The sequence below is a fragment of the Gemmatimonas sp. genome, assembly GCF_021298855.1.
In the GTDB taxonomy this organism is placed as follows: domain Bacteria; phylum Gemmatimonadota; class Gemmatimonadetes; order Gemmatimonadales; family Gemmatimonadaceae; genus Gemmatimonas.
Genome location: NZ_JAJTHI010000032.1, coordinates 1 through 115,343, shown reverse-complemented (window position 1 = coordinate 115,343; position 115,343 = coordinate 1). Strand labels below are relative to the sequence as shown.

General features: G+C 68.1%; 92 protein-coding genes and 1 riboswitch (1 of these 93 running past the window's edge). Of the genes, 55 read left to right on the top strand and 37 right to left on the bottom strand.

Annotated elements, in window-relative coordinates:
* The 6 genes from fliF to LW840_RS11220 form a co-directional block, all read right to left on the bottom strand.
* Positions 1-899: the 5' portion of a flagellar basal-body MS-ring/collar protein FliF gene (gene fliF / locus LW840_RS11245; RefSeq protein WP_291276993.1), read on the bottom strand. The gene continues 733 nt to the left of window position 1, outside the view; only the first 899 of its 1,632 coding nucleotides appear in the window; its start codon is at positions 897-899; its stop codon lies beyond the left edge, outside the window.
* 13 nt (positions 900-912) lie between these two features.
* Positions 913-1,224, bottom strand: coding sequence for a flagellar hook-basal body complex protein FliE (fliE, locus tag LW840_RS11240; RefSeq protein WP_291260253.1), 312 nt, complete (start codon positions 1,222-1,224; stop codon positions 913-915).
* Positions 1,225-1,251: 27 nt separating this feature from the next.
* A complete protein-coding gene (locus LW840_RS11235) occupies positions 1,252-1,632 on the bottom strand; it encodes a hypothetical protein (RefSeq protein ID WP_291260252.1) in 381 nt (126 codons plus the stop codon).
* Between the two features lie 131 nt (positions 1,633-1,763).
* Positions 1,764-2,387 (bottom strand): flagellar basal body rod protein FlgC, encoded by a 624-nt coding sequence (locus LW840_RS11230; protein ID WP_291266198.1) that lies wholly within the window; start codon positions 2,385-2,387, stop codon positions 1,764-1,766.
* Positions 2,387-2,686 (bottom strand): hypothetical protein, encoded by a 300-nt coding sequence (locus tag LW840_RS11225; RefSeq protein ID WP_291260250.1) that lies wholly within the window; start codon positions 2,684-2,686, stop codon positions 2,387-2,389. The genes LW840_RS11230 and LW840_RS11225 overlap by 1 nt, the downstream gene beginning before the upstream one ends.
* Before the next feature lie 259 nt (positions 2,687-2,945).
* Positions 2,946-4,433: a sigma-54 dependent transcriptional regulator gene (locus LW840_RS11220; protein WP_291266197.1), complete on the bottom strand. Its 1,488-nt coding sequence runs from the start codon at positions 4,431-4,433 to the stop codon at positions 2,946-2,948.
* Positions 4,434-4,694: 261 nt separating this feature from the next.
* Between LW840_RS11220 and LW840_RS11215 the strand changes: the two genes are divergently transcribed.
* Positions 4,695-5,606 (top strand): flagellin, encoded by a 912-nt coding sequence (locus LW840_RS11215; RefSeq protein WP_291268742.1) that lies wholly within the window; start codon positions 4,695-4,697, stop codon positions 5,604-5,606.
* A gap of 5 nt (positions 5,607-5,611) precedes the next feature.
* Positions 5,612-6,106, top strand: a complete 495-nt coding sequence (locus LW840_RS11210; protein ID WP_291260247.1) for a flagellar assembly protein FliW — start codon at positions 5,612-5,614, stop codon at positions 6,104-6,106.
* Between the two features lie 155 nt (positions 6,107-6,261).
* Here LW840_RS11210 and LW840_RS11205 read toward each other — a convergent pair whose 3' ends face one another.
* On the bottom strand, positions 6,262-7,698 hold the full coding sequence (locus LW840_RS11205) for a tetratricopeptide repeat-containing glycosyltransferase family protein (protein WP_291260246.1): 1,437 nt from the start codon (positions 7,696-7,698) through the stop codon (positions 6,262-6,264).
* 408 nt (positions 7,699-8,106) lie between these two features.
* Here LW840_RS11205 and LW840_RS11200 point away from each other — a divergent pair, with 408 nt between their 5' ends.
* From LW840_RS11200 to LW840_RS11130, 15 genes are all read left to right on the top strand, one after another.
* Entirely contained in the window at positions 8,107-8,874 is a 768-nt protein-coding gene (locus LW840_RS11200) for a flagellin (protein WP_291266195.1), read from the top strand.
* 89 nt (positions 8,875-8,963) lie between these two features.
* Positions 8,964-11,024: a flagellar filament capping protein FliD gene (gene fliD, locus LW840_RS11195; protein ID WP_291268741.1), complete on the top strand. Its 2,061-nt coding sequence runs from the start codon at positions 8,964-8,966 to the stop codon at positions 11,022-11,024.
* A 68-nt stretch (positions 11,025-11,092) separates the two neighbouring features.
* Entirely contained in the window at positions 11,093-11,497 is a 405-nt protein-coding gene (gene fliS, locus LW840_RS11190) for a flagellar export chaperone FliS (RefSeq protein WP_291260243.1), read from the top strand.
* A gap of 31 nt (positions 11,498-11,528) precedes the next feature.
* Complete coding sequence (locus tag LW840_RS11185; protein ID WP_291266193.1) at positions 11,529-11,990, top strand: hypothetical protein; 462 nt, start codon at positions 11,529-11,531, stop codon at positions 11,988-11,990.
* A 12-nt stretch (positions 11,991-12,002) separates the two neighbouring features.
* Positions 12,003-12,272 (top strand): hypothetical protein, encoded by a 270-nt coding sequence (locus tag LW840_RS11180; RefSeq protein ID WP_291266192.1) that lies wholly within the window; start codon positions 12,003-12,005, stop codon positions 12,270-12,272.
* A gap of 115 nt (positions 12,273-12,387) precedes the next feature.
* Positions 12,388-12,675, top strand: a complete 288-nt coding sequence (locus LW840_RS11175) for a flagellar biosynthesis anti-sigma factor FlgM (RefSeq protein WP_291266191.1) — start codon at positions 12,388-12,390, stop codon at positions 12,673-12,675.
* A 48-nt stretch (positions 12,676-12,723) separates the two neighbouring features.
* Complete coding sequence (locus tag LW840_RS11170; protein ID WP_291260239.1) at positions 12,724-13,095, top strand: response regulator; 372 nt, start codon at positions 12,724-12,726, stop codon at positions 13,093-13,095.
* Between the two features lie 9 nt (positions 13,096-13,104).
* Positions 13,105-13,788 (top strand): hypothetical protein, encoded by a 684-nt coding sequence (locus LW840_RS11165; protein WP_291266190.1) that lies wholly within the window; start codon positions 13,105-13,107, stop codon positions 13,786-13,788.
* A 167-nt stretch (positions 13,789-13,955) separates the two neighbouring features.
* Entirely contained in the window at positions 13,956-15,350 is a 1,395-nt protein-coding gene (locus tag LW840_RS11160) for an ATP-binding protein (protein ID WP_291266189.1), read from the top strand.
* A 165-nt stretch (positions 15,351-15,515) separates the two neighbouring features.
* Entirely contained in the window at positions 15,516-16,100 is a 585-nt protein-coding gene (locus tag LW840_RS11155) for a hypothetical protein (RefSeq protein ID WP_291266188.1), read from the top strand.
* 1 nt (position 16,101) lies between these two features.
* Positions 16,102-16,773, top strand: coding sequence for a DNA-3-methyladenine glycosylase (locus LW840_RS11150; RefSeq protein WP_291276992.1), 672 nt, complete (start codon positions 16,102-16,104; stop codon positions 16,771-16,773).
* On the top strand, positions 16,773-18,155 hold the full coding sequence (locus tag LW840_RS11145) for a TIGR01777 family oxidoreductase (RefSeq protein ID WP_291276991.1): 1,383 nt from the start codon (positions 16,773-16,775) through the stop codon (positions 18,153-18,155). The genes LW840_RS11150 and LW840_RS11145 overlap by 1 nt, the downstream gene beginning before the upstream one ends.
* 79 nt (positions 18,156-18,234) lie before the next feature.
* Positions 18,235-18,495 carry a hypothetical protein gene (locus LW840_RS11140; protein WP_291260233.1) on the top strand — a complete coding sequence of 87 codons (261 nt, stop codon included), beginning with the start codon at positions 18,235-18,237 and terminating at the stop codon, positions 18,493-18,495.
* Positions 18,479-19,450 (top strand): prohibitin family protein, encoded by a 972-nt coding sequence (locus LW840_RS11135; RefSeq protein ID WP_291260232.1) that lies wholly within the window; start codon positions 18,479-18,481, stop codon positions 19,448-19,450. The genes LW840_RS11140 and LW840_RS11135 overlap by 17 nt, the downstream gene beginning before the upstream one ends.
* An 8-nt stretch (positions 19,451-19,458) precedes the next feature.
* Positions 19,459-19,959 carry a hypothetical protein gene (locus tag LW840_RS11130; protein WP_291268935.1) on the top strand — a complete coding sequence of 167 codons (501 nt, stop codon included), beginning with the start codon at positions 19,459-19,461 and terminating at the stop codon, positions 19,957-19,959.
* A 96-nt stretch (positions 19,960-20,055) separates the two neighbouring features.
* Here LW840_RS11130 and LW840_RS11125 read toward each other — a convergent pair whose 3' ends face one another.
* From LW840_RS11125 to LW840_RS11105, 5 genes are all read right to left on the bottom strand, one after another.
* Positions 20,056-21,132, bottom strand: a complete 1,077-nt coding sequence (locus LW840_RS11125; RefSeq protein WP_291276990.1) for a dihydrodipicolinate synthase family protein — start codon at positions 21,130-21,132, stop codon at positions 20,056-20,058.
* Positions 21,119-22,147 (bottom strand): NAD(P)-dependent oxidoreductase, encoded by a 1,029-nt coding sequence (locus tag LW840_RS11120; RefSeq protein WP_291266181.1) that lies wholly within the window; start codon positions 22,145-22,147, stop codon positions 21,119-21,121. The genes LW840_RS11125 and LW840_RS11120 overlap by 14 nt, the downstream gene beginning before the upstream one ends.
* Positions 22,148-22,205: 58 nt before the next feature.
* The gene (locus tag LW840_RS11115) at positions 22,206-22,973 is read right to left on the bottom strand and encodes a lysophospholipid acyltransferase family protein (protein WP_291276989.1); all 768 of its coding nucleotides are present in this window, start codon (positions 22,971-22,973) and stop codon (positions 22,206-22,208) included.
* 21 nt (positions 22,974-22,994) lie between these two features.
* A complete protein-coding gene (locus LW840_RS11110) occupies positions 22,995-23,243 on the bottom strand; it encodes a CDGSH iron-sulfur domain-containing protein (protein WP_291260226.1) in 249 nt (82 codons plus the stop codon).
* A 115-nt stretch (positions 23,244-23,358) separates the two neighbouring features.
* Positions 23,359-23,796, bottom strand: coding sequence for a SufE family protein (locus LW840_RS11105; RefSeq protein WP_291260225.1), 438 nt, complete (start codon positions 23,794-23,796; stop codon positions 23,359-23,361).
* A gap of 75 nt (positions 23,797-23,871) precedes the next feature.
* On the opposite strand from LW840_RS11105, the gene LW840_RS11100 reads away from it, so the two are divergent.
* The 3 genes from LW840_RS11100 to LW840_RS11090 are packed head-to-tail and all read left to right on the top strand — an operon-like array spanning position 23,872 to position 26,731.
* Complete coding sequence (locus LW840_RS11100; RefSeq protein WP_291276988.1) at positions 23,872-24,843, top strand: HlyD family efflux transporter periplasmic adaptor subunit; 972 nt, start codon at positions 23,872-23,874, stop codon at positions 24,841-24,843.
* Positions 24,840-25,601: an ABC transporter ATP-binding protein gene (locus LW840_RS11095; RefSeq protein WP_291260223.1), complete on the top strand. Its 762-nt coding sequence runs from the start codon at positions 24,840-24,842 to the stop codon at positions 25,599-25,601. Before LW840_RS11100 ends, LW840_RS11095 begins: the two co-directional genes overlap by 4 nt.
* Positions 25,598-26,731 (top strand): ABC transporter permease, encoded by a 1,134-nt coding sequence (locus LW840_RS11090; protein ID WP_291260222.1) that lies wholly within the window; start codon positions 25,598-25,600, stop codon positions 26,729-26,731. Before LW840_RS11095 ends, LW840_RS11090 begins: the two co-directional genes overlap by 4 nt.
* A gap of 268 nt (positions 26,732-26,999) precedes the next feature.
* Here the strand turns inward: LW840_RS11090 and LW840_RS11085 are convergent, their stop codons facing one another.
* On the bottom strand, positions 27,000-27,983 hold the full coding sequence (locus tag LW840_RS11085) for an aldo/keto reductase (protein WP_291266179.1): 984 nt from the start codon (positions 27,981-27,983) through the stop codon (positions 27,000-27,002).
* A 120-nt stretch (positions 27,984-28,103) separates the two neighbouring features.
* Here LW840_RS11085 and msrP point away from each other — a divergent pair, with 120 nt between their 5' ends.
* The 4 genes from msrP to LW840_RS11065 all read left to right on the top strand — a co-directional run bounded on the left by msrP (position 28,104) and on the right by LW840_RS11065 (position 33,856).
* Complete coding sequence (msrP, locus tag LW840_RS11080) at positions 28,104-29,027, top strand: protein-methionine-sulfoxide reductase catalytic subunit MsrP (protein WP_291266178.1); 924 nt, start codon at positions 28,104-28,106, stop codon at positions 29,025-29,027.
* Between the two features lie 4 nt (positions 29,028-29,031).
* Positions 29,032-29,649 carry a protein-methionine-sulfoxide reductase heme-binding subunit MsrQ gene (locus LW840_RS11075; RefSeq protein ID WP_291260219.1) on the top strand — a complete coding sequence of 206 codons (618 nt, stop codon included), beginning with the start codon at positions 29,032-29,034 and terminating at the stop codon, positions 29,647-29,649.
* A 156-nt stretch (positions 29,650-29,805) separates the two neighbouring features.
* Complete coding sequence (locus LW840_RS11070; protein ID WP_291276987.1) at positions 29,806-32,553, top strand: EAL domain-containing protein; 2,748 nt, start codon at positions 29,806-29,808, stop codon at positions 32,551-32,553.
* A complete protein-coding gene (locus LW840_RS11065; protein ID WP_291276986.1) occupies positions 32,537-33,856 on the top strand; it encodes a hypothetical protein in 1,320 nt (439 codons plus the stop codon). Before LW840_RS11070 ends, LW840_RS11065 begins: the two co-directional genes overlap by 17 nt.
* 68 nt (positions 33,857-33,924) lie before the next feature.
* On the opposite strand, the gene LW840_RS11060 is transcribed toward LW840_RS11065, so the two are convergent.
* The 3 genes from LW840_RS11060 to pnuC are packed head-to-tail and all read right to left on the bottom strand — an operon-like array spanning position 33,925 to position 35,559.
* Positions 33,925-34,365: a DUF6526 family protein gene (locus LW840_RS11060; protein ID WP_291260216.1), complete on the bottom strand. Its 441-nt coding sequence runs from the start codon at positions 34,363-34,365 to the stop codon at positions 33,925-33,927.
* A gap of 25 nt (positions 34,366-34,390) precedes the next feature.
* The gene (locus LW840_RS11055) at positions 34,391-34,930 is read right to left on the bottom strand and encodes an ATP-binding protein (RefSeq protein WP_291266174.1); all 540 of its coding nucleotides are present in this window, start codon (positions 34,928-34,930) and stop codon (positions 34,391-34,393) included.
* Positions 34,927-35,559 (bottom strand): nicotinamide riboside transporter PnuC, encoded by a 633-nt coding sequence (gene pnuC / locus LW840_RS11050; protein ID WP_291276985.1) that lies wholly within the window; start codon positions 35,557-35,559, stop codon positions 34,927-34,929. Before pnuC ends, LW840_RS11055 begins: the two co-directional genes overlap by 4 nt.
* Before the next feature lie 26 nt (positions 35,560-35,585).
* Positions 35,586-35,691, top strand: a riboswitch (TPP riboswitch).
* Between the two features lie 44 nt (positions 35,692-35,735).
* Here pnuC and LW840_RS11045 point away from each other — a divergent pair.
* A complete protein-coding gene (locus tag LW840_RS11045; protein ID WP_291276984.1) occupies positions 35,736-37,832 on the top strand; it encodes a TonB-dependent receptor in 2,097 nt (698 codons plus the stop codon).
* Positions 37,833-37,999: 167 nt separating this feature from the next.
* Positions 38,000-39,547, top strand: coding sequence for a M20/M25/M40 family metallo-hydrolase (locus LW840_RS11040; protein WP_291266172.1), 1,548 nt, complete (start codon positions 38,000-38,002; stop codon positions 39,545-39,547).
* Between the two features lie 37 nt (positions 39,548-39,584).
* On the opposite strand, the gene LW840_RS11035 is transcribed toward LW840_RS11040, so the two are convergent.
* Positions 39,585-39,758 (bottom strand): DUF2256 domain-containing protein, encoded by a 174-nt coding sequence (locus LW840_RS11035; RefSeq protein WP_291260211.1) that lies wholly within the window; start codon positions 39,756-39,758, stop codon positions 39,585-39,587.
* A 38-nt stretch (positions 39,759-39,796) separates the two neighbouring features.
* Here LW840_RS11035 and LW840_RS11030 point away from each other — a divergent pair, with 38 nt between their 5' ends.
* From LW840_RS11030 to LW840_RS11020, 3 genes are read left to right on the top strand one after another with little or no spacing between them, the layout of a single operon-like run.
* The gene (locus LW840_RS11030) at positions 39,797-41,116 is read left to right on the top strand and encodes a GAF domain-containing sensor histidine kinase (RefSeq protein ID WP_291260210.1); all 1,320 of its coding nucleotides are present in this window, start codon (positions 39,797-39,799) and stop codon (positions 41,114-41,116) included.
* A 39-nt stretch (positions 41,117-41,155) separates the two neighbouring features.
* Positions 41,156-43,930: a 2-oxoglutarate dehydrogenase E1 component gene (locus tag LW840_RS11025; protein ID WP_291268930.1), complete on the top strand. Its 2,775-nt coding sequence runs from the start codon at positions 41,156-41,158 to the stop codon at positions 43,928-43,930.
* Positions 43,930-46,620, top strand: coding sequence for a PIG-L family deacetylase (locus LW840_RS11020; RefSeq protein ID WP_291266170.1), 2,691 nt, complete (start codon positions 43,930-43,932; stop codon positions 46,618-46,620). Before LW840_RS11025 ends, LW840_RS11020 begins: the two co-directional genes overlap by 1 nt.
* Before the next feature lie 356 nt (positions 46,621-46,976).
* Here LW840_RS11020 and LW840_RS11015 read toward each other — a convergent pair whose 3' ends face one another.
* On the bottom strand, positions 46,977-48,638 hold the full coding sequence (locus LW840_RS11015; protein ID WP_291266169.1) for a sodium:solute symporter: 1,662 nt from the start codon (positions 48,636-48,638) through the stop codon (positions 46,977-46,979).
* 207 nt (positions 48,639-48,845) lie between these two features.
* Positions 48,846-50,294 carry a M20/M25/M40 family metallo-hydrolase gene (locus LW840_RS11010; RefSeq protein WP_291276983.1) on the bottom strand — a complete coding sequence of 483 codons (1,449 nt, stop codon included), beginning with the start codon at positions 50,292-50,294 and terminating at the stop codon, positions 48,846-48,848.
* Positions 50,295-50,668: 374 nt separating this feature from the next.
* Here LW840_RS11010 and LW840_RS11005 point away from each other — a divergent pair, with 374 nt between their 5' ends.
* Positions 50,669-52,300, top strand: coding sequence for a TldD/PmbA family protein (locus LW840_RS11005; protein ID WP_291276982.1), 1,632 nt, complete (start codon positions 50,669-50,671; stop codon positions 52,298-52,300).
* Complete coding sequence (locus LW840_RS11000; protein WP_291276981.1) at positions 52,297-53,694, top strand: TldD/PmbA family protein; 1,398 nt, start codon at positions 52,297-52,299, stop codon at positions 53,692-53,694. Before LW840_RS11005 ends, LW840_RS11000 begins: the two co-directional genes overlap by 4 nt.
* Positions 53,695-53,770: 76 nt before the next feature.
* Here the strand turns inward: LW840_RS11000 and LW840_RS10995 are convergent, their stop codons facing one another.
* The gene (locus LW840_RS10995; protein ID WP_291266167.1) at positions 53,771-54,487 is read right to left on the bottom strand and encodes a hypothetical protein; all 717 of its coding nucleotides are present in this window, start codon (positions 54,485-54,487) and stop codon (positions 53,771-53,773) included.
* 178 nt (positions 54,488-54,665) lie between these two features.
* On the opposite strand from LW840_RS10995, the gene LW840_RS10990 reads away from it, so the two are divergent.
* Complete coding sequence (locus tag LW840_RS10990; protein ID WP_291260202.1) at positions 54,666-54,938, top strand: superinfection immunity protein; 273 nt, start codon at positions 54,666-54,668, stop codon at positions 54,936-54,938.
* Between the two features lie 24 nt (positions 54,939-54,962).
* On the opposite strand, the gene LW840_RS10985 is transcribed toward LW840_RS10990, so the two are convergent.
* The 4 genes from LW840_RS10985 to LW840_RS10970 are packed head-to-tail and all read right to left on the bottom strand — an operon-like array spanning position 54,963 to position 62,081.
* On the bottom strand, positions 54,963-56,810 hold the full coding sequence (locus tag LW840_RS10985) for an alpha-amylase family glycosyl hydrolase (protein WP_291266166.1): 1,848 nt from the start codon (positions 56,808-56,810) through the stop codon (positions 54,963-54,965).
* The gene (locus LW840_RS10980) at positions 56,807-58,168 is read right to left on the bottom strand and encodes an MFS transporter (protein WP_291266165.1); all 1,362 of its coding nucleotides are present in this window, start codon (positions 58,166-58,168) and stop codon (positions 56,807-56,809) included. The genes LW840_RS10985 and LW840_RS10980 overlap by 4 nt, the downstream gene beginning before the upstream one ends.
* A complete protein-coding gene (gene malQ, locus LW840_RS10975) occupies positions 58,165-59,631 on the bottom strand; it encodes a 4-alpha-glucanotransferase (protein WP_291269722.1) in 1,467 nt (488 codons plus the stop codon). Before malQ ends, LW840_RS10980 begins: the two co-directional genes overlap by 4 nt.
* Before the next feature lie 29 nt (positions 59,632-59,660).
* Complete coding sequence (locus LW840_RS10970) at positions 59,661-62,081, bottom strand: hypothetical protein (protein ID WP_291276980.1); 2,421 nt, start codon at positions 62,079-62,081, stop codon at positions 59,661-59,663.
* Positions 62,082-62,721: 640 nt separating this feature from the next.
* Here LW840_RS10970 and LW840_RS10965 point away from each other — a divergent pair.
* The 7 genes from LW840_RS10965 to LW840_RS10935 all read left to right on the top strand — a co-directional run bounded on the left by LW840_RS10965 (position 62,722) and on the right by LW840_RS10935 (position 77,468).
* Complete coding sequence (locus LW840_RS10965) at positions 62,722-65,709, top strand: SusC/RagA family TonB-linked outer membrane protein (protein WP_291276979.1); 2,988 nt, start codon at positions 62,722-62,724, stop codon at positions 65,707-65,709.
* A 26-nt stretch (positions 65,710-65,735) separates the two neighbouring features.
* Positions 65,736-67,310 carry a RagB/SusD family nutrient uptake outer membrane protein gene (locus LW840_RS10960; protein ID WP_291276978.1) on the top strand — a complete coding sequence of 525 codons (1,575 nt, stop codon included), beginning with the start codon at positions 65,736-65,738 and terminating at the stop codon, positions 67,308-67,310.
* Positions 67,311-67,400: 90 nt separating this feature from the next.
* Positions 67,401-70,778 carry a VCBS repeat-containing protein gene (locus LW840_RS10955; protein WP_291276977.1) on the top strand — a complete coding sequence of 1,126 codons (3,378 nt, stop codon included), beginning with the start codon at positions 67,401-67,403 and terminating at the stop codon, positions 70,776-70,778.
* Positions 70,775-72,133 carry a vanadium-dependent haloperoxidase gene (locus LW840_RS10950; protein WP_291276976.1) on the top strand — a complete coding sequence of 453 codons (1,359 nt, stop codon included), beginning with the start codon at positions 70,775-70,777 and terminating at the stop codon, positions 72,131-72,133. Before LW840_RS10955 ends, LW840_RS10950 begins: the two co-directional genes overlap by 4 nt.
* Positions 72,134-72,174: 41 nt before the next feature.
* Positions 72,175-75,516, top strand: coding sequence for an FG-GAP-like repeat-containing protein (locus tag LW840_RS10945; RefSeq protein WP_291276975.1), 3,342 nt, complete (start codon positions 72,175-72,177; stop codon positions 75,514-75,516).
* A complete protein-coding gene (locus LW840_RS10940) occupies positions 75,513-77,237 on the top strand; it encodes a sodium:solute symporter family protein (RefSeq protein WP_291260192.1) in 1,725 nt (574 codons plus the stop codon). Before LW840_RS10945 ends, LW840_RS10940 begins: the two co-directional genes overlap by 4 nt.
* A gap of 33 nt (positions 77,238-77,270) precedes the next feature.
* Complete coding sequence (locus tag LW840_RS10935) at positions 77,271-77,468, top strand: hypothetical protein (RefSeq protein ID WP_291260191.1); 198 nt, start codon at positions 77,271-77,273, stop codon at positions 77,466-77,468.
* 23 nt (positions 77,469-77,491) lie between these two features.
* On the opposite strand, the gene LW840_RS10930 is transcribed toward LW840_RS10935, so the two are convergent.
* Both LW840_RS10930 and LW840_RS10925 read right to left on the bottom strand, forming a co-directional pair.
* The gene (locus tag LW840_RS10930; RefSeq protein ID WP_291273288.1) at positions 77,492-78,118 is read right to left on the bottom strand and encodes a hypothetical protein; all 627 of its coding nucleotides are present in this window, start codon (positions 78,116-78,118) and stop codon (positions 77,492-77,494) included.
* Positions 78,106-79,263 (bottom strand): glycoside hydrolase 100 family protein, encoded by a 1,158-nt coding sequence (locus LW840_RS10925; protein ID WP_291276974.1) that lies wholly within the window; start codon positions 79,261-79,263, stop codon positions 78,106-78,108. Before LW840_RS10925 ends, LW840_RS10930 begins: the two co-directional genes overlap by 13 nt.
* A 9-nt stretch (positions 79,264-79,272) precedes the next feature.
* Between LW840_RS10925 and LW840_RS10920 the strand changes: the two genes are divergently transcribed.
* On the top strand, positions 79,273-80,637 hold the full coding sequence (locus tag LW840_RS10920) for an MFS transporter (RefSeq protein WP_291266371.1): 1,365 nt from the start codon (positions 79,273-79,275) through the stop codon (positions 80,635-80,637).
* A 298-nt stretch (positions 80,638-80,935) separates the two neighbouring features.
* The gene (locus LW840_RS10915) at positions 80,936-82,267 is read left to right on the top strand and encodes a VWA domain-containing protein (protein WP_291266370.1); all 1,332 of its coding nucleotides are present in this window, start codon (positions 80,936-80,938) and stop codon (positions 82,265-82,267) included.
* Between the two features lie 106 nt (positions 82,268-82,373).
* Here LW840_RS10915 and LW840_RS10910 read toward each other — a convergent pair whose 3' ends face one another.
* Both LW840_RS10910 and LW840_RS10905 read right to left on the bottom strand, forming a co-directional pair.
* Positions 82,374-82,772 carry an NUDIX domain-containing protein gene (locus LW840_RS10910; RefSeq protein WP_291266369.1) on the bottom strand — a complete coding sequence of 133 codons (399 nt, stop codon included), beginning with the start codon at positions 82,770-82,772 and terminating at the stop codon, positions 82,374-82,376.
* 13 nt (positions 82,773-82,785) lie between these two features.
* A complete protein-coding gene (locus LW840_RS10905) occupies positions 82,786-84,828 on the bottom strand; it encodes a S9 family peptidase (RefSeq protein ID WP_291276973.1) in 2,043 nt (680 codons plus the stop codon).
* Positions 84,829-84,951: 123 nt separating this feature from the next.
* On the opposite strand from LW840_RS10905, the gene LW840_RS10900 reads away from it, so the two are divergent.
* Genes LW840_RS10900 through LW840_RS10890 form a run of 3 tightly spaced genes read left to right on the top strand, consistent with a single transcriptional unit; the run spans position 84,952 to position 89,313 of the window.
* Positions 84,952-85,680 carry an ABC transporter ATP-binding protein gene (locus tag LW840_RS10900; RefSeq protein ID WP_291260184.1) on the top strand — a complete coding sequence of 243 codons (729 nt, stop codon included), beginning with the start codon at positions 84,952-84,954 and terminating at the stop codon, positions 85,678-85,680.
* A gap of 38 nt (positions 85,681-85,718) precedes the next feature.
* Positions 85,719-88,073: an ABC transporter permease gene (locus tag LW840_RS10895; RefSeq protein ID WP_291268828.1), complete on the top strand. Its 2,355-nt coding sequence runs from the start codon at positions 85,719-85,721 to the stop codon at positions 88,071-88,073.
* Between the two features lie 31 nt (positions 88,074-88,104).
* On the top strand, positions 88,105-89,313 hold the full coding sequence (locus LW840_RS10890) for an HlyD family efflux transporter periplasmic adaptor subunit (RefSeq protein WP_291276972.1): 1,209 nt from the start codon (positions 88,105-88,107) through the stop codon (positions 89,311-89,313).
* A gap of 74 nt (positions 89,314-89,387) precedes the next feature.
* Here LW840_RS10890 and LW840_RS10885 read toward each other — a convergent pair whose 3' ends face one another.
* The 6 genes from LW840_RS10885 to LW840_RS10860 form a co-directional block, all read right to left on the bottom strand.
* Positions 89,388-90,638, bottom strand: coding sequence for an MFS transporter (locus LW840_RS10885; RefSeq protein WP_291260181.1), 1,251 nt, complete (start codon positions 90,636-90,638; stop codon positions 89,388-89,390).
* A 9-nt stretch (positions 90,639-90,647) separates the two neighbouring features.
* Positions 90,648-91,526 carry an ABC transporter permease gene (locus LW840_RS10880; RefSeq protein ID WP_291260180.1) on the bottom strand — a complete coding sequence of 293 codons (879 nt, stop codon included), beginning with the start codon at positions 91,524-91,526 and terminating at the stop codon, positions 90,648-90,650.
* Positions 91,523-92,647 (bottom strand): ABC transporter permease, encoded by a 1,125-nt coding sequence (locus LW840_RS10875; RefSeq protein ID WP_291260179.1) that lies wholly within the window; start codon positions 92,645-92,647, stop codon positions 91,523-91,525. The genes LW840_RS10880 and LW840_RS10875 overlap by 4 nt, the downstream gene beginning before the upstream one ends.
* On the bottom strand, positions 92,644-94,206 hold the full coding sequence (locus LW840_RS10870; RefSeq protein ID WP_291276971.1) for an ABC transporter ATP-binding protein: 1,563 nt from the start codon (positions 94,204-94,206) through the stop codon (positions 92,644-92,646). Before LW840_RS10870 ends, LW840_RS10875 begins: the two co-directional genes overlap by 4 nt.
* On the bottom strand, positions 94,203-95,252 hold the full coding sequence (locus LW840_RS10865) for a BMP family ABC transporter substrate-binding protein (RefSeq protein ID WP_291268830.1): 1,050 nt from the start codon (positions 95,250-95,252) through the stop codon (positions 94,203-94,205). Before LW840_RS10865 ends, LW840_RS10870 begins: the two co-directional genes overlap by 4 nt.
* A 116-nt stretch (positions 95,253-95,368) precedes the next feature.
* Complete coding sequence (locus LW840_RS10860; protein ID WP_291266362.1) at positions 95,369-96,877, bottom strand: hypothetical protein; 1,509 nt, start codon at positions 96,875-96,877, stop codon at positions 95,369-95,371.
* A gap of 93 nt (positions 96,878-96,970) precedes the next feature.
* Here LW840_RS10860 and LW840_RS10855 point away from each other — a divergent pair, with 93 nt between their 5' ends.
* The 8 genes from LW840_RS10855 (at position 96,971) to LW840_RS10820 (ending at position 106,208) form a co-directional block, all read left to right on the top strand.
* Positions 96,971-98,494 (top strand): L-aspartate oxidase, encoded by a 1,524-nt coding sequence (locus tag LW840_RS10855; protein WP_291276970.1) that lies wholly within the window; start codon positions 96,971-96,973, stop codon positions 98,492-98,494.
* Entirely contained in the window at positions 98,488-99,534 is a 1,047-nt protein-coding gene (gene nadA, locus LW840_RS10850; protein ID WP_343213623.1) for a quinolinate synthase NadA, read from the top strand. Before LW840_RS10855 ends, nadA begins: the two co-directional genes overlap by 7 nt.
* On the top strand, positions 99,531-100,490 hold the full coding sequence (gene nadC, locus LW840_RS10845; RefSeq protein ID WP_291266359.1) for a carboxylating nicotinate-nucleotide diphosphorylase: 960 nt from the start codon (positions 99,531-99,533) through the stop codon (positions 100,488-100,490). Before nadA ends, nadC begins: the two co-directional genes overlap by 4 nt.
* 29 nt (positions 100,491-100,519) lie before the next feature.
* Positions 100,520-101,461 carry a hypothetical protein gene (locus LW840_RS10840; RefSeq protein ID WP_291260172.1) on the top strand — a complete coding sequence of 314 codons (942 nt, stop codon included), beginning with the start codon at positions 100,520-100,522 and terminating at the stop codon, positions 101,459-101,461.
* 140 nt (positions 101,462-101,601) lie between these two features.
* Positions 101,602-102,924 carry a fumarylacetoacetase gene (gene fahA, locus LW840_RS10835; protein ID WP_291268833.1) on the top strand — a complete coding sequence of 441 codons (1,323 nt, stop codon included), beginning with the start codon at positions 101,602-101,604 and terminating at the stop codon, positions 102,922-102,924.
* 79 nt (positions 102,925-103,003) lie between these two features.
* Positions 103,004-104,395: a cytochrome ubiquinol oxidase subunit I gene (locus tag LW840_RS10830; RefSeq protein ID WP_291262989.1), complete on the top strand. Its 1,392-nt coding sequence runs from the start codon at positions 103,004-103,006 to the stop codon at positions 104,393-104,395.
* Positions 104,395-105,456, top strand: coding sequence for a cytochrome d ubiquinol oxidase subunit II (locus LW840_RS10825; protein WP_291273805.1), 1,062 nt, complete (start codon positions 104,395-104,397; stop codon positions 105,454-105,456). Before LW840_RS10830 ends, LW840_RS10825 begins: the two co-directional genes overlap by 1 nt.
* Before the next feature lie 56 nt (positions 105,457-105,512).
* A complete protein-coding gene (locus LW840_RS10820) occupies positions 105,513-106,208 on the top strand; it encodes a response regulator transcription factor (protein WP_291262988.1) in 696 nt (231 codons plus the stop codon).
* Positions 106,209-106,221: 13 nt separating this feature from the next.
* On the opposite strand, the gene LW840_RS10815 is transcribed toward LW840_RS10820, so the two are convergent.
* The gene (locus tag LW840_RS10815) at positions 106,222-108,075 is read right to left on the bottom strand and encodes an acyl-CoA dehydrogenase family protein (protein ID WP_291266356.1); all 1,854 of its coding nucleotides are present in this window, start codon (positions 108,073-108,075) and stop codon (positions 106,222-106,224) included.
* A 107-nt stretch (positions 108,076-108,182) separates the two neighbouring features.
* Complete coding sequence (locus tag LW840_RS10810) at positions 108,183-109,880, bottom strand: Ig-like domain-containing protein (RefSeq protein ID WP_291276969.1); 1,698 nt, start codon at positions 109,878-109,880, stop codon at positions 108,183-108,185.
* A gap of 248 nt (positions 109,881-110,128) precedes the next feature.
* On the opposite strand from LW840_RS10810, the gene LW840_RS10805 reads away from it, so the two are divergent.
* The 3 genes from LW840_RS10805 to LW840_RS10795 are packed head-to-tail and all read left to right on the top strand — an operon-like array spanning position 110,129 to position 113,555.
* Positions 110,129-111,742, top strand: a complete 1,614-nt coding sequence (locus LW840_RS10805; RefSeq protein ID WP_291276968.1) for a glycosyltransferase family 39 protein — start codon at positions 110,129-110,131, stop codon at positions 111,740-111,742.
* Positions 111,739-112,128: a fluoride efflux transporter CrcB gene (crcB, locus tag LW840_RS10800; protein ID WP_291262984.1), complete on the top strand. Its 390-nt coding sequence runs from the start codon at positions 111,739-111,741 to the stop codon at positions 112,126-112,128. Before LW840_RS10805 ends, crcB begins: the two co-directional genes overlap by 4 nt.
* Before the next feature lie 35 nt (positions 112,129-112,163).
* Positions 112,164-113,555, top strand: a complete 1,392-nt coding sequence (locus tag LW840_RS10795; protein ID WP_291266353.1) for a dipeptidase — start codon at positions 112,164-112,166, stop codon at positions 113,553-113,555.
* 93 nt (positions 113,556-113,648) lie between these two features.
* Here the strand turns inward: LW840_RS10795 and rho are convergent.
* A partial coding sequence (gene rho / locus LW840_RS10790) for a transcription termination factor Rho (protein WP_291276967.1) occupies positions 113,649-115,343 on the bottom strand: 1,695 nt, incomplete at its 5' end.

Sequence of the window (115,343 nt, the reverse complement as noted above, 5' to 3'; positions counted from 1 at the left end):
CCGGCGCCCTGCTGCGGCGTGCTCGGCGTGACCTCGGCCTTCTGCTCGGTGGCCAGGGCCTGCTTCTCGGGGTCCACCGCCTGCACGGTGCGTTCGACCTTGTCGAAGTTGATCACCGCGGCGACCTGCACCCGCGCGTTGCCACTGCCCACGAGACTGGAGAGCAGGGTGTTGGCCTTCTCCTCCATGTAGTTCTCGACTTCCTTCTGCACGGCGAGCTGCCGGCTCGTGAGGCCGGCGAGGGACCCCTCGTCCTTCATGGTCAGCGCCTCGCCGCGCTCGTCCACGATCGTGACGTGCTCCGGCTCGAGACCGCCCACGCTGCTCGCCACGAGCTGCGCGATCCCCTGCACCGTTTCCCGGCCCGGACGATTCCCGCCCTGCATGGTGAGGGTGACGCTCGCCTTGCTCGGCCGCTCGTCGCTCGTGAACACCTTGTCGTCCTCGAGCGCGAGGTGGACCGTCACCGCCTCGACCTCCTTCATCTGGCCGATGGTCCGCTCGAGTTCCCCCTCGAGGGCCCGGCGGTAGTTCACCTTCTGCGTGAAGTCCGTCATGCCCCACGTGGGCTTGTCGAACAGCTCGAGCCCCGGCCGGCCCGCGTTGGGCACGTCGCCGGCGGCGAGGTCCACGCGCGCCCGCGCGAGATCGCCGCTGGCGACCATGATCGTGGTCCCCGTGCGATCGAGTTCGTAGGCGATCCCCGCCTCGGTGAGCTTGTCGGTCATGGCCTTCACGCTCTCCACCGGGACATCGGCGTAGAGCGGGACCATCGTGGGCGCCGTGGCCCAGCGGGAGACGCCGAACACGAGCGCGGTGACGAGCACCCCGACCGCGATGATGGCGATCTGCCGGCCGCCACCCAGGCGGCCCATGAGACTGTCGAGCAGCGAATTCATCAGGTGGCGCCGCTCAGGACTGCATGGCGATCACACTGCGATAGGCCTCGACGACCTTGTTGCGCAGTTCGATGATCAGGTCGAGGGCCACGCCGGCTTCCTCGCTCGCCGCCATGACCTGGTGCAACTCGACGTTCTCGCCCGCGGCAAACCGCTTCGTGAGATCGCCGGAGCGATCCCGGGCGTCGGAGACTTCGTTGAGCACCCGGGTGAACGTGTCACCGAAGCTGTGGTCGCTCTCCCCGGTGACCGGGACCGGCGTCGCGAGCGGCCGGTCCTGTCCGAGGGTGAGGTTGCGGGTGTAGAGATCGAGGCGGGTCTGCATGAGGAGGTCCGGAGAGCGGCGCGTCAATCAGGCGCGCACATCGAGGCGTACGCCGCGCGCCGCCGGAGGCGTCTGCGCGGCCGTGGCATCCTTGAAGCGGCTGTACGTAAGAGGACCGAGGCTCGCCGTCCGCGCGAAGAAGTTCCGCTCCTCGGCGGTGAGCACGCTCCAGAACGCCGGGTCGGTACCTGCGGGCGCCTCCGCCGGCACCGCCGACTGCGCGGCGCCCTGTCCGGCGATTGGCGTCTGCGGCTTGAGTGCATTCGCGGGAGCGGGCGTGCGGGCCGGCGGCAGCCCCGGCTGCGACACGACGCCGTGCTGGCCGGCGTTGGACGTGCGCGCCGCGTCGGCGCGGGTGGCGCCGAGGTTGGGAAGCAGCGGGGTGGTGTTGATGCCGTTGATGCTCATGGATCGGACTTACTGCGGAAGAGGAGAGCGGCGGGCCGGGACGCGAGACGCGGTCGGAGAGGAGGAAGCGGAGGAGGTGACCTCGGACCGCATCCCGGACCCGCCGCAACAGAGGCGGCGATCAGGTGGGTTCAGATATCCAGCGCGGCGCGGAGCATGGACTTCGCGGTGCTGAACACCGCGGCGTTGGCTTCGTAGATGCGTTTCGCGTCCATGAGCTTCACGAGTTCCTGCGTGGTATCGATGTCGGGGTAGCGCACGTATCCGGCCTCGTTCGCGTCGGGATGACCGGGCTCGTACACGAGTCGGCCCTGTCCCTGGTCTTCGGCGATGCCGGCAACACGGACACCGTACTCGCCGCCGAGGGGGCCGTTCACGCCACCGGCAGCACTCAGCACGGGTACTTCGATGGGTTTGGGCCCGTCGGCCGTCACCGGTACGTCGAAGGCCGGCGAACCGAAGACGCCATTGCTGGCGACGCTCGAGCCCATGGCCTGGGCCGCCGGCGTCCCCGGGTTGTAGACGGCGGTCTGCGACGCGGCCGCCTCGAGCACGACGTCGCGGCGCCGATACGGCTGGCCGTCCGGGCCGCGCGTGACGTCGGCGTTGGCGATGTTCTGCGCGATGACTTCCATGCGCTGGCGCTGGGCGGCGATGCCGCTGGCAGCGATGCCCATGGACTTGAACATGGGGCGCACCACCTGCTGCCCGGGGACGGGCAGGAGGGCTGGCTGGCGGATCGGATTGATCGGCATCAGCCGTTACCTCCCTTGATGGCGGTGCGGAGACTGGCGTAGGTCTTTTCGAGGAGGCGCGACGTCGCGAGGAAGCGAAGCTGCTCGTCGGCGAGTGCCACCATTTCGTCTTCCACGTTCACCGGGTTCAGCTGGGCCTGGGGCGTGCCGGCCTTGGCCTCGAGGGCAAAGCCGTCCCCGTTCTGCAGGGTGGCCTTGGAAACACGATCGGCAATGCCGCGCGAGCGTTCGACGCTGCGATCGAGCGACGATTTGAGCTGCGGCGCCGAAGTGACGCGATCGATGAGTCCGAAGAGCATCTGACGTACCGGAGTGAAAGGGCGAACGAATCCGGTACCGAGCAAAGCAATGTGCGGGCCAAACCGCCGTGGTCGGCGGAATTGGTCCGTAACGCATTTCAATTCAACGACTTGAATGGTAATCGCCGTGGGGAGGGCAGAAACTGCCGCCCACGAAAATCGACGGCAATACGGAAGGTTTTGCCGGTCCGAGGGTGATCCAAGTTGCCGAGTCGGTGACGACGGCGTGCCCGGCCACCCGGGCCAGGTTCGGAGTCCGTCAGTCCTCGCCGTCGTCCTTGCCGGGGCCGTTCAGCTTGTTGCGCAACGTGCGCACGCTGATCCCCAGGAGTTCGGCCGCCTTCGTACGGTTATTATCGGCTGCATGCAGCGCGTGCTGAATCAGCACGCGTTCCGCATCGGCCACATTGAGGGATTGCAGGGCGATGCTGCCGGCGCCGCCGGCGGGGGTGGGCAGGGCCACCCCGACGGCCCCTGGCGCCGCGGCGGCCCCGGACACGGCCAGCATGGGCGTGCCGCCCAGCCCCGGCGTGGCGAAGGCACGCGGGCGCATGTTGGGGGACCCGAGGGAGTGGGCCAGCCCGAAGCGCGTTCCCTCGAGGCAGTGGGGCTGAATGATCGGGTCGGGGGTGAGGATGACGGCCCGCTCGATCACGTGCTGCAGTTCGCGCACGTTGCCCGGCCACGGATAGGACTGGAGCGCTTCGAGCGCGTCGGGGGAAAGTCCCTCGATCTTCTTGCCCAGTTCGGCGGCCACGCGCATCGCGAAACGCAGGGCCAGCACCGGGATGTCCTCCGGCCGTTCCCGCAGGGGCGGGATGAGCACCGGGATGGTACTCAATCTGTAATAGAGGTCCTGTCGGAACGTCCCGTGGTCGGCCTCCATGGCCAGATCCCGGTTGGTGGTGGCCACGATGCGCACATCCACTTTGATGGGGGTCGTGCCGCCGACACGTTCGAATTCCTGCTCCTGCAGCACACGCAGCAGCTTCGCCTGCAGGTCGAGTCGCATTTCCGAGATTTCGTCGAGCAACAGCGTGCCGCGGTTGGCGCGCTCGAACGCCCCTTCCACCCGCTTGATCGCGCCGGTAAAGGCACCCTTTTCGTGGCCAAAGAGCGCCGACTCGACCAAGCCTTCCGGCAGCGCCGCGCAGTTGAGCTTGATGAAGGGCTTGTCTCGGCGCTCGGATTGGTCGTGAATCGCCCGGGCGAACAGTTCCTTGCCGGTGCCCGACTCCCCCTGCAGCAGCACCGTGGCTCGGGTGGGGGCGGCCATGCTCACGGTCTGGAGAATACGGCGGATGCTGGGTGAATCGCCGATGATCTGCCGTTCGTTGCGGAACTGCATGACCTCCTTGCGGAGCGCTTCGTTTTCCCGGCGCAGGCGGACGAACTCCAGCGCCTGGTCCACCGCCAGCTCCAGCTGCTGGGGGCGCACCGGCTTCGTGATGTAGTCGATCGCGCCAGCCTTGATGCTCGCGACGGCATGCTCGATGCTGGCGTGTCCCGTCAGCATGATGAGCGGAATGTCGTACCCTTCGCGCGTGAGGAGCTGGATGAACTCCAGCCCCGTCAGCCCCGGCATGCGATAGTCGGAGATGATCAGGTCGATCGCACTCTGCTCGAGGATCCGGAGCGCCTCCGGGACACTGCGGGCGCCAACCGGCGTGTGACCGGCATGCGCAAGGGCATCCTCGAGGATCAGGCCGACTGCCGGCTCGTCGTCGACGTAGAGGATCGTGGCCATGAGTCAGGGCTGGAGTCGCGTGCGGAAAAAGTCACCCGGCAAATTTATCCGCCTGCCGAAGAAAACGCTAAAGGTTGATTGTCGCAACTCCTTGCAATTCATCCAGCTAGCGCGATTGGACGTCCCGCACGCGGTCTGGCGCAACCCTTGCAGGGGACCCGTGCCGGTTAAGCAGCTCCCCGCCGCTCCGATACTTCCCCGTACAGCCACCCTCCCGCCGTTCCCGGCCGGGGATCGTTTCGTCGTCCAGCCCCGTCGCCCATGCGCGTCACCAACTCGACCATCACCCTCCGCAGCCAGCTCCGCGTGCAGCAGACGCTGCAGTCGATCGATCGCGTGCGCGAGGACATCTCCAGCGGGGTGCGCGTTCGCAAGATGTCGGACAGTCCCCTCGACGGGGGACAGTTGGTGCGCATTGGCAGTTCCATGCGGGCCATCACCCAGTTCCGGCGGAATGCCGACGGCGGGATTTCCCGGGCACAGGCCGAAGAAACCGTGCTCGACCAGCTGGGCAATGCGCTCACGCGGGCCAGCGAGCTGGGAGTGGCGCAGGCCAACGCCACGGCGAACGCTGCAACCCGGCTCGCAGCGAAACGGGAGGTCGATCAGCTCATCAATCTTTCGGCCAACCTGGGCAACACCCGCTACGGCGACGAGTACCTGTTCGGCGGGACCCGCGCGACCGAGGCGCCCCTGCAGACGCCGGCGCCGGCCACCGGCAGGTTCTCCCGCCTGATCGACAGCAGCGGCAATCCCGTCAATCCGAGTGGCGCCATCACGCTCGAAGTCGGCGACGGGCGATTCGTGACGCCGAATCACAATGCCACGCAGATCTTCCTCGACACCGACGCGCTCGATGCTCTGCGCGCGCTCTCCGATGCCCTCGGGGCGAACGACGCCGCGGCCATTCGCGCGGCAACCGATCGCGTGACGAGCGCCAACAGCAACGTGCAGGCGCTGGTGGCCACGCAGGGCGCCCGCATCAACGAAATGCAGGACGCGCGGACCGGCCTCGACACCCTGGAGTTCGATCTCACCGTGTACCGCTCGGACCTCCGGGATACGGAAGTCGACAAGGCGATGGTCGAACTGGTCGGCAAGCAGACGCTGTACCAGGCGGCCATGAGCGCGACCTCCCGCATTCTTGGCCTCACCCTCACCAACTACCTCTGACCCCGATGAGCACTGCCGCCATGGAACAGTCCCGCGGCCCCGTTGCGATTGCCCACCCCCTCGGCATGATGGAGGTGCCCGCCGATGCGGTGATGCGCTTCACGGTGCCGATGTGGGGCTTCGAGCCGCATCGCGAGTTCGCGCTGTTGCCGGCGGCGCGCCGGGGGCTCTGGTGGTTCCTTTCCACCACCGACTCGGCAACGACCTTCGTGCTCGCCGATCCGTTCGTGGCGGTCGACGGGTACAGCATCGATCTCACCGACCACGAGCGCGATGAACTGGCGCTGGTGAACGAAGCGGATGCGCTGGCGTTGGTGCTGGTCGCCTTGCCCGGAGCGGCCGGTGGGTCGGTCACCGCCAATTTCCGCGCTCCGCTCGTCTTCAACCTCAGCAAGTGCCTGGTGAAGCAGGTGGTGAATCGGGACGAGCAGTTCGGTCTGGCCGAGGCGGTCGACCTCTCGCGGTATCCGCTGCAGGACGATCCCGTGGCCCAGGGCTGATCGCGCCGCAGGCACATCGAGCTCCTGAACTGGTCGGCCGGCGAGAATGGCAACCGGCATGGGGGTACCTCTTCGGGGAATCCGGGCGAGATCGGAACGGTCTCGCTGCGACCCGTCGTCCGGGCGGAATTCACGACCGCCGCCGAGGGCCGCGCTCAGCCGCGATCCCGCAACTGCCGGACCGCGGCCATCACGTCGCCCAGCACGCCATCCCACCCCGACGCATCCCGCTGACGAAGCATGGTGTGGCTGTCGTACCACGGGGAATGCTCGCCGCTCACCCCCCAGCGATAGTCGGGGCAGAACGGCAAGCAGAGTAACGTGCGCACGCCCGTGGCACCCGCCAGATGCGCCACGGAGGTGTCGACGGTCACCAGCAGGTCGACCCGCTGCAGGGCATGCGCCGTGTCGTTGAACGAGTGGCACTGGGCTCCCACGTCGACCAGCCGGTCCTGCAGCTCCGGCGGCAGGGCGCTGGCCACCGCGGGGGATTTCTGCATGGCTACGAACCGCACGCCGGGCAGCTGCAGCAGCGGGGCCAGCTGGGCCCCGCGCATCGAGCGACGATGATCGTTGGTGTGCTGGGGATTCCCCGCCCACGTGAGGGCGACCGTGGGCACCCCGTCGCGCGGGAGCTGCTCGGCGAGGTGCGGCGGGCATGCGCCCTGCGGAGCGAGATAGGGCGCGCCGTTGAGCCCCTCCGGCCCGATCGCGAGCGCGTGCATCAGCGACATGAGGGGGATGTGCAGGTCATGGTCGGGCAGCGGGGTGCCGTCGACACTGCACTCGGCCACGCCGGGCGCCGCGCTCAGGAGAGGCAGCAGGGGCTCCATGGTTCTCAGGTGCACCGTGGCGCCGCGCGCGGCGAGGGTGGCGGCGAAGCGGGCGCACATGATGCTGTCACCCAATCCCTGCTCGTGTACGATGAGCAGCCGCTTCCCGCTTAGGGGTTCGCGCCCCGTCCAGCGGGGGGTCTGCGGGCGTTCGCGGTACAGCACCTCGACCCCGATGGCCTCTTCGCGGTGCTCCATCTCGGCCCAACCGGCCGGCCATGCCCCCAGCGCCACCAGCACCATGCCGTACTGCATGCGGGCCCGTGCGTCGTTCGGTGCCAGGGCGAGCGCGGCGGCGTACACGTCCCGGGCGGCGGCGGCGTCGCCCATGTGCTTGAGGATTTCGGCCAGGTTGTGCATGGCCGCCACGTTCGTGGGGTCGAGCGCCAGCGCGCGCTCGACCGAGGCGAAGGCGAGGGGCTGATGCCCCATTTGCGAGAGGACCGCGGCCACGTCGTTCGCCGCCGTGCTGTCGTGCGGGCAGAGCGTCGCCACGGCGTGGAACTCCCGGAGCGCGTCTGCCAGCCGTCCGACGCGGCGATAGAGGACCGCCAGATCGTGATGCGGCACGTGCTCGTTGGGCGCGACGGCGACCACCTCCTCCAGCATGGCGATGGCTGCCGGGGTATCCCCGGCGCGCTCCACCTCGCGCGCCTCGCGGTACCGCGCCTGCCAGCGCGAAGCGGCCGGGCGTTCCCCGGGGCGCGTGTGGGCGGCGAGTCTGGCGTTCCGAGGGGGGCGTGGCGCGGGGGGTCGCATGCGGAGCGGACGGGGCGGAGGGGGAGATCGGCTCGGACGCGAGCCATTCACGTTTCCGTCACCTCGAGCACGAATCGTGCCAATGCAAGTACTTGTAAAATAAACACTTTCGAGGCATTCCGGTGGCCAATCGGCACGGGCTGCCGCCTGCGCCCTCTCTCTGGTCGGCAGATCCTGCCGAGTCCGCGTGGGCGGGGAGGCGGCGGAGCCCCCCGGTGTGACGCCGAGCGCCGAGAGCGGGACGGGTGTGCCGGGAGTGTGAGACGTTGGGCCAGAACTCCGGTCGGAATCGCTCGTCCGCTCAAGTTCCGCGGCCCGGCTCCGAGACTGTGCACTGACCGCGCTCCGGACGTCGGACGCGGAACGAGGCACGGATGCCTCGACACACACATCACGGAGGATAGTACCATGCGTATCAATACCAACGTCGGCGCCCTCACGGCTTCGCGCAACGCCTTCGTCAACAACATGGCGATGGACAGCAGCATGCGGAAGCTCGCGTCGGGCCTGCGCATCTCGCGCGCCGCCGACGACGCCGCCGGTCTGGCGATCGCCAACAAGCTGCGGACGCAGAGCCGTGCCCTCTCGCAGGCGGCGGCGAACGCCGAGCAGGGCAACGCCATGCTCCAGATCGCGGAAGGCGCTGCCCAGATCATCGGCCGCATCATCGAGCGTCAGAAGGAGCTCATCGTGCAGAAGAACAACGGCACGTCGAGCACGGCGACCATCGCCACGATGGACGCCGAAATCGCGAGCCTCTCCACGGAAGCCACGCGTATCCAGAACTCGTCGAACCTGCAGGGCACGGCGGTGTTCGGGTCGATCGTCTACCAGGTGTCCGATGCCACGGCCAACGGCACGCTGACCATCAACGCCAGCCTCACGCAGTCGGCGCTGACGGGGTCCTCGACCCTGGCCGATGCCGACGCGGCGCTCGACGTCGTGAACGCGGTGCTGGGCAACATCGGTGCCGGTCAGAACGTGCTCGACTACACGGTGCAGAACCTCAAGTCGGCGGTCGTGAACGTCCGCGCGGCCGAGTCCACCATTCGTGACGTCGACATGGCCGAGGAAATGGCCACGTACACCCGCAGCAACATCCTCACGCAGGCGGCGCAGGCCATGCTGTCGCAGGCGAACCAGGGCAGCCAGGGCATTCTCCAGCTCCTCCGCTAAACCCGCGTTCTCCTGACGTGAGATTCCCCGGGGCCGGCGTTCTCGCCGGTCCCGGGGACTGGCCTTAGATGCACAGCTGAGAGGAACCCATGTCCACCTCGATGAATATCGGGGGCCTGAGTAGCGGCATGCAGTGGAACGACATCGTCGATTCGACGATCAAGGCCCTGGAAGCCCGCTCGGTCACCCCGATCACCAGTCGGATCACCGCCCGCAGCGAACAGAAAGACGCGTGGACCAAGCTGCAGAAGCTGGTCGAAACGCTCAACACCAATGCACGCGCGCTCCGGCGCACGGGCTTTGGTGGTTTTTCCGCGACCGTCCCGTCGAGTCCGTCGACGTCCCGCACCCTCCTGTCGGCGACGCCCACGACCAACGCGACCGCCGGGCGGTACCGCGTCGAGGTGTTGCAGCTGGCGGATACCGCCAAGTGGTCCGGGCGCTCATTCAGCGACGTCACGGCCGCGCGCAATCTCACGGGATCGTTCTCGATCAACGGGACCGCCATCAGCGTGGCGGCGACCGATTCGCTCGAGGGCATCCGCACCAAGATCAACGAGGCGAACGCCGGGGTCACGGCCACGATCGTGAACGAGGGGGGGACGGCGGGGCGTCTGGTCCTCACGGCCAACTCGGCTGGCGCGACCAACGTGACGGGCGCCGACATCACCGGTGCCCTCACGCGCGAACTCGGGTTCGTGGACACGCGCTCCAAGCCCATTTCGTCCGCCACGATTGCCGCCGCGGCGGCGATGGGCATGGCCGTCTTTCCCCAGCCAGCTCAGATCCGCGTCGGCGACGTGGTCGTCACGGCGGACCTGGCGACGGAATCGATCGCGACGATTGCCGCGCGAATCAACGCGGCCGGCGGCTCGGCATCGGTGGAGTCGGAGCTGTACGGGAACGAGACGCGTTATCGTCTCGTGGTGGATGGCAATGTGTCGGCCGTGGCCGGTGATCCGTTCTCACAGAATGCGATCGACGCGCTGGGGTTCCAGGCCGGCACGGCCGGTCTCGTGCGCCAGACCATGCAGACCGGGATCTTCACCAGCGGTGGAGGCGCCTCCGAACTCGGCGCCACCGCGTCGTCGCCACTGAGCAGCCTCAAGGTGGACGGCGTGGCCGCCAATCTCGCGGTTGGTGACGCGATCAACATTCGCGGCACGCGCGGCGACGGCACGGCGGTGAACTTCGGCCTGGTCGTCCAGCCCGGTGACACCATGCAGACGCTGCTCGACCGGCTCAACGACGCCACGAGCGGCTTCGGGGCCGGGGCGCGCCCTGCCACGGCGGCGCTCGGGGAGGATGGGCGGATTCGCCTCACCGACCAGACGGGCGGCGCCTCGCGGCTGTCGCTCGCCCTGAGCATTACCCGGGCCAGCGGCTCCACCGCGTCGCTCGCCACCGCGACCACGGCGGTGGTCGGGCGCAGTCGCGAATTGCAGCGAGGCCAGGATGCGGTGATCCGCGTGGATGGCCGGGAGGTCGTGCGGTCGTCCAACACCATCACGGACGCGATCAACGGCGTGAACCTCAACCTCCTCACGGCCGAGCCGGGTACCGCGATCGACGTCACGGTGGATCGCGACGTGAAGGGCGCCACGGACGCGGTAAAGGCCTTCCGCGATGCCTACAACGACGTCCGCAAGTTCTTCGACGAGCAGCGGGTTCCCGGGGCGCCGCTGTATGCCGACAGCACGTTGCGGCGCGTGGTGGACAGCTTCACGGCGTCGCTGCGAACCCAGGTGGCCGGCAACGCCACCTACGGTTCGGCCGTCAGTGTGGGGTTGGTGCTCGACCGCAACGGTCTCCTCACCTTCAGCGAGGACACGTTCAAGACGGCCATGACATCGGCGCCCACCGAGGTCGAGACGCTCTTCGGCATGACCGGCCTGGGCACGGCGTTCGTCGCCGCCACCGATGCGGCGACCTCGTTCGGGAACGGGGCGATCAGCGTCCAGATCGACACCATCACGCAGACCACCATTACGCTCCGGCAGCGCGAGGCCGATGCGCAGAAGCGGCTCGAGTCGCGCCGGCAGCAGCTCATCCAGCAGTACACCCGCATGGAAGAGGCCGTGTCCAAGCTCAAGCAGCAGAGCGGGTCCCTGCTGGCGAGCATGCAGGGACTTCAGGGCAACAAGCAGTAGCCGATACTCACACGCGTGGGGCGATGCGAGTCGCCCCGAGCCTTCTCCCCTGAGCCACTTCGGTACCAATGTCCTACGCCTCACAGTCCTCGAGCTACCGGGAAATGGAGATCCACGCGGCGTCGCCGCACAAGCTCGTGGTCATTGTGTTCGAGCAGCTGGTCGTGAACCTGGAGCGGGCGCGCATCGCCATGGAGCGCCGCGACGTCGAACTGCGCCTGACGTCGTTGCGTCGGGCGCGGGACATCGTGACCGAGCTGCTGGGAACGCTCGATTTCGAAAAGGGCGGCGCGCTCGCCAACCAGCTGGCCGACCTGTATCAGTATCTCCTGTTCGAGCTGGTCGACATCGGGCAGCGCGGTGACCTGCACGTCATGCGCAAGCTCGTGACGATCGCGAGCCTGCTGCGCGACGGCTTCGTCGGCGCGGCAGAGCAGCTGGCCGCCGAGAAGACGGCGCGCAAGAGCGCCTGACCCGGCCCGCCCCCTGAGCGCATTCCTTCATATGCCCCCCGTCGCCGCATCCACTGCCCCCGCGGCCAGGCGCGTCCAAGCCGCCCGGACTGCGCTCGCGCTGTGCGCCACCGCGGATGTGCTGGCCCGCGAAATGGAGGTGGAGGTCGCGTCCTCGGTCGACGACCCACGGTTCTTCGCCCTGCTGGCGGAACATGAGCGCCTGCTGCAGGACCTCGCCGAGCAGCTGGTCGTGCTCCGCTCGGAGCGTCCCACGGCCGACAGCGCCGCCTTTGCGGCCACTGAGCGGGTGGTGGACGACGCCGAAGCGCTGGTCGGCGACGTGTGTGCGGCGGTGGTGAACACCCACCACCTCATGGTGGAGCTGGCAGCCAAGGTGGGCCGCCGGGCCGCGGCGTTGCGCGACGAACTGGAGACCATCCAGCAGGCGTCGGTGACGGGTTCGGCCTACGGTGCATCGGGCAGCCCCCGTCTCGTGGATCTCCGGCGCTGAGGCCGCGGACCCGTGACCACTGTCCCGGAACGCTTCGATCAGCTGCTGAAGGAGAAGCTGGACGAACTCGACGCCGCCGCCGAGCAGGACGCCATGCTGGCGACCGACGAGGTGGAGCAGCTGCGACTGCGGGCAACCCATCTGGTGACCGGTACGGGAGGGCGGCCGTGGGCCACCGGGGCTCCGGTCCGGTTTCAGCCGGATCCGTCGCGGGAGGTCACGGCAGCGCCCACCATCGACATCCGGTACCCGGCGCGCCCGGCCCAGCGGGTCAGCCGCTGAGGCCAGCCGCTCAGGTCAGACGAGGGGCATGCCCTGTTGTGGAAGAAGGAATTCAGGGCGCAACTCAAGTTACGGGTCGGCGCTGCCGATAGTCCCTCGGAGGAGGAGGATCCTTATGACGAAAATCAGTGGTTACACCGACTTGCTGCGCCTGACGCCGATGGGCACCCAGGCCGACCAGCGCCCCGCGCAGCCAGTCGCCGAGGTCCCGGACGTCAAGCCCGTCAAGGCGGACCAGGTCCAGATCTCGGATGCCGCCCGTCGGCTCAACGCCGAGCAGAACGACGCATTCGATCCGGAACGCGTGGCCGAACTCCGGCAGCGGGTGCTGTCCGGCGCCTACAACACCCTCGATGTGGTGGATCAGGTCGCCCGGCGCATTCTCTCACGCGGCGATCTCTGACGCCGTCGGAGCCCGCTATACCCCGCCAGACCCTGGAGACCGGCCCCCATGAAGTTCCTCGTGGTGGACGACTCGGCAACCATGCGCCGTATCGTCGTCAACTCGCTGCAGCGGATCGGCTTTCACGACACCGTGGAGGCGGGCGACGGGCTGGAAGCCCTCGCCCGATTCGACAGTTCGGTGCGTTTCGTCATTACAGACTGGAACATGCCCAACATGTCCGGCATGGAGTTCACGAAAGCCCTGCGCTTGCGTGACGACGGCCGACAGGTGCCTGTGCTCATGGTCACCGCCCGCTCGGCCAAGGAAGACATTCTGGTCGCCATGGCGGCCGGCGTGAGCAACTACCTCGTCAAACCATTCACCCCCCAGGCGCTCAAGGAGAAGATCGATGCGCTCCTGCCTGCGGCGGCGGCCTGAGGGGAGCCCGTGACCGATTCCCGCGCCCACGCGGCGTACTACGAATCCGAGGCCGCCCTGCGCCTCGTCGACCAGGAGCTCGACCAGCTCCGTGATGGCCCCGCAGCGGACGACCCGCGCCTCGACGCCGTGCGCGTCTCCGACCTGCCGGTCATTCTCGAGCGCGCGAACGGCCAGATCCACGCCGTGTTGTCCCAAATGCGCGACACCAGGCAGGTGCTGCAGTGCACCTCCTTCACCATGCTCCGGAACACGCACGCGAAGATCCAGGAAGTGACCGTGGCCACGGAGGACGCCGCGATCGACATCCTCGACGCCTGCGACCGCGCCAGCCACATCGTCGATGAACTGGACGCGATCGACGCCGTCCCGTCGCCGGATCGGGGCAAGGCGCAGAGGCTTCGTGCGACCTTGCGGGACGAACTGTTCATGATGATGGGCGCGCTGCAGTTCCAGGACATCACGGCGCAGCAGTTGGCGCACGCCTCGGCCGTGCTCGTGGAAATGGAAACGCGCCTCACGGAGATCGCCGCCCTCTTCGACGCGACCATCGCGTCTGAGCCGCCATTGGCCACCATGGGGGCCACGCCGGACCCGAGGACCTACGATCCGAACGCCACGACACGCAACGCGGAGGCGCGTCAGCAACTGGCCGACACGATCTTCACGAAGGTGAAGGCACCCGCCGCCTGATCGCGTCGGGTCCACCGCCGGCGATGCGCACGCTGGACCCCACCATGCCGCACGGCGGCCCTGACGTGCCGTTTCAGTAAACATGGGCGCGGGAGGAGCCGATACTCCCCACGGACCCCGTTTGCCCCCGCCGCCGCCCAATGCCCGTCTTCGCGCTGTCACAGCCAATGCCGCCTCACCCTCTCGACGACGCGGCCACGCGGCCGATGCCGCCGGAGGTTGCCGGTCCGGAGCTGCCTCACGCCCCCCACCTCGCCGATCGCGACGGCAGCGCGGTGATCGAATGCCTGGCCGACGACATCGATCGCGACCTGCTCGCTGAGTTCCTCGAAGAAGGCCGCGAGTGCGTCGCACACGCGGAAGCGGCGTTGCTGGCTCTCGAGGGGAACCCGTCGGATACGGAGGCGGTGAACCGGGTGTTCCGCGCCTTTCACACCGTGAAGGGGACGTCGGGCTTCTTGGGGTTGGCGCGCATTACCGCGTGCGCACATGACGCCGAGTCGCTGCTGAGCCGCGTGCGCGACCGGGAGATCGCCTTCTCGCGGGGGTGCGCCGACCTGGCGCTGCAGTCCGCTGACATGCTCAAGTCGCTCTTCGCGGTGGTCGCGCGCGCCCTCCATGGCGACGGGCGTCTGCCGGTTCCGGAGGGCTACTTCGCGCTGCTCGAGGCGCTCGCCAGTTACGTGCCGCTGCGGGCGGTCGACACCGAACCGGTACCGCTGCACGGTCCCGCCGACGGGGTTTTTCCGGCCGTAATCGCGGGCGACGTTGCCGAGGCGGGGGCGGAGGCCGAGGAATCCACGATCCGCATCCGGATCGATCGGTTCGACCGCCTCACCGACCTCGTGGACGAGCTGGTGACCGCACAGTCCATGATCGCGCAATCCCTGATCGCCGGCGAGGGGGCGGTTGGCGACAGTCCCCAGTACGCGCTGCTCCGCAAGGTCACGCACACCAGTACGATCGTCCGCGAGTTGCAGGATCTGTCGCGGTCGCTGCGCATGGTGCCACTGGGGCCGGTGTTCCAGAAGCTCGCCCGCGTGGTGCGCGACACCGCCACGAAGGTCGGGAAGCCGGTGAAGTTCGTCGCCGAGGGCGATGAGGTCGAGATCCATCGCACGATGGTGGACCGGCTCGGCGCGCTGCTGGTCCACATGGTGCGGAATGCGGTGGACCACGGGATCGAGCCGCCCGCCGAGCGTATGGCGCATGGCAAACCGCTCCCCGGCGTGATACGCCTGCGCGCCTATCGGACGCCCGGCCACATCGGGTTGGAGCTCAGCGACGACGGTCGTGGCCTGCAACGGGAACGCATTGTCCGGCGGGCCATCGAGCGTGGGCTGCTGGACAGCGAGTCGCGTCTGGGGGACGTCGGGGTCTTCAACCTCATCTTCGCGCCGGGCTTTTCCACGGCCGAGCAGGTCACCGACATCTCCGGCCGTGGCGTCGGGCTGGATGTGGTGCGCCGGAACCTCGAGGCCCTGCATGGCCGCGTCGACATCAGGTCGGTGGCGGGCAAGGGGGCGACGTTCATCCTCCAGCTGCCCCTGTCACTCCGCTGACGCCGGCAGCGCAGCGGCCACGGCGCGAATCGCGTGGCAGGCGTGACACCCGCCTGGCGGAGCCCCATCTTGGGGGCAGTCTGTTCCACGCTCGCGCCCTCGGCGTTTGCGGCGAACACCCGCGCCGGAACGTGAGGCCCGCTGCCCCTCCACTGGAGACGCCCGATGTACGTTCGCTCCCTCCCCGCCGCGTTGGTGGGCCTCGTGACCATGGTCAGCTCGCTGGCGGCCCAGCCAACGCCGGCTGTGACCGAACAGCTCGCGGCGGCGGTCCTGCCCCTCCCCAAGGAGATGCGCGACGGGGCCGGCGTCATGGGCTACCGCACGGCGGGCAAGCTGGAACTGCTCCGTCCGGTGAAGAACGGCATGTTGTGCCTCGCCGATGACCCGGCGGAAGAGCAGTTCCACGTCTCCTGCTATGCCGACACGATGGAGCCGTTCATGGCGCGCGGACGCGCCCTGCGCGCGCAGGGGGTGAAGGGGGCGCAGGTGGATACGGTGCGCTTTGCCGAGGTGAAGGGCGGAAAGATCAAGATGCCCACCGCACCAGCGGCGCTGTATCAGATCTTCGCGCAGAGCTACGACGCCGCGACGGGCACGGTGAAGGGCGGTCGCACGCTGTTCGTGGTGTACGTGCCCTTCGCCACGGCGGCGACGACGGGGTTGAGCACCGTGCCGTCGGACTCGAAACCGTGGCTCATGCTGCCGGGTACGCCCAAGGCGCACATCATGTTCAGCGCGAGCATGTGACGTGCCCGCATCATCACGGGTCGGTGTCAGCGCGCTGACCCGCGCGCGGCTGCGGCAGGCGGAACGGGAGCTGGCCGCCCAGGATCCGCGCATGGCAGCCGCCATTGACGCCGTGGGCGCCTGCACCCTGCTGCCGCGGCGCGAAGGCTCGCACTTCGGGCACCTCGTCCGAAACATCATCTACCAGCAGTTGAGCGGCAGCGCCGCCGCCACGATTCACGGCCGTTTTGCCGCGCTGGTGGGCGGTGACGCGCAAGCGCCCGACCCGCACTCCGTGCTGGCACTCCACGAGGACGCGCTGCGTGGCTGCGGGCTGTCCACGGCCAAGCAACGGGCGATACGCGACCTTGCCACGCACGTGGTGGATGGACGCCTGCCCCTCGACGCGCTGGACACCATGGCTGACGAGGCGGTGATCGATGCGCTCGTGCCCGTGCGAGGCATCGGTCCGTGGACCGCGCAGATGTTCCTCATGTTCCGCCTCGGCCGGCCCGATGTGCTCCCGGTGCTCGACCTGGGGGTACGAAAGGGGGCGCAGCGCATCTACCGCACGCGCACCCTCCCGGACGCGGCGCGACTCACCCGCCTGGCGCGGAACTGGCGTCCGTGGGCGAGCGTTGCCAGTTGGTACTGTTGGCGTGTGCTGGATCTGGAGGATGCCGGAGGCTGGTGATGGCGGAGTTTCGCAAGCGGGTACGCGTGCCGGTGCCGGTGACGCAACTGTTCGCATGGCACGAGCGCCCGGGTGCGTTCCTGCGACTGTCACCACCATGGGATCGCCCCGAGGTGGTGTCGCACGTGGGCGGCATTCGTGATGGCGCCCGTGTGGAACTCCGGGTGCACACCGGACCAGTGCCCACCACGTGGCACCTCGAACACCGGGATTACCTCGAGAACCGGCAGTTTCGTGACGTGATGCTCGAGGGGCCGTTTCGCTCGTGGGTGCATACGCACGCGTTCGAACCGGACGGTGAGCACGCGAGTGTGCTCGATGACCACATCCGCTACGAGCTGCCGTTGGGTGCCCTCGGCGACGCGATCGCCGGCCGCTTCGCCGACAGCACGCTGGCCCGGGTCTTCGCCTACCGTCACGCGGTCACGGTTGGCGACCTCGAGCGTCATGCCGAATTCGCGGCGCGGCCGCGCCTGCGCGTCGCGATTACCGGGGCGACCGGCTTCATTGGCTCCCAGCTGGCCGCGTTCCTCAGCACCGGCGGGCACGAGGTGCTGCGCATCGGGCGCGGCCCCGTACAGCCGGGGGTGGTGGACATCAGCTGGAATCCCGCGCGCGGGACGCTCGACCCGGCGGCCCTCGAAGGGGTCGACGCCGTCATTCATCTCGCGGGCGCGAGCATCGCCGAGCGCTGGAGCGACGCGCACCGGCGGGCCATTCGCGACAGCCGGGTGGAGGGCACGTCGCTGCTGGCGCACACTCTGGCCGGATTGTCGCGCAAGCCGCGCGTGCTGCTGAGTGGGTCGGCCGTTGGGGTGTACGGCTCGCGCGGCAACGATGTGCTCGACGAACAGAGCCGCTTCGGCAGCGACTATCTGGCTGAAGTTGGCCGCGCGTGGGAGGGGGCTACCGAACCGGCCGCCGGGGCCGGCATTCGGGTTGTGCACCTGCGTACCGGTATCGTGCAGGGCGCGGCTGGCGGCGCGCTGGCCAAGCAGGCCCCGCTCTTCCGGCTGGGGCTTGGCGGGCCGCTGGGCGACGGCTCCCAGTGGGTGAGCCCCATCGCCCTCGACGACCACATCGGCGCCATGCATTTCTGCCTCATGCGCGATGACATTGCCGGCCCCGTGAACCTCGTGGCGCCGGAGGCGGTCACCAACGCCGAGTTCACGCGGGTGCTGGCCCGTGTGCTGTCGCGTCCGGCGCTGGCCCCGGCCCCGGCCTTTGCGCTGCGGATCGCTCTGGGACGCGAGATGGCCGACAGCACCGTGCTCGCGAGCCAGCGTGTGGTGCCGGGGGTGCTGCAGCGCCACGGTTTCCGCTGGCGGCACCCCTCGCTGGAGTCCATGCTGCGCTTCGAACTGGGTGCGCTGGCTGGCTGAACGTTCTCGTTGTTGGAAACTTTGCCGGCGCGTGTCGCACTTTGACACCTTTTCGCGCGTCAATCGTAGGTTCTAGTACATGAACGTGATCATCCTCGAGACCGTCCTCTTCATCGCCCTGGTGGCGGTGGTGGGGACGATTTTCGTCACCGCGCTGGGGATCACCCCGGTAGGCCGGCGCCTCCGTCAGTCGGCCAACCGCAAGCGCATCGACAAGCAGGCGGAGTTGACCTGTCCCGTGCACGGGCTCCAACCGGAAGCCGATCTCGTGCGACTTCCCACGGGCGAATCCCTGTGTCCTCATTGCTACAAGGAAGCAGTCCATGGCCAGATCGGTTGACGACAAGATCGAAGAGTTGAAGTACTCGTTCGAGAACTCCGTGCGCAATTCGCTGCAGTCGGGCGGCGGCGGTGAGGGCGGCGGTGTGTTCAAGAAGCTCGGCCTCGCGGCGGCGGCACTGCTGGCCGCGATCCTGCTGCTGCGCCCGACCATCGCCTACATCGAGCCGGGGCACGTGGGCATCGTGATCAACCGGGCCGGCGGTGGCGTGGATCCCAAGCCGCTCGGCCCGGGGTTCCACCTGCGCAATCCGCTCTTCACGGCCATTCAGGAGTATCCCACGTTCATGCAGACGCTGGTGCTCACGCGGGAAAGCACCGAGGGCTCACCGGGGAACGACGAGATCAACGTGAATTCCATCGAGGGGCAGCCGTTGTCGCTCGACGTGTCCATGTCGTTCGAGCTGGAAGGGGCCAAGGTGCCGGCACTCTACCAGACGTTCCGCACCGACGTGCAGACCATTTCCCATGGCTTCATCAAGCAGGCCATCCGGCAGTCGCTGCAGGAAACGGTGGGGCAGGAGATGATCGCCGACATTCTCGGCCCCAAGAAGGCCGAGACGGTCACGCGGACGCAGGCGGCGCTGCAGAAGCGGCTGGACCCCTATGGCATTGCCGTGCGGCAGTTCACGCTCAACGAGTTCCGGGCGCCCAAGGCCGTCATGGACGCCATCTCGCTCAAGAACGTCATGTCGCAACAGGCGCTCACGGCCCAGAACGAACTGCAGAAGAACACGTTCCAGGCGCAGGGCGACAGCATCAAGGCGGCGGGGCGTGCCAAGGCCATTCTCACCGAGGCCGAAGCGCAGGCCAAGGCCAACGACCTGCTCTCGCGCAGCATCACCAACACGCTGGTGCAGTACGAAATGGCGAAGCGGTGGAACGGGCAGATGCCGCAGGTGACGGGTGGGGCGATGCCCATGATGCAGTTGCCGGGGACGACGAAGAACCCGTAAACTGCGGCATGCCGATCATTCCGTTCGACGCGCTGCCGGACGAGGCGCGCGTGTGGGTCTTTGCGGCGGCGGCTCCCATCACGGGGGCCGCCGCCGCTGTGCTGTTGTCGAGCGTGGACGCCCATCTGCAGCAGTGGCGGGCACACGGGGTGCCGCTGGTCTGCGCGCGCGACTGGCGCGACGATCGCTTCCTCGCCATAGGCGTGGACGAAGCCGCCAGCAACGCCTCCGGCTGCTCCATCGATGCCCTCTTTCACGCATTGCGCGCGCTCGAGGCGCAGCTCGGTACCTCGATGGTGGGCACTGGCGCGGTGTATTGGCGTGACGCGTACGGCGCCGTGGCGATGGCCGGTCGGCCCGCCTTCCGCGCGGCTGGCGCGGCGGGCACGATTCACGCCGATACCCACGTGTTCGATCCCACGGTGGTCACCGTCGGTGCTTGGCGCCGCGAGTTCGAGAAGCCGGCCGGTGCCAGCTGGCACGCTCGGCTGCTGCCTCAGGTGGGTTGAGCAACTCGGGGGAGGCCTCGGAGCCTCGGAGGCACGGAGACAACCACTACTGTTCTTCGTGCCTCCGCGGCTCTGCGCCTCCGACGAGCAGTCTCCCTAACCCAGCCAGCTATCCCGATGCTCGGCCACGAACGCATCGTCCGTGAGTTCGGGATACAGCACGGGCAATCGCGCCAGCATCTCCGCCTGCCCCGGTGACAGCCGTTCGTGCGTGTCGTACGTCCAGGTGCCGCGCACGAGCCCCTGCCGTCGCAGGATGTCCAGAATGCCCGGCAGGCAGCCGGTATAGCCGTTCGCCGCATCGAAGATCACGGCATTCGCCATGGTGAGCGCCGCGCCGCGGGTGAGCCACTCACGCGGCATGGCATTACTCCCACTCGCACGCCACGCCTTGATCTCCGCAAGCATCGTGACCGCCGTGCGGGTCCACACCGCCCATTGGCCCAGTAGTCCACCCACGAAGTGCCGCGTGTAGGCGCGGCCACCACTCGTGACGGGGATGTCGGTCACGAGATCGGCCACGATGGCGTCGTCGTTGCCGGTGTACAGCGCGATGTCGTCGCGCCCGGCGTCGGCGAGTGCGCGCACCACGTCGAGCGTGGCGTAGCGATCGAACGGGGCCACCTTGATGGCCACCACGTTGGCAATCTCCGCGAACTCGCGCCAGAAGGCGTAGCCCAGCCGCCGCCCGCCCACCGCCGGCTGCAGGTAGAAGCCGAACAGCGGGATGGCGTCGGCCACGCGCCGGCAGTGCGCGAGGATGGCGTCGTCGCTGGCGTCACGCCACGCCCCCAGCGAGAGCAGGCCGCAGTGATAGCCCAGGGCCAGCGCGATCTGGGCCTCGCGCAGCGCCTGCGCGGTATCACCAATGAGCCCCGCCACGCGTACGAACGGGCGCGGCGCGGTGGCCAAGGCGGCGTCGGCGGTGGCGGCGGCGAGTTCGAGCACCGGGCGATAAAGCCCGATCTTCGCGTCGTGAATGGGGAAGCCCGTGGTGTGTACTCCCACCGCCATGCCGCCGGCCCCCGCCGCCACGTAGTAGCGGGTGAGCGCCTGCTGATGCCGCTCGTCCATGTCTCGTGCGGGCGTGAGCGCCAGCGGGTGCGCCGGAATCACGTGCCCGGCCTGCAGGTGCGCGCGCACGTTGAACCCGGCGCTTTCAGAAGCGGCCATCGCGCACCTCGAACTTCGTGGGTTTGGCCAGCAGACGCCCGCCCTGCCGTACCCACGCAACCGCCCAGGCACAGAGGGTGTCGAGCGGCAGCGCGGTGTACGGCAGGTACTCGGCGAGCCGGTCCACGTTGCCGATGAGCGCATCCGGTTGCTCTTCGCCGACGAGCCGGGGCGCGATACCAGCGCGCCGGCCGATACGCTCGGCCAACTCCCGTACGCGCACCATGGGGCCGGACACGTTGAGCGCCAGCGCCGGATTGTTGGCCACCAGCAGCCCGCGCAAGGCGAGACGATTGGCGTCCCCCTGCCAGATCACGTTCACCCAACCCGTCGTCACGTCCACGGGTTCACCCTCGAGCACGCGGCGCGCGATTTCGGTGACCACCCCGTAGCGCAGGTCGCACGCGTAGAAGAGACGATACAGCAGCAACGGTGAGCCACTGCGTCGCGCGACACTCTCGAATGCGCGCTCGCGGCCGATGGTGCTGGCGGCGTACTCGCCGTCGGGCACCAGCGCATCACCCTCCTGCGACCCGCCGCGCGCCACCAGTGACCGGCCATACACGTTGCCGGTGGAGAAGCAGACGATGCGGCTCTGTGCATACCGCTCGGCCGCGTGCACGCTGGCCACCACGTTGTGCGTCCATGTGCCCACCGGATCACCGGCAGTGCCGAACTTCTGCCCGGCCATCCAGATCATGTTCGGTGCGTCGGGAAGCATCGCCACGGCGCGCGGATCGGCGAGGTCGGCGCGGATGACCTCCACACCGTGCGCCTCGAGCTGGGCGGCGGCGGTGGCATCGCTGAACCGGGACACCGCGATCACGCGCCGTGTGCGATCGTGGAGAGCACGGCGGGCCATGTGTGCAACCGTGGGGCCCATTTTGCCGCCAGCACCCAGAATGACGATGTCGCCGTCGAGCTGCTCGAGGGCCGCAATGGTTTCCTCGTCGGGAGCGGCGAGGCGGGCCTCGAGCGAGTCTTCGGTGGTGGGGGCGCTGTCGATGGCGGACATTCCCGGAGAGATGGGAGATCAGAAAGCCACGGATGACACGGACAAGACGGTATACCAGCTACACCGTGGCCGCCGACTCCGTCGCCACGGGGGGCATCGCGATGCCGAGTTCCGCGGCCAGTGCCCGACGTCCGGCGTCAATGCGCTCACGCGCCATCTGCTTGAGCCGGCCGATGTCATCGAGCGTCATCCCCGCGGTGTCGATGGGCTCGAGGACCTGCGCCAGGGCGGTGGCGCGCAGGAAGCGGAACGTGCCCTTGGCCATCGCGTTGCGGGTGCCGGCCACCGCAATGGGGAGGACCGGTGCCTGGCTCTCGATGGCCAGGCGGAAGGCGCCGTCCTTGAACGGGAGCATTTCCTGCGTCTTGGAGCGGGTGCCCTCGGGAAAGATCATCACGCTGACGCGCTTGGCCAGCCGATCGCGGCACTGCGCGATGGCGTTGATCGTGCTGTCCCGATCCCCACGCACGAGCCTGATGTCTCCCGCCATCTGCATCATCCACCCCATGCAGGGGATCTTGAACATGGTGTCCTTGCTGAGCCACTTCATTTCCCACGGGAAGCAGCTGATCAGGAACACATCGGCATAGCTCTCGTGGTTGGCCACCACCACGTACGGCCGGCGCGGATCCGCCAGCGTCCCGCGCGTGCGGAATCGCCAGAGGCCGTTGAGCCGCATGGCGGTGACGCCGACCAGGCGGAAGGCCCGCCCGGCGGCGTAGCGCCCCTTGTCGAACGGTGCGGTGAACAGCCAGATGAGCGCGACCACGGGCGTCCCGAGAATCACGACCAGGACGGTTTCCACCCACGCCCACCAGTTCAGCACCGTTCCCAGCATCGTCGTGCCTCAGCCCTGCGCGGGCGTGGACTCGGTGGGCGCCACGGCATCGAGGGGATCACAGAAGCCGGCCTCCTTGTGTGCGCCGTCACAGAAGGGCTTCACCTTGGACGCGCCGCAGCGGCAGAGCGACATGGGGCGCCCTTCGGCGCGCGGCGGGATGACGTTCCCTTCGTGGTCGACGAGGACGATCTGGGCGGCATCTTCGGCGCTGATGCCGAGCGAGCCATTCTTGCGGACGGTGATGGTGATGGGCATGGGGAAAATGGAAGGGGGTTATGACAAGGGAGGGGGCAGGGGGAAGGGGATCAGGGGGAAGGGCGAAGGAGCCTGACTCCTTCATCCTGAGAACCTTCTTCCTGCCTCCGGAGCGTCAGTCCGTCGTCGCGAACCGTTTGAGACGGGCAATCATGGCATTGAGGCCGCTTTCGCGCGCGCCAAGGCCAATGTCCTGCATGAGCAGGCGCACGACGTCGGCGGGGAGCGCGAGGGTGACGGCGGGTGGCTGGTCGTTCACCCCCGCGAACACGATCGCCAGCACGGCCGCCACCGTGGGAGACTGGCGGGCATTCACATCGGCGTAGAAGTGCAGCGTGCCGTCGTCCCGGTACTCGGGGAAGATGTCCACGCGTGTCTGGCACTCGGGCACGGTGAACGCGGCACGGTCGAGAGCGGCGAAGCGCGCGGGGAGCGGCTCGAGCTTCTTCGACCACGCAAGCAGCGCCTGCATCTTGTCCTCCCGCTCCAGCAGTCGAAACTGCTTCAGGGTGCGGGCCAGCGCGGGGGGCAGATCGAGGAGGGCATCGGACATGACATTGAAAGGTAGCAGGACGGGGGAGGGGTGGCGGGTCTGGCCGCGGGTGGCGCGGGCGTGCTGATTTGGGGGATGACCAATCGCTGCGTACGCCAGATCGGGCTACGGTGTCTGCTCCCGGCCCTCGTTACGGCCTGCTCGCCGAACTCGGGGCTGGAGACCGCGGTCGGCACTCTCGAGATGGTGGAAGTGAACGTGGGTCCCCTGCAGGTGGCACGGGCGGTTCGCGTGCTGGTGCAGGAGGGGGACCCGGTGCGGGCCGGAGACACGCTGGCGGTCTTCTCCACCCCGACCCTCACGGCCTCGGTTGCCCAGGCGGAGGCGCGGGCGGCTGCGACCGATGCGGCCGCACAGGAGTTGGCCAACGGTCCGCGGCCGGCGGAGATCGCCCGGGCCGACCAGGAGCTGGCGGTGGCCGATGCCGACGCGACGCGCGCGGCGGCCGATCTGGCGCGCCTCGAGCCGCTCGCCGCACAGGGCGACGTGAGTCGCGCCACCCTTGATGCCGCACGCGCCGCCGCACGGAGCACGGCCAGCCGTCGCGACGCGGCCCGCGAGGCGCTGCGGCTGGTGCGGGATGGGGCGCGCGTCGAGCGGCGCCGCGCGGCTGCCGCCGAGGCGCGCGGGGCGCAAGCGGCGGTGGACGCGTGGAAGGCGACGGCCAGCGATCTCGTACTTGTCTCGCCGGTGGACGGCGTGATCTCGAGCCGCAACGTGGAGCCTGGCGAAGTGCTCGCCGCGGGCCAGAGTGCCCTGACCGTAGGGCAGCCCAGCCGTCCGTGGGCGCGCATCTACGTGTCGCAGTTCGTGCTGCCGCGGCTCAAGGCCGGGGACACGCTGTCGGCGCGCCTCGACGGCGACACCACGACCTTTCGGGGGCGCATCACGGCCATTGCCACGCGCGCGGAATTCACGCCGCGGGTGGCGCTCACCGAGCAGGAACGGGAGGATCTGCTCTTTGGTGTGAAGGTGGAGTTTGCGGAGGCCGGTGACCGGCTGCGGGCCGGCATGCCCATCACGGTGACGCTGCCGCCCGCGCAGTGAACGCGCCGCTCGTGGTGCGCACCCACGCGTTGCACAAGCGCTTCGGGACGCTCGTGGCCGTGCATGGCCTCGACCTGGAGATCCGGCGTGGCGAGGTGTTCGGCCTGCTGGGGCCCAACGGTTCCGGCAAGACGACCACCATTCGCATGCTGTGCGGTCTGGTGCTCCCCACGAGCGGCACTGCGGAGGTGGCCGGGTTCGACATCACCACCCAGCCCGAGCAGGTGCGCCGCCGCATTGGCTACATGTCGCAGCGCTACGGCCTCTACGACGAACTCACCGTGGCGGAGAACCTGCGCTTTTACGCCTCCGTGTACGGGCTGGTTGGTCGTGCGCGTGACGAGCGGCTGGCCGAGCACATCGCGCTGCTGGGGTTGGGCGAGCGTCTGCGGCAGCGCGCCGGCACGCTCAGCGGCGGCTGGAAGCAACGGCTCGCGCTGGCGTGCGCGACGGCGCACCACCCCGACCTGGTGTTCCTCGACGAACCCACCGCCGGTGTGGATCCCGCCGCGCGGCGCACGTTCTGGCAGACCATCTACGATCTCGCGAACACCGGCACCACCGTGCTCGTGACCACCCATTACATGGACGAGGCCGAGCGGTGCATGCGGCTCGCCTTCCTGTCACGCGGTCATCTCATCGGCCTGGGGACGCCGGCGGAGGTGGTGCAGCAGTTCGGCGCGGAAACGGTGGAAGACGTGTTCGTGATGCTGCAACAGCGTGATGAGGCCGCGGCGCACGCGGGCGGGTTGCCGTGAGCGCGTGGCTGGATCGCCTGCGCCGATGGACGGTGTGGCCCATGCTGTGGAAGGAGTTCCTCCAACTGCGGCGCGACCGTCTCACGTTCGCGCTCATGACGGGGCTGCCGGCCATTCAGCTCGTGCTCTTCGGCTATGCCATCCAGACGGACGTGCGTCGGCTCCCCACCGTGGTGGTGGACGAATCGCGCACCAGCGAGAGCCGGGCGCTGGTGCAGGTGCTGCAGAACACCGACAACTTCCGGGTCATCACGCGGGTCTCGGACCGCGCCGACGCCAAGCGCTGGATCGAGCGCGGTGCGGCCCGCGTGGCGCTCGTGATTCCCCCCGACTACCAGCGCAACATCCGTGGTGGGCATACCGGCGTGGCGCAGCTGCTCATTGACGCGGCCGACCCGCAGTCGAGCGGGGCCGCCATTGCCGGCGCGCAGCTGGCGGCGCAGGCGCGCGGGGCGCAGCTGCTCGCGCAACGATACCAACTGCGCTCGCCGGTGGAGATCCGGGTACGTCCCTGGTACAATCCCGCGCAGCGGAGCGCCACGTTCATCGTGCCGGGGATCGTGGGCATCCTGCTCACCATCACCATGACGCTCATCACGAGCACGGCCATCGTGCGCGAACGCGAACGCGGCACGCTCGAACAGCTGATCGTCACCCCCATCGGCAAGTCGAGCCTCATGCTCGGCAAGCTCGTGCCCTTCGTCATGGTGGGGTACGTGCAGATGAGCGTCATCCTGCTGCTGGGCGTGCTGTTCTTCGGCATCCCGGTGCGTGGCAATCTCGCGCTGCTCTACGCGCTCGCGCTGGTGTTCATCGTGGCATCGCTCGGTGTGGGGTTGCTCATCAGCACCGTGGCGCGCAGCCAGGCGCAGGCCATGCAGCTCAGCTTCTTCTTCATGCTCCCCAACATCCTGCTGAGCGGCTACATCTTCCCGCGCGCCGCCATGCCCGAGCCGGCACAGTGGCTTGGGCTGCTGCTCCCGCTCACGTTCTTTCTCGACATTCTGCGCGGGGTGCTGTTGAAGGGGGTGGGCGGGCGGGACCTGCTGGTGCAGCTGGGCGCGCTGTGCGTGCTGGCGGGGACGCTGTTCACGGTGAGTGTGCGGCGGTTCTCGAAGACGCTGGACTAGGGTGTTGGCGGGTTGTGCCGGCGGGAACGTGGCGGGGGGCTGCAGCAGACGGCAGACGGCAGGAACCACAGACGGCAGTTGGGCAGGCAGGCGGAAGAACAATGCGGGGCCGACGCTGCGCGTGGCCCCGATATCCCACCCGCCAAGGAAATCGGGCGCGCCGCGAAGCGGACGCGCCCGTGTTGTTGTACCGCATCCCTGCCCAACTGCCGTCTGTGGTTCCTGCCGTCTGCCGTCTGCAGTTGACGATCTCGCCACGCCACCCCCGTCAGACAATCCCTCGCACCGGCTGCGGCCGATACGGCGCTTCCAGCAGGGCGACCTCTTCTGCCGACAACTCGAGCGAGACCGCCCCCAGCGCGTCCTCGAGCTGAGGCAGTTTCGTCGCGCCCACGATGGGCGCGGCCACCTGCGGCCGGGACAGCAGCCACGCCAACGCGATCTGCGCCATGGGTACCCCGCGGCCGTCGGCCACCCGACGCACCGCGTCCACGATGTCCCAGTTCACCTGGTCATCGTACAGCCCGTGTCCGTAGCTGTCGGTGGCGGCCCGCACCGTCGACTCGCGGTCGGTGACGCCGCGGCGCGCCCCTGCCAACAACCCCCGGGCCAGCGGGGACCACGGCATGAGCCCCACCCCCGTCTTGGCACACAGCGGAATCATCTCCCGCTCCTCTTCGCGGTACAGCAGGTTGTAGTGGTTCTGCATGCTCACGAACCGGGCCCACCCGTGGCGTTCACTGGCGCTGAGCGCCTGCGCGAACTGCCAGGCAAACCCCGAGCTGGCGCCGATGTAGCGCACCTTGCCGCTGTGTACGAGGTGGTCGAGCGCGGCGAGCGTTTCCTCGATGGGCACGACCGGGTCGAAGCGGTGAATCTGGTAGAGGTCGATCGTCTCCACGCCCAACCGGCGCAGACTCGCCTCACACCCCTGCACGATGTGCTTGCGCGACAGCCCGCCCATGTTGGGACGGTCCGACAGGGGGAAGAACACCTTGGTGGCAATCACCAGCTCGTCGGGGCGGCCGTAGTCGCGCAAGGCGCGCCCCGTGACCTCCTCGCTCACCCCCAGCGAGTACATGTCGGCGGTATCGAAGAAGTTGATCCCCGCCTCGATGGCCCGGCGGAAGAACGGGCGGGCGGCGTCTTCATCCAGCACCCAGGGGCGCCAGGCCGACGCCCCATAGCTCATGCAGCCCAGGCAGAGGCGGGAAACCGACAGGCCAGTGGTGCCGAGCGAGGTGTAGCGCATGGGAGGAAGACCGGGGGAAAGGGCACAAATCCGGGAATTCAGGGCCGGGGCGGGGTTTCGGGAACCCTTCGCGCGCCTCAACGCTAAGATACAGGTCTCCCACTTCCGACGAATCCGCCCATGCTCATCCGCCGACCCGACGACATTCCGTCCTCCGAAATCACACCGGAGTCCGTCTACCAGAACCGACGGCAGTTCATGGGGACGGCCGGGGCGCTCGCCCTGGGCACGGCGCTCACCCCGTCGGCGCTGCAGGCGCTCGCGGCAACCGGCGGCGTGCAGGAGGACAAGGTGACGCCCGAGGAGGACGCCACCACCTACAACAACTTCTACGAGTTCGGGACCGGCAAGGAGGATCCGGCGGAAAACGCCAAGGGGTTCAAGACCACGCCGTGGACGGTGACGGTGGAAGGGTTGGTGAAGAATCCCAACACGGCCTGGGATCTCAATGATCTGCTGGCCAAGCTCACCCTCTACGATCGCACCTACCGCATGCGGTGCGTGGAAGGGTGGTCCATGGTGATCCCGTGGCGCGGAGTGCAGTTGCGGGACGTGCTCAACCGCCTCGAACCGCTGCCCAGCGCCAAGTTCGTGCAGTTCACCACGCTGTACGACCCGCGGCGCATGCCCGGGCAGAAGTACCCCGTGCTGCAGTGGCCGTACAAGGAGGGACTGCGCCTCGACGAAGCCATGCACCCGCTGACGCTGCTGGCCACCGGCATGTATGGCAAGGCGCCGCTCCCCAATCAGAACGGCGCGCCCCTGCGCCTGGTCGTGCCGTGGAAGTACGGCTTCAAGGGCATCAAGAGCATCGTGAAGATCCGCTTCACCGACAGCTTGCCCTTCACCACGTGGAGTGATGCCATTCCGTCCGAGTATGGCTTCTACGCCAATGTGAACCCGCAGGTGGATCATCCGCGCTGGAGCCAGGCCAAGGAGCGCCGCATCGGCGAGTTCCTGCGTCGCCCCACGCTCATGTTCAACGGCTACGCCGACCAGGTGGCGTCGCTGTACGCCGGCATGGACCTCCGCCGGAACTACTGAGCCGTTGCGTCCGGACGCCTCTCGCGCCGAACGGACGGTCCGTCGTTTCATCCGTCCGGCCCTGTGGGCGCTGGTGCTGGCGCCGGCGCCCCTGCTCATCGCCCAGCTGCTGCTCGACCAGCTTGGCGCTGACCCGATCGACCGGCTGGAACGGCTCACCGGCGAGTGGGCCCTGCGCTTCCTCATTGCCTCGCTGGCGGTCACTCCGCTCCTGTGGGTGACCGGGTGGGGGTGGCTGGTGGCGCAGCGCCGGTTCCTGGGGCTGGCCGCCTTCTGCTGGACGGTCGGGCACCTTGCCGTGTACACGGTGCTCGACTGGTTCTTCGACTGGCAGGAAATCATCAAGGACGTCACCGAGCACTTGTACATCACCCTCGGGATGGCGGCCTTCCTGCTCATGGTGCCCCTGGCCCTCACCTCCACCAAGGGGGCCATTCGCCGGTTGGGGGGGGCGCGCTGGACCCGGCTGCACTCTCTGGTCTACGTAGCGGTCATCGCCGCCTGCCTGCACTTCGCCTGGGCGGTCAAGAAGGACCTGCTGGAGCCCATCCTCTACGGCGGCCTGGCGGCCGTCCTGCTGGCGGTCCGGGTACTGCGGAAGGCAGGGGCCCGCACGGCGTGACGGTCGTGCCGGGTGGGACGTCCTCCGAGAACGATCCCCCCCTCGCTCCGGTTCATGAGTGCACCCCGCGGCGTCGAACATCGGCGCCATCCCCATCGTCGCCCCCCATCCGCCCGTGGCTCCTTCGACGGGAGCGTACTCCCGGGCCCAGCCGCCGTGTCACCCCTGGCGGGGGGGGAGCGGTGGGAGCAGGTCGTGCTCGCCCTGCTCGTCGCCTACGCCATGGCCATCACCGCGTGGTTCGCGGCCGGCGCGAACCCGGGCACGCCTGGGCTCCCCGCGCAGCTGCTGCTGCCGATGCCGGTGGCCGCCGTATCGCTCCTGCTCGCGTGGCGGGCCGCACGCGACCAGACGCTCGATCCGGGCACCCGCCGTTTTTGGCGCGTCATGATACTGGCGCTGGCGTTCGTCCCGGCAGAACAACTGGCGGGGTGGCTCCCCGAAGCCATTGACCCACGGGTGCGCGACCTGTTGCTGATGGGGGCCACGCTCGCCGTTCCTGGGGTCACCTTCGTGGCGCTCATGCAACTGCCCAGCGCCCCGCGCGCCTGGGTCGACCGCCTCAAGCTGTATCTGGACATGGCGACGGTGGCGATCGGCGGCGCGCTGCTTGCCTGGTTCAATGTCACGACGGTCGCCGTATTCCTGGACGGCGCCCGTCGCCTGTGGTTCGTGCTGCTGCACGCGCAGGGGGTGCTCGACCTCATGCTGGTGCTCGTGGCCTCCGTGGTATGGCGTCGCACGGCGCCCCAGCATCGGCCCAACACCCTTGTGGTGGTCGGGGCTGCCCTGCTCGTGCACTTTCTCGGTCACACCGCTGCCGTCGTGCAGATGCTCGGCGGCGCGCCGCATCCCGACGTGATGCACATCGTGAACCCCATCGCGATTGCCCTCATCGGTGCGGCCGCGTGGATGAGTCGCGGGCGCCTGCGGCATCGCGATGCCCGCCCGCCCTGGGAGCGACGCGCCCCATCCTCGAGTGTCCTGCCCTACGCCGCCACGCTGCCGGGGTTCGTCCTGCTGCTCAAGGTGGCCTTCGAACAGGACGCCCAGCCGCTGGCCGGACTGGCGGTCGGAGCGGTGGCGCTCGCGCTGCTCGCGTTCGCGCGTCAAGGCGTGTCGTCCCGCGAAGCCGTCGTGGCGCTCGCGGAATCGGCGGCGCGCCAGAATGAAGCCCGCTTCCGGGCGCTGGTGCAGCACTCGAGCGACGTCATCACGATCGTCGATGCCGACGGCACCATTCGCTATGCGAGTCCGTCCATGGCCACCGTGTTCGGGCACGACCCGTCCCGGTTGGTCGGCACGAACCTCCTGCACCTGCTGCACCCCGACGATGTGCACGCCGCGACCGGCTTCCTCGACGAGCTCTCCGGTATCACGGACCAGACGGGCGCGACGTCGCCGGGCGTCCTCAAGTGCGAGTGGCGCCTGCGCGACGCGCAGGGCCAATGGCTCACGGTCGACAACGTCGGCACCAATCTGTTGCGGGAACCGGTGATCGGCGGGCTGGTGCTCAACACGCGTGACGTGACCGAGCAGAGCGTGATCAAGCAGCAGTACATGCACCAGGCCTTCCACGACCCGCTCACCGATCTCGCGAACCGATCGCTGTTCCTGTATCAGGTGGGGCACGCGCTGGCGCGCCATTCGCGGCAGACCCACCCGGTCACGGTGCTCTTCCTCGACCTGGACAACTTCAAGACGGTCAACGACTCACTGGGCCATGCCGAAGGCGACCGCCTGCTCGTGGAGGCGGCACGACGACTCGCCCGCTGTGTGCGGTCGAACGACCTCATCGCGCGCCTTGGCGGCGACGAGTTCGCCGTGCTCGTGGAGGACGCCGAATCGGTGGATGAGGTGCTGGTGATGGCCACGCGGATCGTCGAGGCGCTCACGCGCCCCTTCATGCTGGCCGGCAAGGAAGTGTTCGTGAACGCCAGCATCGGCATTGCCCGATCGGCGCGCGGCGAAGGGGCGGACGAGTTGGTGCGCAACGCCGACGTGGCGATGTACGTGGCCAAGACGCGCGGCAAGGGCCAGCGTGTGCTCTTCGAACCGCAGATGCACCAGGCCGCTCTCGAGCGACTCGTGGTGGAGGGTGACCTGCGGCGCGCCATCGATCAGGAGGAGTTCTGCCTGCAGTTCCAGCCGATCGTGGTGTTGGCCACCGGCGACATCATCGGGGCCGAGGCCCTGGTGCGCTGGAACTGCCGCGATCGCGGGACGGTGCCCCCGGGGGTGTTCATCCCCATTGCCGAGGAAACCGGGCTCATCGTCCCGATCGGCCGGTGGGTGCTGCGCCGTGCCTGTCGGGAGGCGCAGCGGTGGATGCGGGATCGCGGCCTCCCCTGTCGCATCACCGTGAACCTCTCGGGGCGTCAACTCCAGGACGCGCAGATCGTGGACGACGTGCGCCACGCGCTCGAGGAATCCGGGCTCGACCCGGCGCAGCTGGTGCTCGAAATCACCGAGAGCATGCTGATGCACAGCACCGACGTGTCCATGGAACGGCTCGAGGCGCTCAAGGCGCTGGGGGTGTCGCTGGCCATCGACGACTTCGGTACCGGTTATTCTTCCCTCAGCTATCTCCAGCGCTATCCGATCGACATTCTCAAGATCGACAAGGCGTTCGTGGAGGTCATCGCACAGGGGGACGAAGGGCCGGTGCTGGCACAGGCGATCGTGGCACTCGGGGAAACGCTGCGGATGCGAACCGTGGCGGAGGGTATCGAAACGGAGGCGCAGCGCGGCGCGCTGCTCCAGCTCGGGTGCGAGCTGGGGCAGGGCTACCTGTTCGCGCCCCCGCTGGATGCCGAGGAGTACTGGCAACTGCTCCTCGCCCGTGGTGCGCGGTCGTCGCTCGGCAGCGTGCGTTGTCGTGCGGTGAGTGCCAGCGCCGCGTAAGGGCCGCGCACCGCGCCAGCGCCCGACGCAGCAGTCGGCATCGCCGTCGGCATCGCCGTCGGCATCGCCGTCGGCATCGCCCGCTGCGGCGCCACGCGCCACGCCGACCGATTCGTCGTGGCCCGAGCGGATTGCCGCGTTTGCCGTGTGTGCCCCGGGGATCGCGCCGCTGGTGGCGGCCGAATGTGCGTCACTCGGGCTGCCGGTCGGCGAAGTGAGCGCGGCCGGCGTGTCGCTGGCGCTGACGCTGCCGGAGCTCTTTCGCCTCAATTGCTGGTCGCGCTGCGCGAGCCGGGTGCTCGTACGACTGGCGAGTTTCGAGGCGCGCGATTTTGCCACGCTCGAGAAGGCCGCCGGCCGCGTGCCGTGGGCGCGTGTGGTCTGCGCCGGGGCCTCCGTGCGCTTGCGCGTCACCTGCCGCAAGTCGCGGCTGTATCACTCCGATGCCGTGGCCGAACGGGTCGCGCGGGGCATCGTGGGCGCGATTCGCGGAGCACAGGTCGTGGCGCGCGCGCGTGACGACGAGGCGGACGACGAGGACGCTGCGGGGGGCGCGCAGCTCATCGTCGTGCGCGTCGATCACGACCGCTGCACGATCAGCGCGGACAGCTCAGGAGCGCTGCTGCATCGCCGGGGGTGGCGTCTTGCCGTGGCCAAGGCGCCGCTGCGCGAAACGCTGGCGGCGGGTATGCTGGCGGCAATGCGCTGGGACGGCGCGGTTCCGCTGGTGGATCCGTTCTGCGGCTCGGGGACCATCGGTATCGAGGCGGCGCTGCGTGCCCGTGACATGGCGCCCGGGCTTGCCCGCCGCTTCGCGCTGGAGGAGTGGCCACACGCGTCAACGGCCATGTATGCGGCCGAGCGCGAGGCGGCGCGCGCGAAGGCGAAGCCGCACGCCGGGGTGGCGATCGTCCTGCGCGATCGCGACGCCGGGGCCATTGCGGCGGCACGCGCCAATGCGGCGCGCGCCGGTGTCCTGGACGATCTGGTCATCGAGCAGGGGGCGCTCTCCGACACGGACCTTGCGGCCATCGGCAGTCATGGCCTGCTGCTCACGAATCCGCCGTATGGCCAGCGGGTGAGCGGCGGCGCCGACCTGCGCGGGCTGTACGCCCGCCTGGGCGATGTCCTGCGGGCCGGTGGGCGCGGTTGGCACCTGGGAATGCTGGTGCCCCCCGATCGCGCGTTGGCGGGGCAGTTGCGGCTCACGCTGGAACCGGTGCTGCGAACGGCCAACGGGGGGGTGCCGGTGGAGTTGCTGGCCACCGTTCCACCGCGCAGGCCCCGGGGAGCCACGGGCTGAGGCCCGCGCGGCGCCACGGCGCGCCGCCGGAGCGCCGTGCTCGGGGGGCTCTGGCGGCGCCTCCGGGCTTACACGCGGAAGGTGTCGGGTCGCCAGTTCCGGATCTGCTGCTTGATCTCCTTGCTCTTGAGGGCGGGATTGGCGATCACCTGCTCCACCAGCCCGGCCAGTTCGGCGTCGCTGGCGAAGCGCAACGCGATGTAATGGCGCGGCGAGAGCGTGGCTATGGCCTGCTCGGCCAGGGCGGCAGGCAGAATGCGCCGATAGCGCAGCTGTTCCTCGAGCCGGATGAGGCGATCCTGCGCGCGCAGCGGAGAGAACCGCGAGACGGATACCACGCCGAACAGCGCCAGCGCGCCCACCAGGAAGTACCCGGTGTCGAACGACGGATCCCCGAAGAACCGCGTGAGGCTCCAGACCAGGAAGATGAGCGCCAGTGGGCTCGTGAAAAAATGAAAGAGCGGATTGTACTGGGCGTGGTTGGCGTAGCTCTGCGTGGTGCCGGACATGGTCGGGTGTGGTGAGGGACGAGGATCAGCGGGTGAGTACCGCGTCGGTGGCGCGCTGTGCGAGGAACAGCCGTTCGTCAAATGAACCGCGCACGAGAGTGTACGGTGCCCCGAAGCGCTCGAGGGTCTCGATGAAGAGGGCGTGGAGCGCCTCACGCCGGTCACCCCGGTCGCGGATGCCGTCGGCGGTCCACGGCACGTCAATGTCGAGCAGCAGATAGTGGTCGGCGATCCGTTCCCTGGCCAAGGCCTCGATGTCGGGGTCGCACTGACCGGTGTAGTGCTGGGCGTAGGCGACGGTGCTCAGGAGGTCCGTGTCGAGCACGATCAGCGATCGAGCCGCTGCCAGCGGTCGCGCCAGGGCCTCGGCTTCCGCCGTGACCTGTCCCCGCACGATCGGCCAGTGGTCGTCCACGCCGATGGCGGCGCCCTTGCGCGCCGCGTACGCCCGGGCGAATTCCGGCACGACCGGTGCGCCGTACTGCCGCCCCAGCCGGTCGGCGAGGGTGGTCTTGCCCGTGCACTCCGATCCCGTGACGACCACACGCCGGACGGGTGCGGTCATGCGAGGGTCTCGTGGCCGCGGGCCGAGCGCCGCCACTGCACATACCCCAGCATGGCGAGCCCCAGAAACACCGTGTAGAGCAACGCGGTGAGCGGGAGGCCACGGCTGATGAACAGCCCGATGTACACAACGTCAACGCCAATCCACAGCAGCCAGTTCTCGAGCAGCTTGCGCGTCATCATCCACTGCGCCACGAGACTGACGGCCACGAGGATGGCGTCGAGCCACGGGAGGGCCGCGCCGGGGATGCGCGAGGTGATCACGGCCAGCACCACCCACGTCACGAGCACGACACCGGCCAGCCGCGCGCGCAACCGCAGCGGGGTGCGCGTGACGAGGACCGCCGCGGCCTGCGCGCCACCACGCCACCAGTGCCACCACCCGTACAGCGACAACGTGAAATACACCCCCTGCAGCCCCGTGTCGCTGTACAGCCCCGTCCGCGCGAACACGATCATGTAGAAGACGGCATTGAGTACGCCGAGCGGCCAGCACCAGAGGCTTTCGCGCGTGACGAGCCACACGTTGGCGACGCCGGTGGCGAAACCGAACACCTCGGCGCACGAGGAACCGTGTGCCGACAGCCAGCGGCAGGCGTTCAGGGCGGCGGCGGGATCACCACTGGTCATGTGACGCAAAGCTAATTAGCGTACCGGCCACATGACCGGGGTGCCGGCGCCGCCTGTGCGTGTCCGGCTGAGATAACACCCGTCGAACCTGATCCGGTTCATACCGGCGTAGGGAGTCCACCGTGTCTCGTCGCATCCTCGCGCGCCGTGGGCGCGCCGGGCGGCCCGTGGTCGCTGTGCGTCGCGCATGCGCGCACACGCCGTTGCCGGGATTCGCCCCGCTTGGCGTTCTGGCCGCGACCGTGTTGCTGGTCACGGCCGCGCCCGCCACCATTCTGCGCGCACAGGCGCGCCCCGATTCCGCGCGATCCGACAGCGCGGCCCGGCGCATCGAGGGCGTCTCGGTGCAGGCCATTCGTGCCGGCAGTACCGCGCCCATCGCGCAAAAGACCATCGAGCGGGACGCCATCGCGCAGCGGCAGTTCGGACAGGATGTGCCCATGCTGCTCATGAATGCCGCGCCCAGCCTCATGGCCCACACCGAAACCGGCACGCCGTGGGGCTACAGTTACCTGCGCCTGCGCGGGCTCGATCAGACGCGCATCAACATCACGATCGATGGCGTGCCCCTCAACGACATGGAGGACCAGGTCCTCTATTTCGCGAACTTTGCCGACCTGATGTCCAACGTCCAGTCCGTGCAGGTGCAGCGTGGCGTGGGTACGAGCACCGCCGGGACGGCGTCGTACGCGGGATCGATCAACTTCGAAACGATGCCGGTGGCGCGGAAGCAGGCCGGCGGTGATGTGCAGGTGCAGGTGGGCAGCTTCGGCGCCCAGCGTGTCACGGCCGGCTTCAACAGCGGCCTGCAGAATGGGTTTGCAGCCTATGGCCGCGTGAGTGCGCTGCGCACCAACGGCTACCGCGACCACAGCGGCGTGGCGGGGCGCACCGGCTTTCTTGGCGCCGGCTGGTTCGGCCAGCGCGACATCGTGAAGCTCACCGCCCTGGTGGGGCAGCTGTACGACACGCTCAGCTACACCGGCGCCACGCGCGAACAGCTGCAGCAGAACTGGCGCTTCAATCCGCTGGCTCCCAACGAGCGGGACAAGTTCGGGCAGCAGATGGTGTCGCTGGCCTGGTCACGCGCGCTGGCGAACGGGGGCGCGGTGAACACCACCGTCTACCGCAACTCGGCCAGCGGCAACTACGACTACTTCGAGCTCCCCGATCGCTACCGCTTCAACCTCGCGCACACCTGGTACGGTGTGACCAGCGTCTACACCGTGGAGCGGGGGGCCCTGGCCATCAACACGGGGGTGAACGCGAACACGTATCAGCGCGCGCATCGTGGCTACTTCCAGCCCGATACCGAACTCTACGACAATACGGGGCACAAGCAGGACGCGAGCGGCTTCGTGAAACTGTCGTACACCCGGGGCAAGGCCACCTGGTTCGGCGACGTGCAGGGGCGGTGGGCGCGGTTCCGGTACGCGCCGTCGGACAACGCCGGCATCACGGGGCGCCACATCGACTGGGCCTTCTTCAACCCCAAGGCGGGGGTGACCTACGCCCTCTCGCGCGGCGTGTCGGCCTTCACCAGCTACGGCATGACCAGCCGCGAGCCGGCGCGCAACGACCTGTTCGGCGGCGAGGATGATCTCAACCGCGGCAACGTGGCGGCCTTCGGCGACTTCACGCGCGTGCGCCCCGAACAGCTCCGTGACTTCGAAGCGGGGGTCAACCTCGTGCGGCGCACGGTCGACCTGTCGGCCAATGTGTACAGCATGGACTTCCGCAACGACATCGCGCGCATCGGCGCGCCCACGGCCAGCGGGTCCATCCTTCGTCGCAACGTGGGGAGCAGTTACCGTCGTGGTCTCGAAGTGGACTGGGCGTATCGCGGCATCGATCGCGTGGTGCTGGCCGGCAACGCCAACTGGAGTACCAACCGCATCCGGCAGTTCACCGATTCGTCGCGGGGCACGCCGGTGGTGCGTCGCCACGTGGAGCCGCTGCTCACCCCGCGCTTCACGAGCGCGCATCGGCTGGAAGTCACGCCGGTGTCGCGGCTGTGGGTGAGCGTGGAGGGGCGCTACCAGAGTCGCGCCTTTCTCGACAACACCAGCAGCCCCGATCGCGTGCTTCCCGACTTCTACACGGTCGATGCCGCGGCGCGCCTGATGGTGGGGCGGACGAGCCTCACGCTGCGCGGCCAGAACCTGGGGGATACGCGCAAGTTCGGCAGTGGCGCCGTGAGCAGCAGCGGGCGCGTGCGCTACTTCATTCTTCCCGCGCGCGCGGTGTTCCTGACGGCGGCGTACGAGTTCTGACCTGACAGGTGAGGCGTAACCGCTCGTCGGAGCGCACGGGGCAACGGAGGTACGGAGATCAGCAGTGAAATTCTGCCGTTGTCCGTGTCTCCACGACTCCGTACCTCCGACGAGCTGTTCACGCCCCGCACTAGCCGATACCCGAAAGCCCCGGTAGCGTGAGCAGCATGCACTCTCCATTCACGGTTCTCGCCGCCGCCGCGCTCCTCGCGCCCGCCATCGCCGCCGCGCAGCCGCTTCGCCCGCAGGTGGACGCGTGGCGCAAGCAGCATGAACGCCGGATCCTGGACGAAGCGTTCGCCCTGCTCGCCATTCCCAATGTGGCGAGCAACCAGGACGATATCGCGAAGAACGTCGCGTTCCTCACGCAGGCGTTCGCGAAGCGCGGGGTCGCCCTCACGCCGCTGCGGGCACCCACGGGCGGCAGCCCGGCGCTCTTCGGTGAGATCAAGACGCCGGGGGCCACGCGCACGGTGGTGTTCTACGCGCACTACGACGGGCAGCCCGTGGCGGGTGGCGGCTGGGAGAGCGACCCTTTTGCGCCCAAGCTGAGTCGCTATCGCCACAGCGCTCCCACCGATGATGTGCCACTGCCGGCGCCAGGCGATACCATCGATCCCGAGGTGCGCATCCGCGCGCGCTCCGCCAGTGATGACAAGGGGCCCATCGTGGCCATGCTGGCGGCACTCGACGCCATGACGGCGCTGCGGCAACGGGCGAGCGTGAACGTGAAGTTCTTCCTCGAAGGGGAGGAGGAGGCGGGGTCGAATCATCTCGGCGACATCCTGCGCACGCACCGCGCGCTGCTGGGCGCCGACGCGTGGCTCTTTTTCGATGGGCCAGTACACGTGAGCGGCGCGCCGCAGATCGTCCTCGGCGTGCGCGGTGTCATGGGGGCGGAGGTCACCTTCTACGGCGCCAACCGGGCGCTGCACAGCGGCCATTACGGCAACTGGTCGCCCAACCCCGCCGTGGCCGCCGCGCATTTCGTGGCCGGACTGCGCAGCACTGACGGCCGCATCCTGCTGCCCGGCTTCTACGACGATGTGCCGCCCATGTCCGACGGAGAGCGTGCGCTCGTGAACGCCCTCAGTGCCACCGATGACAGCGTACGTCGCTCGCTCGGGCTTGCCCGCACCGAGGCGGACAACGCCCCGCTGGGGGCGCGCATCATGCTGCCCGCGTTGAACGTGCGTGGCATTCGTGGAGGCAACGTGGGGACCGGCGCCAGCAACGCCGTGCCGACCAGTGCGAGCGTGAGCATCGACTTCCGCCTCGTCCCGGACCAGCGGCCGGCACGCATCCGGGCCATGCTCGAGCAGCATCTGGCCACCCTCGGGTATACCGTCACGAGCGACGCCGGGGCTGCGGCCCGGAGCACCGACCGGAGTCGACTCGCGCTCGTCACGTACGACAGCGGCTACACGGCGGTGCGGGTGCCGAGCACGCTGGCCAGCGTACAGGCCGTCAAGCGGGTCATGACGCGGAGCTATGGACGAGAGCCGTTCACCCTCCCCATCCTCGGGGGGTCACTGCCGCTGTTTCATTTCGTGGAGCAGCTGGGCGCCACCGTCATCACGATCCCCACGGTCAATGCCGACAACAGTCAGCATGCCCCCAACGAAAACCTGCGGGTTGGCAACCTCTGGGATGCCGTAGCGCTCATGACGGAGCTCATGGTGGGGCTGGGACGCGAGTGGGGCCCGCGCTCCTGACCACGGGGGCGGCGCGCATGGGCACGATCGTCGGTCGTCAGCCGGCGCTCTTCCCCATGCGGCACCGGTCCGAGCAGTAGCGCACGCTCTCCCAGTCGCGCTCCCATTTCTTGCGCCACGAGAACGGCCGGCCACAGCGCGCGCACAGCTTGTCGGGGTGCCCGTTTACCGCCCCCGGCCGCTTGCCGGTGGTCTTGCGAGAGGACGCCATGCCTCCCCAAGCGGCGTAGGCCGGTACACTGTTCCCACATGCACTCGCCATCTCCGCCGCCGCGGCTCTCGGGGGGACACGCCGCTATCGACCCCGCCGACTTTCCGGCGAGCAACCAGGACCTCCTGTATTCCGACTATAGGAAGACGGAGGAGCTCGGCACCTTGCGACAGGTGGCCCGCGCACTCGCCGCCGAGACCGATTCGCAAAAGGTGCTGGAGACGCTGTGTGAACTCTCCATGGTCAGAGGGAGGGCAAGTGGCGCTGCTGTGGCTCAATTAAGTGGTGATAATGGCGTGTATGTGGCAGTATCTGGCAAGGCCCAAGCGCTCCTCGATATCTCCTTCCCGCTCGAGGGCACGATGACCGGCCGCGTGGCGCGTGAGCATCGTACCCTCTCCCTTGCCAACCCCAGCGAGAGCTCGCCCTTCTTTTTCACGCTGCTGCCAGCCCTGGGTGTGGGACCCATTCTGCTGCTGCCGCTGCTCGCCAACCAGCAGCTGTTCGGCGTCCTGTCCATCACCAGAGACGCGGGGCATCCGCTCTTCGATGACGTTGATGAAGAGCGCCTGGGGGTCATGGCCGACCTGGCCGCCCTGGCGATCTGGAAGGCCCGCCTGCTCGAGGAGGCGCGTTCGGCCGATGCGGCCAAGACCAGCCTGCTGGCCATGTTGTCGCACGAGCTGCGCACCCCCCTGACCGCACTGGAAGGCTACGGCGAGCTGCTGGAAGACGAGATCCTGGGCCCGCTCACCGCCGAACAGCGCGATGTGATCGTGCGCCTGCGCACCGTCGGGCGCCACCTCGGCAGCCTCATCGAGGACATCCTCACCTACGCCTCGCTCGAGGCGGACCGTCTGACGGCGCGCACGGCGCCGCTGCGGGTGGACGAGCTCATGGATTCGCTCCACCCCTTCCTCGAGCCGTTGGCCCGGGAGAAGGGGATCGCGTTCGCCATCGAGCTCGAAGCCGCCTTGCCGCTGCTCGTCACCGACGAGGCGCGCCTGCGGCAGATCCTGCTCAACCTCTGCCAGAACGCCATCAAGTTCACGGAGATCGGTGCCGTGACCGTGCGCGTGTCCCGCGGGTCCCCCGCCGCCGATGGATCGCCCACCACGCGGTTCGCCGTGCGGGATACCGGCGTGGGGATCGCCGCCACGGACATGCAACGGCTCTTTCGCCCCTTTTCCCAGTTGGAGGACTCCGCGACGCGCCGTGCGCGGGGCACCGGCCTCGGTCTGTACATCGCCAGGCGTCTTGCCACCCTCCTGGGCGGGCGCATCGAGTTGGTCTCGCGCCCCGGGGAGGGGTCGACCTTCACGCTGGTCCTGCCGCAACAGTTCACCACCTCCCCCTGATGTGCCGCGCGCCGATGTCGCTCCGCTAGATTTCCGCCCATGTCTGCCATCACGAGTGTCTTCAACGACGGGGTGTTTGCCGAGCAGTTCGAGCGGTACCGTCGCGATCCTGCCAGCGTCGACGAGACGTGGCGTCAATACTTCCGTATCGCCGAGTCGCTGTTTGGCGGTTCCGCGGCGGCGTCACCGGCGAGCCAGGCGGCCGGCGTCGGGGATACGGCCCTGCTGGCCAAGGTGGCGGCGGCCGCGTCGCTGCAGCAGGCCATCCGCATGTACGGGCATTACGCCGTGCAGCTCGATCCGCTGGGCTCCCCGCCGCCGGGCGCCGACGAACTGCACCCCGAGTTTCACGGTCTCACCGACGCCGATCTGGCGCAGATCCCGGGCGCGGCGCTCGGTGACGAGCGCTTCGCCACGGCCAAGGACGTCATCGAACGCAAGCGCCGTGTGTACTCGGGGCGCATCGGCTACGAGGTGTGGCACCTCGAAGTGAACGAAGAGCGGAATTGGTTCCGCAAGGCATTCCGCGACGGAGTCATCACGCGCCCGCTCACGGCCGACGAAAAGAAGCAGGTGTTGCGCCGTCTCAACGAGGTCGACGGACTCGAGCGCTTCCTCGGCCGCGCGTATCAGGGATACAAGCGCTTCTCCGTTGAAGGCACCGATTCGCTCATTCCGCTGCTGGATGCCATGGTGGACGCGCTCGGCCGCGCGGGGGCGCACGAGCTGGTGATCGGCATGGCGCACCGCGGCCGGCTCAATGTCCTCACCAACGTGATGGGCAAGCCCTTCGAGGCGCTGTTCGCCGAATTCGAGGGGCATCATGATGCCGCCGACGAGAACGCCACCGGCGACGTGAAGTACCACATGGGCTATGTGGGCTCGCGCACCGTGGACGGGCGCGAGGTGAAGCTGCGCCTCATGCCCAACCCGTCGCACCTCGAGGTGGTGAACCCCGTGATCGAAGGCGTCGTGCGCGCGCTGCAGCGCGAGCCGGGCAAACCCGGACGCCGCAATGAGCACGTGGTGGTGCCGGTGGCCATTCACGGTGACGCGGCCTTCCCCGGCGAGGGCATCGTGGCGGAGACGCTCAACATCTCGCATCTCAATGCGTACCGGACGGGCGGCACGATTCACATCATCGTGAACAATCAGGTGGGCTTCACCACCGATCCGTCGGATGCCCGCTCCACGTACTACGCCTCCGATCTGGCCAAGGGCTTCGAGATTCCCATCTTCCACGTGAACGCGGATGACGCGGAGGCGTGCGTCATCGCGATGCGCCTGGCCTGCGCCTACCGCGCCACGTTCAAGAAGGACGTGCTCATCGATCTGGTGGGCTATCGTCGCCACGGGCACAACGAAGGCGACGAGCCCATGTACACGCAGCCCACGCGTACGGCGGCCATTCGCCAGCACCCCACCGTGCCGCAGGTGTGGGCCAGCCGTCTCATCGCCGAAGGGGTGATGACCGCCGAGGAGGCGGCGAACGTGGAAAAGGAGGTGTCGCAGCGCTACGCCGAGATGCACGCGCGCTTCAAGCAGTCGCTGCTGGGCAGCGAGAAGCATGCGCCGTGGCCGGCGGAACCGGCCGAGACGCCGCGGCCGGTGGCCACCCGGGTCGCGCCGGAACGGTTGCACTTCATCAACGAGTCGCTCCTGCAGTGGCCCGCCGACTTTGCGGCCAATCCGCGCCTCGCCAAGCAGCTTGAACGACGTCGAGACACCATGGGCGACCAGGGGGGGATCGAGTGGGGCCACGCGGAGGCGCTGGCCTTCGGCTCGCTGCTGCTCGACGGCCTGTCGGTGCGCCTCACGGGGCAGGATGCGGAGCGCGGCACCTTCTCGCACCGTCACGCGGTGCTCAACGACGTGAACAGCGGGCGCAAGTACGCGCCGCTCGCCCATCTTCCCGGTGCCACGGGCGCGTTCGAGGTGTACAACTCGGCGCTCTCCGAAACCGCCATCATGGCCTTCGAGTACGGCTACAGCGTCATCGCCACCGACACCCTCACGCTCTGGGAAGCCCAGTTCGGGGATTTCGTGAACGTGGCGCAGCCCATCATCGACCAGTTCATCGTGGCCGACCGGGCGAAGTGGGGGCAGGACAGCGGTCTCGTGCTGCTGCTGCCGCATGGCTACGAAGGCCAGGGGCCCGAACACTCGAGCGCCCGACTCGAGCGGTTCCTGCAGCTGTGCGCCGAAGGGAACATGACCGTGGCCTACTGCAGTACGCCGGCCCAGTACTTCCACCTGCTGCGGCGGCAGGCCTTGCGCAAGGATCGTCGGCCGCTCGTGTGCATGCAGCCCAAGTCGCTGCTGCGTCTGCCACAGGCGGCATCGCGCCTCGCCGATCTCGTGCAGGGTGGCTTCCAGGCCGTCATCGACGATCCCATGGCCTCGCAGCAGCGCGACGACGTGCGTCGCATCGTGTTCTGCTCGGGGAAGCTGTATTTCGACCTCGCGCTCGCGCCGTCACGCAATCCGCACGTGGCGCTCGTGCGGGTGGAAGAGCTGTATCCCTGGCCGCACGAGGAGATCCAGCAGGTGGTGGATCGCTATCCGGCTCTCGAGCAGGTGGTGTGGGCGCAGGAAGAGCCGAAGAATCAGGGCGCGTGGACCTACGTGCAGCCGCGCCTGCGGGCGAGCGCCGGGGCGGCACTCGGCGTGCGCTATGTGGGACGGCCGGAGCGGGCAAGTCCGGCGGAAGGGTTTGCCGATGCGCATCAGGCGGAGCAGGCCCGCATCGTGGCGATGGTGATGGACACGGGCGAGGTGCTCGAGGGGCGCCCGGTCATGACCGCCATCTCCTGATGACCAGGCTTCCGGTCGCTCCATCGACGCGAACGATCAGCGCCGCGGCACTTGCCGCGGCGCTCGTCGTTCCGGGCGCATCGCTCACGGCGCAGGTCGCCCCCGAACGGGGTGCGGCCGCGCTCGGGTCTGCCCTGGCCGGGATCGGCACCACCGGGCGCGTCCTCACCGTGGCCGCGCATCCCGATGACGAAGACACGCCCATCATCGCGTGGCTCGCCCGCGGGCGCCACGTGGAGACGGCGTATCTCTCGCTCACCCGCGGTGACGGGGGGCAGAATCTCATCGGCAACGAACTCGGCGAAGCCCTCGGCGCCATTCGCACGCAGGAGCTGCTCGCCGCCCGGCGCATCGACGGCGGCACGCAGTACTTCACGCGCGCGTATGACTTCGGGTTCAGCAAGAACGCCGAGGAGACCTACCAGCATTGGCCCAAGGACAGCATCCTTGGCGACGTGGTGCGCGTGGTGCGGGCATTCCGGCCGCACGTGATGATCGCCTTCTTCAGCGGCACGCCCCGCGATGGCCATGGGCACCATCAGGTGAGCGGCCTGCTGGCCCGCGAGGCCTACGAGCTGGCCGGGGATACCGTGCGCTTCCCGAGCCGGGACTTCGGGTTGCCTTGGACTCCGCAGAAGTTCTATCGCAGCGCTCGCCAGGCGCCCGACAGCGCCACGCTGCGCGTCAACACCGGCGAGTACGACCCCCTGCTGGGGCGCAGCTATTTCGAGATCGCCGCCGAGAGTCGCTCGCAGCACAAGAGTCAGGGGTTTGGCGTGCTGCAGCGGAAGGGAGTGATCTGGGGCTATCTCTCGCGAGAAGCCACGCGTACCGGTCCCGCTGATGCGCGCGCCGAACGCTCGCTGTTCGACGGCATCGATACCACGTGGGTGGCGATTCGCAACCGGGTACCGGTGGCGGCGCAGCCGGTGTTGGACTCGGCGCTCCAGACGCTCACGTTTCTTCGCGCCGAGTATCGCGCGGCCAATCCCGCAGGCGTCGTCCAGCCCCTGGCACGGATACTCGGACAGTTCCGGCGTGTGCGCCACACGCTCGGGAGCGGGCCCTTCGTGTACATCAACGACGGGTTGGGTGGTGGCAACAGCCCCAATGCGCGGCGCGCACAGGACGAGGCGGACCCAGCGCTCTGGGCGGCCATTGCCACGACCGTGGCGCGCACGGAGCAGGCGCTCGTGCTTGCGGCTGGCGTGGTGGTGGAGGCCACGGCCCCACGCGGCACGTTTCCGGTTCGTGAGCCGGTGAAGGTGGACGTGAACGATACGTTGCCGGTCACGGTGACCGTATTCAACCGCGGGCGCGCACCGATCTTCCTGCGCAATGCCGGCGTGGCGGGCATCGGCATGCGTGGCACCGACCAGGGCGATGTCACCATAGCGCCCGACAGCGCGCACGTGATGCCGCGCTGGGCGGTGGCCTTCGCGAGCAACTCCCCCTGGTGGCGCGCCAAGGGGCGCCAGCAGCAGGACTGGTTCCAGCAGCCCATCGATTCGCGCGATGAGGTTGCTCAGCAGGAGAAGGTGTCCACGGTGCTGCAGGCGTTCGTGCAGATCGCCGGAGAACCGGTGACGATCACCACGCCGGTCGTGTACCGCTATGCCGACCCGGTCAAGGGCGACCTGCAGATTCCGGTGAGTGCGGTGCCGGGCATCTCGGTGAATCTCGGCAGCACCATGGAGTACATGCGCGCGGGGGTGCCAGTGGATCGCGACGTCCCGGTCCGCGTCACCTCGTCGTATCCGCACGAGGCCAAGGTGGCGGTGCGCATCCTGCTCCCCGATGGTCTCACGGCCGACACGGTCGAGCGTGAACGCACTCTGGAGGCACAGGGTAGTGTCCTCGTGACGTTCCGTGTGCGCGGCACCATCAAGGCCGGGCGTCACGAGCTCGGGGCCATGGCACTCCACGAGGGCACCATGAGCACGAGCGGCCCGTACCTGGTGGCGTACGATCACATCACGCCCATGCGCCTGTATGGCGCCTCCGGCATGTACTTGTCGGCCGTCGAGGTGAAGCGGCCCCCGCGCGCACGCGTGGGCTACGTGGAAGGGGTCGGTGATGCCGGCGTCAAGGCGCTGGAGCAGCTCGACATCACGGTGGAAAGGCTCGAGCCGGCCATGCTCGGCAGTACGGACCTCTCGCGCTTCACCAGCATCGTGATCGGGCCGCGCGCGTACGAAACACGCGAGCTCCTGGTGAAGAACAACGCGCGGCTGCTGGAGTATGCCAGACGCGGTGGTACGCTGGTGGTGCAGTACGGCGCGCAGAACATGAACGCCTTCCCCGGAATCACGCCCTATCCGCTGCAGTGGGCGCCGCGGGCGGCGCGCGTGACCATGGAAGACGCGCCGGTGACCGTGCGGCAGCCGGCGCATCCGTTGCTGACATCGCCCAACCGCATCGGTCCCGATGATTGGGCCGGTTGGGTGCAGGAGCGGGCCACGTACATGCCCAGTACCATCGATTCGCGCTACGCGTCCCTGCTGCGCATGAATGATCCCGAAGAGCCGGCCAACGATGGAGCGCTGCTTGCGGCGCCGCTCGGGAAGGGACGGTATGTGTACGTGACCCTGGCCCTGTTCCGGCAGCTGCCGGCGGGCGTGCCGGGGGCGGCGCGGCTGCTGGCGAATCTGGTGGCGGGGCAGGCGCTGGCGATACCGCCGAAGATGTAGGCGGGGAAACTGCGCGGGGGACTACGCGCGATCGACGACGCGTTGGCGCCTACGCGTTGGCAACTACGCGTTGGCAGGAACGCGTTGGCAACTACGCACGGGGGCGCGGGCACTGACGCGGGCGCTGACGCGGGCGCTGACGCGGGCGCTGACGCGGGCACTGACGCGGGCACTGACGCGGGCACTGACGCGGGCGCTGACGCGGGGCGACCGGGTCGCATCCAAGTTACTCCGCGTTTTCGCCTCCGTTGGTGCCCGCGTGTTCATGCGTTCTCGCCAACGCGTAGTTGCCAACGCGTAGTTGCCAACGCGTAGTTGCCAACGCGTCATCGATCGCGCGTCGTTCCTCGGCGCAGTCACGCCAAGGCCTCGCGCTTTCCTCCCACCGACAGCAGCAGCCCCACCGAGAACACCACCACGGCACCAATCACGTTGTGCCAGAGAAAACTCACCGTGGGCAGGCCGAACGAGACCGCCGCCACGGCGCTCATGCCGGCGATGAGCCCCGCGAACGCCCCCAGCGCGGTAGCGCGCTTCACCATCGCCAGCAGGAAGACGCCGAGAATGGAGCCGTAGAAGAACGAGCCGAACCGGTTCACCACTTCAATGAGCGAGCCGAGCGTGGCCGCGTAGGTGGCCACGACCATGGCAAAGACGCCCCAGAGCGCGGTGGCAATGCGACCGACGGTAAGGAAATGCAGATCGGTGTCTTCCTTTCTATACCATCGCTGATAGAAGTCGACGACGGTCGCCGTGGCCAGCGAATTGAGCTCGGCGGCAATCGATGACATGGCCGCGGCCAGTACGGCTGCGAGGAACACCCCCGCGAAGCCGAGCGGCAGGTTGTCGAGCACGAAGCGCGGAATGATGTAGTTCACGTCGCGGGCGCTTTCGCCGCTGGCGACGGCCGCAGCCGCCAGCGCGTCCTTGCGCACCGTCTCCAGAGCGTCGTTCTGCGCCTTGAAGGTGGCCAGCGACCCGCCGCCGGGGGCAGCCGCCGCCTCACGCGCTGCCTGTTCGCGCCCCGCCAGCGCCGCAGCATGCCGCGACTCGAGCTCCGCGTACACCGCCGGTTGCCTCTCGCGCAGGATGCCGTCGTGCCGTGGATTGAAGAGCATGGGCGACGGCGCGAAGGTGTAGAAGAGGAACACCAGCACGCCGATGACGAGGATGAGCGCCTGCAGGGGAATCTTCCAATAGGCACTCATGAGCAGCGAACTCCGGGCCTCGTCTACCGAGCGTGCCGCCAGGTAGCGCTGCACCTGGCTCTGGTCGGTGCCGAAGTAGCTCAGCATGAGAAACGTGCCGCCGAGGATGCCGGACCAGAACGTGTATGTCTCGGTCAGCGAAAACGAGAAGTCGAAGACGCGCAGCCTTCCGGTGGCGCCGGCAAGGCGGAAGGCATCGTCCAGTGGAACCGGCAGGCGCCAAACGAGTACGGCCACCAGCGCCAGTAGCGCCCCGACAATGACCACCATCTGCTTCACGTCGGCCCAGGCGACCGCTTCCACCCCCCCGAGCACGGTGTAGACGATCGTGGGGACGCCAATGAGCAGTACGCACCACGTGAGATCCCACCCGAAGATCGCGCTCAGCACCACGCTGGGTGCCGCGATGATCGTGCCGGCCGACATGCCCCGGGAGAGGAGAAACAGGAAGCTCGTGAGCGACCGGGTCCGCGCGTCGAAGCGCCGCTCGAGGTACTCGTACGCGGTGTAGACCTTGGCGCCGTGCAGGAAGGGCACGAGCGTGACTCCCAGCAGCACCATGGCCACGGGAAGCCCGAAGTAGAACTGCACGAAGCGCAGGCCGTCTGTCGCCCCCTGCCCGGTGGTCCCGATGAGGGTGATGGCCGACAGCTGCGTGGCCATGACGCTGAGGCCGACGGCCCACCACGGGAGGCGCCGCGAGGCGAGGAAATAGCCCTCGATGCTCGTTGTGCCACGCGTGCGGCGCAGGCCGTCCACGACGACGACGAGCAGGTACACCACCACGATCACCCAGTTGATCCAGTGCATGCGAAGCTCAGGGGGTGTATCGGGACTGCAGGAGCCACAGCAGGACGAGCGTCACGACCTGAATGACGAGGACCCGCAGCAGGGTGCTCTTGAACTGGGACATGAGCCAAAGGTAACCGGATGGGCGCGGCGCCACCCGGCACGGGGGCAGCGCGCGCGGGCCGTCATCGATGGGGAATCCCGCACGAAGGCCTGACGCACCGGCTGTCAGGAGAGGGGTTTCGCTGGTCCGCTCACCTGCTTCACGAGCTGATAGAGAAACTCGAGACCGTCGTAGAATGACTTGACGCGCAGCTTCTCGTCGCGGCCGTGCGCGTTGGTCTCGCCGGCCGCCGAGAAGATGCCACTCACGCCATAAGTGGGAATGCCGGCGGCCCGCAACCGGTAGCCGTCCGTCGCCCCGGTGCTCATGGTGGGGATGACGGGCACGCCCTTGAACATCGCCGCCGTGAGCTGGGTGGTGGCGCGCAGCAGCGAGGCATTGATGGGCGTTGGCGCCCCGTCCCGACGATCGGGACGGTCGGTCGCGATCGCGACGCTGCTGTCGTTCACGAGGCGTTGCAGCACGGCCTTCACCTGCGAGCCGGTGCTGGTGGGCGCAATGCGGCAGTTCACGTTGGCCTTCACGAACTGCGGCAGGGCGTTGGGGGCGTGTCCGCCCTCGAGCATCGTCGCCACGCAGGTGGTGCGCAACATGCTGGCGTAGCGCGGGTCGGTACTGATGATGCGCGCCGCGGCGGTGTCCCCGGGATTGGCAACGATGGCGCGCATGGCGGCCGCCAGGGACGGGATCTCCACCTTGGCGGTCTGCTCGAAGAACGGACGTGTCACGTCGTTCAATTCGACCGGGAAGGTGTGCTGCTGAATCTTGAGCAGCGCGGCCGCCAGCGAGTAAATGGCGTTGTCCTTGCGCGGGACGCTCGAATGTCCACCAGTGTTGCGCACGGTGAGGGTGAAGTCGTGGTACACCTTCTCGGCCGCCTGAATGCTGTGAAACAACGGTCCGTCAGTCGGGCCCAGGGTACCTCCGCCACCCTCGTTGATGGCATACTCGGCGTCAATGAGCTCGCGGCGGTGCTCGATGAGCCACGATACCCCATTGGCGTTGCCGCCTTCCTCATCGGCCGTGAGGGCCAGAATGAGATCGCGTTCCGGCACCCACCCTTCCTGCTTGTAACGCAGCAGGTTGGCCGTGAGAATGGCCGCCATGCTCTTGTCGTCGGCCACGCCGCGGCCAATGAAGTAGCCGCTCTCCTCCCGCATCTCGAACGGGTCGCTGGCCCAGTCGCTGCGTTTGGCCTGAACGACGTCGAGGTGGGCCAGCAGCAGGATCGGCTTGCCCTGGCCCTTGCCGCGATAGCGTACGATGAGATTCTGCTTGGCCGGTTTGTCGGCCGGGCCGACGAGGTGAATGTCGGCGGCCGGGAACCCGGCGGCCCGGAAGCGCGCCGCGACCGCCTCGGCGGCCTTGGTCACGCTGCCCACCGAGTCGGCGGTGTTGATCTCCACCATCTCCTTGTAGATCGCGCGCGCCTCCTGCTGCTGGGGCGTGAGCGACGTGGGGGCTCCGGGGGCGGGACGCAGGATGGGCTGGGCGGCCGCGGGCACCGAGACGACCGCCGACAGCGCGAGAGCGAGCGAGAGACGAGGAGACATGGGAGACGGGCGGAGGTGAGCCCCAACGTTACCTCCCGGCACGGAGATCTGAGAAGTGCGGGGGAGCGGCCAGCGGTCAGGCAGAGACGTGAGCCGGAATGGCGGTGAGCAATGCGTTGGCTCGCGGTGGAAATTGAGGGTGGCCACGCTCGAGTCTCACCCTGAGAACCCTCCGCTTCACGGCTATCCGGGCTCAACGCTCCGCCTGGAAGTCTCCACGCGCAACTCGCCCGCTGGTGTCTCAGCGCGCCCGCTGTCGCCGTGCCCGCGGCCTCCCGGGGCTCAACAGGACCTGCGTGCCGGGCGTACGTTATCAGGCCGCGTTCCCCGCGGATTTCCGTCGCTCTTCCCCCCGTCCCGATCATGCCCAGATCATGACACGCTCCCGTCGTGACTTTCTCAAGGCAGGCGCCACCGTCGCTGCCGGCTCCCTCGTGGTCTCGAGTCCGCTGCTCGCGGACCCGTCACGTTTGGTCACGCCCGTTTCCGACCTGGCCGCCGCCGATGACCCGGTCATCAAGGCGCTCATGCAGGTCGCGATCGACACCGCGAAGAGCGGCGGGGCATCCTATGCCGACGTGCGGGTCGCCGCCCGCCGCCAGCAGAACGTGAACACGCGCGATCGCATCGTGCAGGGGGTGAGCGACACCGACACCTACGGGCTCGGTGTGCGAACGCTCGTCGACGGGGCGTGGGGGTTCGCGGCCACCAGTCGCCTCGACAAGGACAGCGTGGCCAATGCCGCCAGGGCGGCGCTGGGGCAGGCCCGCGCCAACCGCGCGTCGCAGCTCAGGCCGGTGGAACTGGCGCCCACCCCCGGCAATCAGGTGGGCACGTGGACGAGCCCCATTGAAGTCGACCCGTTCACGGTAGCCATCACCGACAAGGTGGCGTACCTGCTGGCGGCCAATGAAGCCGCGCTCAAGGTGAAGGGCATCCGCAACGTCAACTCGAGCATGTTCTTCCTGCGGGAGGAGAAGTCGCTCATGACGAGCGATGGCTCGTATATCGTGCAGACCATCTATCGCACGTCACCCAGCTTGACGGTGACGGCCGTGAGCCCCGACTTCCGTGACTTCCAGTCGGTACAGGGCAACGAGATCGCGCCGATGGGTCTCGGCTACGAGCACGTGGTGAACAGCAAGCTCGCCGAGCATGCGCCGCGCTGGGCCGAGCTCGCCGTGCAGAAACTGAGTGCCAAGCCCGTGGAACCGGGGCGCTACGACCTGCTGCTGCATCCGAGCAATCTCTGGCTCACGGTGCACGAAGTCATCGCGCACCCGACCGAGCTCGATCGCGCGCTCGGTTTCGAGGCCAACTACGCCGGCACCAGCTTCATCGCCCCACCCAAGGATGTGCTGGGCAAGCTGCGGATCGGCACCGACCTGCTCAACATCGTCGGGGACCGCGAACAGAAGGGGTCCCTCGGCGCCATCGGCTGGGACGACGAGGCGGTGAAGCCGGTCAAGTTCGACATCATCAAGAACGGCGTGTTCGTGGACTATCAGACCACGCGCGAGCAGGCCACCATGATGGCCGACTACTACCGGAGTATCGGCAAGCCCGTGCGCAGCTACGGCTGCTCCTACGCCCAGAGCTGGGCCGACGTGCAGTTCCAGCGCATGCCCAACGTGAGCATGGTGCCCGGCAACAACGACGACACCTGGGAGAGCATGATCGCGAAGATGGACAAGGGGATCGCCATCGTGGGCGACGGCTCCTTCTCCATCGACCAGCAGCGCTACAACGGCCAGTTCGCCGGCCAGGTGTTCTACGAGGTGAAGGGCGGCAAGATCGTGGGGCAGCTCAAGGACGTGGCATACCAGTTCCGCACGCCGGAGTTCTGGAAGTCGCTCAAGGCCATCGGTGGTCCGCGCAGCTACCACCTCGGCGGGGCGTTCGGCGACGCCAAGGGGCAGCCCGGCCAGTCCAACTCCGTCAGCCACGGCTGCGTGCCGTCGCTCTTCCAGCAGGTCAACATCATCAACACCGGGAGGACGGCATGAGCGAATTCGCCCCCCGTTCACTCTTCGCCCCAGCCACGATCCTGTCGCGTGCCGAGGCGCAGGAAATCGCGCAGCGTGCGCTCAGGAACTCGCCGGCGCCCGAAACGCGTGTGAGCATCAACAGCAGCGCACGCGCCGACACGCGCTTCGCGCTCAATCAGGTCACCACCTCGGGCGAGAACAGCGACACGCAGGTCACCATCACGGCCTACGACGGCAATCGTGCGGCCAGCGTGAACACCAATCGCCTCGACGAGGCGTCGCTCGCCGCCGCCGCGAAACAGGCGTACGAGATCGCCAAGCTCGTCCCGCCCAATCCGGAGCGCATGCCGGAGCTGGGCGCGCAGAGCTTTCCGGCGCTCAAGGAGCGCGTGCTGTCGCTCCCCACACCGGCCGAGCGCGCGGCAGCGGCCAAGATCGTGACGGAGCTTGCCCGCACGAACGAACTCATCGCCACCGGCTTCATCGAGTGCCGTGCGGGCGCGAGCGCGCTGGCCAACAGCAAGGGGCTGTTCGCCTACGACTCGAGCAGCAGCGTCACCATGACCAGCACGGTGCGCTCACCAGACGGGACCGGCTCGGGATGGGCATGCAGCGATGGCAACAGCTTCGACGAGCTCGATCCCGCCACCCTCGCCGCCACGGCCGTGCAGAAGGCACGTGACTCGCGCAGTCCGGTGGCGATCGAGCCCGGTCGCTATACCACGATCCTCGAGCCCACGGCCACCGGCAATCTCGTGCAGCTCATCGCCGGGGCCATGCAGGCACGTGCGGCCGACGAAGGGCGGTCATTCTTCACCAAGCCCGGCGGCGGCAACAAGATCGGGCTCAAGGTGGTGGATGAACGCGTCACGCTGCTCTCCGATCCCGACGACAACCCGAGCACCGGCGGTGGCTTCGACGACGACGGCATGCCGCTGCAGAAGGTCGTGTGGATCGAGAACGGCGTGGTGAAGAACCTCAACTACGACCGCTACTGGGCGCAGAAGCAGGGGGTGCAGCCCACACGAGCCGGCGGCGGCGGGTTTCGCGGTGCCGGCCGATCGTTGCGCATGATGGGCGGCACCTCGAGTGTGGCCGACATGGTCAAGAGCACCGAACGCGGTGTGCTGGTCACGCGCTTCTGGTACATCCGGCCGGTGGATGCGCGCACGATCCTGTACACCGGCCTCACGCGCGACGGCACCTTCCTGATCGAGAACGGCAAGGTGACGCGCCCGATCAAGAACTTCCGTTACAACGAAAGCCCCATCTTCTTCCTGAACAACCTGGAAGCGATGGGGCCCTCGGTCCGGATCAACGCCAGCGAAAACCTCGGCGCCGGCGGTGCGGTGTTCATGCCGGCCATCAAGGTGCGCGATTTCACCTTCTCGAGCCTCAGCGACGCGGTCTGACCAGGCGGGTTCGTCGGTACGACAAAGCGGTCAGGCCCCGCATGGAGCCTGACCGCTTCGTCTTCTCATGCGCAAGTCACACGGCGTAGACGAACGCGCAGCCAGCTTCTTCGGCCATCACGTTGGCGAAGATGCCGCTGGGTTGCATGATCACCCCCGGCACCAGCATGCTGTTGGCCTTCTTGCGCGCCTCGGCCGCGTCGAGCTTGTCCCGCTGCTGAATCATCCCCACCACGCTCCGGTAGGCCAGGCCGCACCCCAGCACGATGGCCCCGTTCTCGATCTGCTTGTCCAGCATGAGCGCGCGCATGGACGCGGGCGCATCCTGCCCGGGAGCCGGCAACACCGGATTGTGCTTGAGCGTCTTGCCGTCGTCCCCCTTCAGCTTTTCCGCCTTCCCCACCTGATAGGTCGTCCAGAACTCCTGGTTCATCCCCAGGAAGATGCCGTTGTGCCGCACGACGATCACCGTGGACAGGTCACCTGGCAGTGTCTTGAGGACGTCGGTGTACTGCCGCTGCCAGATGCCGGCCCGCAACACGCCCACGCCTCCCTCGACCTCCGGCACGTCGAACATCGCCTTGTGCTTGCCGGTGAGCTTCTTCGGCCACGACACGTCCCACGGCTCGGCCTGCTGCAGCTCGTCCCATTCCGCCGCCGCCGACAGGAGCGTGCTGGCGGGCACCCCGTCACGGGAAGGAGGCGCGGCGTGTGCCGCGCCGGGCAGCGCCATCAGCGATGCGGCGGTGAGACCGGCCTGCCTGAGAAACGTGCGGCGCGCGTGAGACGACATGCGGGCTCCGGAGAAAGAGAGAAAAGGAACAGGGAAAAATCGCACCGTTACCCCGCGCGCGTCCACTCCGCGACTGACCGGTCCCTGTGGCGGAACGGGACGGCGTCGCGTGGTGGACCTGTTGCCGGGAGTCCGGCGGCTGCGGATCGGTCGAAGCGTCGTGCGCTAGATTGCCGGCATGCTCATCCCCCTGCTTTCGCTGTTGCAGCGTGCCGAGCCGCCAACGCGCTATACCGGCGGCGGCTTGCCCAAGGGTGCCGTCATCATCGTGGCTCTGGTGCTCCTCTACTTCCTGCCCAGCATGCTGGCGCTGGCCGGGGGCAAGCGGCGCAAGTGGAAGATCATTGCGGTGAACGTGCTCACCGGGTGGACGATGATCGGTTGGGTCGTCTCGATGATCATGAACTGGGCATACGAAGCGCCCGACGCGGAGTCGCCGGGCGCGTCCTGACCGTGGCCTCGGGATGTCAGGCGATCAGGGCGTGAACACGCAGCTGCTGCGAGCCAGCAGGCGGAATGTCGTCTGGCCATTCGCCACCACCGGCGGCGGACAGGCGCGCAACACGTCGGTGCCACGCACGACCGACGGCACGACGACGGTCGCGGCGGTGGTATCGTTGTTCATGGCCACCACGACGCGTCCGCGACGATAGACGAACTGCTGGTCGGTCACGACCAGGTGCTCGGTGCGGGCGCGGCGCAGATCCGGCTGCGCTGCACGCGTACGCAGCAGGGTATTGACGTGCCGCCACACCGCCTGCTGCGGCGGGGTCCGACCGGCGGCGTCGAACGCATTCACCGTGTCGCTGCGCCACCCACCCGGGAAATCCCGGCGGTTGTCCGGATCCGGCCCTCCCGGAATGGCGATTTCATCGCCGTAGTACACGAGCGGGGTGCCCCGCGTGGTCAGCACCGTGGTGAATGCCAGCTTGAGCCCCTCGATGGTCGCGCCTTGTTCCCCCATGAACCGCGACACGTCGTGCAAGCCCAGGAACGGCATGAGTGCGTCGGGTCGATCATAGAGGTGGTCCCGCATGAGCATCTGCGCGACGGCCCTGATCGGCTTGCCACCAATGAACGCGTCGCGGATGGGGTAATACAGCGGGAAGTCGAACAGATAGTCCACGCCGGTCTTGACCCCCTCGTGCGTGGGGTTCGAGCCTTCGAAAAACCGGATCATCGCCGGATCGCCATCGAACACTTCACCGACCACCCGCAGCGTCGGATACTGCCGCTTGATGGCCGTCATCCAGTCGCGCCAGAAGCGGACCGGCACATACGGCCACGTGTCCTGGCGAATCCCATCCATGCCGCTCATCCCCACCCACCAGAGCGTGTTCTGGATGAGATAGCGGGCCACCTCCGGATCGTCCTGGTTGAAGTCCGGCAGAATGTTGATGAACCACCCGTCCAGCGTGGCGCGCCGCAGCGAGTCGTGCGCGTAGGCGTTGGCGAGCGTCCACGTCTGCCACGTGTTGTTCGGATGTTTCGCCTGCGTGCCGTGGTACCACGTGGGCGTGGGGGCATCCTTCACCCACGGGTGATACGGGCCGCTGTGATTGGCCACCATGTCGAGGATGACCTTGATCCCCGCCTTGTGCGCGTCGTCCACCAGCGCCTTGAACTCGGCCATCGTGCCGAGGTGCTCGTCCACCGCGTAGAAGTCGGTCGCGCCGTAACCGTGGTATCCGGTAGTCGGCTGCCGGTCGTACACCTCGAGCGTATCGACCCCGTCGTTGTTGTCGTAGATGGGGTTCATCCAGATCGCCGTGATGCCGAGCTGCTGGAGATAGGGCAGCTTCTCACGCACACCCGCCAGGTCACCGCCGTGATAGAAGCGCGGCTTGCCGCGATCGAGGATCGCCGGGGACTTGGGCGTGCGGTCGTTGGTGGTGTCGCCGTTCGCGAAGCGATCCGGCATGAGCAGATACACCACATCATCAGGGCCGAAGCCCTGAAAGCGGCCCATCACCGGCAGTTGCGGCGAGATCGTGAACGGGATCCGTGCCGTGCCCTGCGCCGTGCGCAGCGTGAGCGGGTAGTCACCCGGGCGGGCGGTCGGCGCAATGCGCACGTCCACGAAGGCATACGTCCCGGCCGCGTTGACCGCGACGGCTCCGCAGGCGAGCCGCGGGCACGTGACGCGCGCCCCCGCGAGGTTGGCGCCGCGAATGAGCAGCCGCACGGGGTTGATGCTGTGGTTCGCCCACCAGTTGGGCGGTTCCACCTTGCTCACCACCGGCGCCTGCGCCGCCGCCATGGTCGGCAACAGCAGCAGGGCGGCCACGAGCAGGTGGCCGCATACGCGTCGCCCGTCCGTCACGCGGTGACCTCTGTGGGTACCTGGACGCGCATCACCAGCAACGCCGCCAGCACCATGAACACGCCGCCGGCCACCACGGCGGCCATGCGGTTGTTGTCGAGCCAGTTGTTCATCACCCAGCCGAAGCCAAGCGACGCCACGATCTCCGGAATCACGATGAAGAAGTTGAAGAGCCCCATGTACACGCCGGTCTTGCCGGCCGGAAGGGACGTGGAGAGCATCACGTACGGCATGGAGATCGTGCTGGCCCAGGCGATGCCCACGCCCACCATGGACAGCAGCAGCAACGCAGGCGTCTCGATGATGGACACGCTCGCCAGGCCGGCGGCACCGGCAAGCAGGCAGAGCGCATGTGTTGCGCGCGGCCCCCGCGACTTCGCGAGCGGTGGCAGGAAGAACGAGAAGACGAACGTCACGGCCGAGTACACGCCGAAGCACACGCCGCCCCACTCGATACCCTGCTGGTAGCGTGGATCGCTCGGGTCGGTGGCGCCGAACACGTTGGTGGCGACCGCCGTGCCGAAGTACAGCCACATGCAGAAGAGCCCGAACCACGTGCACATCTGCACGAGCGCGAGCTGGCGCATCGTGGCGGGCATCGCGCGCGCGGCGGTGAGGATCTCGCGCGCTCCCGCGAGGAAGCCGGCGCTCTGCGCCTTCTCCCGTTCGAAGGCCGCGAGATCGGCGGGGGGCTGCTCCCTCGTGGTGAGCACCGTGTACATCACGGCGCCGAAGAACGCGACGGCTCCGACATAGAACGACAGCTTCACCGTACTGGGAATGGTCCCCGGCGCGCTGGCCGCCACGCCGAACCAGTTGGTGAGCATCCACGGCATCGCGGAGGCGATGACCGCGCCCAGACCGATGAACAGCGACTGCATGGCGAAACCGCGCGTGCGCTCCTTCACCGGCAGCAGGTCGGCCACGAAGGCGCGAAACGGCTCCATGGAGATGTTGATCGAGGCATCGAGCACCCACAGCAGGCCGGCGGCCATCCAGAGGGCGCTGCTGTTGGGCATCGCGATCAGCGCGAGCGAGCTGAGCACCGCACCGATCATGAAGAACGGACGGCGACGTCCCCAGCGCGGCGACCATGTACGATCGCTGATGTGGCCGATGATCGGCTGCACGATGAGCCCCGTGAGCGGCGCGGCGAGCCACAGCATGGGGACCTCGTCGGGTTTCGCCCCCAGGTACTCGTAGATGGCGCTCATGTTGGCCATCTGCAGCCCCCAGCCGAACTGGATGCCGAGAAAGCCGAAGCTCATGTTCCAGATGGCCCAGAAGTTCGTTGCGGCGCCCGCCTGTGCGACCGGACGGGTAGCCGCCGTGGCGGCGGAACCGGTGGATGCGCTCATCGTTCGTAGACCGAAGTGAGCTCGTGTAGACGCTCGGTGATCGCAGGCGTGAGTTGCGCCCACGTGAAGCGGAAACCCCAGTTGCCCGACTGACGTCCGGGCAGATTCATGCGCGCCTCGCTGCCCAGCCCGAGGACATCCTGCATGGGTACGAGCACCGTGTTGGCCACCGACGCGAGCGTGGCGCGAATGAGCGTCCAGTGCATGTCGGTGCCGTCCGTATCGAGATAGCGTCGCGCGAAGGCCTTTTCGCGAGCCACGGCGTCGGCCGACCGCGTGCTGTCGCCTTCGCCGGTGGAGTGCCACCAGCCCATCGTCGTGTCGTTGTCGTGGGTCCCGGTGTAGACGACGAGATCGCGCACATACCGGTGCGGGATGAAGTTCGAGTCCTGGCCGTCGAAGGCGAACTGCAGGATGGCCATGCCCGGGTACCCGAATTGCGCCCGCAACGCTTCCACCTCGGGCGTGATGAGGCCAAGGTTCTCGGCGATGATGGGCAGTGTGCCCAGCGCGGCGGTGAGCGTATGGAACAGCGCCGCCCCGGGGCCCTGCACCCAGCGTCCGTTCACGGCGGTGGGCGCGTCGCCTGGCACCTCCCAGTACGCCTCGAAACCGCGGAAGTGATCGAGGCGGACCAGATCGAAGAGGGCCAGACCCGCGCGCATGCGCGCGATCCACCACCGATACCCCTCCGCCGCCATCCGCTCCCAGTCGTACAGCGGGTTGCCCCAGAGCTGTCCGGTCTCGCTGAAGTAGTCGGGAGGCACGCCTGCCTGCACCGTCAGCGTGCCGTCGTCGCGCAGCCGGAACAGTGAGGGGTTCGCCCACACGTCGGCCGAGTCGTGCGCCACATAAATGGGGACATCGCCCATGAGCCGAATGCCACGCTCCCGACACGCATGCCGCAAGGCGTGAAACTGTGCGTAGAAGACGCACTGTTCCTTGTAGAGGCGCTCGATCGGGGCCGCGAGTCGCCGGCGCCAGTCTTCGAGTGCCTGCGGATCCCGCCGCCGCGCGCCGGCCTCCCACTCGGTCCATGATACCCCGCCGTGCGCCTGCTTGAGCGCCATGAACAGGGCGTAATCGGGGAGCCACCCCTCGTGCTCGTGCACGAAGTGGCGGATGCGGTCGTCAAAGGGGATCGTGTCGAGCCACTGCGCCAGCGCCGCCTGCTTGGCCGGAATGACGGCGCCGAAATCGACCGTGCGGTCGCTCCCCCCGGACGGGCCGTTGAACCCGGGGACGTGGATGAGCAGCGGATTGCCGGCGAACGCCGAGAAGCACTGATACGGCGAATCGCCATACCCCGTGGGGCCGAGGGGCAGCACCTGCCAGATCTTCAGGCCGGCGTCGGCGAGCCACTGGACGAACCGGTGCGCATCGGGACCGAAGTCGCCGATCCCGCTGGGGCCGGGGAGCGAGGTGGGGTGCAGCAGCAATCCTGCTGCGCGAGCAAACGACATGCGAAGGTGGGAGAAGGGGGGTCGGCGGACTACTGCGGCATTCTCGCCCACACGTACTGCACGGCGAGGTCGGTCGTGCTCCACAACTGCACATCGCCACCGCTACCGTAGCGCGTGGGGTGGGGCCGCCCATTGGGAAACGCATAGCTCCACAGCTCGCTGCGGAACCCGGAGGCCGCCACGGCCTCGCGGACCCGCGTGGCCGCCGTGTGCAGCAACTCCGTGGCGGTGCGATCGTCCCGCACGAGCGGCAGGTGACTCGCGACGCCAAGCAGGAACAGGTTCACTTCCCGTCCCCACACGACGCGCGGCCCGTGATAGGGATCATCGAGAAAGGCCTGCCAGATCGGTGGTGTCGCGTACGCGTCGTTGGCCACGACCGCGCCCACCGCCGGGACGAGCAGCCCTTCCGGATACTCCCGGGCGAAGAGCGACGCATCGCGGCGCAGGGCGGCCCGGTTCACCGGGCTGTCGGCGGCCGGCGCCATGAGTCCGTCGAGAAACAGGCGCGTGGCGGGATCGCTGTTCACCACGCCGATCGGTTCGCCGCGATCGTTCAGCGCGAGAGCCAAGAATTCGATTCCCTCGCCGGTGCGCGGAAACGCGCGCCAGTAGCGGCGTTCGTCCGCCGGCATCACGGCAATCCGCGCCTCCACCTGCTGCTGCACCTCGGCGGGTGTACGGCGTACGACGAACGCCTCGATGGCACCACGCCAGATGCGGATGGCGTTCGACAGCGTCGCCGCATCGCGCGCGTAGCGACCCAGCGGAGTGTCGGCTCGCAGCGCCGGCACGGCGGACCACGTGGCGGGCGACAGGAGGCCGAGATCCCGCAGCGCCTGCAGGATCTGCTGGGTGGCCGCGAGCGCATGCGGGATATACACCGCGTTCACATCCATGGCGTACTTGCCATTGCCATAGCCGGCGCCACTGTCGCGCCAGCTTTGCGCGAACCAGCGCGGCACGCCCTCGTAGGCGGTCGCCGTCGCTTCGCGGGGGGCGAAGGGCACGAAGTTCGAGGTCACCGGGTGCGCCACGTACGGGGCGCTGCGATCGGCGAGCACCGCGAGTTCCGCCAGCAGCAACGCCAGACGGGTCTGCGCGCCTTCGCGACCGGTGAGCCAGGTGCGCTTGCGCGCGGCGCTCACCCGGCGGTCGGCGAGATACCGCGCCGCCAGCAGCGGCAGCTGGTACTCGTCGTCGACCATGTGGTAGTTCTCTCGCGTCATGCGTCGCGCCTGCAGCACGCGCACTGCGCGCGCCCGCAGCGCCTCGGCCCGTGACCGCCCACCGGGCGCGACCGCGGCACTGTCGGCGGCGCGCAGCAGGTGGGTGGCGTCGGCGGCCGCTTCGCGGATGGCCTGCCCGCCGAGCGCCTCCTCGTGGCTCACTTCGCCCGTGGGGGACAGCTTGCGGAGCGCGGCGGCGATGACGAATTCACTCATTTCGGGCCGCCAGATCGGCTGCATCATGAGTGCCGACAGCAGCATGTCCCGCCCGAAGTACGTGGCGTAGGTGGGGAGTCCGGCCATGAGCTTCTCGCGCGAGGCGAGAAGCTCGACGCCCGTGACCTGCCGTTCAATCCAGCGGGCGCGCGTCGCGTCGCCGCGCGTCTGCAGGTCGCGGGTCCACGCCAGGAAATCCTCCGTGAAGATCTCCTGGCGCGTGAGGGGGGTGAGCGCCCGGCCGGTCGTACTTATGGTCACGCGGAAACGGAGCGGGTGTCCGTGGGCTGCCTGCAGCGTCACCACGCGCGCATCGGACGCCACAACGCGCCCGCCGTCGAGGGCCGAGAGCCGCAGGCGCAGTGTGTCGAGGCCGTCGAGGGCCAACTGCTCGATGAGTACCACGCTGTCGCCGGGAGTGCGCCGTGCGAGGCGGGGGAGGAAGCGGGCGCGCAGCTGCGCCAGGGAACTGGCCCGCAGCGCCGCGAGCGCGGCGCGGCGCACGGGGACTGGCTGTGCGTCCAGAGCGGCGGCCAGCGCCGGGTACTCGGCGAGCGCGTACGCGGAGTCGGTGAACGGCTTGAGATGCTCCTTGAAGTACTGCACGTCGCGCTCGACGCGCATGCTCCCCAGCACGAAGCGCCCCACGTGGACTTCGGACTCCGGTACCTCGAGGTCGTACTGAAACAGCCGCCGCCGCCCCTCCCGCCAGACCCGCGCGTCGGTGGAATGCCAGCGAACGGGCGCCGGGGTCCCGTTGGCGGAGCGCGCGGAGAACCCCACGCTCTCGTTTTCCCCGTTGGCAAGCAACTGCACGATGCGCCCCTGCCGGCGATCGAGATACAGCTGCACGGTGTTGCCGTCGACGTCCCGGTGGAATCGGGTGACATAGCCGGCGTAGGCGCTGCTGTCATCGAGGCCGGCTTCCGGAAACGCGAGCACGGGCGGCGACGGGCGGGCGGCGGCCGCCAGCTGTGCGACGAGGGAGAGCGCGAGCAGGCTCACAGGCGCAGGCGAAGGGTATTGGACAATGGAAAGTGTTTCACTGCAACCTTTTAGATAAGTTGCAGGGCCGGCGCCTCGTGTGGAAGCGCCAGGACCGGGGGTGGGTGGGCAGGAGCGCGAGAGGGGCGCGCCGGATGTCGGCAGGCGGGATGTAACGGATGAAACGCAGACGTGCGGGGGAAACTTGCGTGTGGACCGAACGGGCGCCAGCACCCGTTCTGGGGACGCGAAAAGCAAAAGTTCCCACGATTCAATCTTGACAGTTCTTGTGCATCGTTGTTTCATGGCGTTTCACATCCCTTCCTACACGCGACTCACCCCCATCCCGGGTCGCGGGTCGAACATGTTCTCCTCTCGCTCATGGTCGTGCCGCCGGTGGCGGTCACGGGCGTGAGCGATCGAGCCCGCGAGGGCTCACCCACCACACTTGGCGACCACCCTCTCATTATAGATGGAGTCCGGACCCATGGGTCCGAATTGTATCGACAGTGATTCCCCACCCGGTCGCAGGTCCTTTCCAGCCCCATGGAGGCATCGGTTTATGGCGGTAGGCGTCCGTTGGTTGGCCGCAGCAGCAGCGGGTACGCTGCTCACGGCAAGCCAGGTCAGTGCCCAGCAAACGGGCAGAGTCTCTGGCCGCGTGGTTGACTCCGCGACGGCCGGCGTTCTTGCGAACGCATCGGTCCAGGTCGTCGGGACACAGATCGGCACCTACACGCGTAACGACGGTGGCTTCCTGTTGCCGGCAGTGCCGGCCGGGCAGCAGCGTCTGCGCGTCACGCGCATCGGCTACTCCGCGAAGGAGGTGTCGGTCACGGTAACGGCCAACGGGCAGGCCAGCGTGGAAGTCCCGCTGACCGCCATCGCCGCGCAGCTCACGGCGATCGTCACCACCGGCTACGGCCAACAGCGCAAGGAAGCCATCACCGGCGCGGTCGCCACGATCAAGGGCGACGATGCGAACGTGGGGGTGCAGCCCAACGCGACCGGCCTGCTCACCGGCCGCGTGGCAGGCGTGAACGTGATCGCCAACAACGGTGAGCCGGGCGGCGGCGCCCAGATCCGCATTCGTGGCGGCACGTCCATTTCGGCCTCCAACGATCCGCTCTACGTGATCGACGGTGTGCCGATTCAGAACGACCAGACGGAAGCCTCGGGTATCGGCATTGGCGGCGGCCCCGCGCTGGCGCGTAATCCGCTCAACATGCTCAACCCGAGCGACATCGCGAACATCACCGTCCTCAAGGACGCCTCGGCCACGGCCATCTACGGCTCCCGCGGCGCCAACGGCGTGGTGCTCATCGAAACCAAGCGTGGCGCCGGCGGCGTCTCGACCATGGAGTACGAAACGTTCGTGGCGGCCTCGGCGCCCTCGAACCGCCTCGACGTGCTCTCCGGCAACGAGTATCGCGACTTCGTGCGAGGGCTCGTGACGGCCGGGCGGCTGCAGCAAAGCGCCCTCGCCAACCTCGGCTCCGCCAACACGGACTGGGAAGACGCGCTCATGCGCAACAGTTCCACGATCAACCACAACCTCGCGTTCTCGGGCGGCACGGCGACCACGCAGTACCGGGCGTCGGTCAATTTCCTCGATCAGAACGGTGTGGTCATCTCGAACGGCTTCCGCCGCTTCCAGGGGCGCCTCAACGCGAACCACACGGCCGTGGACGGCAAGCTGCGCATGAACTTCAACCTGACCTCGTCGAAGGTCGACAACGATTACCTCCCGTTCGAGAACACGGGTGGCTTCGAGGGTGGCGTGTTCACCAACATGGTGATCTTCAACCCCACGCAGCCCATCCGGACCACCACGGGCGGTCAGTCGGCGTTTTACGAAATCGGTCCGGGGCGCCAGTCGGTGCGCAACCCGGTGGGCGTGGCGGAGCAGGTGGCCGATGACGCCACCACCAACCGTACGCTCGGCAACCTGCAGGCCACCTACAGCGTGACCAGCTTCCTCACGGCCTCCGTGAACGTCGGCACCGACCGCACCAGCGGCGTGCGTCGCACGTACCTGCCGCGCGCCAGCGCGGTTGGCGCCGAGTGGAATGGCCGGGCGCGTCAGGTGAACCGCAACCTCTCCAACAACACGCTGCAGACGCTCCTCACCTTCGCCCCGCGCATCTCCGATACGCAGGAACTCGAAGTGGTGGGTGGCTACGAGTACAGCGATTTCGACAATGGCGAGTTCGGCGCGGAAGGGCGCAACTTCCTGACCGACGCCTTCAGCTACAACAACCTTGGCGGTGGGGCCACACTCGAGGCGCCCTTCTCCTTCCGCGAGCAGAGCCGCCTGGTCTCCTTCTTCGGCAAGGCCAACTACAGCTTCAAGGATCGCTACTTCCTCACCGGCGTGATCCGTCGTGACGGGTCGTCGCGATTCGGTGCCGGCAACAAGTGGGCCGTCTTCCCCGCCTTCTCCGTGGGCTGGAAGGTGAGCGACGAAAGCTGGATGCAGGGCAAGGGCTTCTCCAACCTGCGTCTGCGCGCGGGCTATGGGCTCCAGGGCAACCAGGCCGTGTCGCCGTACTCGTCGCTCATCCTGCTCGAGCCGAACAACGGTGCGCGCTATCCGTTCGGCAACGACGTGGTGACGGGTGTCGTGCCCACGCGCAACGAGAATCCGAATCTCAAGTGGGAGCAGACGGCGCAGTACAACATCGCTGCGGAGTACGGCTTCAAGGACAACAAGTACACCGGCTCCATCGAGTACTACCGCAAGAACACCACCGACCTGCTGCTGACGGTCGCCGTGCCGCAGCCGGCGCTCGTGCCGACCCGTCTCGAGAACGTGGGCAGCCTGCACAACACCGGTGTCGAGTTCACCTTCGATGCCAACCTGATCGAAAAGAAGGACCGCTCGTTCAACACCGGCATCGTGGCCTCGATCGAACGCAACCAGGTCGATGACCTGGGTGGCCGGTCGTTCATCACCACCTCCGGCATATCGGGGCAGGGCCAGTCGGGCAACACCGCGCAGCGCATCATCCCGGGCCGCCCGCTCGGCACCTTCTGGGGTCCGGAATTCGTGAACGTGGACGCCCAGGGCAAGCAGGTCTTCAACAACTATCGCGTGACGCGCGACGCCAACGGCCAGATCACCAGCCGCACCCGCGACGGTACGACCACGTCGCCCGACGGTGACGACTTCGGGGTCATCGGCGACGCGAACCCGGCGTTCAGCCTGGGCTGGAACGGGCGGCTTCGCTGGGGCAAGTTCGACATGAGCTACCTCTGGCGTGGCGAGTTCGGCCGCGACGTGTTCAACAACACGGCGCTGGTCTACTCGACCCAGTCGGCCGTGCTGCAGGGCCGCAACTTCCTGCGCAGCGCGCTCAGCCAGACCGACGGCCTCACGGAGCCGGCCATCTACTCGTCGCGCTGGATCGAGGACGGCACGTTCTTCCGCCTCCAGAACGTCACGGTGGGCTACACCTTCAAGATCCCGGGAACCCGGGCCAACACCGCCCGCTTCTACGTGTCGGGTGACAACCTCCTGCTGTTCACGCCGTACACCGGTTACGATCCAGAGGTGTTCGTCGATGCCGGCCTCGCGTCGCGTGGCGTCGACTACCTCGTTTACCCGCGTGCCCGCACACTGACGTCGGGACTCCGCGTCCAGTTCTGATCACTCCGGACGATTCCCAACTGACCATGCGAAACACCCGCACTTCCCGACTCGCGTCGCTCTGGCGCGCCGGCCGTGTCAGCGCCGCCCTGCTGGCGGCGCCCGCCGCCGTGTTCACGATGCAGGGCTGCACCGACCTCGACGAAACCCCCGTCAGCGCCATCACGCCCGACAACTTCTACAAGAACGCCGATGAAGTGATCGGTGGCGTGGCGTCGGTGTACGCGCAGCTCCGCTCCACCATGTGGGGCTATTACAACCTCAGCCAGGTGTCATCGGACGAAACCGTCGTGCCCACGCGCGGCTCCGACTGGTTCGACAACGGCCGTTGGCTCGATCTGTACCGTCACACCTGGACGCCCACCTCGGGCTCCGGCCTCGAGGACATCTCGGGCGTCTGGAACGACCTGTTCGGTGGCGTGGCGCGTGCCAACGTGCTGCTGAGCGCGCTCGAAACCACCGAGGTGCCCAACAAGGCCGCCATCGTGGGCGAAATGCGCACCCTGCGCGCGTTCTACTACTACCTCCTGATGGACTTCTTCGGCGGCGTGCCCATTGTCACGACGACCGAAGTCAAGCCGCGTGAACAGGCGACCCGTGCCCAGGTGTTCGCCTTCATCGAAAAGGAACTCACCGAGTCGCGCGCCGCGCTCCCCGATGCGTGGCCGGCCAACCAGTACGGCCGCGTGACCAAGTCGGCGGCGGACGCCATCCTGGCGAACATGTACCTCAACGCCCAGGTGTTCACCGGCACGGTCACGGCCACGGGGCTCACCCGCGGTCCGGCCAAGTGGAACGAAGCCATCGTGGCCGCCGATCGCGTGCTCAACTCGGGCCGCTTCAGCCTGCCCGCCGACTGGCGCACCAACTTCTCGCCCACCAACGAGAATTCGCCGGAGAACATCTTCGTCGTGCGCCACACCAGCAGCCCGGGTGGCCTCGGCATGTCGTTCCAGATGCGCGGGTTGCACTACAACTCGTTCAACCTGTCGCCGTGGAACGGCTTCGCCACCATCGCCACCACGTACAACACCTTCGACGACGCGGACGATCGCAAGAGGGTGTTCCTCGTGGGGCCGCAGGTCGACCTCAAGACCGGTCAGCCCATCCGCGACCGCGCCGGTAACCCGCTCGTCTTCACGCCGGAAATCCGCGATGTGACGCAGGCGGGCGAGGGCGAAGGCGCGCGCGTCTACAAGTACCCGATCGACCCCGCGGCCACCGAGGGCGGCAACCACGGCAACGACTTCGTGTACTTCCGTCTGGCCGAGATGATGATGGTCAAGGCGGAGGCGCAGAACGAGCTGGGGCAGACGGCATCGGCCATTCAGCTCATCAATCAGGTGCGTGCCCGTGCCTTCAACCCGGCCCGTCCCCTGGCGGCAAACCTGTCGCAGGCCCAGGTGCGACAGGCGATCTTCGATGAGCGCCTCTTCGAGTTCATCGGCGAAGCCAAGCGTCGTCAGGACATGATCCGTGCCGGCACGTACACCAACGCCCGTCTCTTCAAGCAGGCGTCGGCGCCGTACCGCATCCTCATGCCCATCCCGCAGAACCAGATCGAAACCAACCCGCTGCTCAAGCAGAACCCCGGCTACTAAGCTGTAGGGAAGGGTTCCGAAGGTCGCCACGGCCTGCGTTCACGAACCGAACGCAGGCCGTGGCTTTCATGGCAGTTTCCCCCTCGAGACGTGACTTCGTTCATCCCGCGCCCGATCGTGGCGCTTCAGCCCCTCGTCATCGGCTCGGCGGCACTCATGCTCGCCGCCTGTGGCGAACGTGGCGCTCCCCGACTGGCTGACGCGCCGTCGGTCGACAGCACGCTCTTCACGCTCATGCCCTCGGCCTACACGGGCGTGGCGTTCACCAATCGGGTGGTGGACTCGCAAGAGCGCAACGTGTTCACGTACCGCAACTTCTACAACGGTGGCGGGGTCGCCATTGGCGACCTGACCGGTGACGGCCGGCCCGAGATCGTCCTTACGTCCAATCAGGACGGGCCCCGCCTCTACCTGAATGAAGGGGCGTTCCGTTTTCGCGACATCACGGCGGCGGCCGGCGTGCAGCCGGATCGGCCATGGACCACCGGTGTCACCCTGGCCGACGTCAATGGCGACGGACGGCTCGACATCTACATCAGCCATGCCGGCGATGGCGAACCGGCCACGCGCGCCAATACCCTCTGGATCAATCAAGGTCTCGGCGCCGACTCCGTGCCCACCTTCGTGGAGCAGGCGCGCCGGTACGGGATAGCCGACGAGGGCTGGTCCACGCACGCCGCTTTTGTCGACTTCGATCGCGACGGGGATCTCGACCTGTTCGTGATCAACAATTCGCCGCGCCCGGTCAACAGCTTCGGGGTGCGCAACACGCGCGACGAGCGGCACCCGTACGGCGGTGACCACTTCTATCGCAATGACGGCGACACCTTCACCGACATCACCGAGCGCGCCGGTATCTGGAGCACCGAAATCGCGTTCGGGCTTGGGGTCGGTGTCGGCGACGTGAATCGCGACGGGTGGCCCGACATCTACGTGGCCAACGACTTCCACGAGCGCGACTACCTCTATCTCAATCAGAAGGACGGCACCTTCAAGGATGTGCTGGACACGGCCATGCCGCTTACGAGCTACTTCTCCATGGGCATGGACATCGCTGACGTGGACAACGACGGCTGGCCGGACGTCTACACCACCGACATGATGCCGGAGGACGAGTATCGCATCAAAACCACGGCCATGTACGAAGGATGGGATGTCTACATGGCCAAGGTGCGCGATGGGTATGGCCACCAGCTCATGCGCAACATGCTGCAGCGCAACAATGGCGACGGGACCTTCAGCGACGTGGGCTATCTGACGCGCACCGCCGAGACCGATTGGAGCTGGAGCGCCCTCCTCGCGGACCTCGATCAGGATGGCCGCAAGGATGTCTACGTGACCAACGGCCTCGCCCGGGACGTCACCTCGCAGGACTATGTGGCGTTCCTGGCCGACCGGACCACCATGGAACGCGAAGCGAGCGCGAAGCGCGTGGACTACATGCGCCTCATCAATGCCATGAGCTCCACCCCCATTGCCGACTATGCCTTCCGCAACGACGGCGCCTGGAGCTTCAGCAATCAGGCCGATGCCTGGGGGCTGGCCACGCCCAACATCTCGAGCGGCGCGGCGTACGGTGATCTCGACGGCGACGGGGCACTCGATCTGGTGGTCAGCAACGTCAACGCCGAAAGCTTCGTGTACCGCAACAATGCCCGGACGTTGCTCACGGACCGGCACTGGCTGCAGCTGCGGCTGACCGGCCGCGGTCGCAACCCGTTCGCCGTCGGTGCCCATGTCACGGTCCATGCGGGCGTCGACCGCTACGTGCAGGAGCTCTATCCGGCGCGTGGGTTCCAGTCGAGCGTGGACTACGCGCTCACGTTCGGATTGGGGGCGCACACCACGGTCGATTCCATCGTGGTGCTCTGGCCCGACGGGACCCGGACGCTCGCGGCCGGTGGGGCGGCCGATCGCGCGCTCGTCATTGCGCAGGCAGCCGACGCGTTACCCGCCGCTCCGTTTGCACCGAGCCGGGCACCGGCACTGCTGGCCGACATCACGGCGCGGTCCGGGCTCGGTTTCACGCACACCGAAAACGAGTTCGTCGACTTCGACCGCGAGCGGTTGATTCCGAAGATGCTGAGCACCGAAGGCCCCGCACTCGCGGTGGGCGACGTCAACGGCGACGGACTCGACGACGTGTACCTGGGTGGTGCCAAGGAACAGGCCGGGGCGCTTCATGTGCAGAATGCGAGCGGCGCCTTCACGCTGGTGCCGACCCCGGCGTTTGCGCTGGACGCCATCTCCGAAGACGTGAGTGCCGCCTTCTTCGACGCCGACGGTGACGGCGACCGCGATCTGTACGTGGTGAGCGGAGGCAACGAGTACAGTGAAGACAGCCCCGCGCTGCAGGATCGACTGTACTTCAACGATGGACGCGGGCGCTTCAGCAAGGCCGAGGGACGACTGCCCGTTGCGCTCATCAGCGGCAGCGTCGTCGCGCCCGCCGACGTGGATGGTGACGGGGACATCGATCTCTTCGTGGGCGGGCGCAGTGTCCCGTGGAAGTACGGCGCCGACCCCCGGAGTCAACTGCTGCTCAACAACGGTCGCGGCACCTTCACGGACGCCGTGGCCAATGCGCCGGGGCTGCAGACCGTGGGCATGGTGACCGATGCCGTATGGAGTGATGCGGACGGTGACCGCCGCGTCGATCTGGTACTGGTGGGCGAGTGGATGCCGGTGACGGTGTTCCGCAACCGCGGCGGCGGACGATTCGAGCGGATGGTCGACGACGTGTTGGGCGCCAGCGACGGGTGGTGGAACCGCATCGTGGCCGTCGATCTCGACCGCGACGGGCGCGACGAATATCTGCTTGGCAATCTCGGCCGCAACACGCGACTGCGGGCCACGCCCGATGAACCGCTCCTGCTGATCGTGAAGGATTTCGACAACAATGGGTACGTGGAGCAACTCATCGGCATGTACAACGGCGGCAAGCCCTATCCGCTGGTCTTGCGCGACGACCTGATCAAGACCGTGCCGCCCTGGAAGGCGCGCTTCCTGAACTACAAGGACTACGCGCTTCAGACACTCGATGACGTGGTCCCGGTAGCCGAGCGGCAGCGCGCCATCGTGAAGCAGGCCCGCCGTCTGGCGAGTGCCGTGCTGCGCCGCGGCGCCGACGGCCGGTTCACGTTCACCGACCTGCCGCTGGAGGCACAACTGGCCCCCGTGTACGGCATCACCACCACGGATGTGAACGGTGATGGCCGGCTCGACGTACTGCTGGCCGGGAACTTCGATGGCGTGAAGCCGGAGCTGGGGCGCATGGCGGCCAGTGAGGGGCTCGTGCTCCTTGCTGAGGAATCTGGCACGTTCACCGCGGTTCGCCCGGCCGACAGCGGCTTTCGCGTTCCCGGACAGGCGCGCGCCTTGGCGCGCCTGAAGAGCCGTTCCGGCCAGCGCGTCCTCGTGGCACGCAACAACGCGGCGCCGCTCGTCTTCTCGGTTGCACGTCCATGATGCGCCCTCGGCACTTCTTTCAGGCGGTCGCCGTGGCGGCCGCGTCCATGGGCCTCGTCGCGTGTGAGTCGCGCCGTCCGGCGGCCTCCGAGCTGCCGCGTTCCACCGAGCCGCTGCACGAAGCCATGCAGCAGCTCACCGGCACGATGGTGTACGACATCTTCAGTCCGCCGCAGGCCAGTCGCGTCTACAGCTATGCCAGCATTGCCGCCTACGAGGCCATCCGTCAGGGCGACACGGCCTGGCGGTCCCTGGCCGGACAGGTGCGCGACATGCCCGCCGTGCCGGCTCCCGATCGGACCCGGAACTACTCGTTCGCGCTCGCGGGCGTGCGCGCCTTCCTCACCGTGAGTCACCAGCTCACCTTCTCCCGCGAGCGCATGGACTCCGTGCGCACGGCGATCACCAGCCGGTACGCCGACGCGCTCCCCGACGACGTATACGAACGCAGTGTCGCCTACGGGGATACCGTAGCGCGGTTCGTGCTGGCCTGGGCCGGCACGGATCGATTCAAGGAATCGCGCGGGTTGCCCAAGTACAGCATCACGCGGGATCCGGGGCGCTGGCGTCCCACCCCGCCAGCCTACATGGATGCCGTGGAGCCCAACTGGGGCACGCTCATCCCGTTCGTGATGGATTCGGCCAGTCAGTTCCGCCCGGCCCCCGCCATTCCCTTCGACACGCTCAAGGGCACGCCCTTCCATACGCAGGCGCTCGAGGTGTACGAGAAGGGCAAGACCCTCACCGAGGAAGAGCGCCTCATTGCGTCGTTCTGGGACTGCAATCCGTACACCATGAACGTGCAGGGGCACACCATGTTTGCCACCAAGAAGATCTCGCCGGGTGGCCACTGGATGGGCATTGCCGGCCAGGCTTCGCGACAGGCCAAGGCCTCCCTGGTGGAAAGCGCCGACGTCTACGCGCGCACGGCCCTCGCGCTGGCCGACGGCTTCATCGCCGCGTGGGAGGAGAAGTTCCGGTCGGGCGTCATTCGCCCGGAGACGGTGATCAACAACTACGTGGACGAGCAGTGGACGCCGCTGTTGCAGACGCCGCCCTTCCCGGAGTATCCCAGCGGCCACAGCGTCATCTCCACCTCGGCGGCAGAAGTGCTCACCAGCATCTTCGGCGCGAACTTCGCCTTTACCGACTCCGTCGAAGTGCCGTTCGGATTGCCGGTGCGCTCTTTCCCGAGCTTCGAGGCGGCCGCCAACGAGGCGGCCATCAGCCGGCTGTACGGCGGCATTCACTACCGGCAGGCCATCGAAGAAGGCCAGAAGCAGGGGCGTCGGGTGGGGCAGCACGTGGTGGCGCGCCTCGTGACCAAACCCGGCGCCGCCGTCGCTGCCCGGTGAACAGCGGCGCTGGGCCTTCGTGGCGCCGGTGGACTGGCGTCGTGGCTGCGGTCGCGGCCTTCGCCGCGTGCGGTGCGCCGCCCGGCGGAGATCGCCCCACGGCGGCCGACTCGGCGGCTGAGGGGCTGCCGCTTTTCGAGTCGCTGCCCGCGTCCCGTACCGGCATGGCCTTCGTCAACACGCTGCCGGAGGCGCCTGAGTTCAGCATCCTGAACTACCTGTACTACTACAACGGCGGCGGCGTCGCGGTCGGCGATGTGGATGGCGACGGACGACAGGACGTCTACCTCTCATCCAACCTCGAGTCGAACCGTCTCTACCGGAATCGCGGCGACTTCACCTTCGAAGACATCACCGCGCGCGCCGGTGTGGCCGGCCCGCCAGGATGGAAGACCGGCGTCTCGATGGCCGACGTCAATGGGGATGGCGCGCTCGATCTCTATGTGTCGGCGGTGAACTACCTCACCATGGCCGGACGCAACGTGCTGTACATCAACGACGGCACCGGCGTGTTCACCGACCGTACCGACGCCTACGGCCTCGCCTTCTCCGGTTTCTCCACGCACTCGCTGTTTTTCGACTATGATCGCGACGGCGACCTCGACCTGTTTCTGCTCAATCACTCCGTCCATACGGAGCGACAGATCGGTGTGGCGGCCCGTCGCGATCAGCGACACCCGCAGGCCGGCGACCGTCTCTATCGCAACGACGGCGCGCGATTCACCGATGTGAGCGCGGCGGCGGGCATTTTCGGGGGGGTCGAGGGATTCGGTCTGGGAGTGGTGGCCAGCGATGTGAACCTCGATGGCTGCCTCGACGTGTACGTGGCCAATGACTTTCAGGAAAACGACTTCCTCTACCTGAACGACTGCCGTGGCCGCTTCACCGAAGTGGGCACGCAGGCCTTCAGCCATACGAGTCGCTTCTCCATGGGCGCCGATGCGGCCGACATGAACGACGATGGGCGTCCCGACATCATGACGGTGGACATGCTGCCCGAGCAGGAGTCCATCTTCAAGACCTCCGCGAGCTACGAAGGGTGGAATCTCTTCGACATGCGTCTCCGCGCCGGGTACAGTGTGCAGTACCCGCGCAATGCGCTGCAGCTCAATCGGGGAGACGGAACATTCGCCGAGGTGGCGCTGCTCGCCGGTGTTGCCGCGAGTGACTGGAGCTGGGGGCCCCTCTTCGCCGACCTCGACAATGACGGACGCAAGGATCTGTTCATCACCAACGGCATCTATCGCCGTCCGAACGATCTGGACTACATCAACTATGTCGGCAACGAAGCGGCGCAGGCGGCGCTCGCGCGTGGGGTGACCCGCGCCGAGAACCGGGAACTGCTGCAGCGCATGCCGCAGATTCCCCTGGCCAATCATGCCTATCGCAACGACGGAGATCTGCGATTCACCGACATGGCCGAACGGTGGGGGCTCGGCGAGAAGGGGTTCAGCAACGGATCGGCGTACGTGGACCTCGATGACGACGGTGCGCTCGACCTGATCATCAACCGCATCAACGCGCCAGTCGCCGTCTATCGCAACACGGCGCGCGCCAACGGCAACACCACGCACTGGCTGCAGGTGCGACTCGCCGGCAGTGGCCGCAACACCGACGGCATCGGCGCCAAGATCACGGCCGTGACCGGCGCGCATCGCCAGCTGCTCGAGCAGCAACCGGTACGCGGCTTTCAGTCGAGCGTCGATCGGCGCTTGCACTTCGGGTTGGGTGCGTCGGCCGTCGTCGATTCGCTCATCGTCGTCTGGCCCGATGCACGGTACGAAATTCGTACCAACGTGGCGGCAGACCGCTCCATCACGCTGCATCAGGACAGCAGCGCCGGCCAATGGCGGTATGCCCCCATCCGCCTGCAGCGGACGGCGGACGATGCGCCCGCCGTCGACGCGGCGGTGCCGCACCTCGAGAACGACTTTCTCGACTACAACCGCGAACCGCTCATGCCGCACGTGGTGTCAGCGGAAGGGCCCGCCCTCGCAGTGGGGGATGTGAACGGCGACGGGCGCGATGACCTGTATGTCGGCGGTGCCAAGTGGCAGCGCGGCACGCTGTTGCTGCAGCAGCGCACGGGCCGCTTCGCCGAATCGAGTGCGGCCACCTTCGCTGTCGACAGTACCGCAGAGGATGTGGACGCCACCTTCTTCGATGCCGATGGCGATGGGGATCTCGATCTCTATGTGGTGAGCGCGGGCAACGAGTTCTGGAGTGAGTTCGCGGAGTTGGACGACCGGCTCTACCTGAACGACGGCCGAGGCGCCTTCACCCGCGCCGTGAACGCCCTGCCGGCCGGTGTGCGCGAAAACGGCAGCACCGTGACCGCTGCCGATTTCGATGGCGATGGCGATCAGGATCTCTTTGTCGGCAGTCGCGTGGTGGCCCGTGAATACGGTCGGACCCCCACCAGCCACCTGCTGCGGAACAACGGTGCGGGGCAATTCACCGACGTCACCGAGTCCGTGGCTCCCGGCCTGGCACGAGCGGGGCTGGTGACTTCGGCACAGTGGGCCGACGTGAACGGCGACGCGCGCCCCGATCTCGTGGTGGTGGGCGAGTGGATGCCGGTGCGCATCTGGATCAATCGTGGTGATCGGCTCGAGGAGCAGGCCGCCGCCGGCGGACTCGCTGCGGCCAGCGGCTGGTGGAACAGCCTCTCCGTGGCCGACCTCAATGGTGATGGCGCACCGGATCTCGTGCTCGGCAATGCCGGCACCAACGGTGTTCTCCGGGCCTCGGCCAGGGAGCCGGTGCGCATGTACGTGCACGACTTCACCGGCACCGGCAGCACCAAGCAGATCATCACCCGCTTCGTGCAGGGCGTGGCGTATCCCCTGGCTGGCCGCGACGAGCTCGTGAAGCTCATGCCGGCCATCCGTGGGAAGTATCCTACCTTCACGGCCTTCGGCGCGAGTCGCCTCGAGGAGATCTTCGACCCGGCCGAGATCGCGAAGGCCGAGGTCAAGGAAGCGACCACCTTCGAGAGCGCAGTGGCCATCAACGATGGACGGGGGCGCTTCACGCTGCGCCCCCTGCCCGTAGCCGCGCAGCTGTCGATGACGTTCGCCACCCTCATCACCGACGCGAATGGCGACGGCCATCAGGACATCTTCCTGGCCGGCAACGCGTACGGCGTGCCGCCGGTGATCGGTCGCTACGACGCGTCGCGCGGTGTCCTGCTGCACGGCGACGGGGCCGGTGGGTTTCGCCCCGCCGAGGCGACGGTGTCCCCGACCATTGACGGGCAGGTGCGCGCGCTCGCTCCCGTGCGGCGCGCGGGCAAGCCCCCATGGATGGCCGTCGCGCGAAACGGCGCTCCCCTGCAGCTACTGACGTTTCCGCGCTCCTTTCTCCAGACACACGCCCAATGACCCGGCTGACCACACTCGACTACGTCGTGATGGCCATCTACTTCGTCGTGGTGCTCGGCATCGGCTGGGCACTGCGGCGCATGATGCGCACATCCACCGACTTCTTCCTGTCGGGTCGGTCGTTGCCCCCGTGGGTGACCGGACTGGCATTTCTCTCGGCCAACCTTGGCGCCCAGGAAGTCATCGGCATGGGCGCCTCCGGCGCCAAATACGGCATTGCGACCAGTCACTTCTACTGGATCGGCGCCATCCCGGCGATGGTATTCGTCGGCATCTTCATGATGCCGTTCTACTATGGCTCGAAGGCGCGCTCCGTCCCCGAGTACCTCAAGCTGCGTTTCGATGAGAAGACGCGCACCTTCAACGCGCTCGGTTTCGCAGCCATGACGATCTTCTCGAGCGGCATCTCCATGTACGCCATGGGGAAGCTGCTCAACCTGCTGCTCGGGTGGGATTTCAATACCAGCGTGCTGGTGTCGGCAGTCATCGTACTGGCGTATGTGACCCTGGGCGGACTCACCAGCGCCATCTACAACGAAGTGCTGCAGTTCTTCATGATCGTCTTCGGCTTCGCCCCTCTGGTGTGGGTGGGGCTCAAGCAGGTCGGCGGCTGGGACGGCATGACGAGCAAGCTGTCTGCCGCCGCGGTGCAGCGTGGCCTCCCCGAGTACGCCTACACCAACGTGTGGCAAGGCATGGGCTCGGCCACGACCAATTCCATCGGCATCGAATGGTTCGGCATGGTCATGGGGCTCGGCTTCGTGCTCTCGTTCGGCTACTGGTGCACCGACTTCCTCGTGGTGCAGCGCGCCATGGCCGCCGATTCCATGACGGCGGCACGGCGCACTCCCCTCATTGCCGCAGTGCCGAAGATGTTCTTCCCGTTCCTCGTGATCGTGCCCGGCATGATCGCGCTGGCCATGGGGGACAACATCATTCCCGCCAAGCTGACGGCCGCGGGAACGCCGCTGCTGGACACGAACGGCAACGTGGTGCTGGACTACGATCTGGCCACTCCAATGATGCTGGTGAAGCTCTTCCCCACCGGCATGCTGGGCCTGGGGCTCACGGCCCTCATTGCGTCATTCATGTCGGGCATGGCCGGCAATGTCACGGCGTTCAATACCGTGTGGACCTACGACATCTACCAGGCGCACATCAAGAAGCACGGCACTGACGAGCACTACCTGTGGATGGGGCGCGTGGCCACCGTGGGTGGGATCGCGCTGTCGGTGGCGGCCGCCTACGTGGCGGGCGCCTTCAACAACATCATGGAGTTGCTGCAGCTGGTCTTCGCATTCGTGAATGCGCCGCTCTTTGCCACGTTCGCGCTGGGCATGTTCTGGAAGCGCAGCACCGGGCATGGTGCGTTCTGGGGGCTGGTGGCGGGCACGGTCGCGCCAGCCATCCACCATGGGATCTCGTTGGCCAATGGCGCCACCCCGGGCGTGAAGGGGGGCTTCTTCGGTGTGGTCCTCAGGTATCCCAGTGAGATGGCGCAGACCTTCTGGACCGCGGTGGCGGCGTTCACGACCTGCTTTGTCGTGACGATCGTGGTGAGCCTCGCCACCCGGGCACGGCACGCGGCGGAGCTGGAGGGGCTGGTGTACTCGCTGACACCGCGGCCGGTGGACGATGTGAAGGCGTGGTACGAGAAACCCAGTGTCTTCGCCGTGGCCGTCATGCTGGCCATGGTGGCGCTCAACGTGATGTTCTACTGACCGGGAGCGACGACCATGAGTGGTGGCGCAGGGATGGATCTTCGCCTGCCGATCGGCGGGCTCTTCGTGGTGCTGGGCGTCATCCTCGGCACCTACGGCATCATGACCAACGGCGATACGGCCATGTACGAGCGGAGCGCCGGCGTGAACATCAACCTCGTCTGGGGCGGGGTCATGCTGGCCTTCGGCGCCCTGTTCCTCGCGCTGGCCCGGCGCGCGGCCAGGCGTTGAGCGAGGGGCCGTCGTCCGTGTCGTCAGGCCGGGCCGCGTCGCAGGCCGAACGCGGCATCGATCAGCCAATGTGCTGTTGCGCCCTGCGGCGCGATCAGGCGATGCTCGATGCCCAGGATGGTGTCGATGATCGGCTCCCAGGCGTCTCGGTTGCGGGCGAGACGCCGTTCGTGCGTGTCCCGGTGCGTGGCTTCGAGGAACACGCGCACGTCCAGGCCGTCGAGCATCAGCACATAGGTGCCCTCCACCACCAGCACCTGCAACGCCGAAAAATCGCGGACTTCCTCATCGAAGCGGTTGCCGGGGTAGTTCACCAGCGGCGCGCGTACCTCGTGGTGCCCCGCCCGAAACGCGGCAATGTGCTCGTCAATGAGCGACAGCTGCACCTCGTGCGGCCCCACGGCGCCGAGGTCGGCCAGCCGGAAGGCGTGGTTCGTGCGCGGTGGCCGGATGAAGTAGTTGTCCTGGTTGAGGAACGCCGTGGGAATGCCGCGGGCATTGAGCGCATCGGCCAGCTGGGTGGCCGTCGTACTCTTTCCACTGCCCGACTCCCCCGCCACGCCAATCACGAGCCGATGTCCGTCGAACGCGCCATCCGCGTCGAGTGCCTGGACGAGCCGGGTAACCGCGGTGGTGCTCAGGCCATCCATGTCCACGCCTCCGGGCCGCGCTGCCGCGCGAGATCGAGCAGCACGAAGCCGGTCGCGGTGTACGCCATGCCGGCCGTGCCCAGCGCTTCGCCCGTTTCGCCGTGGAAGTACTCCTCGAAGTCGAAATGCGTAAGGCGGAGGAGGTGAGCAACCGTGAGCGCGTGCAGGGTGCCGCTGGCGGTCACGCGCCCATGACGCGCGAACGCCACCCCCAGCCATCCCAGCCACACGGGCCAGATGCCGCCGTTATGGTATTCGTGGGGACGGTTGCGAAATCCATGCAGATGGTAGCCTGCCAGCGCGTCCCAATCACGATCCCCTTCGTGAATGACCGGCGAGAACGCCGGGACCAGCGCGCCGTGCGCGAGGAATCCCTGCTCCATCCCGTCGAGTATGCTTGCGCTGCGGTGCGGCAGCAGGTCGGCGATGGCGAGCAGGGCGCACGCCGCGAGGTCGAGGTGTTCGTCGGTACGCACCGGCGAGGTGGCAGCAACCGGAAACCGGCGAGGCCCGCCGCACTGCCAGTCGGTGGACGGCCAGTACCGCTCGTCGATGACACGGGCAATGGCCGCCGCCTTCTCGGCCCAGGCTGGCCTGCCGGCCAGCGGCGCCAGCAGGCGCAACCCCCAAGCGCGCAGAACCTGGTCGTACAGGATGTAGCCATCGAACGGATACTCGTCGGCCCAGTTGCCACCGGCCGGGACGTACACCAGGTGGCGGCCATTGTACTCGATGCCTTCGAGCAGGGCCACGACCCCCTCTACCGACTCGGCGAAGTCCTCGTAGCGGGCGTGGCCTCGCGCACACAGCAGCGCTACCCCCACCAGATACCAGGTGGCGGAATCGAAGCGTGGCGCGAGGGTGCCGAAGCTCACCTGCTGGCGCCCGTCCGGTCCCGTGCGGAAGTTGGACGCGATCTGACCCTGCGGTCCCTGCAAGGTCCGCAACTGTTCGAGCGTGCGCCGCAAGCCGGTCACGATCTGCTCGTCACCGACCGCCAGGCCGGCGACGCCCGCCATGATCGCGTCGCGCGCAAATACCGCCGCATAGTTGGCCACGGCGCTGCGTGACGCGAGGATGCCCTGCGGCGTGGCCAGTGCACGCAGCAGGACGATGGATTCGTCGAAAGGAAGTTGATCCTTCATGGAGAATCGATGGCAAGTACCGTGACTGCAGCGCCGACGCCGACGGCGGCCTCCACCGCGCCGAGGAAGCCGCATCTGTCGTTCCTGTCGATCGTGAACATGAACGTCGGCTTCTTCGGAATCCAGTACAGCTTCGGGTTGCAACAGAGCAACATGAGCCCGATCTACCGGTATCTGGGGGCCGACGAGGCGAGCCTGCCGCTCCTCTATCTGGCCGGCCCGGTCACGGGACTCATCGTGCAGCCCATCATCGGGGCCATGAGCGATCGCACGCTCAGTCCCCGAGGGCGGCGCACCCCGTACTTCCTCATCGGCGCCTTTCTCTGCTCGCTGTCGCTGTTGGCCATGCCCTTCAGTCGGACCTTGTGGATGGCTGCCGGCATTCTGTGGATTCTCGATGCCGCCAACAACATCACCATGGAGCCGTACCGCGCCTACGTCTCCGATCGACTGGATGATGCCCAGACCTCGCTCGGGTTTCTCACCCAAAGCGCCTTCACGGGACTTGGCCAGACCCTGTCGTACATCACGCCATCGCTGCTGGTGTTCCTTGGCATGAACCGGGATGCCGTGAACGACCGCGGTATTCCCGATATCACCATGCTGGCCTTTCTGATGGGCGCCGTCTTCTCCACGGCGTCCATCCTCTGGTCTCTCCGTCGGGTCCCCGAGTTGCCGCTCACGGTTGAGGAGCGCCAGCGGATCGAGCGCATGCCGCGGGGGGTCGGCCATACGTTGAAGGAGATCCTCGATGCCCTGCGGGAGATGCCCACGACCATGCGGCAGATGGTGGCAATGAAGTTCTTCCAGTGGTACGCGATGTTCTGCTATTGGATCTACATCGCCCCCGCGCTCGCACTCACGCTCTTCGACACCAAGGATCCCGCCTCGGCCGGCTTCCGTGAAGCCGGCCTCGTGACCGGTCAGGTGGGCGCTTTCTACAACTTCGTCGCCTTCGTGTCGGCGTTTGCCATGGTGCCCGTCACCCGACGCCTTGGCGCCAAGTGGATGCATGTGATTGCGCTGAGTGCCGCCTCCCTGGCGATGCTCGCCCTGCCGGCCATTGAAAGTCGGGCGCTGCTGTTCGTCCCCATGCTCGGCATCGGACTCGCGTGGGGGAGCATGATGGGCAACCCGTATGTGATGCTGTCCGATTCCATTCCCAAGGAGCGGGTGGGGGTGTACATGGGGGTATTCAACATGTTCATCGTCATCCCCATGCTCATCCAGAACCTCACGCTGCCGCTGTTCTACGACACGCTGCTTGGCGGCAATCCCGCCAATGTGATTCGCCTCGCCGGGGCCTTGCTGGGGTGCGCCGCCGTGGCGTGCGCCTTCGTGTCGGTGCGCAAGGCACGGGTGACGGCCGCCTGATCGCCTGTGTCCCGACCACCATGCCCGGTCGTATCCGCGGAGGCGAACGTCGACGACGTGAGGGATCTCTCGAAGCGGGCAGGGGGCGGCGACTACCCGATACAGGACGGCGTGGCATGGACCAACGGGGGGGTGCTCACCCTGTCGCGGAAGGTCGCACCGCACGAGCGATGGCGCGGCACGACGGCACCCGAATCGAAACCGAAGGACAAGTGTAAGTCCGGCAAAGGTTTGCGCCTCGCGGGATTGTCAGACCCCGCCGCGACATTCCGTGCACCCTCCAACGTGGAGCTTGTGCATGGATACTGTATTGCAGCTCGACCACTTCGCGGTCGACGGGTCACAATCACCCAATGGCAACCCCGGTGTCATCGTCCGGGTCTTGCTCACCATCAGCGGCACGGCACCGCAACATGCGGCGCGCCCGCCCATCGGGCTCTCGTTCGTCATCGACCGCAGCGGCTCCATGGGCGGCGAACGGATCGAGGCGGCGCGCTCTGCCGCTGCCCGCGCCGTTGAACGCCTGCACCCCGATGATGTCGTCTCCGTGGTGGCCTTCGATGATCTCATCGAGACCGTTGCCATCCCCGATCGGCGCGCGCGCCATCAGCAGCTGGCGGCCATGCTGCAGCAGATCGACGCGCGCGGCTCCACGAACCTCAGCGGCGGCTGGCTGCGCGGGCGCGAGCACATGCAGCATGCGCTGGGCATGATCGGCAACCTGCCGGGCTCCTCACGTCGCATCCTGCTGCTCACCGACGGTCACGCCAACGCCGGCATCACCGAGGTGAGCACGCTGGTGGAACTGGCCCGCGCCGCCCGCAGTCTGGGGATCACGACGACCACGGTGGGGATCGGCGAGGGCTACGACGACGCGCTGCTGCGCGCCATGGCCGATGCCGGAGGCGGCAACGCCTGGTACATCGAACGACCCGACCAGTCGCAGGATGTGCTGGCGGAGGAGCTGGGCAATCTCCTCTCGATCTGTGCCCAGGGTGTGGTCGTGCAGCTCTCGCTGGAAGACGCCGTCGCGGTGGTCGTGGTGCACTCCGATTGGAGCACCTCCCATTCAGCGCCAGGCACCGCGGTGTTCGACCTGGGTGATCTCTATGCGGCAGAACCCAAGCCTCTGCTGCTCGAACTGTTCGTCCCGCAGGACCGCCTCGCGAGGCATGCGTTACATCGTGCCGCCATCGCCACGGTACAGGTGAGTGCCGACGTGCTCACCGCCAGCGGGAGCGTGGAACGCCGCATCACGCGACTGCCCATTGCCTCGTCACTGGAGGGGCAGCGTCATCTCGAACCCGACGTCGAATTCGCCATCCTGCTGGCCCGGGCGGCCAAGGCGCGCGAGACGGCCGCGCAACACCAGCGCGAGGGGAAGGCCGACGAGGCCACGTTGGTGATGCGCACGGCCGAAGCCGATCTCATCAACAGCGCCCTGGCCATCCATCCGCAGTTCGGCGCCAACCTTGCGGCGCAGGCTGCCGACATGGCCGCATTGGCCGAGAAATACGCACAGCGCACGTACTCGGAAATGGACGCCAAGTACCAGCTGCAGCGCACCTACAATCAGCGGCGCGGCAAGAAGGCGTACGACGAACTGCTGCAGCGCAAGCCTCCCGAATGACGCCGATGTTGTGCCATTGAATGCGCGGTATTGCCGTACCGGTGCGGAGCGCACGTCGCGTGCTCCGCACCGGGCGGAGCCCCCGCGCGTGGCGATGCGTGGCTGTTCAGGTCACCAGCAGCGACGCCACGAATCGTGCATCGCTGGGCGCCAGCGGGAGTGCGGCCAATGTCACCAGTGTGCCCCACGTGAGCGCCTCGTGTTCCAGTGCGCGCGGCTCTCCCGCGATGCGCGTTGGCAGGAAGACGATATCGTAGGGTGAGTCCGGATCGGCAATCACCATTGCCGGCGCATCGACGTGAACCACCGCCACGCCCAGCTCCTCCTGCAGCTCGCGCCCGATGGCGTGATGATCCGACTCGCCAGGCTCGCACTTGCCGCCGGGAAACTCCCACAGGCCGCCATGACGCTTCGTCACCGGGCGCTGGCACACCAGGAACTCCTCGCCACGGCGAATGACGGCCGCTACCACCCGGATGCGCAGGCCGCCGACCTCGCCGGTCACCGTGCGGCGGGCGTCATGGCGTAACCACGGCGAGGTACTTGTCGTACCACGCGAGATAGCGGTCGTACCGGTCACGCACGAAGCTCGGCCGCGAGATGCCGTGGAACTGCCCCGGGTACACGATCAGCTGCGTGGGGACACCCAGCGACTTGAGGGCCTGATACATCTGCTCACTGCCGGCAATCGGCACGTTGAAGTCCCTTTCCCCGCCCATGAAGAGCGTGGGCGTCCGGATGCGATCCGCCTTGTAGAAGGGGTAGCTCACCTTTTCCCACACCTTCGGGTTCTTCCACGGGGCACCGAGTTCGTTCTCGTACTGGAAGATGTACTGGTCACTGCCGTACATGCTCGTCTGCAGCGCGCTGCCCGCACCGCTGGTGGCCGCCTTGAACCGCGTGGTGGTGGCAATGGTGTAGTCGGTGAGAATCCCCCCGTAGCTCCACCCGCCGATCCCCAACCGGTTCGGGTCCACGAAGCCAAGCGACAGCACGTGATCCACGCCGGCCAGCAGGTCCTGCACTTCCTTGTTGCCCCAGTCGGCAAAGATGGCCTTCTTCCACGCCTGACCACGTCCACTGCTGCCGCGGTAGTTCACCTGCAGCACCACGTAGCCGTTGGCGGCGAACAGCTCGCGTTCGAACTGGAACAGGTGCTGGTCCTGGCCATTCGGTCCGCCGTGAATGCGCAAGAGCAGCGGATACTTCTTCGTGGCGTCGAAGCCAACGGGCTTGGTGAGCAGTGCCCCCACGGTGAGCCCGTCCCGGTTGCGAAACTGCACGTCCTCGGTGGTGCCCAGCTGCAGCGCCGCGAAGGCGCTGTCGTTCACGTGCGTCAGTGCGCGCAGGGCACCGTTGGCCCACGCAAACACTTCGGCCGAGCGTTGCGCCGTTCCGGTGTTCAACACGGTGCGCCCGCTGGAGGCGACATCGTACGACGTGACTACGCGCCGTCCGTCCGCCAACCGGGTCACCGCGCCCGTGCCGACATCCACCTGGGCGAGGTGCTGGGCACGATCGTCACCCACGAGGAACCGCAGCGACGTGCCATCTGCCGACCAGGACAGTTGACTCACGTCCCGATCGAGCGCGGTCGTCAGCAGGCGCGGCGCACCACCGTCGGCGGAGACCACCGCGATGGTGTTCTGCGTGTACGCCGAGAGTTCGGGCTCACTGGCCTGCAGGTAGGCGATCCGGGTACCATCGGGGCTCCACACCGCACCAGCATCCGGCCCGCGCCACGTGGTCAGCGTGCGCGGCGTGGCGCCGGCCACGGCGTCCACCACGAACAGGTCGCTGTTGTTGGAGCGATCAGGGTCGCCCTCGGTGCGTTCACTCGTGAACACCAACCGTGTGCCATCGGGTGACCAGCGCACCTGGCGATCGTCGAAGTCGCCGCTGGTGATCTGCACCACCTGCTTCGTGGCCACGTGCACCACGTGAATGTGGTCACGGCGGCGATCCAGATAGCCATCGCCGTCGCGCTTGAACGCGTACCGATCGATCACGATGGGCTTGGGGGTGCGCGACCGCAGCGAATCCGGCTTGCCGTCGTCGGGATCCGGATCATGTGACACCAGCGCGATGCGCGTGCCGTCGGGCGACCACTCGTACTCGCTGACCCCACCCTTGAGCTCGGTGAGCCGCACGGCCTCACCGCCGGCGCGATCGAGCAGCCAGATCTGCCCGCCTTTCGACTCGTACCGCCCCGAGACGAACGACAGGTAGCGATTGTCCGGGCTCCAGCGGGGGTTGCTTTCCCCCTCCGGCGAGCCGGCCATCTTGATGGTGCGGGTCCCCTCCCAATTCACCATCCACACATCGCTGTCACTCCGATCCTTCGCCGAGTCCACCGTCACGACGGTGTAGGCGATCCACTGCCCGTCGGGGGAGATGCGGCCGGCGCCTACGTCACGCAGGCGGTAGAGATCGGTGGAGCGCAGGGGGCGGGGGAGCGTCGACGGCGAGGGTGCCTGCCCGTGGGCAATGGTCGGCACGCCCGCGATCGCGAGCGAGGCGAACAGGGCGAGTCCCAGCGAGAGCGAGAGCGTATGGCGCATTGGGGGTTCCGGAAAGGACGGAGAGCGACGACCGGCGGCCGCAACCGTGGCAAAGATATCGCGCACACGGCTGTCCGGGTTCTGCCCATGGCCGGCCACGCCACGTGCCCGTAGCGTTGTCTCATGGCCGCCGACACCCTATTCCGCGCCAGGGGGCTGACCAAGGTCTATGGGACCGGTACCGCCCAAGTCGTGGCGTTGCGCGCCGTCGATCTGGACCTCGTCGCCGGCGAGTTCGTCGTCATCCTCGGGCCCTCGGGGAGCGGGAAGTCCACCCTGCTCAACATCCTCGGCGGCCTCGATGTCCCGAGTGCCGGGGACGTGACTTTCCGCGATCATGTGCTGACCGGCGCCTCTGAAGACGCCCTCACGCAGTATCGCCGCGAGCACGTGGGTTTCGTCTTTCAGTTCTACAATCTCATCCCCGGACTCACGGCGCTCGAGAACGTGCAGCTGGTCACGGACCTCACCCGGAATGACCCGCATGGGCGTGGCGCCGAAGATCCCGCCGAGGCGCTCCGTCTCGTCGGCTTGGGTGACCGGCTCGATTTTTTTCCGGCCCAACTGTCGGGCGGGGAGCAGCAGCGGGTGGCCATTGCCCGCGCCGTGGCCAAACGCCCCGACGTACTCCTGTGTGACGAGCCAACCGGTGCTCTCGACTTCGAGACCGGCAAACTGGTGCTCGATGCCCTGCGCCGGGCCAATCGCGAACTGGGAACCAGCGCGGTGGTGATTACCCACAACGTGGGCATTGCCGCCATGGCCGACCGCGTGCTTCGCATGCGCAGTGGCGCCGTGATCGAAACGTCCGTGAACGCGTCGCCGTGTGAACCGGCGCAACTCTCGTGGTAACGACCGTGTCGCGCCCGCCGCCTCCGTCCAGGATCTCGATGCTCACGCGCAAGGCGTGGCGTGACGTCTGGCATCAGCGCGGCCCCTCCATTGCGATCGCCATCGTGGTCATGGTTGGCGTGGCGAGCTTCGTGGCCATGCAGTCCATGGTGCCGCATCTGCGCGGCTCGCAGCAGCGCTACTACCAACAGGCGCACTTCGCGGATCTGTGGGTGTCGGTCTCGCGGGCTCCCGACGCGCTCGCCGCCGACTTGCGCGCCATCCCCGGTGTGGACGCCGTGGAAACGCGCGTGGCCGAAGATGTGGTGCTCGAGGTGCCCGGACTTCCCGGCCCCGCCACAGGTCGCGTGATGAGTCACCCCGCCGGTCGTGAGCTGGCGGTGAATCGGCTGCGCCTGCGCACCGGGCGGCTCATGTCCTCCCTGCGCGATGACGAGGTCGTGATCAGCGACGGGTTTGCGACGGCCAACGGCCTCGCCACGGGGGACACGCTCGGAGCCGTACTCAACGGGCGCTGGCGCCGTCTCGAGGTGGTGGGCGTTGCCCTCACGCCGGAATACGTCATGGAAGTGCAACCCGGCGCCTTCTTTCCCGACAACCAGCGCTATGGTGTGCTCTGGATTGCCGAGAGGGCTGCCCAAGCCGCCTTCGGACTTCAGGACGCGTGGAACGAGGCCACGCTCACCCTCGACCGGACGACCTCCGAAGCCGCCGTGATCGAGACCGTAGATGCTCTGCTGGCGCGGTACGGCTCACTCGGCGCGCACGGGCGCAACGAGCAGCTCTCCCACCGATACCTGACGGACGAAATCCGACAGGCGGCGGCGTTCGGTACCGCCGCGCCCCTGATCTTTCTCGGGGTCGCCGCCTTCCTCGTGAATCTCGTTCTGGCTCGCGTGGTCGCGGCCCAGCGTGAGCAGATCGGCATGATGAAGGCCTTCGGCATCTCCAACGGGATGTTGATGCGCCATTACGCGCTGATCGCCTTCACGCCGGTGCTGCTCGGTGCCGTCGTCGGCACCGGGCTTGGCCTGTGGTTCGCCGGCGTGCTCGCGGAACTGTATTCGCAGTACTATCGCATGCCCGACGCGACGTTCACCCCGCGTGCGGGTACCATCGCGGTCGCGTTTCTCGTGACCGGTCTTTCGGCGCTGATCGGTACCGTGGGGGCCGTCCGACGGGTCGTACGACTGCCCGCGGCGGAGGCCATGCGGCCGGAGGCACCGCTGCGCTTCCGGCACAGCTGGTTCGACGGGTCGTGGGTGCATCGACGTCTCTCCCCCATGGCACGACTCACCGTACGCAGCATGCTCCGTCGTCCCGCGCGGGCGGCGCTGGCCACCCTGGGCATGGCGCTCGGCGTCGCCGTGGTCATGGTTGGCGGGTACGCGTACGATGCCATTGCGGTCATGCGCGATGTGCATTTCACCGAAATACAGCGGGAAGACGTAGCGGTCACCTTTGCGCGAAGCGAGGGTGACGAGGCACTTCGTGAATTGGCGCACCTGCCCGGGGTGCTCCGGGTGGAGCCACTCTGGTCCCTGCCGGTAACGCTCCGGCACGGTCCCCGCGAACGGCGTGCCGCCATCACGGCACTCACGCCACGAGCCCGGTTGCGGCGCGTGGTGGACGGCGCGCGGCGCGAGAGAACGATACCAGGCGAAGGACTGCTGATGTCCACCGCGCTCGCTGAACTCCTCGCGGTCGGCGCCGGCGATTCGGTGCAGGTGCAGGTGCTGACCGGTGAGCGGCGCGTTCGTACGCTGACGATCGGGGCGCTGGTGAACGATCTGATCGGCACCGGCGTGTGGATGGGGCGGGAGGGGATGGTGCTGCTGGCCGGCGGCACCGCGTACGACGGCGCCGTGCTTGCCGTGGACCCGACGCAAACGGACCGGCTCATCGCGCAGCTGCGGCGCACCCCCGGCGTGGCCAGCGTCGGCGAGCGCGCCGATGTCCTCGCGAGCTTCGACAAGGTGATGCGCGACAGCTTCGGGGTAACGTTGCTCGCCTTGCTAGGGTTCGCCGTCGTGCTCTCCATGGGCGTGGTTTACAACACGGCGCGCATCTCGCTCTCCGAACGGGGGCGAGAGCTTGCCAGCCTTCGCGTGCTCGGATTCTCGCGACAGGAAGTGGCCACCATGCTGTTCGGTGAACTGGCCGTCCTTGGCGTGCTCGCCATACCACTCGGCTTCGCCCTCGGTGCGGCGCTTGCCGCGGCCATGGCAGCCGGCATGAGTTCCGAGCTCTTCCGGCTGCCGTTCACGCTGTCACCGCGTACCTATGGCTGGTCGGTGGTGGTGCTGGTCATTGCCGGCGTGGCCTCCTCTCTCCTGGTGCGACGGCGTCTGGATCACCTCGACCTCGTCGCCGTTTTGAAGACCCGCGAATGACCACGCAACAGCGATCCCCTGGAGGGTGTGCATGGTGAAGAAGCGACGCGTATTGGTGCTCAGCGGTGCGGTGGTGCTTGGCGCCGCGACGTGGTGGTGGGTGCGGCGCCCACCGGTCCTCACCGTCGAGATCGCGCTGGCGAGCGTGGGGCCACTTCGGGTCACGATCGAGGAGACGGGGACCACGCGGGTGCGCGCCCATACCGACGTGAATGCCCCGGTTGGCGGACGCTGGGTCCCGGCCCCTGTGAAGGAAGGCGATGTGGTGAGCGCCGGGACCCGCCTTGGCATACTCTATCCGGCACCGCTGGATGCATCGGCGCGGCAGCAGGCCACGGCGCGCGTGGGAAGTGCGGGCGCGTCCGTCGCCGAGGCCGAGTCGAGGCGGACCGCTGCCCGCACGGCGCTGGAAGAGGCGCGCCGCGCACAGGGCCGCGCCGAGGCGCTGGGCACCGCCGGCGCCATCGCGCCGCAGGATATCGAGCGGGCGCGCGACGCCGTCGTGCTGAGGGAGAGCGACGTCCGGGCCGCTGACGAGCGACTCCGCGTGGCGCGCTATGACCTCACCGTGGCGCGCGCGGCGCTCGAGGGGGCCACCGGTGCCTCCAGCGGCCTCGCCCTGTTCGCGCCCATGAACGGGGCCATCCTGGCCATTGCGGAAGGACACGAGCGTGTCGTGCCGGCGGGAGCACGCCTGCTCGAGATCGGCGAGCCGCGTGACATCGAGGTGGTCGTTCCGCTACTCACCGCCGACGCGCTGCGCGTACAGGAAGGCGCGAGCGCCCACCTGTCCTTCGGCACTGCGGTGTCGGCTTCGGATGGGCAGCGCACCGATACCGTGGCCGGCCGGGTCGTGCGCATCGAACCGTCGGCCTACACCCGCATGTCTGCACTCGGCGTCGAGGAACAGCGCGTCAATGTGGTCGTCAGTGTGCCCGCCACTGCCGTACACGTTGGTGACCGTTTTCGCGCCGATGTCCGGATTACCGTCCGGGAGGCAGCTCGTGTGCTGCGGGTACCGGCGAGCGCACTCACGCGCGATGGCGCAGCATGGAACACCTGGGTGGTTGCGCGCGGCCGAGCCGACCGTCGCCTCGTGCAACTCGGTGAACGGGGAACGGACCAGGTTGAAGTGCGGGCCGGACTCCAGCCAGGGGACACCGTGGTCCTGTTTCCCGGAGACCGATTGCAGGCCGGTGCACGGATTCGCGTGGCCCGAACCACGCCAACGCCGCCCTGACCCCGCCCAGCTGAACGTCACGGTCACGCGGACACCAACCGCGCGCGATACCGCAGGGCGCGTGGCGATTCCTGTCAGGGCTTGGCGGGCGTCACGCGCGGTGCATACAACTCGAGATCGCGCCCCATGAGCAACGTGGCCAGCACGACGCTGGCGCTGATCCAAAACGGGCTCTGCTTGCCGAAGGTATCGAAGGCCACGCCAAGGATCACCGGAAACGCCACGCGGGTGACTCCGCCGAAGGTCTGCTGCACCCCCATGTAGAGGCCACGCTCGGCGCTGCTCACGATGCGCGACAGCATGGCTGTCACACACGGGAACGTGAACGCCGTGCCGAGCGGGAGCATGCCCACCGCCAGCGCCAGCAGGGAGAGGTTGGGCGCGAACGAAAGCCCCACCAGGCCGCTGGCCAGCAGCAACAGGCCGATGCGACTGAGCTGCGGCTCGCCCACCTTGTCCACGAGGCGTCCCAGCATGAGCGCGCGCACCACCACACTCAGCACGCCGATGTACATGAAGAAGTAGCCGATCGTGGCTTCCGTGACGCCGAAGCGGTCGGCAAGAAACAGGGCGAGAATTGCCGTGGTGCCCTGAAAGGCACCGATCGCCAGCGCGTAGATCAGGATGAGTCGTGACGCCGGCTCGCTGGGATGGCTCACCACCCGCATGACCGCTTCGCGCGACCCCTTCGGTTTGGCCTTGGTCCCGTCACCGCCCGGTTTGCGAATCTCGGTCAGGTACTTCGATGCGAAGATCATGTTCACCACACACAACCCGGCAGCCACCAGCCCGGGGGTGTTCTTGCTCCAGAGCTGCACCCACGAACCGATCACCGGACCCAGCGCCACGCCGGCATTGGTGGCCGCGGAAAGCCAGCCAAGACTCTTCGCGCGGTCCTCGGGGCGTGTCGCATCGGCGACGTACGCCTGAATGACGCTTACGGTCCCGCCCCCCGCGCCCTGCACGATGCGGGAGAGAAACAGCAGCCACAGACTGTCCGCGTACGCGAACACCACGTAAGCCACCGCGCTGGCCCCGAGCCCCACCATGAGCGCCGGGCGGCGCCCGTACTTGTCGCTGAAGCGCCCCCACACCGGCGCGCTCAGCAGCTGCGCCACACTGAATGAACTCACCAGCAGCCCGACCACGGCACCGCCCGCACCGAGCGTCTTGGCGTAGAAAGGGAGCAGCGGCAGGATCATCAACAGGCCCAGCATGTCGATGAACGCCGTCACCATCAGGACCGCGAGTTTGCCGAACGCCGACTTGCCGTCGTCGATGGGGTGTTCGTCGGTGTGGGAATGCGGTGCGCTGCGCTGGCTCACGAGGCGGGGTCAGTCGGTCTTGCCAAGAGCGGCCGGGGCCACGCTGCGCCCCACCACACCCGCCAGAGCCACGATGGTCAGCAGGTAGGGGATCATTTCCACGAACTGGCTTGGCACCAGCTGCGCCCCCTGCAGCTGAATCTGCAATGTCTCGGCAGCGGCGAACAGCAGGCAGGCCGCGCCCACGCGGACCGGCTCCCAACGACCGAAGATCACGGCGGCGAGGGCAATGAAGCCGCGGCCCGCCGTCATGCCGTCGGTGAACTGATGCTGGTCGAGCGCCAGATAGGCGCCCCCGAGACTCGCCAGCGCACCGGCCAGGTAGAGCCCCTTCAGGCGCATGGGGTTCACGGCCACGCCCAACGTGGCCGCCGCCTCAGGCTTCTCCCCCACGGCCCGCGCGCGCAGTCCGAACGGCGTGCGATACAGGAGCCAGGCCAGCGCCGGCAGTACAGCCAGACCGATCCAGACGACCGGATTGAGGAAGCTCGCGAACATGGCGTTCCCCACTCCCTCGCCGCCAAAGCCCGGTACGCGCGGGGAGTTGCTCGAACTGTCGAACACCAGGCGCAGGAAGTACCGCGTGCTGGCGGCCACGATAAGGTTGATGGCCACCCCCACCACCACCTGGTTCGCCCGGAACCGAATCGTGGAGACGGCGAGCAGGCTGGTGATGATGCCACCGGCAACGAGCGCGCCCAGCAGCCCGGCCCACGGGCTGTTGCCATAGTAGCTCCCGAGTGCCGCGCCGAAGGCGCCCGACAGCATGAGCCCCTCGAGCCCCAGGGCGATGATCCCCACCCGTTCCGACATCACACCGCCCGCCGCCGCAAGCAGGTAGGGGACGGCAATGCGAATGGTCTGCAGCAGAAAGGCGAGCAGGATCATGCGCCGGCCCTCGTGGCGCCGGACGGGTCTCGGCGGGCCAGCGAGGCCGTGACGCTCGCGGCCGCCGCACGGATCTGCTGCTGCACTTCGGGCACGGCGGTGGCCACCGACAGGATGACGGCCGCGGTGAGAATGTCGGTGAGCTGCTTGGGCACCACGGCGTTCACGGCCAATCCGCCCTGCGAGAGCGTGGCGAACAGCAGCGCCGCCGCGAGAATGCCGAACGGATGATTCCGCCCCACCAGCGCCACGGCAATGCCGAGAAATCCGGCGCCCCCCGCAAACCCTTCTTCGTAGTAGCCCTTGTAGCCCAGCACGAAATTGACGCCGCCCAACCCGGCCAGCGCGCCGGACACGACCAGACTTACGAGCCACACGCGCGGTACCCGAACCCCGCCGTACTCTGCCGCGTCCGGCTGCAAGCCGACGGCGCGCAGTTCATAGCCACGCTGCGTGCGGAAGAGATACCACCAGCTCACCGCGGCGGCGCCAAGGGCAAGCAGCAGCGTGAAGTTGACGGCACTGCCGCGAAACATCGGGAAGGCGTCGGCCAGTCGGGGCACGGTGCCCGCCGCGATATCGGGAGTGCGCAGCGTTTCCGGCAGGTGCAGCTTGGCGGACACGATCCAGTTGAGCAGGGCCAGCACGATGAAGTTGAGCATGATCGTGACGATCACTTCACTGGCGCCGAACCGCGCGCGCAGGGCCCCCGGCACGGCGCCCGTGGCACCGCCCACCAGCATGGCGGCCCCGACGCACAGGGGAACGGCCACAACCGCGGGGGTCGCGGCAGGCAGTACCAGCCCCACCACGGCGGCACCGAATCCGCCGGCCGCGAGCTGTCCCTCGGCCCCCACGTTGAAGAGGCCAGCGCGCCCTGCTACCGCGAACGCCAGACCGGTGCAGGTGAGGGTCGTGGCCTTGTAGAGCACCTGGCCAATGCCATAGGCGTTGCCCCACGTCCCCTTCACGAGCAGCGCCCACACCGCCGCCGGGGATTCGCCGAAGGAGAGAATGAGCAGGTCCCCCAGCACCGCGGCGAGGCCAAGGGCCACCACGGCGGGCAACACGGCCTCCAGCACACGGGCGCCGCGCAACGATGGTGTGGCCGTATCGCTCATGCTGCCGCTCCGGTCATGAAGGGGCCGAGCTGCTCGGCCGTGCAGCCGGCGGCCGGCTGCACCGCCACGAAGCGGCCGCCATACATCACGGCGATGCGATCGGAGAGCGCCAGCACCTCCGGCAGGTCGGCACTCACCAGCAGGATCCCCTTGCCGGCGTCACGCGCCGCGCGCAGCTGTGCGTGGATGAATTCGATGGCGCCCACGTCCACTCCGCGCGTGGGCTGCGCGGCCAGCAGGACGCTGAAGGCGCGTCCCATTTCCCGCGCAATCACGATCTTCTGCTGGTTGCCACCCGAGAGCGCGCGCGCCGGCAGCGTTGCCAGCGGCGGTCGGATATCGAAGCGCTGCACCTGCTCGGCCGCGTGCATGGCGATGCGTGCCTGATCGAGTCCACCGCGGCCGCCGAAGTGATGCTGTCGACCCAGAATGAGGTTGTCCGCGATGGAATAGTCGAGCACCAGCCCTCGCCGATGGCGGTCCTCCGGGATATGCGACAGGCCGCAATCGGCGCGCTCACGCACCGACAGGCGGGTCAGATCGTGCGTCCCCAGGCGCACCTGTCCCGCCTGCGGCTCACGCAGGCCGGCGATGGCCTCGAGCAACTCCGTCTGTCCGTTGCCCTCCACGCCGGCAATCCCCAGGATTTCCCCCGCGCGCAGGTCGAACGACAGGTCGAGCACGGCCGGGGTGCCGCGGTCGCTGCGTACCCGCAGGCCGCGGACCTGCAGCACCGGCTCGGCCGCCGCGCTGCCGGTGGCCGCGGCACCGTGCGCCGAGCTGTCGCGCACGGCGCCAACGGCATCGAGATGCAGGTTCACGTCGCGCCCCACCATCGCGCGCGCAATGTCACGCGGCGTTACCCCCTTCGTGGCAAAGCGCGAGACGGTCGTCCCGGCGCGCATGACGGTGATGTGATCGGACACGGCAACGACTTCATCGAGCTTGTGCGTGATGAGCACCACGGTGCCACCGTCCTCGCGCAGGGTGCGCAACACGCCCCAAAGCTCCTGGACCTCCGGCGGCGACAGGACGGCGGTGGGCTCGTCGAGAATGAGCACGCGCGCTCCGCGATAGAGCGCCTTGAGAATCTCGACGCGCTGTGCCTCACCCACGCTGAGATCGGCAATGCGTGCCCGTGGATCCACGTGCAGTCCGCAGCGGCGGCACAACGCGTCCACCTCGACCACGGCCCGGTGCAGGTCGATCGTCATTCCCTTGAGTGGCTCGCTCCCCAACACCACGTTCTCCGCCACCGTGAGGGTGGGCACGAGCATGAAGTGCTGATGCACCATGCCCACGCCGGCCGCAATCGCCTGGGTGGTCTTCCACCCGGTGACGTTGCGCCCATTCACTTCCACGGTGCCGCCGTCGGGCTGGTACAGTCCCGCCAGCACGCGCATGAGGGTACTCTTGCCGGCGCCGTTCTCGCCCACCAGCGCATGAATTTCGCCGCTCGCCACCTCGAGCGACGCATCCCGGTTGGCCACCACCGCACCGAACGTCTTGATCACGCCGGCCATGCGGATGGCTGGTGTGCCATGGCGTGCGGTACTCATCGCGACTCCGCGCGGCTGGACGGCACGGCGATGCGTCCCGCCACGATGTCCGCGGTGAGCGAATCGAGTCGCGCCCGCACGGCGGGAGGGATCAGCGCGCGATTGTTGTCGTCGTAGATGTACCCCACGCCGCGTTCGGCCAGGCCGAATTGCTGTACGCCCCCGGTAAACGTGCCGTCCTTGACCGATTGCACCGCCGCGACCACCGACGCGTCGATCCCCTTGATCATGCTGGTCAGGATGAAGCCCGGGGCTTCGGTGTACTGATCCGCATCGACCCCGATGGCGAGCTTGCGGGTGGTGCGCGCGGCTTCGAAGACGCCGAGGCCGGTGGAGCCGGAGGCATGGAAGATCACGTTCACGCCCTGGTTGTACATTGCCAACGCCATCTCCTTGCCGCGGCCAGGATTGCGGAACGCTTCGGGGGTGACGCCGGCGTAGTTGGCGATGACCGTGCAGTCGGGGCACACGTGCCGGACGCCCGCGCGATAGCCGGCCTCGAACTTGTGGATGAGGGCGATGTCCATGCCGCCCACGAAGCCCACCTGCTTGCTCTTCCCCACCAGCGCCGCGAGCGCGCCCACGAGGAACGACCCTTCTTCCTCGCGGAACTTGAGCGCGCGCAGGTTGGCCGGCAGCGGCAGCGGGCTGCCGGTGGAATCCAGCGGCACCGACATGTCCACGTTCGCGAAGCGCACGTTGGGATACTCGCGCGCCAGTGCGAGCACGTCGTCGGTGAAGATGAAGCCCACGCCGATCACGAGGTCCATTCCCTCGGCGGCCAGCAGGCGCAGTCCGGCTTCGCGGTCGGATCCTTCGCCGGGCTCGATATACGTCACGCGGGCGCCCAGCTCACGCTCGGCGCGCTCGCCGCCCAGGTAGGCGCCATCGTTGAAGGACTTGTCCCCGCGGCCGCCCACGTCGAATACGATGCCGACATCGAGGCCATCGGTCGTGTCGGCCACCGTGGCACCGGCCGGCCGGATGGTGAGCAGCGCGAGGTGGGCGAGGAGGAGCGCCCCGATCAGAGAGAGGGTGCGGCGCATGGCCCCGAAGGTTCGCCGTCCGGTGCTCCCGCCGGAAGCCCTTGCCACCACGAGAACGGGCCACGGGGGATACCCGTGGCCCGTGCTCGTGGCGCCCAACCGGCGAGGGCGGCCGCCTACTTGATCGGCTTGTACCGGTAGGCGTAGATCTTCTGCCCGGTCGCCTTGAGTTCCACGTTCTTCCGGTCGCCCTTCTTCAAGGCCCCCGTTTCCGCGGTGGCGCTGGCCACCAGGGTGCCGGCTTCATCGAGGAACTCCGCCGTCACCGTGTAGGAACCGGTTGCGGCTACCTGCTCGAGGGCCAGCGTCAGCGTGGCCTGCTCGGCCCCGCGCGAGAAGCCCGCCACCTCCACCTTGACCGGCAGGTTTTCGGCGTACGTCTGGTACTTCACGAGCGAATCGGTCCAGGCCTTCTTCTCGGCCGGCAGCTTGGCCGACTTCCCCATCCCCTGAGACGCATAGGCGAAGAACATCCAGGCGTCGTAGTTGTTGGGGTCCAGTGCCACCAGCTTGCGGCTCGGCTCGAACATGTCCTTGAAGCGATCCTTGCCGTACAGGGAGGCGGCGAAATTGCGCAGGCCGTCACGGCTGTTCGGATTCTTCTTCACCGACGCCTCGAACAGCTTGAGCGCGTCGTCGCTCTTGTTCGCCCGCGTGGCGATCACCCCGCCCACGGCGAGCGTCATGTCGCTCTGCTTGTCGGGATTGGCGAGCATCTCGGCGTACACCTGCCCCATGCTCGCCGTGTCCTTCGACAGCGTGAGCGCTTCGGCCCAGTTGTTGTAGTGGTTCGGCACGTCCGGGCTGTCGGGCGCATTGGCGATGAGCGCCTTGAACGACCCGGCCGCGTCCTTGGCCAAGGCAACCTGGTCGGCGCCCTGGGCACTTCCCGCCAGCTCGAGCTGCGTCATGGCCACGTAGTACATGGAGCCGCTCTTGAGGTCCCGGTACGACGTATCGGTGCCCGCCCGCTCGATGACGTGGCGCCAGTGCATGATGGCCGCCTTCTTGTCGTTCTTCTGGTTGGACACGTTCGCCAGCACATAGTGCGCGTACGGGCCATCGCTCAGCAGCATCGACCGCTTGGCATAGTACTCGGCCGAGTCGAGCTTCCCGGCGCTCGAGGCCGTCAGCGCCGCCTGTGTCTGGGCCAGCCACAGCTCGTTCTGGCGCTGCGCCTTGATGTCGGCTTCGCAGGCCGGCGAGGCGGCAACGATGGCCTTGTAGGCCGCGTCCACCGCCGTCACGAGATCGATCGTTTCCGTGGGGTTGCTGACCAGCCCGATGCTGCTGCGCACCGGCACCGCCGACTGGCCGGGCTCGAGGGCCCACATCTTGTACACTTCACTGAGCATGAAGTGGTAGCCGGTCAGGTTCTTGGCGTACCGCTCCGGCTTGGTGTCGAGCTCCTTCGCCATGGTCGCCAGCAGCTTCTTGCGCTGCTCGGCGTTCTGGGACGACTTGGCCTGCTGGTACGACAGCGACAGCATCGCCAGCTCCTTGGGCTGGTTCACATCGATGTTGCACGACGCCGATACGCCGCCCGGCTGGGCGACGGCCGTCGCGGGGACAGCAGTGGTGAGCGACGCCGCGGCCGCAGCACCAGCGATGAACGTCAAACGCATGACGTCTCCTGAAAGCGAGAGAGCAGGGGAGTCCGGCCGGGGTCCCGGCCAGGGGTTCAGTTGGGGACCAGATGTCCTTTGATTGAAACTACTATGACCGAACGGATCCGCACCCGGTTCCTGGTGATTGGCAGCGGAGTGGCGGGATTGCACACGGCCTGGCGGGCCTCCGCCCACGGATCGGTGACGGTGCTCACCAAGCGCACCCTCTTCGACTCGGCGACTGCCTACGCACAAGGAGGCATCGCCGCTGCGCTCGGCGCCGGCGACAGTCCCGACTTGCACCGGGAGGATACGTTGGCCGCCGGGGCCGCACTGTGCGACCGGGAGGCCGTCCAGGTGCTCGTGGCGGAGGGGCCCGCGCGCGTGCGTGAGCTGCAGGCGGCCGGTGCCCGCTTCGACCTCGATCCCGACGGCGACTTCAAGCTGGGCCGGGAAGCCGCCCACTCCCGTCACCGCATCGTGCACGCCCGCGGCGACCAGACCGGCGCCGAGGTGGCCCGGGCGCTCGTGGCCAAGGTGCGGGAGTCTGCCGCCATCGACGTGCGGGAGACCGCCCGGGTGCTCGATCTGCTGCTCGTGGACGAGGGCGACGGCGTGCAGGTGGCCGGCGTTCGTGCCTCGCTGTCCGGCCGCGCGGTCGAGATCGTGGCCGATGCCACGGTCCTCGCCACGGGCGGCTGCGGGCAGATCTTCCGCTACACCACCAACCCGCAGGTGGCGACAGGGGATGGGTTCGCCATGGCGCACCGGGCCGGTGCGCGCCTGGCCGATATGGAGTTCGTGCAGTTCCACCCCACGGCGCTCGATACCCCCGAGAACCCGCTCGCGCTGGTGTCGGAGGCGGTCCGCGGCGAAGGGGCCATTCTGCTCAACGCCCGCGGCCAGCGGTTCATGCCCGCGCGGCACCGGCTGGCCGAGTTGGCACCGCGTGACGTCGTGGCCCGGGAAATCTTCCGGGAGCAGCAGGCCCACGGTCGCGTCTTTCTCGACGCCACGAAGCTCGGTGCGGGCTTCGCCGCCCGTTTCCCGGGCATTTTTGCCCTGTGCCGGGCTCGCGGTATCGACCCCAGCAGCGAACCCATTCCGGTGACCCCGGCGGCCCACTACATGATGGGGGGGGTCGTCACCGATCTGGCCGGCCGCTCCAGCCTGCCTCGTCTCTACGCGGTGGGCGAGGTGGCGCGCACCGGCGTGCACGGGGCCAACCGGTTGGCCTCCAACTCGCTCCTCGAAGGGCTGGTGTTCGCTGAACGGGTGGCCCGCGACCTCAACCAGACTCCCGAAGATCTCCCGGTCCCTGCGCCGGACCCGTGGGATGTGCCGCCGCTCGCCGACCGCGGAGCGGCTCAGGTGGCCGCCGACGAGATCCGGCAGCTCATGTGGGACCACGCCAGCATCTCCCGCACGGCGGCCGGGTTGCGGCGCTGTCTCGCCGCACTGCAGCGGGTCGGCGACCGTCTGCCTCCCGGGGCCACCGAGGAGCGCAATCTTCACACCACGGCGCTTCTCGTCACGGAAGCCGCGCTGCTGCGCAAGGAGTCGCGGGGAGGGCACTTCCGGAGCGATTTTCCACGCACCCGCCGGAAGTGGCAGGGGCGACACATCACCTGGTAACGACAACCCAACAGGCGGCCGGCCGCAGCATGACCATCCTCGAAGCGCACTACGATCCCGCTCTCGCCGCCGAAATCCGCGATCTCGCCAAGGCGAGGAACGCGGTGATCCTCGCGCACAACTACGAGCGCCCGGAAGTCCAGGACGTGGCCGACTATGTGGGCGACTCCCTGGGGCTCTCGCGTGAAGCCGCGCGTACCGATGCCGACGTGATCGTCTTCTGCGGCGTGCACTTCATGGCCGAGACGGCGGCGATCCTGTCGCCCCGGAAGACCGTCCTGCTCCCCGATCTGGCGGCCGGGTGCTCGCTGGCCGCCACGATCGACGCCGAACAGCTGCGCGTCTGGAAGGCCGAACACCCCGGCGCCGTCGTCGTCGCGTATGTGAACACCACCGCCGAAGTGAAGGCCGAGAGCGACTACTGCTGCACGTCCGGCAACGCGGTCGAGGTGATCAATGCCATCCCCGCCGATCGCGAGATTCTCTTTCTTCCCGACATGTTCCTGGGCGCGCACGTGCGTCGCGAAACGGGGCGCGACAACATCCACGTGTGGATGGGCGAGTGTCATGTGCACGCGGGGATCGACCCGGAGCACATTGCCCGCACGCGCGCGCAGCACCCGGGAGCGGAGTTCCTCATTCATCCCGAATGCGGCTGTGCCACCCCCGTCGTGGAGGCGATCAGCGCCGGCGCCGTGGACCCGCACAACGTGCACATCCTCTCCACGGAAGGGATGATCCGGCGCCCCGCGCAAACCGCGCAGGATACGTTCATCGTGGCCACGGAAATCGGCATCCTGCACCGGTTGCGGCGCGAAAACCCGCGCAAGCACTTCATCGCCGCCAATGATCGTGCGCAGTGCTCGTACATGAAGGTCACCACGCTGCCGAAGGTACGCGACGCGCTGCGCGACCTGCAGCATCGCATCACGGTGCCCGACGACGTCGCGGCGCGTGCCCGGACCGCCATCGAGCGCATGGTCCGTATCGGTGGCACGGCGGCCGTCAGCCCCTTCGGACCGGAGGATCCGGGCGAATGAGCGCCTTTCACCCACCACTGCGTCCCACACCGCCGGCGTCGCAGGCGCCGATTGCCCCGCGCACGATCACCCCGCTCGACACGCCCGGGGTCCCTGCGTCGCCGTTGGCGTTTCCGCTCGACGCCACCGACACGGCGGCGCGGGTACGCCAGGCGCTGCTGGAAGACGAAGCGTTCAACGACGTGTCCACGCTCGCCACGGTGGTGAGCACCCGGCACGTGCGCAGTGCCATCGTGGCTCGCCGGGGCGGCGTCGTGGCCGGTGTGCCGCTCGCCATCGAGGCGTTCCGGCAGCTCGACGCCGGCGTCACCATCCGCGTCGAGGCCGAAGATGGCACGCGCATCGGTGCGGGCGGCACGGTGCTGGCGCTCACCGGCCACGCGCGCGGCATGCTCTCGGCCGAGCGCACGGCCCTCAACTACCTGCAGCGCCTGTCGGGGATTGCCACGGTGACGCGTCGCTTCGTCGACGCGGTGCAGGGCACGGGAGCACGGATCCTCGACACCCGCAAGACGACGCCGGGATGGCGCACGCTCGAGAAGTACGCCGTCCGCGCGGGCGGTGGTACCAACCACCGTTTCGATCTGCGCAGCGGCGTGCTGATCAAGGACAACCATCTGGCCGCCATCGGGGGCGATATCGCCCTGGCGGTGCTGCGCGCGCGGCAGCTCGCGATGCCGGGCACGCCCGTGCAGGTCGAATGCGACACCCTGGTGCAGGTCGAGGCAGCCGTTGCCGCCGGTGCCGACGGGGTGCTGCTCGACAACATGACGCTCGACGCGTTGCGCCAGGCGGTCGGCATCTGCGAGGGACGCGTCATCACCGAAGCCTCCGGCGGGGTGACGCTGGATACCGTACGCGCCATCGCCGAAACGGGGGTGCAGCGCATCTCCGTGGGCGCGCTCACGCATTCGGCACCGGCACTCGACCTCGGCCTCGATTTCGACGGGCTCTGACCACGCGCATCCCTGTTGTCCCTTCTCCTATGCCTGTTCGCCTCCTGCCGCTCACCGAACGCCCTGCCCGCCTGCTGCTCGAGGGCATCGTGGACTACGCCGGCCTCTTTCCTCCCGCAGGGCTCGGGATGACGAAGGCCGTGCGCAACTTCGCGCATTATCGCGCCGGCGGCACCGGCTGGATGCTGGGGCGCTTCGTCTGCCCCGCCGCGCGGTTGCCCGAGTTCTCCGCGGCCGCCGATCCCCTGCTGCCGCGCGACGCGGGCGCCATACCGTGGCGCCTCACGGTCACCGGCAGCGGTCACGTGGAGGCGGATCTCGAGGCCATTCGGGCCTTCAACGAACGGCATCGCGTCTGCTTCGACGAGTGCGGGGCGACGGCCGACAGCTACGAGGTGCGGGTGTCCAGCGTGGAAGAGATCGTCGCGCTGCATCACCAGCTGCCGACCACGCTCACCACGTGGATGGAAGTCCCGCTCGACGAGCAGTGCGGACAGTATGTGGAAACCATCGCGCGCACCGGTCGCCGTGCCAAGATGCGAGCGGGTGGCGTGACACCGGAGGCGTTTCCCACGTCGGCCGGCATCGTGACGTTTCTCCGGGCGCTCCTCACCTGCAACGTGGTCGCCAAGGCCACGGCCGGATTGCATCATCCGGTGCGCGGCGCGTATCGGCTGACGTACGAACCCGATGCGCCCACCTGCCGCATGTTCGGCTTTCTCAACGTCCTCCTGGCCGCCGCCGTCATGGCGGACGGGGCTCGCGATGTCGTGGCGCAGCAAGTGCTCGAAGAGAGCGACCCGGCCGCGCTGCAGGTCAACGACACGCATCTCACCTGGCATGGCCCCGACGACACGCTGACCATGACGCGCGCCACCCTGCAACAGGTGCGCGAGCGCATGATCGCCAGCATCGGCTCCTGTTCCTTCACCGAGCCGGTGGACGAGAGTCGCACCCTCGGGTGGGTGTGACGTGACGTTCACCACCGCACACACTCTCCCCCCTCCGGCGTGCTGCCGGGCGCATGCACGGGCACGGCGGTGGCCCTCGTCACGCGACGCCCTGCGCCACGCCGTTCGTCGCGCCGCGACACCCCGCCTCCAGGATCAGCATGAACGCAGAGCACCACGATAGTGCCGCCAGTTGGGTGGCGTCGGCCAACGGTCACGCCGACTTTCCGCTGCAGAATCTCCCCTTCGGCGTCTTTCGCCGTGCCGGCACCACGGAACTCCCGCGCGTGGGCGTCGCCATTGGCGACGAGATCCTCGACGTGTCGGCGTGTCTGGCCGCCGGATGCTGCGATGAGGCCGAGCCGCTGGCCCGGGAAGCGATGCGCGCCTGCGCGTCGCCGGCGCTCAACGCCCTCCTGGCCATGGGCACGGCAGCCCGCCGCGCTCTGCGCCGGGCGCTGCTCGACCTGCTGGACGTGAACACCGCGGGGCATCGTCAGCTCACCGCGCGGCATGCGCTCGTGCCGCAGCGGGAGGCCGAGCTCCTGCTGCCGGTGCAGGTCGGTGACTACACCGACTTCTACGCCTCGGTGCATCATGCGACCAACGTGGGGAGCATGTTCCGCCCCGATCAGCCGCTGCTGCCCAACTACAAGTGGATCCCCATCGGCTATCACGGCCGGGCCTCGAGCCTGGTGTCGTCCGGTACCCCCGTGGTGCGCCCGCGCGGACAACGCAAAGGGCCGGCCGACGCCGAGCCCACCGTGGGCCCCTCCCGCTCACTCGATTACGAACTGGAGCTCGGTGCCGTCGTGGGCACCGGCAACCCGCTCGGGCGCTCCATCGACGTCCATCAGGCCGAAGACCATCTCTGGGGACTGTGCCTGCTCAACGACTGGTCGGCGCGTGACCTGCAGGCCTGGGAGTACCAGCCGTTGGGCCCCTTCCTGGCCAAGAACTTCGCCAGCACACTCGGCGCGTGGGTGGTGACGCTCGAGGCCCTCGAGCCCTTTCGCGCCCCGCTGGCCGCGCGTGCTGCCAATGATCCCGCGCCGTTGCCGTATCTCGCCAGCGAGCAGGATCGCCTGCATGGGGGCTTTGCGATCACGGTGGAGGCGTGGCTGCGCACGGCGCGCATGCGCGCCGACGGCGCCCCGTCGCACCGCCTCTCCCGCGGGTCCTCGCTCGATCTGTACTGGAGCTTCGCGCAGATGCTGGCCCACCACGCCAGCGGCGGCTGCAACATGCGACCGGGGGATCTGCTGGGCAGTGGCACGATTTCCGGTCCCACGCGCGACAGCCGCGGGTGCCTGCTCGAGTTGACCTGGCGCGGAGCCGAGCCCTTGACCCTTCCCAATGGGGAGACGCGCGCCTTCCTCGAAGATGGCGACGAACTGACGCTCACCGCGTATGCCGAACGTGAGGGGGTGCCTCGCATCGGCTTCGGGCAGTGTACCGGCGAGGTGCGAGCCGCCAGCGCGTGAGGCCCAACCGCCGCCCTGCGGGATGCGTTGCCCGGCCCGCAGGGCGGAACGCGTCCCCGGCACCGGGCATTAGTGAGGCATGCCGTCCGATCTGATGTTCGCGCGTTCGCAAATGGCGATGTCGCTCGCCTTCCACATCGTCTTTGCCGTGGTGGGCATCGGCATGCCGGCACTCATGGTCGTGGCCGAATGGCGGTGGCTTCGCACGCGCGACACCGTGATGCTCGAATTGGCCAAGCGCTGGGCCAAGGGGACCGCCATCCTCTTCGCCGTGGGCGCGGTCTCCGGCACCGTACTCAGTTTCGAGTTGGGGCTGCTCTGGCCCACCTTCATGGAGCACGCCGGTGCCGTGATCGGCATGCCGTTCTCCCTCGAGGGGTTCGCGTTCTTCACCGAAGCCATCTTCCTCGGCATCTACCTGTACGCGTGGAAGCGGATTCCCCCGCGGGCGCACCTCGCCGCCGGCGTCGTGGTGGCCGTGAGCGGCGCGCTCAGTGGGGCCTTCGTGGTGTGCGCCAACGCCTGGATGAACGCGCCGGCGGGCTTCGAGATGGTGAACGGTGAGGTCACCAGCGTCGATCCCATCGCCGCCATGTTCAACGCGGCGGCGCCTGCCCAGATCGTGCACATGACGCTCGCCGCCTTTGCTGCCACGGGCTTTGCGGTCGCCGGCATTCACGCCTTCGCGCTCTGGCGTGGCACGTTGCATCGGGCCTTTCATCGTGCTGCGCTGCAGATCGCGCTCCTGATCGGCTTGCCGACGGCGCTCGTCCAGCCGCTCAGCGGAGACTGGAGCGCCCGCGGCGTCGCCGAGCGCCAGCCAGTGAAGCTCGCCGCCATGGAGGGGCACCTGCGTACCGGGCCGGCGGCGTTCGTGATCGGGGGCTGGCCCAATCCCCAAACCCTCGAGCACCGCGGGGCCATCGAGATCCCCGGTGCGCTCTCGTGGCTGCTGCACGGCGATCCGGCCGCGGTTGTGCCCGGGGTCGACAGCGTGCCGGCCGAGGAGCGGCCGCCGCTCGCCATCGTGCACCTCGCCTTTCAGATCATGGTGGGCTGCGGTACCCTCATGGCGATGCTCGCGCTGTGGGGTGCCTGGCGCTGGTGGCAGCGGCGCCGCGGCCGCGGGGTGGCGCTGCCCGACGATCGGCGTTTCCTCCTGGCCATCATGCTGGCCGCGCCCTTGGGGTTCATTGCGCTGGAAGCCGGGTGGACGGTCACCGAGGTGGGGCGGCAGCCGTGGATCGTGCAGGGCATCCTGCGCACCGCCGATGCCGTCACGCCCATGCCGGGACTCGGGGTGACCTTTGCCCTCTTCACCGTGCTGTACATCGGGCTGGCGGTCGCGGTAGTGTTCCTGCTCTGGCGACAGATCCTCAAGACGGGCGTCACCCCCGTCCCGTTGGGCGTCACGAGCGAGCTCCCGTTGCCCTCGCGGCTTTCGGGCACGCATCCCACCCCGCGTCCGTGATGCACCCCGCCGAACTCACCTGGACGCTGCCGCACATCGTGGCCGGGGTCATGGTGCTCTCCCTCAACGCCTATGTGCTGCTGGGCGGAGCGGATTTCGGCGGCGGGGTCTGGGACTTCTTCGCTCGCGGCAACCGACGCGACGAGCAGCGGGCCCTGATCGCCGAGGCCATCGGCCCCATCTGGGAGGCCAATCATGTGTGGCTCATCCTCGTGGTGGTGCTGCTCTTCACCTGCTTTCCCAAAGCCTTCGCGCATCTGGCAACTGCACTCCACGTCCCCATCACCATCATGCTGGTGGGGGTCGTGCTGCGCGGGTCGGCCTTCACCTTCCGCACGTACGACAGCAAGCGCGACACGGTCCAGCGCCGCTGGGGGCGCATCTTCTCCATCGCCAGCCTGCTTACGCCCGTTGTCCTCGGCGTCTGTCTCGGCGCCGTGGCGGGAGGGCTGGTCCCCATGCGTCCGGCATCGGAAGCCGCCACACTGACCTTCGTAGACCGCTTCGTGAACCCCTGGTTCCTGTCGCCGTTCCCCTGGGCCGTCGGATTGCTGACCCTGCTCTTGTTCGCCTTTCTGGCCGCCGCGTATCTCACCGTGGAGGCACCGGAAGGCCCGCTGCGGGACCTCTTCTGTCGCCGTGCGCGACAATCACAGGTGGCGCTGCTCATCACGGCGGTCGCGACGCTGCTGGTGGCACGGGCGGAGGACCCCCGGCTGTTCGCCGGGCTCACGCGCGGAAGCACCGCGCTGGCCATGCTCGGCACCACGGCGCTGGCCGCCGCCACCACGCTCTGGGCGCTCGCGGCCCGTCGATTCCAGCTGGCGCGCCTCGCCGCGGCCGCCCAGGCAAGCTTCATCCTCTGGGGCTGGGCATGGACGCAATTCCCCTGGTTGCTCCCTCCCGATCGCACCATCACCGCGCTCGCCGCGCCTCGCATCACGCTGCAGCTCACCCTCGGGGCCTTGGGCGTTGGCACCGCCATCCTGCTGCCGAGCTTCGTGTATCTGTTCCGCGTTTTCAAAAGCGGCGAAACGGTCTTTGGCGCTGATCAGCCCTGACCCCCCGGCACGACGGGTCTTCCCGGAACTCCGGGGGCGGCCGTAACTTGCCGCCCATGCGCCCAGACCTCATTCGCGTGGTCCTCGTCGACGACCACCAGATCGTCCGCTCGGGACTCAAGGCCGTGCTCTCCACGGCCAAGGACATCATCGTCGTGGGCGAAGGCGGGACCGGCAAGGATGCGCTGGTCCTGGCCGAACGGCTCAATCCGCACGTCATCGTCATGGATCTGTCCATGCCCGACATGGACGGCCTGACCGCCACGCGCGAACTGCAGAAAGCCAACGCCGCGCGGACGCCGAGCCCCGACGAGCCAGTCACCCGACGTGTGCTCGTGCTCACCATGCACACCGAAGACGAGCACCTCGTGGCGTTGCTCGAAGCCGGCGCCGGGGGGTATCTGCTCAAGTCGGTCGCCGATCGCGAACTCGTGGATGCCGTGCGCACCGTTGCCGCGGGCGATGTCTACGTGCAGCCCACCGCAGCGCGGGCGCTCGCGCGCGGGCTGGCCAAGCGCGACGGCAACGCCGAGGAGCGGACGCGCTTCGAGAAGCTCACCGATCGCGAGCAGGTGGTGCTGCGCATGGTCGCCGAGGGGTACACGGCGCCGGAAATCGGCGAGCACCTCACCATCTCGCCCAAGACGGTCGATACGTACAAGCAGCGCATCGGCGAAAAGCTGGGCCTCACGCATCGCACCGACTACGTGAAGTTCGCGCTCAAGCTGGGGTTGCTCAAGAACGACGCCTGATCGTCGCGCGTGGTCAGTCCGGAAGGTGCTCGACCGCGCGCTGCTGGGCGTCGCGGGTGAGACTCCACGCCGGGAGCGGCGGTACGGCGACATCCATCAGCGCATCATTGGACGCGTAGCCGCGCTCGTCGCGCACGCGCGCGGCGATGCGGCGGCGCAGGTCGTCGATCCCCTCACCGGTCTTGCCGTCGAGTTCATCGCGATGGGCGCTGAAGCGACGGCCGCTCTGCAGGCAGAACAGCTCCGTCAGGGCGATCTCGCGTGCGCACGCATCCACCCCGCGCTCCTCGATCAGCTGCTGCGTGCGCGAGATGGTGGCGCAGCGCGCGTACAGTTCGATGGCCATGTCGGCCAGGCGCTCCACCACCAGCTGCCGCTGCAGTATCTCCTTGCGGTGCGTCGTGATGGCCTGTTGCGTGGCCTTGGCGAGCTCGGCGACGTGCCGTTCCACATAGGTGGCATGCGTGCGCAGTGAGGCGTGCAGCGTGGCCTGGAAGCGATCACGTCGGCCGAACGCGCTTGCCACCTTGTCGGCCGCATAGCCCGACACCAGCACCCAGTTCTGGATGGGGTTCTTGAGCGCACCGGCAAGCTCCTTGAGCTCCTCGGCCGGCCCCTGGATGCCGTTGAGTCCCACGAACAGGCGCAGGATCTCGTTGGCGCCTTCGAAGATGCGATTGATGCGGGCATCACGCAGGTACCGCTCGTATGGCCAGGGCTTCACGAAGCCTCGGCCGCCGGCCAGCTGCACCAGCTCGTCGGAGCTGCGCCACACCAGCTCACTCGCAAACACCTTCACGCAGGCGGCCTCCAGCGACGCGTCCACGGTCGTGCTGTCCAGCGCTGCGGCGAGTGCGCCCACCATCGCATCGGCGGCGTACGTCTCGCTGGCCATGGTGGCCATCTTGCGCTGCGTGATCTCGAAGCTCGCCAGCGGACCGCCGAACTGCGTGCGCGCCTCGGCGTAGCGGGTGAATTCTCCCAGCAGCTTCTTGCATGCCGCCGTGCACCCCGATGCCAGCGACAGACGACCGGCATTGAGGGCGTTCACCGCCACCCGGAAGCCCTTGCCCACCTCTCCGAGGACGTGGTCGTCGGGCACGAAGAGATCCTCGAACACGAGCTCTGCCTGCGTGGACCCGCGAATGCCAAGCTTGCGGATGGTGCCATCGACGCGAAAGCCGGGCATGTCGGGACGCACGATGAAGGCGGTGGGCCGCCGCACCGTTTCGCCGTTCCGCTCGAGCGGGGTCTGGGCAAAGGTGGCCACCACGCCTGCCCGCTGGCCGTTGCCGATCCAGTGCTTGCGCCCGTTCAGGACCCAGCCGGTGCCGTCGGGGTGCCGTTCGGCGCGTGTCACGATGTGCTGCGCATCCGATCCGGTTTCCGGTTCGGTGAGCGCATACGCGGCCAGCGTCTCGCCGCGCGCGAGCGCCGGGAGATATCGCGCCTTCTGGGATTCGTTGCCCGCAATGACCAGCGCCTTGCTCCCCAGGCCGCAGTGCACGCCAATGAGTACCCCGAGCGACGCATCGATGGACGCCACGGCGCCGAACACCCGCGCATAGGCGCTCGCCGACAGCCCCAGCCCACCGTAGGCCGTGGGAATCGTGAGTGCCAGCAGCCCCTCGGCAGCAAAGGCCCGGATCACCTCTTCGTCGATCCCCTCCTGCTCATCGAAGCGCCGCGGGTCGATGAGCCCCGACGCCACCATCCCATTCACCGCGTCCACCAGCCGATGCACCGTGCGCGCCTCCTCCGGATCGCGGACATCCAACGTGACCGGATACGGGAAGAGCAGGGATTCGTTGATGTCACCGGCGAACAGATCGCGCAGGAACGACGGTGTGGCAGCAGTGGTGGTCATGGGAAAGCCCGGAGGAAAGCACACCGGGGCCGCCACCTGCCGTGGCGACCCCGGTGCGAAAGCTACTGCATGGTACCGGGCCCGGGTGGGGCCGCGGCCGCGACTCCCTACTCGCGCCGTACCGGCGCGGCCACGGGCAGCGTCACCGTGACGTTCACCCGCGTGGCCTTGCCCTGCGCCTGCCCGTTCGCGTTCAGCGCCTGCAGTGTCAGCGTGGCCGTACCGACCTGCAGTCCTGCCACCGACACCTGCGCCGTGGTCGTGACCGACTGCGCATTGGCCACCGCCGGATTGTCGCTGCGGATCTCGACGGTGCGGTTGCGCAGCACGTTCCCCTGGGCATCGCGCACCTCGATGGCAAAGGGCAGCGTCGCCCCCCGCGGGAGCGAGAAGGAGAGCGGGGCCACGATCGTGTCCACGGCAATCTGCTGAATGAGCAGCGACGCCTGGGCCGACCGATTCTCCGAGGTGGCAAAGATGTTGACGACGCCAGCGGACACAGTGGTGACAAACCCGCTCTGGTTCACGCTGGCACGCGTGGGGTCGGAGCTGAGCCATTCCACGGGCCGATCGGTCACCTCCGTGCCCGCCGAGTCGGTGACCGTGGCCCGGAACTGCACGGTCTGCCCTTCGATCACGCTGGCCTGCAAGGGCGTGACCTGCACGGTAGCCACCGGAATGCGCGTCACCTGCAGCGTCACCGTGTCGGCCACGTCGTCGGCGCGGGCGATGATGCGCGCCGTGCCGAGCGAGAGGCCGGTGACGATCCCGGCCTGCGTGACCTGGATGACCGTGGGCGTGTTGGTGCTCCACACCGGCGCCCGGCCGGTGATGGCCGTGTTGGCCGAGTCGAAGAGTGTGGCCTGGAAGGCGCGCGGGACGCCCAGCCGCAGTGAGCCGATGCGCGGCGCAATCACCACCTGGGCAATGCGCGGATCAACCGCCTCCACAGTGGCGCTGCAGGTGACCGCCGGGAACTCGACGGATGACGCGGTGATGGTCGCGGTTCCCGCGCGACGGGTGGTCGCGAATCCGGTCGCCGACACGGCGGCCACGTTTTCATTGCTGCTCGACCACGCCACGGCGCGGCCGAGAGTGGGCATGATGTTGTTGGCGGTGTCGCGCAGCGTCAGTGTCGGCTGCACGCCCTGGCCGGTCGTGACCCGGAAACTCGTCGGCGACAACGCGCACGATCCAATCGGAATCTCCGTGACGATGACCTGCGCCTGGCCCACCGTCTGATCGGTCTCCGCGGTGATGACCGCCGTGCCGGTGCCGACGGCGGTGACGAGGCCCGCCTGGTCCACCGAGGCGATCGCCGTATTGCTCGACGTCCATCGGAAGGTGCGCCCCTGAATGATCAGGTTCGCGGCGTTGCGTGCCGTGGCCGCCAGCTGGCGCGTATTCGTGCGCCGCAGGGTGATCGCGGCCGGGTTGATGGTCACGTTGGCCGCCGCTTCGGGGGTCACCGTGACCGCCACGGCGGCGCTCTTGCCATCGGCCACGGCTGACACCGTGGCCGTTCCCACCGACACGGCAATGACATTGCCCTCGGCGGTCACCGTGGCCACGGCCGTGTTGCTCGACGAATAGTTGATCCGCTTGTCGGCGATCGTATTGCCATCGCAGTTGAACGCGGTACCCACGATTGTCGCCGAGCCGTTCACCGGCAGCGTGAGGGTCGCCGGCGCCACGCTGATCGTGCAGGCGCTGGGCGGCCGCAGATCGAGACAGGCGGCGGTGGTGCCCAGCGCGGCCACCAGGGCGGCGGCGCTCAGTCGGCGGGCACCACGGGAGAACGACACAATGTGCTCTGCGACCCGCATGCAGGTCCGTCCTGGAACAAAAGGAGTGGAATACGACGGTGCCGATACGGCACACACCGGGAACTACTACACAAGACGCCCGGTCTCGGAACGCCGTAACCGTCACAATTCCGGCTCACCGGGGGCGTACGCTCCCCTGCAACCTGACCGGACGGGCATTCCGCAGCAAGCGGTGTCAACGGCGCGCCGTAGCCATCACCGGCATGATCGGTCAACTTTCGCCCCTGATGCCGACCCCCTCTCATTCCACCGGAACGCACGTCGCCCCCGCACGGGAGCGGGCTACCCCTTGGGTGCAGGTGGGGGGCTGGGTCCTGGCCGCAGCGCTCCTGCGCGGGGTCCTCTCGGCGCTCGTGCCGCTGCTCCCCGACGAGACCTACTACTGGGAGTGGTCCCGGCGCCTCGAGGCCGGCTACTTCGACCACCCGCCCGGCATCGCCCTGCTCATTCGTACCGGAACCCTGCTGTTTGGCAACAGCACGGCCGGTGTGCGGGCTGGACCGGCGCTGGCGGCCCTTGGCACCCACCTGGCGGCCATCGCGTGCGCGTGGCAACTGGCCGGACGTGGTAATGCCGGACGACTGGCCGCCCGTCGCGCAGCCATGCTGGTGACCCTGCTGCCCATCGCCACGCTGGGCCTCGTGCTGGCCACCCCCGATGCCGCGCTCTTCGCGACCGCCATGATTGCGCTGCTGGCCGTCGAACGGGCGCTGGCCACCCCGGTGCGCAGTTGGGCCAGCTTCCTCTGGTGGCTGCTGGCCGGGGTGGCCCTTGGTGGCGCCTTCGTGGCCAAGTACACGGCCGTACTGCTCCCCATGGGGCTCGTGATCGCCTGTCTGGTGCACCCGGCGCTGCGCCGGCGCTATGCCGAGGCCGGGCCATGGGTGGCCGGAGCCGTCGCCCTTGCCCTGTTCGCCCCGGTGGTGGCGTGGAACCTGTTCAACAACTGGATCTCCTTCCGCTTCCAGTTGGGGCACGGATTCAACGCCGTGAGTCGCGGCAACCCCGTATCGCGCGAACTCGAGATGCTCGGTGCCCAGGCCGGGCTCGCCTCCCCCATCCTGTTCGGGCTCCTCACCATTGTCGTGTGGGTGGCGCTGCGAGACGGCTGGCGTACCCGCCGCACCGCCCAGCCCACCGACCTCTCGGCGCGGCGTTTCGCGCTGGCGGTGGTGGCGGTCGTACCGCTCGGCTTCTTCGCCATCAGTGCCTGGCGGCGACCGGTCGAAGCCAACTGGCCGGCCATGATCTATCCCGCCGCCATGACGCTGCTGGCCACGAGCCCCCTGCCCGTGGTGCAGGGCGTGTGGTGGCGCCGCGGCGCGTGGCTCGCCGCGGCGCTCCTGGCTGTCGTGACGGTGCAGGCGGCCACCCCCATCTTGCCCCTTGCGCCCAGGCGAGACCCCATTGCCCGCGCCCACGGCTGGCGCGCACTCGCGGATTCAGTGGCCGCAGCGCGGCGGGACCCGTTCCTGGACGGTACGGTGGACCGCTGGGTCGCCGCCGATCGCTATCAGGACGCTTCGGAACTGGCCTTCCATCTCCCCGATCAGCCCACGGTGTTCTCGCTCAATCTCGGTGGGCGCACCAATCACTACGACGTGTGGCCAAACGCCTGGCAGCGCGTGCGCCCGGGCGACGGACTCATCGTGGCCTTCGACGCTGATGCCAAGGGGGATTCCCTGGCCCGCGTGGTCGGTACCTGGTTCAAGGCCATGCGGCCGGGAGCCCTGGTTCCGCTTCGGCGAAACGGCGGGACCGTGACGACGCGCCGCCTCTGGCTGTATCGCATCGCGCAGCAGGTACCCCGGACGAGTCCCACACACCCGGAGATCCCGTGAACGGCGCCGTCTCCGCCGCGTCGCTCCTCGCGGTCGCCGCTGGCGGCGCGGTTGGATCGGTGGCGCGCTACCTCGCGACGCTCGCCCTCGTGCCGGCGACGGGCGCCTTCCCCGCCGGTACGCTGGTCGTGAACGTCGTGGGCTCGTTTCTCATTGGATGGTTTGCCCGGTTCTTCACGGGTGACGCCACGCAGGACGTGGTTCGTCTGGCGCTTACCACCGGGTTCTGTGGCGGATTCACCACGTTCTCCACCTTCAGTGCCGAGACGCTGCAGCTGGTACAGCAGGGAAAGGGCGCCCGCGCCATTGCCTACGTGGCGCTCAGTCTCGCGCTCGGGCTGGGCGCGGCCGCCCTCGGTCTCGTGCTGGGACGCCCCCGTGCATGACGCCAACTCCCCCGACTTACCCCGAGCCTGATGCCATGACCGTCACGTCCATTCCCGCCGACCTGCGTGCGTGGTGCGATGCCAACGACGCGCGCGCGCGTGAGGAACTGTTCGCGCTGCTGCGCATTCCCTCGGTGTCGGCGCGCACCGAGCACGCCGGTGACTGTGCGGCCGCGGCGCAGTTCCTCGCCGACGCCCTGGCGCGGATCGGCTTCACCACCAGCATCGAACCCACACCGGGACATCCCATCGTGCTCGGTGAATGGCGCGGCGCACCGGCTGGCGCGCCCACGCTGCTCATTTACGGCCACTACGACGTGCAGCCTGCGGAGCCGCTCGCGCTGTGGACCTCGCCGCCGTTCGAGCCCACGCTGCGTGACGGTCGCATCTATGCGCGCGGCGCCGTGGATGACAAGGGGCAGCTCTATCTCCACATCAAGGCGCTCGAGGCGCACCTCGCGACACGCGGCACGCTGCCCGTGAACGTGATCGTGCTGGCCGAAGGCGAAGAGGAAGTGGGGAGCGAGAACCTGGAGGCGTTTCTCGAGCGGGAGCGCACGCGTCTGGCCTGCGACGCCGTCGTGATTTCCGACAGCACGATGTTCGCGCCCGGCATCCCCAGCATTCTCTCCAGCCTGCGCGGCATGGCGTATCTCGAGATCACCGTGCGCGGAGCCAGCGGCGACCTGCACAGCGGCATGTACGGCGGCGCCGTGGTGAACCCGGCCATGGCCCTCGCCCGCATGCTCAGCACCATGCACGATGCGCAGGGCCGGATTGCCATTCCGGGCTTCTACGACGACGTGCGCCCGTTCCCCGACCACGTGCGCGCGCAGATGCGCGCCCTCCCGTTCCGCGACGAGCAGCTGATGCACGAGGTGGGGGTGACGGCGCTGGGGGGGGAGCCGGGCTACACCACGCTCGAGCGACTCTGGACCCGTCCCACCTGCGAAGTGAACGGCCTGCTGAGCGGCTACACCGGCGAAGGCGCCAAGACGGTGCTCCCCGCCGAAAGCATGGCCAAGGTGAGCTTCCGCCTTGTGCCGGACCAGGATCCGCATCGCATCGCCGCGCTGGTGGAGCAGCATCTGGTGCAGGTGGCACCGGCGGGGGTCACGGTGACGGTGGCATATCTGCACGGGGGGCGCCCGTGGCGCGCCGACCTGCAGGGGCCCATTATCGATGCCGGTCGCGCCGCGCTGCAGGCGGCGTTCGGCCGTGAGCCGGTCGTCACGGGGGAAGGGGGGAGTATTCCCGTCGTGGGCGACTTCGAACGCATCCTGGGTGCGCCCGTCCTGCTCATGGGCTTCGGCCTGCCGGGAGAAAACGCGCATGCTCCCGACGAGTGGATGAGCGAGGAGAACTTCCGTCTGGGCATGCGCGCGGCGGCAGTGCTGTACGACGCGTACGGCAAACGCCCTCGCTGAGGCTTCACCACCGCCTCCGCACACGCCCCCCGAAACCGCGCGGTTTCGGGGGGCGTGTGCGGACAGCTCGGACGACGGCGCCCCAGCGGTCAACTACAGTCCGTCGAGCAGTGAGTCGTTGTTGCTGGTGGCGGCAATGCGCTTGATGAGCCATTCCATACCCGCCTGCGGTGGCAACTGGTGCAGACCGCGGCGCAGCAGGTGCACCTTGTCGAGCTGATCCGGGCGGTACAGCTTCTCCTCGCGCCGGGTGCCGCTGGTGGCGATGTCGAAGGCCGGGAAGATGCGCCGATCTGCCAGCGAGCGATCGAGCTTGATCTCGCAGTTGCCGGTGCCCTTGAACTCCTCGAAGATCACGTCGTCCATGCGCGAACCGGTTTCCACCAGCGCCGTGGCGATGATCGTGAGTGATCCGCCCCCATGCTGCGGGGCAATCATGCGCGCCGAGCCGAAGAACGCCTTCGGTTTCTGCATGGCGGTGGCGTCGAGGCCGCCGGACATGGTGCGCCCCGTGCCGCGGTCGACCGTGTTGTGCGCGCGAGCCAGGCGGGTGATCGAATCGAGCACGATCACCACATCCTTCCCCTGCTCCACAAGGCGGCGGGCGCGTTCGAGCGTCATCTCCGCCACTTCCACATGCCGCTTGGGCGGCATGTCGAAGCTGGAGGCGACCACTTCGCCGTAGCCCCAGGTGATCATCTCGCTCACTTCCTCGGGACGTTCGTCCACGAGCAGCACGAGCAGCGCTGCCTGGGGATGGTTGATGGCCACCCCTTCGACAATGGCCTGCAGCAAGGTGGTCTTGCCGGCGCGCGCCGGGGCGACGATGAGTGCCCGCTGGCCGTAGCCGATCGGCGCGATGAGGTCGATGGCGCGACGCGTCAGCTCGGGGCCGGTCTTCGCCGGGCGCCCGGTCTCCAACGTCAACTTCCTATCCGGGTAGCTGGCGATGAGCGTGTTGAAATCGGGGCGCTTTTCCAGCACCACCGGCGACCCATCGTTCAGTTGCTGCACTTCCACGACCACGTACCGTCCGCGCGGGTCGCGACCATAGGTGACCTCGAGCTTGTCCCCGCGACGCAACTGGTGCAATCGCACCAGGGCAGGGGGCACGAAGGGATCGGTGGGGTCCGGCAGGTAGCTGTTTACCCCGCGCCGCAGGAACCCCCCGTCGCGTGAGGCGTCGAACCATCCGCCCATCGTGCCTTCGACCGCTACCGGGGTCGGCGGTACCCGATCGATGCCACCTTCCACCGGGGCTCCACCACCACCGCCTCCTCCGCCACCACCACCGCCGCCGCCCCCGCGGCGGAAGCGGTTGCGTCCGCGGCGCCCGTTGCGACGGAAGCTCCCCTCGCCCCCCTCGAACCGATCGGGCCGCTCGCCCCCCTGTTCGGGGGCGGGTCGCTCCACGCGCTCCGGCCGCTCCCCCGGCGGTGCGCCGGGCCGGTCGGAACCCACCCGCTCACCACGGTCGCGGTTACGGTGCCGCCCACGACGGCGGCCACCACGTTCGCGGCGATTGTCGAAGGGGCGCTCCGGGCGATCCGGCCGCTCGGGGCGGTCGGGCCGCTCCGTGCGCTCCGGCCCATCCGTCCGATTGAACGCGCGGTCGTACCGGTTTTCCGTTTCGTGGCGGTCGGTGGTGACGCGTTCGGCGGGGTCATAGACCGGAGGCTGATAGCGCTCCACCCGCGGTTCGGCGGGCGGTTCCGTGCGGTGCTCCGCGGCGCGCTCCGTGCGGGGCTCCGGGCGACTTTCCGCACGCGGGCCCATGGTCGATTCACT

Excerpts from the sequence above, each read along its gene's own strand:
- LW840_RS11035 (WP_291260211.1), bottom strand. The coding sequence starts at position 39,758 with ATGGCGTCCTCTCGCAAGACCACCGGCAAGCGGCCGGGGGCGGTAAAC.
- LW840_RS10890 (WP_291276972.1), top strand. The coding sequence starts at position 88,105 with ATGGTGAAGAAGCGACGCGTATTGGTGCTCAGCGGTGCGGTGGTGCTT.
- fahA (WP_291268833.1), top strand. The coding sequence starts at position 101,602 with ATGAACGCAGAGCACCACGATAGTGCCGCCAGTTGGGTGGCGTCGGCC.
- LW840_RS11135 (WP_291260232.1), top strand. The coding sequence starts at position 18,479 with ATGGCCAGATCGGTTGACGACAAGATCGAAGAGTTGAAGTACTCGTTC.
- LW840_RS10820 (WP_291262988.1), top strand. The coding sequence starts at position 105,513 with ATGCGCCCAGACCTCATTCGCGTGGTCCTCGTCGACGACCACCAGATC.
- LW840_RS11225 (WP_291260250.1), bottom strand. The coding sequence starts at position 2,686 with ATGCTCTTCGGACTCATCGATCGCGTCACTTCGGCGCCGCAGCTCAAA.
- fliS (WP_291260243.1), top strand. The coding sequence starts at position 11,093 with ATGTCCTACGCCTCACAGTCCTCGAGCTACCGGGAAATGGAGATCCAC.
- LW840_RS10840 (WP_291260172.1), top strand. The coding sequence starts at position 100,520 with ATGCCTGTTCGCCTCCTGCCGCTCACCGAACGCCCTGCCCGCCTGCTG.
- LW840_RS10795 (WP_291266353.1), top strand. The coding sequence starts at position 112,164 with ATGACCGTCACGTCCATTCCCGCCGACCTGCGTGCGTGGTGCGATGCC.
- LW840_RS10815 (WP_291266356.1), bottom strand. The coding sequence starts at position 108,075 with ATGACCACCACTGCTGCCACACCGTCGTTCCTGCGCGATCTGTTCGCC.
- LW840_RS11200 (WP_291266195.1), top strand. The coding sequence starts at position 8,107 with ATGCGTATCAATACCAACGTCGGCGCCCTCACGGCTTCGCGCAACGCC.
- LW840_RS10905 (WP_291276973.1), bottom strand. The coding sequence starts at position 84,828 with ATGCGCCATACGCTCTCGCTCTCGCTGGGACTCGCCCTGTTCGCCTCG.
- LW840_RS10805 (WP_291276968.1), top strand. The coding sequence starts at position 110,129 with ATGCCGACCCCCTCTCATTCCACCGGAACGCACGTCGCCCCCGCACGG.
- LW840_RS10855 (WP_291276970.1), top strand. The coding sequence starts at position 96,971 with ATGACCGAACGGATCCGCACCCGGTTCCTGGTGATTGGCAGCGGAGTG.
- LW840_RS11040 (WP_291266172.1), top strand. The coding sequence starts at position 38,000 with ATGCACTCTCCATTCACGGTTCTCGCCGCCGCCGCGCTCCTCGCGCCC.
- LW840_RS10880 (WP_291260180.1), bottom strand. The coding sequence starts at position 91,526 with ATGATCCTGCTCGCCTTTCTGCTGCAGACCATTCGCATTGCCGTCCCC.
- LW840_RS11220 (WP_291266197.1), bottom strand. The coding sequence starts at position 4,433 with ATGGCCACGATCCTCTACGTCGACGACGAGCCGGCAGTCGGCCTGATC.
- LW840_RS11185 (WP_291266193.1), top strand. The coding sequence starts at position 11,529 with ATGCCCCCCGTCGCCGCATCCACTGCCCCCGCGGCCAGGCGCGTCCAA.
- msrP (WP_291266178.1), top strand. The coding sequence starts at position 28,104 with ATGCTCATCCGCCGACCCGACGACATTCCGTCCTCCGAAATCACACCG.
- LW840_RS10920 (WP_291266371.1), top strand. The coding sequence starts at position 79,273 with ATGGCAAGTACCGTGACTGCAGCGCCGACGCCGACGGCGGCCTCCACC.
- LW840_RS11055 (WP_291266174.1), bottom strand. The coding sequence starts at position 34,930 with ATGACCGCACCCGTCCGGCGTGTGGTCGTCACGGGATCGGAGTGCACG.
- LW840_RS11025 (WP_291268930.1), top strand. The coding sequence starts at position 41,156 with ATGTCTGCCATCACGAGTGTCTTCAACGACGGGGTGTTTGCCGAGCAG.
- LW840_RS10940 (WP_291260192.1), top strand. The coding sequence starts at position 75,513 with ATGACCCGGCTGACCACACTCGACTACGTCGTGATGGCCATCTACTTC.
- LW840_RS11160 (WP_291266189.1), top strand. The coding sequence starts at position 13,956 with ATGCCGCCTCACCCTCTCGACGACGCGGCCACGCGGCCGATGCCGCCG.
- LW840_RS11210 (WP_291260247.1), top strand. The coding sequence starts at position 5,612 with ATGAGCACTGCCGCCATGGAACAGTCCCGCGGCCCCGTTGCGATTGCC.
- LW840_RS11010 (WP_291276983.1), bottom strand. The coding sequence starts at position 50,294 with ATGTCTCCTCGTCTCTCGCTCGCTCTCGCGCTGTCGGCGGTCGTCTCG.
- LW840_RS11105 (WP_291260225.1), bottom strand. The coding sequence starts at position 23,796 with ATGTCCGATGCCCTCCTCGATCTGCCCCCCGCGCTGGCCCGCACCCTG.
- LW840_RS11110 (WP_291260226.1), bottom strand. The coding sequence starts at position 23,243 with ATGCCCATCACCATCACCGTCCGCAAGAATGGCTCGCTCGGCATCAGC.
- LW840_RS10915 (WP_291266370.1), top strand. The coding sequence starts at position 80,936 with ATGGATACTGTATTGCAGCTCGACCACTTCGCGGTCGACGGGTCACAA.
- LW840_RS10935 (WP_291260191.1), top strand. The coding sequence starts at position 77,271 with ATGGATCTTCGCCTGCCGATCGGCGGGCTCTTCGTGGTGCTGGGCGTC.
- nadC (WP_291266359.1), top strand. The coding sequence starts at position 99,531 with ATGAGCGCCTTTCACCCACCACTGCGTCCCACACCGCCGGCGTCGCAG.
- LW840_RS10870 (WP_291276971.1), bottom strand. The coding sequence starts at position 94,206 with ATGAGTACCGCACGCCATGGCACACCAGCCATCCGCATGGCCGGCGTG.
- LW840_RS11215 (WP_291268742.1), top strand. The coding sequence starts at position 4,695 with ATGCGCGTCACCAACTCGACCATCACCCTCCGCAGCCAGCTCCGCGTG.
- LW840_RS11170 (WP_291260239.1), top strand. The coding sequence starts at position 12,724 with ATGAAGTTCCTCGTGGTGGACGACTCGGCAACCATGCGCCGTATCGTC.
- LW840_RS10825 (WP_291273805.1), top strand. The coding sequence starts at position 104,395 with ATGCACCCCGCCGAACTCACCTGGACGCTGCCGCACATCGTGGCCGGG.
- LW840_RS11235 (WP_291260252.1), bottom strand. The coding sequence starts at position 1,632 with ATGAGCATCAACGGCATCAACACCACCCCGCTGCTTCCCAACCTCGGC.
- LW840_RS11060 (WP_291260216.1), bottom strand. The coding sequence starts at position 34,365 with ATGTCCGGCACCACGCAGAGCTACGCCAACCACGCCCAGTACAATCCG.
- LW840_RS10900 (WP_291260184.1), top strand. The coding sequence starts at position 84,952 with ATGGCCGCCGACACCCTATTCCGCGCCAGGGGGCTGACCAAGGTCTAT.
- LW840_RS11205 (WP_291260246.1), bottom strand. The coding sequence starts at position 7,698 with ATGCGACCCCCCGCGCCACGCCCCCCTCGGAACGCCAGACTCGCCGCC.
- LW840_RS11020 (WP_291266170.1), top strand. The coding sequence starts at position 43,930 with ATGACCAGGCTTCCGGTCGCTCCATCGACGCGAACGATCAGCGCCGCG.
- fliE (WP_291260253.1), bottom strand. The coding sequence starts at position 1,224 with ATGCAGACCCGCCTCGATCTCTACACCCGCAACCTCACCCTCGGACAG.
- LW840_RS10895 (WP_291268828.1), top strand. The coding sequence starts at position 85,719 with ATGCTCACGCGCAAGGCGTGGCGTGACGTCTGGCATCAGCGCGGCCCC.
- LW840_RS11005 (WP_291276982.1), top strand. The coding sequence starts at position 50,669 with ATGACACGCTCCCGTCGTGACTTTCTCAAGGCAGGCGCCACCGTCGCT.
- LW840_RS10860 (WP_291266362.1), bottom strand. The coding sequence starts at position 96,877 with ATGCGTTTGACGTTCATCGCTGGTGCTGCGGCCGCGGCGTCGCTCACC.
- LW840_RS10950 (WP_291276976.1), top strand. The coding sequence starts at position 70,775 with ATGATGCGCCCTCGGCACTTCTTTCAGGCGGTCGCCGTGGCGGCCGCG.
- LW840_RS10980 (WP_291266165.1), bottom strand. The coding sequence starts at position 58,168 with ATGAGCGCATCCACCGGTTCCGCCGCCACGGCGGCTACCCGTCCGGTC.
- LW840_RS11100 (WP_291276988.1), top strand. The coding sequence starts at position 23,872 with ATGACCAATCGCTGCGTACGCCAGATCGGGCTACGGTGTCTGCTCCCG.
- LW840_RS10960 (WP_291276978.1), top strand. The coding sequence starts at position 65,736 with ATGCGAAACACCCGCACTTCCCGACTCGCGTCGCTCTGGCGCGCCGGC.
- LW840_RS10990 (WP_291260202.1), top strand. The coding sequence starts at position 54,666 with ATGCTCATCCCCCTGCTTTCGCTGTTGCAGCGTGCCGAGCCGCCAACG.
- fliD (WP_291268741.1), top strand. The coding sequence starts at position 8,964 with ATGTCCACCTCGATGAATATCGGGGGCCTGAGTAGCGGCATGCAGTGG.
- LW840_RS11155 (WP_291266188.1), top strand. The coding sequence starts at position 15,516 with ATGTACGTTCGCTCCCTCCCCGCCGCGTTGGTGGGCCTCGTGACCATG.
- LW840_RS11030 (WP_291260210.1), top strand. The coding sequence starts at position 39,797 with ATGCACTCGCCATCTCCGCCGCCGCGGCTCTCGGGGGGACACGCCGCT.
- LW840_RS11130 (WP_291268935.1), top strand. The coding sequence starts at position 19,459 with ATGCCGATCATTCCGTTCGACGCGCTGCCGGACGAGGCGCGCGTGTGG.
- LW840_RS11140 (WP_291260233.1), top strand. The coding sequence starts at position 18,235 with ATGAACGTGATCATCCTCGAGACCGTCCTCTTCATCGCCCTGGTGGCG.
- LW840_RS11000 (WP_291276981.1), top strand. The coding sequence starts at position 52,297 with ATGAGCGAATTCGCCCCCCGTTCACTCTTCGCCCCAGCCACGATCCTG.
- LW840_RS11230 (WP_291266198.1), bottom strand. The coding sequence starts at position 2,387 with ATGCCGATCAATCCGATCCGCCAGCCAGCCCTCCTGCCCGTCCCCGGG.
- pnuC (WP_291276985.1), bottom strand. The coding sequence starts at position 35,559 with ATGACCAGTGGTGATCCCGCCGCCGCCCTGAACGCCTGCCGCTGGCTG.
- LW840_RS10865 (WP_291268830.1), bottom strand. The coding sequence starts at position 95,252 with ATGCGCCGCACCCTCTCTCTGATCGGGGCGCTCCTCCTCGCCCACCTC.
- LW840_RS11085 (WP_291266179.1), bottom strand. The coding sequence starts at position 27,983 with ATGCGCTACACCTCGCTCGGCACCACTGGCCTGTCGGTTTCCCGCCTC.
- LW840_RS10925 (WP_291276974.1), bottom strand. The coding sequence starts at position 79,263 with ATGAAGGATCAACTTCCTTTCGACGAATCCATCGTCCTGCTGCGTGCA.
- LW840_RS10875 (WP_291260179.1), bottom strand. The coding sequence starts at position 92,647 with ATGAGCGATACGGCCACACCATCGTTGCGCGGCGCCCGTGTGCTGGAG.
- LW840_RS11015 (WP_291266169.1), bottom strand. The coding sequence starts at position 48,638 with ATGCACTGGATCAACTGGGTGATCGTGGTGGTGTACCTGCTCGTCGTC.
- LW840_RS11125 (WP_291276990.1), bottom strand. The coding sequence starts at position 21,132 with ATGGCCGCTTCTGAAAGCGCCGGGTTCAACGTGCGCGCGCACCTGCAG.
- malQ (WP_291269722.1), bottom strand. The coding sequence starts at position 59,631 with ATGTCGTTTGCTCGCGCAGCAGGATTGCTGCTGCACCCCACCTCGCTC.
- LW840_RS11175 (WP_291266191.1), top strand. The coding sequence starts at position 12,388 with ATGACGAAAATCAGTGGTTACACCGACTTGCTGCGCCTGACGCCGATG.
- LW840_RS11120 (WP_291266181.1), bottom strand. The coding sequence starts at position 22,147 with ATGTCCGCCATCGACAGCGCCCCCACCACCGAAGACTCGCTCGAGGCC.
- LW840_RS10930 (WP_291273288.1), bottom strand. The coding sequence starts at position 78,118 with ATGGATGGCCTGAGCACCACCGCGGTTACCCGGCTCGTCCAGGCACTC.
- LW840_RS11145 (WP_291276991.1), top strand. The coding sequence starts at position 16,773 with ATGGCGGAGTTTCGCAAGCGGGTACGCGTGCCGGTGCCGGTGACGCAA.
- LW840_RS10830 (WP_291262989.1), top strand. The coding sequence starts at position 103,004 with ATGCCGTCCGATCTGATGTTCGCGCGTTCGCAAATGGCGATGTCGCTC.
- LW840_RS10995 (WP_291266167.1), bottom strand. The coding sequence starts at position 54,487 with ATGTCGTCTCACGCGCGCCGCACGTTTCTCAGGCAGGCCGGTCTCACC.